The organism is Bacillus sp. FSL L8-0199 (assembly GCF_038005705.1).
GTDB classification, from domain to species: domain Bacteria; phylum Bacillota; class Bacilli; order Bacillales; family Bacillaceae_G; genus Bacillus_A; species Bacillus_A cereus.
Window position 1 is genome coordinate 4,176,127 of sequence record NZ_JBBOTS010000001.1, and the last position, 115,343, is coordinate 4,291,469.

Below are 115,343 nucleotides of genomic sequence, written 5' to 3' on the forward strand. Positions count from 1 at the left end.
CAATGCAGGACGGAGCACAAATACTCCATCGTATTTTAAATATGACAAATCGTCCAACTGCTATTTTCACAGCGAACGATCAAGTTGCAGCTGGTTTATTAACAGAGGCTCGAAAACATGGTATTGGAGTACCTGAAGACCTTGCTATCCTTGGATTTGATAATCATGAAATTTCAAAGGCATTAGAAATTTCCACAATTGAACATCCCGGTCTCGCAATGGGCTCACATGCTTTTTCTTTATTTCATAAGCAGATTCAAAGCGAGCAAATTGTCGGCAGTACAAAAGAGCTTTCATTCCATTTAATTGAGCGAGAGACTGTCTAAAAAGAGCGTTACCTATAACGCTCTTTTTCAGCTCTTCACCTATTGACTTTATATTTTCCATCTCATATAATGAACCTAACGAACGGTAGGTAGGGGATAAAAATGACAGCAAACCGCATTAAAGCTGTAGCACTTTCTCATTTCGCACGCTACGGCTACGAAGGAACTTCATTAGCAAATATTGCTCAAGAAGTTGGGATTAAAAAGCCATCGATTTACGCACACTTTAAAGGAAAAGAAGAGCTATATTTTATATGCTTAGAATCCGCTCTTCAAAAAGATTTACAAAGCTTCACTGACGATATCGAAAAATTTTCAAATTCGTCTACTGAAGAATTGCTCTTACAATTACTAAAGGGCTACGCAAAACGATTTGGTGAAAGTGAAGAATCAATGTTTTGGTTACGAACTTCTTATTTTCCGCCTGATGCATTTCGCGAACAAATTATCGAAAAAGCGAATGCGCACATTGAAAACGTCGGAAAACTTTTATTCCCTATATTTAAACAGGCAAACGAGCAAAGTGAACTGCATAACATTGAAGTGAAAGACGCTCTAGAAGCTTTCCTATGCTTACTGGACGGACTTATGGTTGAACTACTATTCGCAGGTTTAAATCGCTTTGAGACTCGTTTAAACGCCTCTTGGCAAGTATTTTGGCGAGGCCTTTCAAACTGACGGATTGCTCCTTTGCAATGCGTCGTTTTTAAGCCCTTTACCTAACGACTGGTAGGAAGGAGAAATGACAAATGGCATGGATTTATGTAATCTTAGCTGGTATTATTGAAATCTTTTGGGTGATTGGATTAAAACACGCGGAAGCACCACTTGAATGGGCTGGTGTTGCTCTATTAATTACAATTAGTTTCGTCTTATTATTTAGAGCTTATAAAGATTTACCTGTCGGCACTGTATACGCAGTCTTTACAGGTATTGGAGCTGGTGGAATCGTTCTTACTGAGATTTTCGTTTTCGGAGAACCTTTCTCTATCGTAAAAGTTTTATTAATCGGTTTAATCTTCTTCGGAGTAATTGGTTTAAAACGAGTAACAGAAGAAAAAGAAGCGAAGGAGGCTGCATAAAATGGCTTGGGTATTTTTAATTCTAGCTGGTATTTGTGAAATTATTGGTGTACTCTTTATGAAAGTAGCCACTGAAAAGAAAGGCTGGGCACCAAAAGTTATCTTGATCGCTAACTTCGGCGTAAGCTTCTTCTTCTTATCTCTTGCGATGAACACATTACCGATGGGAACTGCTTACGCGATTTGGACTGGAATTGGAACTGCCGGAAGCGCACTTCTAGGCATCCTTATTTTCCGAGAATCAGCGGATTGGCGTCGTCTTGCTTTCTTAAGCTGCATTTTATGCGGCGCTGTTGGCTTAAAACTATTAAGCTAACGTGAGGTGAATGTCATGTGGAAAGAACAAGGAAAGAAAATATTAGCATGGATCACACTTTGTATCGTCATTCTATTACAAATAAGTTTTCATATAATAGAATCATTGTTTCATAAAGTATTATCCATTCTCACATTCCTTCCTAACATGACACTTGAAATTATATCGATTGTTTGGTCCATTATCGCCTCCATTGCAATCGTCATTATATGGAGTATCGCCAAACTATGGAATAAGTTATTTAAAAAGGACAGTACTTCTGAAAAAGAGTAACTGTCCTTTTTTATATTCATTCAGACTTTCTGTAGAAGTTAGATGTGATAAGACAAAACAGACCAATTATAACAATACTTATACCAATTCCTTTATGCAAATTAGGAAACGGTGATGGTATGTCTGAATAAAAATTTGATAACAAAAGACCTATTGACAAAAATAATACTCCTATTTCAAATAACAATTTTCGTTTCCCCATTGTTCCCCCTCCAATTTTTTTCATACATTCCTTTCTTTTGGACATACTACCCAAAAAAGGAGTGGATAATATGCAAAATTCTATACATAAGCAAATCCTATTTTTATTTTTCCTATTTCTTATTCTCATCATCGTTTTCAGCTTTATATTACATACTCCGAAAGATGTGCCAAATAGCGTTTCTTTTTATAAACTACTGCTCTCGTATTGTCGTTATTGAAGAAGGTGCCTTTTTTTAAGGCACCTTTTAAAATTCTCTTTTTTTATATATTTTTACTGAAACAAAGATAGATATTATGAACATGCATATTGAACTAACGAATAACATGCTGTTATATAATTGAATTTGTTCCAAGTTGATTTGAAACAAAGTTTCTAAAATAACAATCGGCGCCATGAATATTACTATTGTAATAAGAATAGTTTTTTTATATCCTAACCAAAAAGATATTGGTAGAACAAAGCTTAAATACACTAAAATAAAGCTAATACTAGCAACCATTGTCGTTTCAATAAATTCAAATAAGTTAACCTCGCTCTTCATTCCTATCGTGAAACAACCGACCGTTACACTTATAAAAAGAATAATTATTGCTACTATATATTTCGCATACACAATTTGTTTTCTCAATATTGGTAAACTATTTACTATAACTTCACTCTCATTTTTACTATCTGCTTCAAATGTTTTTACTGTTGCCCCAATTGTAATAATTACTGACATAATGATGAATAAATTTTCCGTATCTGTTAAGGCCATATAAAAGAAAACAGGATACAGTATGTACCAAATTAAAAATTTCCATTGAATGATGAAATCTTTTAAAATTAGTTGCTTGATCATGTATTACACCTCCTAATATGAAAATGTCCCTTCTATAACTCTGCCTCCTGAAACATTTTCATTGAGAGGAACATGGATACGAATATACTCACTAATACTCCGATACTAAGAACACCCATTGCTTGTGTAGCCTCTTGAGAGTGAAGTACTTTTAACATAATTGTTTTATCACCAAAAATATTGCACATAAGACCAATCATACCCATTAAAGGAAAAAGCATAATCAAATTCAAGACAGTAATAACTTTATATCCCCCAATGTAATTAGTCGGTATCGTTACTGCACAATAAATCAAAGTTGCTACTATTGCTGAAAATATTGCATATCCAGGCATAACTATATCTCTGTTCAATAAAATATTCCCTAATATTACGACTATAAAAGTTACACTCAAACCAGCCATAATAAATAATGTGCTTGAAATATATTTAGCTATAATTATCTCTTTTCTCGTTATAGGCAAACTCACTAATACTTTTTCTGCTTTACTTTTCTCGTCATAATAAAAAGAAATATATATAATCGTACTACATGTTATAAATACTCCTATTGCAATCCCCATTGGTTCGACGGAATTCTTAAAAATAGATAAAATAGGGATTAAAAAATAGAAAGGAAACATCTTCTTCTGTAAAAAAAACTCCTTCAAAATCAACTGTTGCATATGAATTCTCCTCTCTATAAATCACGCGTTTCATAAATTTTAATTGTAAGAAGCATAGAAACGATATAGACACTAGCTAGTGTGATTAATCCAACTATAAATATGCCAAAATGTAATGGATTCATAATCCAATTTATAAATGGTGGTGTAGCTTTGTTCAGATCATCACTAATAAACATCCAAAGAAGTACACCAATCCCCATTGCTGCCGCTGATACTATACTTCTCATGCCCTTTGATTTTGTACCATAATAACTAGGAAAAAATGTCGCCACAAATACTAAAGAATAAATCACTCCACTTACCACTACATACCATGGAATTTCAATATAAAAATTAGGATGGTATACACCAATATCATCAATAACAGCAATACCTCTTAAAAGGAATACAATTATCATAGTTGAAACCATGGCACCGACAATAAATATTGCACAGGAAATATATCTAGCAATAATGATATCCTTCCGACTTACTGGTAAACTATTTATAATAATGTCACTTTTATTTCTTTCATCCATAAAGGTTAACGTCATAACGGAGGAGAGGGTTATAAATAGACAACTCATCGGAAATAAAAATTCACCACTTGGCTCTAACATAAAAAACAAAAGAGGCATAACAAAATTCACTAACCACATTACCCGAAAAAAGAACAAATCTTTATATACGAGCTGACGCATAGGCACCTCTCCCTTTCGCAGTGTAAACGATAATGTCATCTAATGTAGGCTTTTCTAGTACAACCTCATTTCCAAACCAATCGATGATTCCTTGTTTATCCTTCGCTAAACCTTCAAAACCAAACTTACTTTTTCGTAATCCAACAAATAGTTCTTTTCCTTCTCGGTCTAATAAATCATTACTGCCTTTTACGATTACGTAGTTCTCCATTAAGTCTTCTTTTTCACCAGTAAATATAATTTCTCCATCATTGATGAACGTAACATAATCTGCAATGCGCTCTAAATCTGTTGTAATGTGCGTTGAGAATAATACGGATACTTCATCTTCCATTACAATTTCTTGCAACATATCAAGTAATTCACTTCGAACAACTGGATCTAACCCTGCTGTCGGTTCGTCCATAATAATAAACTCTGCGTGGTGCGAAAGTGCGATTGCAATCGCAAATTTCATTTTCATTCCTTTTGATAATTCTTTAATTTTTTTATACTTTGGAACTTGTAATCTATGCATATACGATTGATACTGCTCTTCGTCCCACTTTTTATATAACGGTGCAATAATACGCTTCATTTGTTCACACGTTAAATCTTCGTAATAATGATTTTCATCATATACAAAGCCGATATTTTGTTTTATTTCCTTTTCAGCTTTCTTATTGTCCTTGCCAAAAATTTTTATATCTCCGTTATCTTTTTTAATTAAATTCATAATCATTTTGATCGTCGTACTTTTCCCGGCCCCATTCGGTCCGACAAACCCCATAATATATCCGCGTGGTAACGTAAAACTTATATTTTTCACTGCGAAACCTTCATAACTTTTACAAACGTTTTTTAACTCTAACATCTCTCTCATTCCCCCTTATATAAAAACGCAATCATCTGCTGTAATTCTTCAAGTGAAAGCTGCAACGCTTTACTTTCATTCACAATCTCTTCCGCTTTACTTTCCAATAGGCGAAGCCTTTGTTCTTTTAATAGTTCATTATTTTTACGTGAAACATAGGTCCCCTTCCCAGCAACAGTTTCTATATATCCTTCTTTTTCAAGCTCCTCGTATGCACGCTTCGTTGTAATGACACTAATTTGTAATTCCTTCGCTAAGCTACGAATAGACGGTAATTGATCTCCACCCTTTAAACCGCCATTTAAAATAAGCTGGCTTAATTGTTTTCTTATTTGCACATAAATAGGGTCTTGGGAAGAATTCGAAATAATAATATTCATGTTTTCCTCCAGTTTGTGTATATACTGTATATACCTTATATATACAGTATATACACACCATCCTATTTTTGGCAAGAAAAAAAGACCAACATTTTCCTGTTGGTCTTTCGTATATGTATCACTTTTCAAAGCGATCTAACATCTCGTCTCTCATTCCGAAACTTACTACTGCAATTCCTATATACATAAACAGAAGGAATGCCGGATGAACTGTGTTGTACCAGCTGCTGTCAACGATTAAGTAAATCGTTAATGCCACAACAAGAACAAACGCTAAGATAAACATATAAAAGTGTCTTGTACTACCCATGATAAACTCCTCTCTTCTCACTTCACCATTCAACAGTTTATTTTATCGAATAATTCGATATGACTCAAGGTTAACTTTCTGTTATGTAATCAAGTTCCACCTTTACAATGTCCTCACATGCTATTGAAATGATTGTTCCTTGTTTATCAATCGCCGTCACTTCTCTATTATCCATTACACGATTTGCTACTCTTTCTAACACTTTTCCTTGGTCTCGATAGCAAAATTCTTTTACATCTTTAATTGTTTCTCCATTTTCTAAATGGTATACCATTCTATAACATCGATATCCCAAAATTTCACCCCCGTCTTGTTCGTTTTTTCACATATACATAAAAATGAGTAATCTTTGCCTCATCACATCTTCTTAATTTCAATAAAATTCTAACAAAAATAAATACTTTTATCAAACCGACTTTTTCAACAAAACTACCTATAAAACTACACCTTTACACCATTAGGAAACAAAAAACATATTTTTTTAACATTTTCTTCACTATTTCTGCATAAAGTGAAACTTTAATCAGTGGGGATTTTTGTTCATCCCCACTGATTATTAGTTGAACCAATCGGGCATTTACGGACAGTTTATCTCCCACCTGGCTTCTTTGCACCAGCTAAGTTTTGAGTTGGGAGTTTACTGTCCGTTAATGCGGGACAAATTATCCATACAAAAAAAGAACCCGCCTCAGCGAGTTCTTCCTTTGTTATTTTAATCAAACTTGTACAGGAGCTGGCTTCGCATAACGTAAAACTGGTTTACGTGCAGCCATCGTTTCGTCTAAACGTTTAATGACTGTCGTATGCGGTGCTTCTTGTACAACTTCTGGATTTTCTTCTACTTCTTTAGCGATTTGAATCATCTTATCAATGAAACCATCTAATGTTTCTTTTGATTCTGTTTCTGTCGGCTCAATCATAATACATTCTTCCACATTTAATGGGAAGTAAATTGTTGGTGGATGATAACCGAAATCAAGCAGACGTTTTGCAATATCTAATGTACGTACACCAAGTTTCTTTTGACGACGACCTGATAATACAAATTCATGTTTACAATGTCTATCGAATGGAAGATCGTAGAATGGCGCTAATCTTCTCATCATATAGTTCGCATTTAATACCGCATACTCAGTTACTGCACGCAATCCATCTGGCCCCATAGAGCGAATATACGTGTATGCACGAACGTTAATTCCGAAGTTACCATAGAATGGTTTCACACGACCAATTGCTTCTGGACGGTCGTAGTTGAAGTGATAACCATTTTCGGTTTTCTCTAAAATCGGTTTTGGTAAGTACGGAATTAAATCAGCTTTCACACCTACTGGACCAGAACCTGGGCCACCACCGCCGTGAGGACCTGTAAATGTTTTATGAAGGTTTAAATGCACAACGTCAAATCCCATATCTCCTGGGCGTGCTTGGCTTAATACCGCATTTAAGTTTGCACCATCATAGTATAATTTACCGCCTGCATTATGGACGATTTCTGCCATTTCTAAAATATTTTCTTCGAATAGACCTAATGTATTAGGATTTGTTAACATAAGTGCTGCTGTTTCTTCGTTTACAACACGTTTTAAGTCTTCTAAGTCAACAAGGCCATTTTCATTTGATTTTACTGTAATTGTTTCAAAACCAGCTACAGTTGCAGATGCTGGGTTCGTTCCGTGAGCAGAGTCAGGCACAATTACTTTCGTACGGTTAAAGTCACCATTCGCTTCATGGTATGCACGAATTAACATTAAACCTGTCCATTCTCCGTGTGCACCAGCTGCTGGTTGTAAAGTAACAGTATCCATACCTGTAATTTCAATTAAATGCTCTTGTAAGTCGTACATTAATTCCATTGCACCTTGTACTGTCTTTTCATCTTGCAACGGATGAATATTTGCAAATCCTGCGAAACGAGCTACACTCTCATTAATTTTCGGATTATATTTCATCGTACAAGATCCAAGTGGATAGAATCCAGAATCCACACCGTGGTTACGGTTTGAAAGTGCTGTATAGTGGCGCATAATATCAAGTTCAGATACTTCTGGTAGCTCTGCATCTTCTACTCGAATATAATCGCTCTCAAACACATCTTCTAGTTTCACTTCTTCTACATCTAATTTGGGTAAGCTATATCCTATGCGTCCTTCTTTACTCACTTCAAAGATAAGTGCTTGGTCTTGGTTCTTCATTGGATAGCCCCCATTTCGTTTACAAGTGTGTCAATTTCCTCTTTTGTACGAAGCTCAGTTACTGCTACAAGCATATGGTTTTCATGCTCTTTATAATCACGGCCTAGATCGTAACCGCCGATAATATTCTTTTGTAATAATGCATCGTTTACTTCTTTCACTGGACGTTTGCAATCTACAACAAACTCATTGAAGAATGGTCCAGCAAATGTTACTGTGAAGCCTTTCGCTTCAAATTGACGTTTTGCATATTGTGCTTTAGAAATGTTTTGACGTGCCATTTCTTTCACACCTTGTTTGCCAAGTGCCGTCATTGCAACAGAAGCTGCTAATGCATTTAACGCTTGGTTTGAACAAATGTTAGATGTCGCTTTATCACGACGAATATGCTGTTCACGTGCTTGTAACGTTAATACAAATCCACGTTTACCATCTGAATCTACAGTTTGTCCAACAAGACGTCCTGGAATTTTACGCATAAATGCTTTCGTTGTTGCAAAGTAACCACAGTGCGGTCCACCAAACTGCGTTGGAATACCGAATGGTTGTGCATCACCGATTACAATATCAGCACCAAATTTCCCTGGTGGTGTTAATGCGCCTAATGATAATGGATTTGAAGAAACGATAAATAATGATTTTTGTTGATGAACGATTTTTTCAATATCAGCTAATTTTTCAACTTGTCCGAAGAAGTTTGGATATTGAACGATTACACAAGCAACTGTATCATCTACTTCACTTTGTAATACGTCTAAATCTGTTACACCATCTTTATGATTAATTTCAACAACTTCAAGATTTTGACCTTTTGCATACGTTTCAAGCACTGCTCTTGATTCTGGATGAACCGCGCTAGATACAAGAATTTTCTTTTTGCGAGTATGGCCAGCTGCTAACATTGCCGCTTCAGCTAAAGCTGTCCCCCCGTCATACATAGAAGAGTTTGCTACATCCATTCCTGTTAATTCACAAATCATTGTTTGGAATTCAAAGATTGCTTGTAATTCCCCTTGTGAAATTTCCGGTTGGTATGGTGTGTAAGCTGTATAAAATTCTGAGCGAGAAATAACATGATCTACAATTACTGGAGCATAATGATCGTATACGCCTGCTCCTAAGAAAGAAGCGTATTCTTTTAAGTTAGCATTTTTACTAGCCATTTGAGATAGCTCTTTTAAAAGCTCTGGCTCTGATTTTGCTTCTTTAATTTTTAAATCCCCTTTAAAACGAACACTCTCTGGAATATCAGAGAATAATTCATCGATCGTTTGAACGCCGATCGTTTGTAACATTTCTTTTTTGTCTTCTTCTGTCATTGGAAGATAACGATGCAACATGAAATCTACCCCTCTCCCCGTTACTTTGAACGTTTGTAAAATGGTGTTGGAACAACTACTGCTTTGACGCGTTTATTACGAATTTCAATTTCTACTTCTGTATCAACTGCTGCGTATTTTACATCAATTAGTGCTAAACCAATGCTTTTCTTTAACGTTGGAGATTGTGTACCACTCGTTACTTCCCCAATTTTTTCTTCACCAATAAATACAGGGTAATGCGTACGAGGAATTCCACGTTCGATTACTTCGATGCCGACTAATTTACGAGGCGCACCGTTTTCTTTTTGCTCTTTTAACGTTGCTTTTCCAAAGAAGTCTGCTTCTTTATTTGTTTTTACCGCAAAGCCAATTCCAGCCTCAATCGGTGTAATATCTTTTGATAATTCTTGTCCATAAAGTGGTAATGTTGCTTCGAATCGAAGTGTATCACGAGCACCTAAACCACATGCTTTTAAGCCCTCTTCTGCTCCAACTTCAAGAAGTTTCTCCCAAAGTTTTGCAGCATCTTCACTCTTACAGTAAATTTCGAATCCATCTTCACCTGTGTAACCTGTACGAGATACAAGTGCTGGAATTCCATCTACAAGAATATCGTTTTTAAATTTAAAGAACTTAATTTCTTTCAAATCTTCTGACACAACTTTTTGTAAAATGCCTTCTGCTTTTGGTCCTTGAATTGCAAGCTGTGCAACTTCACTAGAAACATTGACTACTGTCGCATCGCCAATTACATGACTTGCTAGCCATTCGTAATCTTTCTCGATATTTGATGCATTGATTACTAATAAATAGTCTTCTTCACCACGTTTGTAGATTAATAAATCATCTACTGTACCACCATTTTCGTAGCACATAGCTGTATATTGTGCGCCCCCTACCTTTAAGGTAGATACGTCATTTGTAACAACACGTTGTAAAAATGCTAAACTATCTACACCTTTTACTTCAACTTCTCCCATATGAGATACATCGAACAAACCTGCAGCTGTACGTACAGCTTCGTGTTCTTCTTTAATGCTTGAAAATTGAACTGGTAATTCCCAACCACCGAAGTCGATTGTTTTTCCACCATACTTCGCGTATACATCAAATAACGGTGTACGTTGTAATGTAATCATGCTCTCTCCCCCTTATGCTTTGACAAATCAATAAAAGTTGCTTCCCTTTTCTAAACATTTTCATTCTGAAAAGATAGGATATACGGAATCTCATTATATTTTTTTATGAAAGCGTAAATAAAAAATCACTTTCTTGGATAAAATACGAAAGATTCCACACATTTCACACCATTATCCTAACATCATTCGCTATATTTCATCAATATTCTAGCATAAAAAATAATTTAGAATTTTTTATGCTAAAACACAATAAATACAGCTTTTGAGATTTAATACTTTATTATTGTCTATCATATAGCCTTTAATAACGATAATTATGCCTTCTTTTAAGGAAAATCATCATACATTAAAAATAATTACTTTAGTTTATAAAAGGTGGGAGAGTTGTAATGAATGTCGATATTTCCGTAGATCGGACATGGCAAAACAATTTTTTAAATAGAATTGACGAAGATGGTCCTTGGACAAATTGGGATTTATATCACTTAGCTTATGAAACAGAAAAATCGTTACTTGTTCCTACTTTTGATGGACTACAAGCACCGAAACATTTATCCCATTTCACACCGCTTCCGCATCAATTAGAAGTCGCTCAAAATGTGATTGAACAAATGAACGGTAAAGCGATTCTAGCAGATGAAGTAGGCCTTGGAAAAACAATCGAAGCTGGACTTATTTTGAAAGAATACATGGTCCGCGGGCTTGTGAAAAAGGTACTTATACTTGTCCCAGCTTCTCTCGTATCACAATGGGCATACGAACTGAATACAAAGTTTTTCATTCCCGCTGTAGCACAAAAGAAAAGCTACTCATGGGAACAAGCTGACGTAATCGTATCATCAATTGATACTGCGAAACGTTCACCACATCGCGATATCGTGTTGAACTTGGAATATGACCTTATTATTATCGATGAAGCACATAAACTGAAAAATAATAAAACAAAAAACTATGAATTTGCACAACGATTAAAAAAGAAGTTTTGCTTATTACTAACCGCTACTCCTGTTCAAAATAAGATTGATGAAATTTTTAACCTTGTTTCTTTATTAAAGCCAGGACATTTAGGCAATCAATCCAACTTTGAAGAATATTACGCTTCCAAAAATCGTTCAGCCGAATCAGATGAAGACTTAAAAGCTCTCATTAATAAAGTAATGGTGCGAAATAGACGACATAATACCGGTATCGATTGGCCGAAGAGACATGTACGTACAATTTTTGTTGAGTTTAATGAACAAGAACAAGCTCTATATAATGATATCGAGAATTGGCGAGGACAAGACGCCTTCACATCTGCTTTCTCATCGTTAACTTTAAAACGGGAAGCGTGTAGTAGTCGTGAGGCTGTTTACTATTCATTGAAAAAGCATGTAGAAAAAAGACAGAAAGAAAACGAACATTATATAAAAGATCCACATATCGATGTGCTAATGGACAAAATTAATCATATTCCTTTCAACTCAAAAGCAAATAAAGCTCTTGAGCTTATAAAAGAAATTGACGATAAAGTCGTTATCTTCACAGAATATCGAGCGTCACAAATGTACTTACAATGGTTTTTACAACAACACGGTATTTCTTCCGTTCCATTCCGCGGCGGGTTTAAACGCGGGAAGAAAGATTGGATGAAGGAGCTTTTCCAAAACCACGCACAAGTATTAATTGCAACTGAAGCTGGTGGTGAAGGGATTAACTTACAGTTTTGTAGCCATATGATCAATTATGATTTGCCATGGAATCCAATGCGTCTTGAGCAAAGAATCGGACGTATTCACCGTCTCGGTCAAAAAAATGATGTTCATATTTATAACTTAGCTACAAAGCATACTGTTGAAGAACATATTCTGAAACTGTTATATGAAAAAATCAACTTATTCGAGCGTGTTATCGGTGAACTCGATGAAATTTTAACGAGAATTAATATGAAAAACATCGACGCGCACATTCAAGAAATTTTCGCGCAATCAAAAAGCGAAGGTGAAATTAGAATTAAGATGGAAAACTTAACATCTATTATCGACTTTGCGAAACGAAATGAAGCTGAGGTGCAAGGCTATGCAGCAACATGAAATTCATAATTACTTATACAATTTCTTTGAGGCGAATAACTGTGAAATTTTAGAACGTTCTCCTCATTTATTAGATGTACAGTTAACAATTGAGATGGATAAACTATTAATGAATCGCCCTTTTTATTGGCACTATCTTGAGAAAACGGGAGGCGTACCGAATCCGATGCGCCTTACTCTTATTACAAATCCAGCAAATGAAGAAAATGATGGTGAGCTTATTCACTACGGTTCACCACGTCTACATCAAATTTTCCAAACGACAAAAGAATTAGGCTCATACATACGTTTATATGAGGATGTAAGACATAATGGGGCAACACATACACCGCTCCACCCTTGGCTCGGTATTAATATAAAAGTTTCCTATCAATGTGATCGAAAAAAAGATATCCTTCACTCGATTGGTATTCATCTCATTTCTGGAACAATGATAGCAAACTTCCATGAAACATTAACAAACATTAAACTTACACCAAAAATACCTGATTTTTGTTTTACGCTCTCGCCCATCATTAAACCGCAAAGTGGTTTACAACGTATAGAAGACGCTTTAAAAAATATAATTGCAGAAGATGACCATACGTGGGCAAAAGAAGCAAGAGTGCGTTGGAATCATGATTTAGACCTTTTAAACCGTTTTTATGAAGAAAGTGACGAACTTCCTGAGAGCTATGAAATTGAAAAACAAGCTCTGCAAGAACAGTATGAACCACGTATTACAGTGCAAATTATTAACGGTGGACTCTTTTATGTTACCGCGAATCATTTTCTATCAAAATAAAGCTCCTTCTGCTTTAGAAGGAGCTTTATTTCGAGTTATTCTCTATCCTCATTACGCTCTTGTTGTTTTTGCTTTGCCATGCGTTTTTGATACGCACGATCCTTCGCGCTCACATGATTTGCATCAGTTGGAAGATTTTCTTTCGAACGTCCAATTCCATTGCTCATCTTTCCCACTCCTTTTTACGTTTTTCAGAATACATGTTTATTTTCAGCTAGAGTTACAATCCTTATACAAAAAAATAAGAGCAGCCATTGGCCACTCTTACTCGCTCACATATTTTTGAAACATATCATGGATGCCTTTATTTACTAGGTTCGAGATCTGCTCGTCAGATTTATTCGGATAACGATCACGCAATCTGATAGATGCCTTCACCATTAAATTTTCTAATACAGAACGGCCACCTTCTCCATAAATAATTTCAGCATATTTAACAAGCCTTCCATCCTCTACTGTTGCTGGATTATGATTGAAGAAAAATTTACTCATTGTCTCCACCTCTCTCTTTTGATAACGTTTACATTTATATAGATTATTTATGTTATTTATTTCACAATATTGTATGCATGTATATTTAATTAGTTTCATTATAAAGCAACATATCGATAGTAAATATGTGATTTTCCGTCCATTTTGTGAACAAATCAAAATGAAAGCGTTTCCTTTATTATATACTAAAAAAACTTACTACGCTAGGGGCAATTTTTTTCAATCTACTAACCCCTCGAAAATTGATATATTTTTTCTTTTTCCATTAAACCTTATACAATTTTCAGAAATTATATTATAAAATATATGTATGACTTAAGGAGGCTTTGTATGAATCAAAATAAAAAAGCTATATTAGATCTTGTCTTTTATCTCGTAATCCCATTCCTCATTTGGAAATTTGCAAAACCTTATATCGATCCTTATTACGCGATGTTACTTTCCTCTGTTCCGGGGATTATTTATACACTGTATACCTTTAAAAAAGAAAAACAGTTTAACGTGACAGGGTTCTTTATTTTAATTACACTCATTTCTAATACAACGGTAGATTTATTATCTGGGTCAGCTGAACGAATGTTGTGGAATGATGCATATTATCACATCGTACTCGGTATTATCGTCATCTGTACAATTTTCATAAAAAAACCACTCATGTTATATTTCGCTGCGGATATTGCCGCACTGCAAGGCCATGACCGCGATAAAAGTCGTGAGCTTTATCGTGATAGTCGTATATATCCAGCACTGCAATATTTAACGTTATTTTTCGGACTGCAATTTATATTAAAAAGCTTTTTAAAAATTTATTTCATCTCTGTTTTTGGTGTAGATGGCTATGGTGAAATGAGAGCGATTATGACCGCTGTCGGCTGGGGCATTTCTATTTGTATCGGAATAGGATTCGTATGGGTGAACAATAAAATACATGCCGTTACGGAAGAACAAGAATCCGTGCAGTAAATAAAAATCCCCTAGTGTAATAAGACACTAGGGGATTTTTGGTTTGCTAAACATATGACTAAAATTTAACTTGATTTTTTTCTTTTACTTTTTACATTTCGGTAAAACAAAGCAGCACTCAGCGGCATAACACCAAACCACTTATTCATAAATGGCTCTTTTTCAGCACGGCGTTGTTCTTTCTTTTGTTTTCGATCTTCTTTTGGAGCATCCATATACGACACAAACTGCTGCGTCACAAAGCGAACATAATCATTAGTAGACATATTATCATCACCTCTACTTGATTAGTATGTCCACTTTTTTATACATTAATCTTTTCCTTTAATTCATTCATAATTTGCTTTACAGACTTATTTGTCGTATCGATATGAATATGAGCCTCTTCATAATAAGCTCGGCGTGATTCAAATTTCTTTACGAATGCATCTATATCTTTCTTTTGAAATAGTGGACGTGTCGTATCTTCCCGAAGCCTTTCTGCAATTACATGCGGATCACAATATAAATACACGACAGTTCCGTTCTCTTTCATCCACTTGCGATTTTCCGCTCGTTCAATAATTCCCCCACCAGTTGTAATGATTACATTACGACTCGGTAGTGAACGTAACATTTCACTTTCATATTCGCGAAAAGCCATTTCACCTTCTTCGGCAAAAATATCACGAATTGCCTTCTCTTGCTTCTCTTCGATTTTTTGATCAGTATCTACAACATCCATTTGAAGTTCTTTACTTAACGCTTTTCCAATTGTTGTTTTCCCTGCTCCCATGTAGCCGGTTATGTATATAGATTTCATTTCTTGTCCTCTCAATCGTCATTTATTAATTGTTATTATAACGAAAGATGCTACTTTGTTTAATAAAAAAACGTTTTGTTCTTATACTATAAAGAACAAAACGTAACACTCGCTTTTACTTATAAGTACCTCTTCTCACCCACTGCGTTGCAATCCATTTCTCGCCTTTCGTTACAGGTGCCCCTCCGTGTAACGTAAGCTCGTTTAGTGATTGATCTTGATAAAAATACTCAAAGTATACTGCCATTCCCTTTCTAGGGTGTACAGAAAGATTTAATTTTGGGAAGTACGTTTCTCCGCCTTCTTCTACATCATTTAAATACATTACAAGCGTACTAATACGATTGTTAGCAGCTGATCTACTATGTTCCGTAAAATAATCATAGTGTGCTTTATATTGTTGATCCACTTCATAATTTAAAATGTGCAATCCTTCTCCGTGCGCCACCGGAACATTCATGATAGATGAAATTCGTTTTTCAATCTTTGAAGTAAGTTCATTGTCTTCCAAAAATGCACCGCTACTTGTTCGAATATCATTTACATCACGTGATGAACCAATTTTAGAACGCTCCATTTTATTTTTAGACATTTCAATCAATTCGTCACATTCTTCATCACTTAGTACATTTGCTAATACGACAATAAGAGGTTCTTCGAATTTTGAAATAATGTGTATTTCTCTATCTTCTGTCATAATCGTATTTCCTTTATGATCAAAAATAGTTTGTTCCTTATTTTCACCTATTTGATTGTTGTTTGTCATTTCCCTATTCTCCCTAAAAATAATGATTGGATAGCATGAATATATCATATTCTTTCTACCTTTCTCTTTTTTGAGAAAATTTAAACTTTTAATCATTATATTTATCCATTTCTTCTAAAAAATCAATTCAATTTACAATAGGGAATCCTGGTTTATCTATATATATATTTTACATATTATCCTTCTATCCAATCGACTATTTTCCCATCCTTTTTTCTATACCGAAAACTCACCGTATAGAAAGCTTCCTGTTTGAGTGTACACTGCAAAGCAACGAGAATTAAATCATTTTCAAAGACATAATTTCCACTCGCTTCTCCCTTTTCATACTGAAAGAAAAATGTATCTTCTTTTTCTTTTTGCTGTAAGTCTTTTTTTATATCTGTAATAGATCGGTTAAGTAATTCATCCAATAAAAATTTTTGTTCTATTCCTATATAAAAATTTTTATCTGTAAACAACATATTTGTTTCGTATATAAAAAAAGAAGTTAATAAAATAAGAAAGATAATCGTTCCAGGCATTGTAAATCCCTTTTGCTTTCTCATACGTTTATTCCTATTTCGCTATATCGCATAACTACACCTTCATATATTTTCCCACTAGTATCTTTCACATTTATAATGAGTACATGAGGTGTTAGTTTGTAAGAAACCGTTCCAATATTTTGTAAAACAACTTCCCTCCCGCGCCTATTTACCTTTCTTATAAGACGACTATTCTCTTTTTCATACGATACTTCACTCCCATTACGCGATCGGAATTGTAAAATACTTTCTCCATTTTCAAATGCTAGCTGTTCTCCAGATGATACTTCACGAAACTCCAATTGCATTTGCCCTAAATACACATCCCACTCCCAATCATTTAACCCTTTCGACTGTTTATTTTCCATTTCAATGAAATGTAGGCGGGGAAAGAGCAAAAAAAATATTGATAATAGAAACAGACATACAATCATTTCTATTAATGAAAAACCAAATTCTAATTTATTTTTTCTCCTACATAAAAGCATTGTTCCATCATTCTGTCTTTCACATCTTTCCACATGGTACAAACTTCATTGCCTCCCCAATATGTGTAATACACAATTCCATTTATATTCTTTTCTATTATTCGCTTTTCTTCATTTCCATACATATATATAGCTGCTTCTTTTTTTAATAATCCAGTTGCCTTATAACGAATTTGTATATTTTTTCTTTCTTGCATAACTAATACTGTTTGCGGTAGTAGTAACGATACAGCCATCATTAAAACACTTAACGATACAATCATTTCAGCCATTATGGATCCTTTTTGACATTTCACGATACGTAAATCTCCCTCTTCCAAGCTGAAATACAATTTCATATTTATAATTTCTATACGAAATTATAATCGTACCACCTCTATTAATATTTCCACTTGGATTATATGTCATCGGATTTGGAAACGTATGCAAATCAATTTGTATATCTTCTTCATACTCTCGCTTAACGATATAATACTTTGTACCTGACTCTTTTATAGCATACATATTTCTATCTTTATGCCAACGTAATGTGTAGTGCTTTTGACGGTTTATCGCTAATTGCTGCATATACAAAATATCATTTGAAAACTGTCTCAAAAATTGTTCAACTTTTTGTCGCTCGTATAAGGAATGAACACTAAAATACGTAACTATACTTAATACAGAAATAACAAATAAAACGAGTAACATTTCTAAAAAAGTAAACCCTTGTTGTTTCACAATGCCCTAATTGATACTGTGCCATCATCTGATATATGAATAGATTCGCCATTCGGACACTTATCAGTTGTAATATACTTTTCATCTGCCAGTTCTTTTAACGATGGAATTTTATTATGTTGTAATTGATATACTTGTATTTGCGCTTCTATAGATTTCATGTAAGCTGCACACCCTTTTCCTTGGACCGATGAACGCTGTGTAACTACATTTGGAATAATTAATAGTAATAATATAGTTATGACAACCATTACTAATAGCATCTCTAACAGAGTAAATCCTTCCTCATTCTGCATACAAATGCCCCCTAAATAGAATTCATCATTTGAAACATCGGCATAATCATCGCTAAATACATAAGGACAACGATTCCTCCAATACATGTAAATAAAATAGGCTGAATGATAACTAACATATGTTTAATTTTTCGTTCCATCTTTTCCATAATAAGATCGCTATAGTCACCTAATTCAATCCCTAAATTGCCATTTGCTTGTCCATGCGTAATAACATAAGAAAGTTCTTTCTCGTAATACCCACTTTTAGCAATGATAGATTGTAACTGTTCTCCTCCAATTAATTGTCTTTCAATCCGATTCGCTTCATATTGAAAGAACGGATGATATCTTTGCTCCATCATTATTGTTAAAGCTTCGCATACTGATAGTCCACCATTTAATAAACCACTCAACTGAGTAGCAAAATAATGTGAATGCTTTAAAATAAGAAGTGTTTTGATGAGAGGAATACGAAGCATGATTTTTACCTGTCTAATATGTGGAAGTTTCCTAAAATACAACATGTATAAACTACATCCAATAATAACAGTTAAAATAGCGGTTAAAATAATGTATGGTAGCAGTTTTATTGCACTTAAAATTTGTTCTGTAAGTAGTGGTGTATTAGAACCGAACGAACTATAAACCATTTCAACCTGAGGTAATAAAATGAGGTTAAAAATAAAAAGCATGATTAGTAGAAAAAACATCAAGAACATAGGATACTGCATTATTTTCATCATGTCTTTCCTATACTTATCTTTCTTATAAAGAAGTGCACTTCCTTGTTGCAAAGCAAAAGAAATATCACCATGTTGCTCGGCATAAAATAGATAACTTAACATGTCCTGATGAAACTTTAACTGATGAAAAGAATCGTGTAGACTTTTCCCATCTTTTAACCCCTCAATCATGCGCTGCAATTGTACTTTCTTTTCTACAGGTAATTGAAACTGTAAAAATTCTAATGCTTGTAAAAGAGAGTAGCCTTTTTCTAATAATTCTCCTAAACGTTTCAACAATACTACTTGATCACTTAAACTCCAAGTTTTCTTAAACATAAACATCTTCTTCTAAAAAACCTAAAGCATATCCTTTTCGTATTGACGATTCTAAAGTCTCATGTTTGTAAGTAACACATTCTCCATCTGCATCTTTAAGTGCTTGTTTTAACTCATGTCCATATAGTAGCTCATAAATGCTTGCTTGCCTTACTTGCCTCATTGATTTACATAAAGTTGAGCACTTTCCTCTGCAAAACGGACACTTCAATTCGACAAGTCGCTGTGCAGCTACAGCCAATAAAGACTGTTCAATCTCTTGCCTCGTTATACCATAATCCATGAAACGAATGATTGCTCCTTTCGCATCATTCGTATGCAGCGTTGTCATTACTAAATGTCCTGTCAAACTTGCTCTTATAGCTATTTTTGCTGTTTCCTCATCCCGGATTTCACCGACTAAAATAATATCTGGATCATGACGTAAAATAGCCTTTAATCCTGTTTCATATGTGAGACCCGCTTTTTCATTTATTTGAATTTGTAATACATCGTCACTTCTTTTTTCAACCGGATCTTCAAGTGTAATGATGCGATGTGTTTTCTTTTTTCTAATTACTTCTAATAATGCATACATTGTCGTCGTCTTCCCAGATCCAGTCGGTCCAGTAAACACGAGTAGCCCCTGTGAATATCGTAAAAACGAGAGTAGTTTTGCTGCCGTACTTGGAAATAGCGAAAGATGTGATAAGGGCTGAACAGATGCTTGTAAATGAAGGCGAATAACGAGACTTTCTTGATATACTGTTGGAAGTGTTGAAAGGCGTAAATACACTTCTTGTCCATCAATTTGCAAATACAACGAACCATTCTGTGGCTTCCGTTTCTCTCCTATGTCCATAGATGCTAAAAATTTGAAATGTGAGACAAGTTTTTCTCCAAACTCCTTTTCAATACACTGTCTCGTCATTAAATCTTTTCCTATACGTAGTTGCACTGCTACATCCTTCTGCCGGGGCACAATATGTAAATCTGACGCTTGTACCCTACACGCCTCTTTTAAAATTGTATTCGCAAAAATTTCAATCCCATTCATCACTTTTCCCTCCTCACTATGTATATAGCATGAAAACATGCACAATAAAAATTTGGACTTTTGTATTTTCAATAGAGGAAAAAGGAAAAATATGTTTGTGAAATTATGAACAATTTCCGAATTATTGTCTGAAATTACCTATACTCATGTTTATCTGTATTATAATGTTATTATCTTGGATAAAGTGATAAAGGTGGAGATCCTCATGGAACAAGCTTTAAAAATTACAGGTGTATTATCTGACCCAACTCGTTATTACATTTATAAATATATTTCGCAAAAACATAGTTACGTAACGGTACAAGAAATTGCAGATGAATTCGATATTCATCCAAACGTAGCGCGTTTACATTTATCTAAATTAGAAGATGTTCATATGCTAAAATCGGAAACGAAGAAAACTGGAAAAGGCGGAAGACCGAGCAGATTATATGTCTTATCTGAAGATGTTATCCAATTACAATTTCCATTCCGTGATTATCAATTATTAGCAAGAATCGCATTTAATTCTTTACTTAGCCTTGGCGCTGCTGGTGAGAAAGCGCTATACGAAACAGGAAAACAATTCGGAGCTGAATTAATGCAACAACATATGCAACGTTTAAATGTGAGTGAAGATGCTTTAACAGTGGAACAAAAAGTTCAAATTGCAAAAGAAGCTTTCTCAACAGCTGGCTTATCACCTGCATTTGAATTAAGTGCAGATGGAACAAAAATTTTCTATGATGTACACAATTGTCCATTTAAAGAAGTTGCTGTTCATCATCCAACTGAAATTTGTAACATGCACGGAGATATGATGAAAGGAATTTTTGAAATCCTATTCCCTAACATGGAATTAACTCGAAATGATAGTCTATTAGATGGATGTAAATCTTGTAATTATAAACTAACAATTTAATTTCTCATATAAAAAGAAGCCAATAATAATTGGCTTCTTTTTATATGAATGAATATTTACAATAGTAAGAAAAATAAACTATAATGAGGTGAGGTTTACTTTTTTTAGAAAAGGAGGGAGATGGCATGGAGCGCATGTTTCGCGTTCTCGGCTTTTGGACTGGAATTTTCTCGGTTATGTTTTACGTAGGGGATATGCAACAGACCGCACTACTATTTTTAGGACAAACAGGTTTCTTCGTACTTTTAAGCTATTTAAAATTAACAGAGCGTATGTATATATACGTATTTGGGGCATATTTAACTGTTTTCTTCATAGGATTTACATACTACACGACGTTTTTACTTGTCCCTGGGGCTGGACATTAAAAGATGGCATTTTGCCATCTTTTTTTAATTCCGGAATTTCCTAGTTGACTTATAAGTTTTATTGCCTTATATTCTATATAACAGATTGGAATTAGGGGGAATCAACATGAATACACTGCTTGTCGGAATTAACGTTGCAGTCATGCTCATTTTAGTTGGCGTATTATATTATATGCAACGTAAGCATGTATCTTTTAATAAACGTGTATTTACTGCTTTAGGAGTCGGAATTATATTCGGTCTTATATTACAATTTATTTATGAACCAACTTCTAAAGTAATTATTGAATCAAATACTTGGTTTGGCTTAATCGGTAACGGTTATGTGAAATTACTTCAAATGATCGTTATGCCACTTATTTTAGTATCTATTATTTCAGCCTTTACAAAATTACAGTTAACGAAAAACCTTGGTAAAATCAGTGGTCTTATTATCGGAATTTTAATTCTTACTACAGGAATCGCTGCAGCTGTCGGTATCGCTGCAAGTGCAGGATTTGATGTATCTGCAACAGGCTTGCAACAAGGTGATGCAGAATCTGCTCGTCTGAAACTAGTTGAAGAAAGATTTACTTCTATTGAAAAGACAACAATTCCAGATAAATTATTAGAGCTATTACCTACAAATCCGTTTCTTGATTTAACAGGCGCTCGTCCAACATCAACAATTTCTGTCGTAATATTTGCAGCCTTTATCGGCATTGCCTTTATAGGTGTAAAACGAAAATATCCAGAACAAGCAGAACTATTTAAGAAAATGCTTGATGCTGTATATGCAATCGTAATGCGTATGGTAACATTAATTTTACGCCTTACTCCATACGGCGTATTAGCTCTTATGGCAAAAACAGTTGCTGGTAGCGATATAAATGCTATTTTAAAACTTGGTAACTTCGTGTTAGCCTCTTACGTAGCACTTATCGTAATGTTTATCATTCACTTATTATTAATTGCATTGTCTGGTTTAAATCCAATTCAATATTTGAAAAAAGTGTTCCCTGTACTAACTTTTGCATTCACATCTCGCTCTAGTGCTGGTGCGATGCCATTAAATATTGAAGCTCAAAAAGAAAAGCTTGGTATTTCCGAAGGAATTGCAAACTTCGCAGCTTCATTTGGGGTATCTATCGGACAAAACGGTTGCGCAGGTATTTATCCAGCAATGCTTGCAATGATGGTCGCTCCAACTGTAGGAATTGATCCATTACAACCACAATTTATTTTAACTTTAATCGCTGTTATCGCTATTAGCTCATTCGGTGTTGCCGGAGTTGGTGGCGGCGCAACATTCGCAGCTTTAATCGTACTATCTACAATGAACTTACCAATCGGTATTGTTGCTCTAGTTATCTCGGTTGAGCCATTAATCGATATGGGGCGTACAGCTCTTAACGTAAGTGGTTCTATGACAGCAGGTCTTATTTCAAGTAAATGGCTTGGTGAATTAGATCAAGATACGTACAATCAAGATGATACAAAAACTGGTGAAATTGCTTCATAATGAAAAAAAGACGCTAACATACAATTGTTAGCGTCTTTTTTATTCCGTTCCCTCTTTATAGATTTTATCTTGAGAATTCTTACTCCAAGTATTCTTCTAGTTGCTCTTTTAACTCCTCCTCAATCTCATAACAAGATTCATCAACAAGTTCCCCTACTTTCTTACTCCCAAAAATGTTTGAATGAATTGACATTCCTAAAAAGATTCTTTCGCATTTCCAAATTGGAATATAGTGAAATTCAATCATCTCTTTTTCTTCATCTAATATAGCTATGGCAACTGATGAATAATAACCCACCTCAAAGGGATTCTCTTTTTCTCTTGCAAATCCCATATCTAATTCCATGTGTTTTTCTATGTATAAATGCGCATACTCTTTATGCAGTTTAAGTGATATTCGCTCTATTTCCTTCTCCATACATTGAATGTTCTCTTTTAACTCCAACGTAAACTCCTGTTCTTTATATTTCATTTTCGCCTCCTGAAACATAGAAAAAGAGAATATGATAACATATCCTCTTTCCTCAAATATATTTCATTATCTCACAGCCCGTCCTTTTCACAAATAACCATTTTGTTCGCACCATTTATGAAATTGTCCTACGTCTACTCCAACTAACACGATATCCTTTAGCTCTACATCAATGATTTGTTCTCCAATTACAATAGCAAACTGCGATGCTAATTTTGTCTCGTTTTTCTTTACAATTCCAATTCGGTTCCGATGCGGTCCATCTTTTATATATGCTTTTTGTCCTACAATATCAAAGTTCAAAATTCTCACCTCTTTTACTGCGCTCAAATTGGAAATACGATCTCCACCTCGGAAAATTTCCTTTCATTGCACTATTTCTCTATATATATGACGAAACAATAAAAGAGTCCTTCCTTCTTTACAATTATTTTTTCTTTGTTTCATTTTTGTGATTGAAACGTAAAGTTTATAATAAAATACACTTGGAAGCGCTTTCTATGTAATTTTTTATGTTATAATATATAAGTAGAACTTCGTAAAGAGGGTTAAAAAATGAATACAAAAATGATTAAAAAAGTAATTGAAGCATTAAAAGTATATGGCTTTCAGGATGTATCATTCTGTGACAAAACGAAGCAATTTTTATTTCATAACGAAACCGATATTATGAGCGGCTATGCAGAAATAACATATAGTAGTCAATTTGAAAAATTCAACGTACAAATTCATCCAATTGAAACGCATCACCAAGCAGAGTTACAAGAGATTGAAAGACATATACAAGCTTGTATAAGAAAAGTGGAATATTTAAACGCACTTCTTACCGGGCAGACAAAACTAGATGATAAAATTATTATTATGTAAAAAAAGAACGTGATCCAATCACGTTCTTTTTTCATTATACGTTCATCTTTTCCTTTAGTTGTAATCCTGTAACAGATTCTAATACATCCATCGATTCTCCAAATGTCATATCAAAAATTGTCTTGTCCTCTATGTATGGAAACTGTCTGAAACGCTTTTCTAACACCTTCACAGCATCTGATGTAAAGTTTGCACTATCAATGCCAAATTCTGTTTCAAGAAGAACGATCCAATCTAGCACATGAAAACCTAATCCATTGACGAATGAAATAAGTTTTTCTTCTGGATTTGAAGATAAGAATACTTGGCGTTCCATCTCACTAAAAAGTTCTTCTCCTAAGATTTCAGCTAACTCATCATCATGTTCACGTTCAACAAGTTCTTCGTAGCCGTAATCATCCACAAGCTCTTCTACTTCTTCACTATCCTGACAAAGCAATTGACTAAGAAGTGCCTCTTTCTTAAATTCACTATTTTGTACGACTTCTAAAAAGCTCGTTTCCCATCCATTTTCTAATTTCATATTATGTACTCCTTTATATACGTTTCTTATCATCACTGTACCCAAAAGATCACTTTTATAACCTTTTAGGTAGTTACTATTATTTCACATGATTCATAACATAAGATGCAAACTCAGCTACATCTCCTTCAAAAATATTTATTTCTGGCAAGTGATAGAACGTTGTTTGGAGCGGGTTTCCTGCATGATATACATATATCGTTTTCTCTAGTGCAATCGCCATTCCAAACTCTGTATGGCTCCCGTTTCCACCATCTAATATAAGTAAAAATACATCCGCTTCTTTTACAGCATTTCGTTCTGCCTGACCAATTTCTCTTAATCGTTCTTCATTCGCTGCTCTTTCGTTTTTGGTCCAATCATATGTATGGTGCCATCCTGCATGTTTCAGTTCATTTGCTACGGAATGTACAAGATGTTTATTTTGGAAACCTGAGGCGATATAAAAATTCATTTATATACACTCCTTCATTATGTATGGGGAAACTCCTTTTTAGCGTTATTTGTTATAGCTATAATAAAGAACAACTTCAAAAAAAATCCCCATCTTTAAAACTTATTTGCGTTTAAATGATGGGATGCTTCATGGTCTTCTTTTATTTTTTGTTTTTTATAACTTTCATCAGCTAACATTTCTAGTTCAGCTGTTATCTCTGACTTTTCAAGCTCTCTTTCTTGCGAAAATTTCCTTGAAATATAAACAATAACACTACCAACGTACAACACAAAGCATATAATAAGTGCAGTATTTTCATAGAGACTTAGCTCCAACACAGTCACTCCTAATCCATTCGTATTTTCACGCCTCATTAATTGGAATTTCCCTATTAACCCATTTGTTATCCCGCTATTTGAGGGCAGTAAGACTCCCTCCTCAAAATTCAGTAACAGTAAAAAAGTTAGATGTGGGATGAACCCAACTGATTAAAGTTTCACTTTATTGTAACATAAAAATATCAATTCTTGGAATCTTTCACCCTACTAAAAGAGGCATGATTGTTTCATCATGCCTCTGAAATATTTTGAATGATTGTTTTAATTGCTTCTTTTCCATTATATTTTTTTAGTGCTGTTTTATACTTTTCATTATTTTGATTCAATTCTTCGACATACTTTATAAGAGATTTTACAGTTACATCTTCTTCATATAATACGGAGGCATACCCTTGCCTTTCAAAGGACTCTGCATTTAATATTTGATCTCCACGGCTTGCAAATTTCGATAATGGAATTAAAACCATCGGCTTTTGTAATGTTAAAAATTCAAAAATTGCGTTGGAGCCCGCGCGTGAAATAACAAAATCTGTTACCGCTAATATGTCTGGCAGTTCTCCATGTACATATTCAAATTGTCTATATCCTTCTTTATTTTGTAAACTTTCGTCAAGGTTACCTTTTCCGCAAAGGTGAACAATTTGATATTTTTTAAGAAGTTCTGGTAATGCTTCTCGAGCCGTATCGTTAATTTTTTTCGCGCCCAAGCTGCCTCCCATAATCGTAATAACTGGCTTTTTACGTGAAAAACCTAAAAACGCTAAACCTTTTTCACGATTTCCCTTCAGCACTTCTTCACGTACAGGAGATCCCGTATATATTACTTTTTCTTTCGGTAAATGTTTCGCTGCTTCTTCAAACGTAACAAATATTTTCGAAGCAAAACGAAGCGCAATTTTATTTGCTAGTCCTGGTGTCATATCAGATTCATGTAATAAAACTGGTACTCTATTTAGCCATCCTCCAATTACGACTGGTACAGATACGAAACCGCCTTTTGAAAAAATCACATCTGGTTTTAGTTTTCGAATCCTTACATACGCATCCATAACACCCTTCATTACAAGAAAAGGATCTTTTATATTTTTCAAATCAAAATAACGACGTAGCTTTCCACTCGAAATACTATAGTAGGGAATGCCTTCCTTTTCTATAATCGTTTTCTCAATACCTTGATGAGAACCAATATAAGAGATATCCCAGTTGTCTTCCTGTAAATATGGGATAATGGCTAAATTAGGTGTTACATGTCCTGCCGAACCGCCACCTGTAAAGACTATTTTCTTCATACGTCTCCCCCTTCTAGACTATAATACACTAAAATATCTTGCCTCAGGGTGAGAAAATACCATAGCCGTTACGGACGCTTCTGGCTCCATCATGAATCCTTCTGTTAATGAAATACCTATTTCCTCTGGATGAATTAAGCGAAATAGCTTTTCTTGATCTGCAAGTTCTGGACACGCCGGATAACCAAATGACACTCTTATTCCTCTATATTTCGTACGGAAACGTTCTTCCATCGTCAGTTCCGGTGAGTCCGGAATGCCCCAGCGGTCACGAATGAGCATATGTGTTTTTTCAGCAAGTCCTTCCGCTAATTCAAGCGCTAACGATTGAATGGCATGACTACGTAGGTAATCACCTTTCGCCTTCCACTCTTCTGCAATGTCCCGAACTCCTTCCCCAACCGTAACAGATAAGAAAGCAACATAGTCCATCTCATCTCCTATTGGGCGCAAATAATCACCTAAAGTACGATAGGGAGCCTTTCCTTGTCTAGGGAATGTGAAACGCTCTATAACACGCGTATGATCTTCTGGATCATATATTACAATGTTTTGTCCGTCGCTTTGCGCTGGGAAAAATTGATACACTGCTTTCGGCTTTAACCAAGATTGTCCTTCCTGCAATAATTCATCTATTAAATCATTTAATTCATGTGCTCTCTTATCTCCCTCTTTCAAAAGCTTCTTCACATTTCCTTTTAATCCAAGGTGATGCCCAAGTAGCATTTGTCTATTTAAAAATGGAGCGAGATGAAGGGCCGGAATATCGCGTAATACAATTCGTTTTGTTGAATCAGGCACGATAACTTCAGCCTTCGGTAATGGCTCAATTACTGCTGGAATTTCTACTTTCTTCTCCTCTTTTTTTACGATATGAAGATGACGTTCTTTTTTATCCTGTTTCATCTTCTCACGCTCTTCTTCTTTTTGAAGCTTATTAATAATATCGAGCCCCGTCATCGCATCACTCGCATAACAAACGAGCCCTTTATATGATGGTGAAATCCGATTATCTGTAAACTTTCTCGTTAACGCTGCACCACCTACAACAATGGGAACATCAATATTTGCTGCTTTTAAATCTTCAGCAGTCGTTACCATTTGTTGCGCTGATTTTACTAATAAACCTGAAAGGCCTATAATATCCGGCTTCTTTTCTTGTACTTCTTGAACAATTCGATCCGAACGTACATTAATTCCTAAATTAATAATCTCATATCCGTTATTTGCTAAAATAATTTCAACGAGATTTTTCCCAATATCATGCACGTCACCTTTTACAGTTGCTAATAATACTTTCCCTTTTTTCGCACTATCACTAGATTCCATATGTGGCTCTAAATAGCTTACAGCAGCTTTCATACTTTCAGCACTTTGCAATACTTCAGCAACAATAAGTTCATTATTATTAAATAGTCGTCCTACCTCATCCATCCCTGTCATAAGCGGACCGTTAATAATATCAAGAGGTTTTCTTCCTTCTTCAAGTGCAAGACTTAAATCCTCGTGTAATCCTTGTTTCGTACCTTCTACAATATAATTTGCTAGTCTTTCATCAAGCGTTAACGTTTCTTGCACAACGATATCTTTCTTTTTAGCAACTCGGTAAAAGTTTGTAAATTCTTCTAACGTCTCTTTCGTCGTTTCAAACAGTAATGCATCTGCAAGGCGTTTTTCTTCCTCTGGAATCGACGCATAGCGTTCTAATTTTTCCGTATTCACAATCGCGTAATCTAACCCTGCTTTCGTAGCATGATATAAAAAGACTGAATTTAATACCTCACGTCCAGCCGGTGGTAAACCAAATGATATGTTACTTACCCCTAAAATCGTTAAACACTCTGGTAACGCTTCTTTAATAAGGCGAATTCCTTCTATAGTCGCTGCTGCTGAACCAATATATTCTTCATCACCTGTCCCTACCGGAAACACAAGTGCATCAAAAATAATATCTGACGGGCGTATCCCATACTTCTTTGTAAGTAATTCATAGCTTCTTTTCGCAATTTCTATCTTTCGCTCCGCACTAACCGCCATACCGTCTTCATCAATTGTTCCTACAACTATAGCAGCACCATACTTCTGAAGAAGCGGTGTCACTTTTTTAAATCGTTCTTCTCCATCTTCTAAATTAATTGAATTAATAACAGCTTTTCCTTGAATATAAGTAAGAGCTCGCTCCATCACATTTTCATCTGTTGAATCAATCATAATCGGTACTTTTAAAACTTTCGTAACTTCTGCTAAGAAGTTTTCCATATCTTCTATTTCATCGCGATCAGGATCTGCCATACAAATATCAATAATATGAGCATTTTTCTTCACTTGCGCTCTTGCCACTTCAGCAGCCTCTTCAAATTTCCCTTCTGCTACTAATCGTTTAAATTTACGTGACCCAATAACATTCGTTCTTTCACCTACAAATAACGGTCTCATAGACTCATCATATTGCAGTGCTTCTAATCCACTAATTCCATGTCCTTCTCTCTCATGATGGTCACGAGGCTTAAGAGATGCTAGCGCGGATTTCATTGCTTTTATATGTTCTGGTGTCGTGCCACAACAACCACCAATAATATTAACCCATCCTTCTTCAGCAAATCGCTTCACCTTTTCAGCAAGAGAAGATGGAGATTCATGGTAATGTCCATCTTCATCAGGAAGACCTGCATTTGGATAACAAGAAATGTAACACTCCGATAAATCAGATAGTGAACGAATATGGTCCCTCATAAACTCCGGACCAGTCGCACAGTTTAACCCAACAGATAATGGTTTCATATGTTCTACTGATAAATAAAAAGCTTCAATTGTTTGCCCAGCCAGAGTCGTTCCCATTGGCTCAATCGTACCTGAAATCATAATAGGAACCGTTTTTTTTAGTTCTTCAAAAGCGGCTTGAATTCCAATATAAGCTGCTTTCACGTTACGCATATCTTGACTCGTCTCAACGAGTAATACATCAACTTCTCCTTTTAATAATCCTCGTGCCTGCCTTGTATAAGCCTCAATCAATTCTTCAAAAGTCACACCACCAGTAACACTAATTGCTTTCGTTGTTGGTCCCATCGCTCCCGCAACATATACTTCCTTCCCGCTTTCTTTAACAGCTTGCTTCGCCAAAAGTGCTGCCTTTTCATTTAGTTCTTCATCTAAATGAGACAGCTCATAATCACTTAGTACAATATTCGTTGCCCCAAATGTATTTGTTTCAATAATATCCGCTCCAGCTTCAATATAAGCTTTATGAATCTTTAAAATAACGTCTGGTCTTGTTTCCACTAAATATTCATTACAGCCCTCGTACTCCTCTCCTCCGAAATCTTCAGCAGTTAAATCCTCTTGCTGAATCATTGTCCCCATTGCACCATCTAATATTAAAATGCTATTTTTCAATTTTTCTTCTATACACTTCATCAATTAATACCTTCTTTCACTTCTTGCTTTTCTCTTACATATTTAACAAGATGTTCTGTAATTTCATACTTTAAAAATGGTGTAATAAGATAAATACCATTAAAATATTTCATCGCCGCATCGATCAATTCTTGTGAAATGCGAATCCCTTCCTCAATTGCTGCCTCTTTCGTTTCATGTCCATCCATTCTCTCTCTTATTTCTTCAGGAAGAGTAATACCCGGCACCTCAAAATGAAGAAAATCTGCATTCCGCTTACTTACTAACGGCATAATTCCAATAAAAATAGGTTGTTCCAAATGCTTTGTCGCTTCATACACTTCTTCAATTAACTTGATATCGTAAATTGGCTGAGTTAAAAAATACTCCGCTCCAGCATCTATTTTTCGTTCCATTCGCTTAACCGCTGCTTTTAAGTGCCTCACGTGAGGATTAAATGCGCCGCCTACAGAAAACCTTGTCGCCGGTCCAATTGATTTCCCTAAAATTGAACGTCCATCGTTCATTTCTTTAATCATTTTAATAAGCTCAATAGAGGATAAATCATATACAGAAGTGGCACCGGGAAAATCACCAACGCGCGCTGGATCACCAGTTAAAGCTAACACTTCTTCCATCCCTAACGCCGATAAACCTAACAAATGAGATTGTAGTCCAATGACGTTATGATCTCTACACGTTAAATGCGTCAATACTGGGATATCATGCTTCGTTAATAACGCACCCATCGCCATATTAGAGACACGAGGCGATGCTAATGAATTATCTGCTAGAGTAATAGCATCTGCTCCCGCTCTTTTTAACGCTCTTGCTCCTTCAAAAAAACGCTGTGTATCTAACGTTTTCGGTGGATCTAATTCCACTACAACTGTCGTTTGTTTTTTTGCTTTCTCTGCTAGAGTGACGTGAGCCTTCGAACGTTTCTCATGCGTATGAACGACTTTTGGCCTTTGAATCGTTTCTTTTTCTATTACAGGGGTAATATTCGCAACAGCGCGCTTCATACTTTGAATATGTTCTGGAGTCGTACCACAACAGCCACCCAATAACCGAATACCTTGCTCAATAAATTTCGGTGTCATCGCTTCAAAATAAGCTGGGCTTCCCTCATATACGTAACGTCCCTCTACATAATTCGGGAGACCTGCATTTGGGTATGCTGATAAATAGCCATTTTGCGGAATCGATATCATTTTGAAAGCTTCCGTCATATGAAGCGGCCCCAGTTGACAATTCAATCCAACAACATTTGCACCGTAATCTATAAACTGCTTTAATATTTCATTGACATCATTTCCATTTTGAGTCGTACCTGCTTCATGTAACGCTAATTGCGCAACAATCGGAATATTCGTTTGCTTACGCAACACTTTAACAGCATGAAGCAATTCAAATTCATCATAAAAAGTTTCTAATAGTAATCCATCAACCTGTTCTTCTAGTAAAGCCCCCGCCTGTTCAAGTAACATAAACTCCCTTTCCATATCAGTCGTTGTAACAGCTCCGATATGTTTCATACCACCAATTGTTCCTAAAATTGCATTTTTATCTGTCACAGATGCTTTCGCCAATTTCACTGCCGCTCTATTAATTTTTGTAACTTGATTTTCTAAACCATACATACGTAATTTCGCCTCATTTGCTCCATACGTATTCGTTTGAATTACATCTGCTCCAGCAGCTACATATTGTTTATGAATGGATATAATTAGATCTGGATCAGATACGTTCAATTCTTCAAAGCTACTTTGCAAACCATGTGAATGCAATAACGTTCCAACTGCACCATCACCTATTACAATTCCTTTTGATAATAAATCTAGTAATTTCACGAATCTCCCTCATTTCTATCAATATAAAAACCCCCTCTTCACTTTGAAGAGGGGGACATAATTGTTCCTCCTCTTATTATGCAAAACATTCGTTTTGCAGGTATTAGCACCGTTTCAAACATTTCGTTTGAAGGTTGCCGGGTTTCACAGGGCCTTTCCCTCCACCGCTCTCAATAAGAGTTGTCTTTATTATTTTATTTATGTAGCTAAAAGGAAATGCGTTCCCCTTTTAACAATGTTTGTTAATTTTTTAATAAATTTAGCATGCACAAAAGTAAAAGTCAATGACACTTGCGGAAAAATAAAAATTATTTAAAATAAAGTTGCAATTCAATTATCTTTTATTGTAAAGTTAAAAACATAATAAAAATTTCATACGAACATTCTTATCTAGAGAGGTAGAGGGACTGGCCCTGTGACGCCTCAGCAACCATTAACATTTTGTTAATAAGGTGCTAATTCCAGCAAATTGTGAAAGATTTGACAGATGAGAAGAAGACTCTATTCAAACCGAAAGCCTTCTTCTTAGAAGGCTTTTTTTATTTTATATTCACTTAATGTTTCAATTTAAAAAGGAGGAATTTTCACATGTCAACAATCGAAACCAAACTAGCACAAATCGGAAATCGTAGTGAAACTACAACTGGAACGGTTAATCCACCAGTTTATTTCTCAACCGCTTATCGTCACGAAGGAATTGGTAAATCTACTGGCTTTGACTATTCACGAACTGGCAATCCAACTCGCGGTCTTTTAGAACAGGCGATTGCAGACTTAGAATATGGCGAACAAGGTTATGCCTGTAGTTCAGGGATGGCGGCTGTTCTCCTCGTCCTTTCTCTATTCCGCTCTGGAGACGAACTTATTGTATCTGAAGATTTATACGGGGGAACGTATCGATTATTTTCTGAGCATGAAAAAAAGTGGAATGTTCGATGTAGATACGTAAATACACAGTCTATTAAACAAATTGAGCAAGCTATCACAACTGAAACGAAGGCTATTTTCATAGAAACTCCAACTAATCCATTAATGCAAGTTACTGATATTGCTGCTGTCGCAACTGTAGCGAAAAGGCACGGACTACTTCTTATTGTAGACAACACATTCTACACACCTTATATACAGCAACCATTAACAGAAGGTGCTGACATTGTACTTCATAGCGCAACGAAATATTTAGGGGGACATAACGATGTACTAAGCGGGCTTGTCGTTGCAAAAGGAAAGGAACTTTGCGAGGAAATCGCTCATTATCATAATGCATCAGGTGCAGTTTTAAGCCCATTTGACTCATGGTTATTAATTCGCGGTATGAAAACGTTAGCGCTTCGCATGAGACAACATGAAGAAAATGCGAAAGCAGTTGTTGCGTATTTAAGCGATGAAGACGGGGTAACAGATGTATTTTATCCAGGAAGAGGCGGCATGATTTCATTCCGCCTTAAAGATGAAGCTTGGATTAATCCATTCTTACAATCTTTATCCTTAATTACATTTGCCGAAAGTCTTGGTGGTGTAGAAAGTTTAATGACTTATCCAGCAACGCAAACACATGCTGATATTCCTGAAGAAATTAGAACAGCAAACGGCGTATGCAATCGTCTTCTTCGATTCTCAGTTGGCATTGAAAATAGTAACGATTTAATTCAAGACTTAAAGCAAGCCATTAAACTCGTAAAAGAAGGTGTAAGAATATGAGCTATTCTATAGATACACTCTTACTACACAACCAATATAAACATGACTCGCAAACAGGCGCTGTGAACGTTCCTATTTATAACACATCAACTTTTCACCAGTTTGATGTAGATACGTTCGGAAAATATGACTATAGCAGGTCAGGAAATCCAACTCGTGAAGCTCTTGAAGATATCATTGCTTTATTAGAAGGCGGAACAAAAGGATTCGCCTTTGCATCAGGCATTGCAGCGATTTCCACTGCATTCCTCCTTCTTTCACAAGGTGATCACGTACTCATTTCAGAAGATGTGTACGGAGGCACTTACCGAGTGATAACTGAGGTACTCTCCCGTTACGGTGTTTCACATACATTTGTTGATATGACCAATTTAGAAGAAATAAAACAAAACATGAAACCAAATACAAAGCTCTTTTATGTAGAAACACCTTCTAATCCACTTTTAAAAGTGACAGATATTCGCGAGGTTTCTAAACTCGCAAAATCTATTGGCGCTCTTACTTTTGTTGATAATACATTTTTGACACCACTATTCCAAAAACCACTTGAACTTGGAGCTGATGTCGTTCTTCATAGTGCTACAAAATTTATTGCTGGTCATAGTGATGTTACTGCCGGATTAGCAGTAGTAAAGGATGCAGAACTCGCTCAAAAGCTTGGATTTTTACAAAATGCATTCGGTGCTATTTTAGGACCTCAAGATTGTTCTCTCGTACTTCGCGGTCTAAAAACATTGCATGTACGCCTCGAGCATTCAGCTAAAAATGCGAATAAAATTGCACATTATTTACAAGAGCATGCTAAAGTACAAAATGTCTATTATCCGGGATTACAAACACATCTCGGATTTGATATTCAACAATCTCAAGCAACATCAGCTGGAGCGGTCTTATCGTTTACTTTGCAGTCAGAAGATGCACTCCGCCAATTTTTATCAAAAGTAAGATTACCAGTTTTTGCAGTTAGTTTAGGAGCTGTAGAGTCAATTCTTTCTTATCCAGCAAAAATGTCACATGCAGCACTGTCGCAAGAAGCTCGTGATGAAAGAGGAATCTCTAATTCATTACTTCGGTTATCAGTCGGTCTTGAAAATGTTAACGATTTAATATCCGATTTTGAAAATGCCCTTTCTTATGTAGAAGAACCTGTAAATGCATAGAGAAAAAGAAGATATGAGATTAGGTTTTCATATCTTCTTTTTCTGCGTTTTAGTTATATTCATTTGAATTTCTTCTTTTCTTATAGTCCATAAAAAAATAAAAGTATATCATCTATTTCTAAATAATGGATTAATTGATATATTAAGAAATAAAAAGGGGTGAAAATAATGGATACTTGTTCAGATATTTTAATCGTTATCGATTTACAAAATGGCGTATGTTATAGCGAGGAGCATTTATTTGATTTACAGAACTTACTAACAAAAGTAAATAAAAGAATTTATTCATACAGAAAATTAAATAAACCAATCCTTTTTGTTCAACATTGTGATGATGATTTAGTACCCGAGAAAGAACTTTGGGCTATTCATACCGATCTAGATGTTCAAGAACAAGATTTTTTTGTAAGAAAAACACATGCAAATTCATTTTATAAAACAAACTTAAAAGAAATTTTAGATCGATTATCTGTAAATTGCATTGAATTTTGTGGCGCCCAAACAGAGTACTGTATGGATGCTACGATTAAGTTTGCCCACGGACTAGGATACGAAAACTTTATGGTACAGAAAACAACCTCTACGTTGAATAATCCTTTTATGTCCGCAAAAGAGACAATTGATTTTTATGAGAACATATGGAATCACAGATTTTTAACGTTGCTAAAAGATGAATTTTAGAATAAATGACTAATGAATTGATCATCCTAAGATTTATCAGCCGTAATCAAATATTTCATTATCACCATAAAGAAGCGAATTACATTCAGCTTCTTTTCTTTTAACCTGTTTTATATTCTATATATATCATTATAATTCCTTTGTCATATTATTTTAAAAATTTCGTATATTCATTTGAAAGAATAAGAAAATCATGATAAAATTGTGTTACAAATATATCTATATCTTTCAATTTTTAAAACGCATCGAAATTTTCACCCAAAAATGTCATTTTACAAAAACATGCTAATTTACCTATTTTATTTACATCAGGGTCTCTTTTCTTACAATTTCTTTACTTTAGGACTTTTTTTCTGCAACAACTATTTTCTTTTCTTTAAATTTTTGGTATGTATAGTATGGTATAATAGCTCACACGGAGGTGGAAAAGAACATGTTAGAAACCTTTCAAAAAGAATTAGAACTATATGAAAGTAATGCAGAATTATTAAAAGTGCTAGCTCATCCTGTTCGTTTATGTATCGTAAAAGGATTAATCGAGCGCGGTCCAAGCAACGTTTCTACAATGTATACTGGCTTAAACATGCCACAATCTACAATTTCACAGCATTTAGCAAAATTAAAAAGCGCTAAAATCGTTTCTAGTGAAAGAAAAGGATTAGAAATTTATTACAAAGTAGAGAATGAAACAATCATTCAACTCGTTCGCGTATTATTAGGTTAGGGACTAATAATCGAAGAAAAAGAACGTATTCTATATTTTTCATCTCATATCTTTAATATAAATATATATCATGAGAGGAAATATATAATACTACATAAGTCGTATTAAAAAACAAGACACAGTATATACTGTGTCTTGTTTTTTATATTGTTACATACCGATCCAAATGTAAATGTTGCATATCTTTTGTATGTATAACAACATCAAATGCACTCCCTACTCCTCCATTCAAAATCATAGAACGAACAGCTCGATTTTGTTTTTGCGTTTCAGAAAAAGGATTCGTATCTTGATGGCTCGTAAGCTGTTCTAATATCCCTGCAGCTAACAAGAACTCAGATTGTTTCTTATGCCATACTGCATTCATTCCTTGCATACTAAACATCTCCTTTAGCTCGTCCCAATGAATATGAGTAGTAAGATCCATTTCACCTGGATGCGCTAGTGGGTTACGTATTAGCTTATGCTGATAATACCCTCGCAAACTTCCTTCACGGTGTGCTGGATGCATCCATTCTTCTTTTGTGTATCCGTAATCAACTGTAATACATATACCTTTTTGAAACCATTTCGCAATTTCTTTTATATACTCCTCCATCACAATTGGTACTTCAAAACGTTGCCCTTCAGCAATATGAATATTATATTTCAATAAATAGCGACCAATTCTTTTATCTAACGGCCTACATACTTCTGAAAGGCTTCCTTCCTCTGTATATGTAATACGTACTTCATACAACATACCATTTCTTTTCTCAATTATTTCAACAGGAAATGCATCAAACAACTCATTCGAAAAAAGAATTCCCTCGAAAGAATCTCCCATTTCACTATAGGAGGTATAGTACGATACATTAGAAAATGAGCCAAGGTGCTCCTGCTGTAATTTTCTATGAAAGGGGCTCACTTCAATCATTGAATAGTTTAAATCAATAAAGGTTTTTGGAGATAATTGCTTCCATTCTTGTAAAACATCATAGGCAAACTTCCCTGTTCCTCCGCCAATTTCACAAATATTCGGAGCAACTTCACCATTTTCAACAAGACGAATAAAAAGTTTAGCAAAAGTTTTTGCAAACACAGAGGATACGTTGCTACTTGTAAAAAAATCCCCTTGTCTTCCAATCTTTTCACGTTCTTTCATATAATATCCATGACCTTCTGTATACAATACAAGGTTCATATACGTACTATATGAAATTGAATAATCCTTTTCTTTCCCCATCCATTCTCTTAAAATGAGCTCCATTCCCATAATGACTCCTTATTGTAAAAACGGATTATTTTCTTTTTCAAAGCCAATGCTTGTTTCTGGACCATGTCCACATAAAACCGCTGTTTCATCTGGTAATACAAATAATTTCTCTTCAATACTTCCAATTAATTCAGCGAAACTTCCACCAGGTAAATCTGTTCTTCCAATGCTCATTTGGAACAATACATCTCCTGAGAATACAGCATTCGCCTCTTTACTATAATAAGAAATACTTCCTGGAGAATGTCCTGGTGTCTCAAAAATTTCAAAATTAAATGATCCAATTGTTAATGTACCTTCTGCATCAATAATATGATCCGCTGGTTTTGCTGTAATACTGCGGTTCATCATAAAAATTTGAGAGCCGTTTACAGTTGCATCTCCTAACCAATCTGCTTCTTCTTTATGTACGTACACAGGAATATGAAAAGTGTCTCTTACCGCATCAACAGCACCGATATGATCAAAGTGAGCATGTGTTAATAAAACAGCTAATGGTTTTAATTGTTCTTCTTGTACATATGTAACGAGCTTTTCACCTTCATGACCAGGGTCAAAGATAATGCACTCTTTTTGATCGTTCATTAAAATATAAGCATTTGTTTGTAATGGGCCTAACGGCATTTGTATCCATTTCATATGAAAATCTCCTCCAGTTATTAAACTTACTTTTAATGATACAACATTTCTTTCTCTGAGGAAAAGAAAGGATGCTATCTCGACAATCATTTTTAAAACATGTACAATATAAAAGAGTAAATATTCCAAAAACTCATAATAAGAAATGGGTAGACAGAGGAGGATATTGTATGGGCCTTGTTATTATTTTTACACTTGTCACTCTGTTAGCTGTATTTGCTACGCTTAGAACACTTCGTGAAAAAAACTTTTTCGCGAGCGGCTTTGCAATTGCAACTGTACTCGTTTTCGGATGGTTTACGATCATGACTGTTCTATATAACGGGTATCCACCAGCAGCTTAATTCGTTTACACTTTATTCTTCATCGAGATTTCACACAAAAAAGAGGAAGGGTTCCCCCCTTCCTCTTTTCATATTTCACAACTTATATCATCTTCGCTTCGTATTTGTGCTTTTTTACAAGCCAAGCTCCTCCGATAACACCTGCATCATTACCAAGTGTTGCAATAGCTAACTTCGTGCTCTTTACAGCACGTGAGAAAGCATATTGCTCGAAATAGCGTTGAATTGGTTCTAATAGCGCATCTCCAGCTTTAGACACGCCTCCACCAATAACAATTTTCTCTGGGTTCAATGTACTAGAAAGGTTCGCTACAGCTAATCCTAAATAAGAAGCTACTTTTTCTACTACTTCACCTGCTAATTCATCACCTTGTCCAAGTGCTTCAAAGACATCTTTTGATGTAATACGTCCTTCTTCAGCTAACATAGAACGCAACATGCTCTCTTTATTAGTCTCTTGTATTTTTTGCATAGCAACACGTACAATACCTGTCGCAGATGCTACTGTTTCTAAGCAACCAGACTTTCCGCAATTACATGGGAAAGCATTTTCTGTAACGACTGTAATATGTCCAATCTCACCAGCAGCACCACTCACGCCGTGTACAATCTCACCATTGGCGATTACACCACCACCAACGCCCGTACCAAGTGTCATACAGATTAAATCTTTTGCACCTTCACCAGCACCTTTCCACATTTCACCAAGCGCTGCTAAGTTTGCATCATTATCAATAACAACAGGTAATCCTGTTTCTACTTCTAATAAATCTTTTAGCGGATAGTTTTTCCACCCTAAATTAACCGCTTCATAAATCATTCCAGACGCCACATGTACAGGACCAGGAGCTCCCATACCAATACCAATTAACTTGCTCTTCAATTCGCCTAATTCTTCTAGCTTTTTATCAATTGCTTTCGCAACATCAAGTGTAATATGTTTTCCTTGCTCACCTGTATTCGTAGGGATTTCCCACTTATGTAAAATTTCACCGTATACATTAATAAATGCTAATTTAATCGTTGTACCACCAAGGTCAACACCAACTAACCATTTCTCTTCCATGTTGCTTACCTACCTTTATCTAATTCTTATTTAGCTCTTTTTGAATTTCTTGCTTCAATAAAAATAAAGCTGTTTGATAGTCTTGTGGATCGATTAGCTGTGATTGATTTAATTCACGCAATTCATCTTGCATTAATTGTAAATCTGCAATTCGATCTCCCGTATAAATAATCGTACCAAATTTCTTTAGCAATTGCTGAATATCATAAATGGATACCATTTCATCACCCTCTATGCTCACTTACTATAAAAAATTATAATAAGAAAACGTTCACATATTTTATTATAATCAAGAAGAAAAAGTCTCGTCAATTTTTATTTGTCTATACAAGCTTATTTGTAAGCATTGTTCCTTTTTCTGTAATAATTTTTTCTATGTTTTTATCAAATGGCTCTACCGGAATGTGTTTTACCATTTGAAAATCATACGCTAATGATAGCGTTTTCCCTTTATAATGCACGAGATAACGATCATAATAGCCACCGCCGTACCCAATTCGCTCTCCTCGTTCTGTATAAGCTACGCCTGGGACAATTTGAAGATCAATTTCATCCATATTCACTTCTTCCGTAAGCCCGGGAATCGGTTCACGTAAATTCATATACACCGTTTCTAATTGATCAAAATTATTAATTTGCCGGAAAGACATCGTTCTTGTTCCTTTATTACACTTAGGAACTACAACTTTCTTTCCTTCTTCCCAAGCTTTTTCGATAATAGGATATGTATTCACTTCATTTTCCATTGAAAGAGTAATTCCAATTGTTTTAGCTTCAACCCACTCTTTTTGCGCATACAACGAAAATGCAATCTGTTCTGATAAAGTTGTATACTGTTCTTCTGATAAAGAATTCATGTGTTCTATTATTTGTTTACGCAAACGTACTTTCTCTGCTTTCACACACTCTCCCCCTTACAGTGACACTTTACTCTATGCTGATAGTGTATCACTTTTAACATAGGAATCGAATAAAAAAAGAAACAGTAGGAAAATATTCCTACTGCTTACTTTGTTTCACGGTGTAACGTAGACTTCTTGTCACGCTTGCAATACTTTTTAAGCTCGATACGCTCAGCGTTGTTACGTTTATTTTTCTTTGAGATATAGTTACGATCTCCGCATTCTGTACATGCTAGAGTAATATTCACACGCATTCTTATTTCCCTCCAGTACTAATAACTTAAATCAGACTATACTATAATACCACTTTTAAAATAAAAATTCTACACCTTTTGATATTGTCTAATTTTTTCTATAAGATTTTTCATGTTTTCCCTTGCTATTACTGGGTTTCTAGCATGTGAATACACCAAAAATTTTGGTTGTTTTGTGTCAGAAACGATATAAGACCACTCTTTTTCAGTATATTTGAACTGTACTCCTTCAAATATACCTTCTCCCTTCCTTTCTATATCATCCAATAATTTCCTCATAATTTCCCCTTTTTCATTCCATGAACATACCACTTCATCATAAAGTAAATAGAGCGGAGGTGATTGCTCCACTATGCTGAGAAACGTTTTTCCTTGCAATGCTATTAGCTCAAATAATTTTCCAATCCGATATAAAATATCTCGCTTCCACCTTACTTGAAACGACTTTCTTTCATCCTGCGTATAAAATAGAAGATAACATTCCCCTAACTTCAAAGACATTGGGTAAATATTTCCTGTCGATTCGAGTAAGAAATCTGGAATATCTACCTCTTCCAAATCTGTACCTTGGTAAATATTACTATGTTTATCGTATAACTCGAAATGATTTCCTTGCTCAGAAAACATAAGAGCCATATTCGCTTTACTTGATTTCATCAAAGCTTTCACATGATCTTTTTGTTCGCTTGCATAAATCCATGTAACTGTACAACCAAGTCTTTGCAGAAAGAGCATGAGTAAATGTTGCAACGTATCATTTCTCTTATTAATAAGAAGATGAAACTTCTGCATCTGTATTTTCTCGATATCAATATGCTCCAATATAACTTCTATATACTCATTCATAGAAACATGAGCGAGCTTATTACGCCCCATTTCTTTCTCATGCACGTAATAAAACAATTCGGACATATATACTTGTTCTATCTCTTTTTGCTGCTTATACGTTAACGGCATGCCAGCTTGACCGTATAACTTTATAACAATCTCATTCTCATTCTCCACTTGAATGAAAACACCACCTGCACATTGCAAATGATGAACACTATATTGAAAAAGTGACTCGTTCATTTCTTTACATTCCATCGTATGAATCCCTATACCATGAATAGCATGTAAAAATAAATTTTTATAAGAGGTTGTTTCTATATTTTCTTGACTTCCAATTAATATACTTTCTCCTTTTGTAAAAAGAGAACCATACGCCATCGCAATCTTTACGATAAACTGAGGAGTAATTTCAACATTCCCTCTTCCTACAATGCGGCTTTTTTGTAACCACCCTGCACTCATTTCACTCTCTTGAATACCAGCCGCTCCTACTATCGAATGACTATCAATCGCCTTATAAGGCCATACTTTTCCTTTTTGCTTAATTACCGTACTTCTCCCGATATGACAGTGATCCGCTACAACGCTTTTTTGAAACAGTGTAACATCATCTTCAACTATTGTACGCTCTCCTATTGTCGTTTCTAATAGTTCACAATACTTCCCAATGTGGGCATTCGCAAAAACAATACTTTTTTGAAGATGAGAATAACTTGAAACGATACTATTTTTCCCAATAATAGAATATGGCTCAATTACAGCTCCTGTACCAATCTTTACTCCTTCTCCAATAAAAGAGGGGCCATGAATTTTCGTCCCTTTACCAATCGTCACCCCTTCTCCCATCCATACCATCGGTAATACTTCCGTATAAGGAATAGGTACTTGTAACTTTTTCGTTAACAAATCAAATTGTGCTTGTCGATATTGATTAAATGTGCCGATATCTAACCAATAACCTTCTGACAAATATGCGAATAATACATTTTTGTTTGCCAATAACGGAAACACATCATGACTGAAATCAAAAAATTGTCTAGGCGGTATGTAAGAAAAGATTTCTGGCTCCATAATATATATGCCTGTATTCACAACATTAGATACTACCTCATTCCAGCCCGGCTTTTCTATATATCGTGTAACCTCCTGGTCTTTATTCATTACAACCAAACCAAATGAGAGTGGATTTTCTACTTCTTTCACAAACATTGTTACCATTCTTTTCTTTTGTTCATGAAACCTAATTCCTTCTGATAATTGAAAGTCAGTTAATGCATCCCCGCTTATCACAACAAATGTTTCATCTAAAAATTGTTCTGCTTGTTTAATACTCCCTGCTGTGCCAAGCGGAGGAGAGTCTTCAAAATAATACAAGTTAACTCCCCATTTACTACCGTCACCAAAATATTGCTTAATGGTCGTACTCATATATTGAACAGTAATTGCAATTTCACGAATACCATGCTGACGTAATAACTCAATATTATATTCTAAAACTGGTTTTTCTAATAATGGTAACATCGGCTTTGGAGTATTACATGTTAATGGTCTAAGGCGTCTTCCTTTTCCTCCAGCTAAAATAACCCCCTTCATATACTTCAGCCTCCACTTATATAATGTTCAGTAACTCCATATACCATATGTATATTCCCTATCCCACATGAACTAGCAACATAAACTTGATTAGTTAAACAAATCCTCATTTAGAAGACCATATAATTAAATTTCTCACCTATAAAAACGTACATTTCAAACAACAGGAAAGCGCTTACTATTAATTGTTAAATAATACTTATTAACGACCAACATATATACTAATTTTTCCATTACATTATGATACATCTTATCATCATAAACTAAAGGAAACAACGAGCTTTTTTTGTCATGTTTTGACTAAAAAAAGCAGGTGATTTCCCATCACCTACTTTAATTCCTACTCATTCAATAAATAATGCTTTCCTTTTACTAAATAAAATACATTTTCAGCAATATTTGTAATATGATCTGCTACACGCTCAATATATCTCGCGACAAATGATAATTGTGTAATTTGCGTAATTGCTTCTGGTTGTTCCGGAACCGAAGATATAAACTCACGAATTGCTTTTCCATATATTTCATCAACGGAATCATCCATTTCAGCAATTTGTTTCGCAAAAGTTAAATTTTCTTGTTCATATGCTTCTAACGCTAAATGCAACATCTCATTTGCAACCGCAAACATTTCATCCAGGTTGTGCAAACTAACAGCCACTTCTTTTTCCCCAAGACGAATTGTAGCCTTTGCAATATTAACAGCATGATCTGCAATACGCTCTAAATCTGTCGCTGTTTTAATTGAAATAAAAATCCTTCTTAAGTCACTTGCTACAGGTTGCTGCTTCGTAATGAGCATAAGCGCAAGATCGTTTATTTCCTCTTCTAAATTATCCATGCGGTAATCACCATCAATGACCTCTAACGCTTTCTCTACATCCCTTGTATGCAGACCTTCCATAGCAATCAATAAAGCCGCATTTGCTAATTCTCCAAGCTCGATCACCTTTTGCTGTAACGCTTTTAAATCACCTTGAAACTGTTCTCTTACCATTTTTCTTCCCCCTCAATATTATGTGCCATTATATAAAAGTGAAACTTTAATCAACCCTCATCAATCGGGCTTTTATGCTTGTAATAAACCTTAAGATAAGGAGAAGTATTACTTCTCTATTAACAGTAAGATAAAATAAGAAATGCCCTCTGTTAAGAGGGCATTTGCTCTTAGCTTTGAAACGATATCAACCAAATCGACCTGTAATATAATCTTCTGTACGCTTATCTGAAGGAGTCGTAAATAATTTGTTTGTATCTGTATACTCCACAACTTCCCCGCTTAAGAAGAAAGCTGTTTTGTCTGAAATACGCGCTGCTTGTTGCATATTATGCGTTACGATAACAATACTAAAATCTTTCTTTAGCTCTTGAATTAATTCTTCTACTTTTAATGTTGAAATTGGATCTAATGCCGATGTTGGCTCATCCATTAAAATAACGTCTGGCTCAATAGCTAAGCAGCGCGCGATGCATAGACGCTGTTGCTGTCCACCAGATAAACCGTATGCATTATCGTGCAAACGATCTTTTAACTCATCCCAAATCGCTGCTCCACGTAAACTTTTTTCAACAATTTCATCTAATGTCTTTTTGTCACGAATACCATGGATTTTTGGACCGTATGCTACATTCTCATAAATAGATTTTGGAAATGGATTTGGCTTTTGGAACACCATTCCTACATGTGTTCTTAATTCTTCAACTGGATATGATTTATCAAATATATTGCGTTCTCTATACTCAATTACACCTGTAGTTCGAACGATCGGTACTAACTCTACCATGCGATTTAATGTTTTTAAATAAGTTGATTTACCACAGCCACTTGGACCGATAATGGCTGTAACTTCATTCTCATGAATACTTAAATTAATATCTTTTAAAGCATGGTCTTCCCCATACCATAAATTTAAGTTTTTCGTATCAAATACTACCTTCTTTGGCGCAGTCTCGATTTTCTCTTCGTTTTTCACCTGTACATTTACTACTGTTGCTACCATTTGAATTCCCCTTTCATCCACTTCCAACTTATTTTCGATTTCGTAACCATAAAACAAATATATTAATAAATAGCAACAAACCTAACAAAACAATCATCCCAGCTGCTGCTACATACTGAAATTCTTCTTGTGGCCTACTCATCCAATTAAAAATTTGAATTGGTAGAACTGTAAATCTATCAAACATACTAAATGGAACATAATTTGCAAACGCAAGTGCCCCAATAACTAATAGTGGTGCAGCTTCTCCAATTGCTCTTGATATCGCTAACGTACAGCCCGTTATAATCCCTGGGAAAGCATATGGCAATACAATTTGATACATCGTTTGCCACTTCGTAGCACCTAATCCGTAAGAACCCTCTAATAATACACTTGGTACTGATCGAATTGCTTCTTGACTCGCCACAACAACTGTTGGTAAAACGAGTAAACTCATCGTCAGTGCTGCTGCAACTATACTCTCTCCTAAATGAAGAGCATATACAAAAATAGTTAAACCAAGCAATCCAAATACAACGGATGGTACTCCTGCTAACGTTTGATTATTAATCTCTATTATTTTTTTAAATAGAGATTCCTTCGCATATTGCTCTAAATAAAGCGCTGTTCCAACTCCAAATATAAAAGAAACAGGTATAACAATACTCATAAATAATATTGTCCCTGACAAAGCTGCAGCAATACCAGCTTCTTTCGGATTACGTGAAGCGAAATTTGTAAAGAAATTTATTGAAAGATAACTTATACCTTTTTCAACAATTTGAAAAAGTAACAAAAACAAAATTACCATTGAAAATAAAATTGCTATATAAAATAACAATTTGTAAATTCGATCTTTTAAAAAGCGTGATGCCATGTTTTTTTGTATTTTTTTATGATTCAACATTCGCATATTATGTCATCCTCCTAAAACGGCGCATAATAGACTGCGAAATGATGTTCATAATAAAAGTAAACAAAAATAACGTTGCACCTACAGCATACATGCTGTAATACGTAATCGTTCCATGCGGAGCATCACCTAAACTTACTTGCACAATATAGGCTGTTAACGTTTGAATAGAATGTGTTGGATCAAGCGATACATTCGGTGTGGATCCTGCTGCAATTACAACAATCATCGTTTCACCAATTGCACGAGAAGCCGCTAATATAATCGCTGCCATAATCCCTGTAAAAGCGGACGGAAACACCACTTGTTTTACCATTTCAAACCGCGTCGCTCCGAGTGCTAATGAAGCTTCTTTCGTCCCTTTCGCCACAGCTCTCATCGCGTCTTCAGATAGAGATGCAACTGTAGGCATCATCATAAATCCGATAACGATTCCTGGACTAATCGCATTAAAAAACTGTAAATCTGGTATAAGCCTTTGTAAAAGCGGCGTAACAATTGTTAATGCAAAAAAACCATATACAATTGTCGGGATACCTGCTAATAGCTCTAACATCGGCTTTAATATTTTCCGTGCACCATTTGAAGCATATTCGCTTAAAAATACGGCACACGCTAAACCGATAGGAATTGCTACAAACATAGCAATTGCTGTTACAAGGAACGTTCCACATATAAGTGGTAATATACCGAATTTAGGATCTCCAAAAAATGGTAACCATTCTTTCTCCGTCAAAAAGGAGTATAATGATATTTTTTGAAAAAACATGATTGTTTCATTAGAGAGCGTAAAAACAATTCCAAGTGTCGTCACAATAGAAACGCTAGCAATTATTTTTAGTAATAAAGGCACTATTCGATTGATTCGCTGCGTTTTTTTTCTTTGCTTTATATTTCTTTCAATCAAATGTTGTACAGAAAATGTAATTTGACTTTTGTCATTATGAGCCAAAGATGAAAACCCCTTTCCACCCCGACATTACCTTTTTATTTCTGTTAACATACGCAGCTGTTCATTGTATTTTTCTTTTCGTAATTTTACATACCCGACCTCTTCAGCGAGGTTACCGACATGCTGAATCATAAACTCAACATAGTTTGCTACATTCATTTTATTTCGGATAGATGCATTATTCACATAAGCAAGTAGCGGCCTAGATAACGGCTTATACTTACCTGATTGAATGGTCTCTTTCGTCGGAAATACACCATTTACTTTTATTGCTTTCACCTTATCTCGATTAGCCATATAATAAGCATATCCTACAAAAGCAATGGCATGTTTATCATTCATTACCCCTTGCATAATAACTTGATCATCTTCAGACAAAGAGACTTTTTTTACAATGCGATGATTTTGTAAGATGACATTTTGAAAATAATCATACGTACCAGAGTCTACGCCTGGTGCATAAAACTTCACTTGTTCACGTGGCCATGTTGAATGAATTTGTGACCATCGCTTCTCTCTTCCATCTTCACTCCAAAGTAGTCGTAACTCGTCTACTGACATATCGTCTATCCATGTATTATGGCGATTCACAACAATCGTAAGACCGTCGTTAGCAACCTCAAAAGGTGTGAACTGAATAGAGTTTTTCTTCATTTCATTTTTCTCGACTTGTTTCATTACTCTCGAAGCATTATTTATATCTACTTCTCCTTTACTGAAACGATTAAATCCTCCCCCAGTTCCAGAAATACTGATGGAAATTTTCACGTCTGGATGCACCTTTGTATATTCCTCCGCTACTGCTTCTATAATAGGAAAAACCGTTGAGGATCCATCAACTCTCACTTCTCCCGTATCATTTAAAGCAAATGCAGTAGACATTTCAAAACAGAGGAACCATATTGATAATACGAAAATCTTAATCGGTGTACGCATCCATTTCACGTGTTCTTCCTCCTAGAAGTAACCGGAAATAACAGGATTACAGATATAAGAATACTGCTAAACTATTAATTCGGTTTTAATTGTTTGTAAAAGTTTTGTAAAGTTCCACAAAAATCAACATACGATACAATTTTAATTCAGTAGTAGCTATTCATTTCCTCTGATGATTTCCCTATAAAACAGTTATCTCCTATCCCATCATATACAAGTATCATTTATACGGCCGCGTTTTTTCAATGTTGTATACTTGTCCACATTTATTACACGATATGCATAAACCATAAAAAAAAGCACACTATCTTTTCATATAGTGTGCTTTTTTACAACTTTTTTATTCATCATCTTGCTCTTTATTTTTATTGTCTTTATCATCTTTTGGAGCTTCACCATTTACTTCTTTGTTTTTCAAATCAAAGTAAGCGTCCATAATTTCACGACCAATATATCCATTAATACCAGTCTTATCATCATGTACCCATGGAACGACAACAGAGAATGCTACTTCTGGATCTTCAAGTGGCGCATAACCTACTAATGTTAAGTTATATGTTTCCACACGTTCACCTTTTGCATTTCTACCAATCTCTTTATCTCCACCATACACAGTTTGAGCTGTACCAGTTTTCCCAGCAGCTTTATATTTTGCACCTGTAAAGTACTTTGTAGCTGTACCACCTGAATCATTATACACTTGTCTAAATCCTTCTTGAACACGTTTAATTTGCGATTCCGGCATATCAATACGATTTAATACTTTCGGTTCCATAGATTGAACAACTTTCCCAACTTCATCTGGTTTCACTGCCGGTTGACGAATTTCTTTTACAACTTGTGGTTGCATACGATATCCACCATTGGCAATCGTCGAAATATATTGCGCTAATTGAAGCGGTGTATACGTATCATACTGTCCAATTGATAAATCTAGTAAGAAACCTGGTTGACTACTCTTACCCATCTGACCAGCAGATTCATTCGGTAAATCAATTCCTGTTTTTACACCAAGTCCAAACTGTCCGAAATAATAACGCATCGTATCAAATGCTTTTTGAGGTATATCTAACGTACCACCTCTCACATATGGAACACCGGCGATATTCATCGCTGTTTTAAACATATAAACGTTAGAAGACATTTTTAAAGCTGTAAGGTCATTAATGTATCCCATCGTTTTCCAAGACGACTTCGTAGGTGTACCTTTTAATTTAATTGGTTCATCCAATTGTACTGCCCCTGGTTGAATCGCACCAGTTTGATATCCAGTAAGTACTGTTGCACCTTTTACAGTTGATCCCATCGGATAAGAACTTGTCATGGTACCTAATGCAAAGTCATTTACTTTCGTTTGGCCATCTTCGTTAACTAATTGTTTCCCCGCCATAGATAAAACTTCACCATTTTTTGGGTTCATCATTACAACAAATGCGCGATCTAAAAGAGGTTCGCTTCCTTTAAACCTCATTAAATTCTTCGCAAGAATATCTTCCACGCGCTTTTGTAATTCCATATCAATTGTTAAGTTCAGGTCATTACCACTTTGTCCTTTTGATACATTAATCGTTTCTAAAATATTACCGTTTTTATCTGTAACATTTCTAACTTCTGCTTTCGTACCGTGCAGGCTATCTTCATACTGTTGTTCAAGATAACTTTTTCCTACTCGGTCATTTCGATTATAATCACGAACAAGATAGTAATCTAGTCTTTCTCTCGGTAAGCCTTCATCAGATGTCGACACCCCACCAAGTACACTTCGGAATAAATCATCGTACGTATATTTTCGCTCCCAATCAACATTCGTATCTACACCTGGTAATGCTGCTAGGTTTTCACTAATAATCGAATATTCCTTTTCTGTAGCATCCTTTTTAATAACTTGAGGTGTCATTGCATATCCGCCGTCCATCTTACTCTTAATCGCGAGTATTTCTAGATCTTTTGCGGATAATTGATTAATCTCTTCTTCTGTTACACGACTTCGCTGACGCTCGTCTAATTCTTTATCATCAATTTTTTTATCTTTAAACTCTTGACGATCTTTATTCGTAACTTTTTCTTTAGCTTCCTCTTTATGCATAGCAAGCCAATAATCTTTTTTATCACGATCTGTTAATTTATCTGTCGGTACTTCAATCAAATCTGCTAGCTTTTTCGCTGTTTCTAAGCGATCTTCTGCAGTTGATCCTTTCATTTTTGTAAATGTAATAGTACGAACGGCTGCATTATCTACTACAGGTCGCCCATAACGGTCAAATATTTTCCCACGCGGTACAGGATTACTTATCGTTGAGTTTTCTTTCTTCTCCACTTCATTCTTATATTCTTCACCGCGAACAATTTGTACATATCCGAGCCTTACAATAACCGCGGAGAACATTAAAAACACGCAGAAAAACAACACGTTTAATCGAAAAGGAACGTGGGTCTTTTTCTTATTTTGCTTCTGCTTCTTGCTCATACAAACCCCCTCTACCAACAGCTATGTAATGTGAAAGGGACACCTTCATACAGGTGTCCTCACTGCTGTCTTACATCTTTTTCTATTCTAGCATAAAACAAACGAGAAGTTAACCTTCTGGTTCAGTTTGGTTTTGCGCGTTCCCTTGCGTTACAACACTTGTTTTACTCGCATTTCCCTCATCATATTTGACATTTTTAACTGCAAAATAAATAAGAAAATGTCCAGCACCTAAAATACATAATAAGTAAGGTAAACTTTTTTCAGGTGGAAAGAATAGTACAGCACATAAAAAACTTAAAATGGAACAGATTCTTCCGGCGTTTAACCACAGCTCCCGAACAACGACATATTCCACACGCCATTCTCTCGCATTTTTTGCTCTACCAATTACGTCATATGTCATTGATCCGTACGGAACAAGTAAAATAGGATATGCAATTGCAATACATGCCGCATAAATAAGTAATTTCGTGTATGTAACATTGAAAATAACTAAAAAGACGACAGCATATAAAATAATGCCTCCAAGTAAAATTGCTTTTTTTCGCCACTCCTTCTTTAACATACGAGCAACTAAGTAATAACATACAAAGGATACAGCAGAGTTCACTAAACTGTATTTCCCTAATGCGAACTCACTATTAGTTGCTAAATAAACATATACTGAAATGACAAAAATAAACGTTCCTTCTCTCAATCCTTGGAAAAAATGAGCTCGTGTAATCTTTCCCCAATTTTTATCAATCCGTCGTTCTTTCAATACTTGCACGATTTCATAACGCCCTTCACATTCTCTTTTAGATAAAAAGAAGCTTAAGACGACAGCAATTGCAAATAGAACTAATGAAAGAAAGAATATAACAGTATAACCACTCCATTTCTCCATACGTGAAATTGTGTATCCTGCTGCTATTGGTCCGATCATTCCAGAGAAGGATGTAAGAAGTCCAAGAAACCCATTAAAGAAATCTCTTGTTTCTGGTTCCGTAATTTCAAATGTCAATAAGTTAAAAGCCAACCAGTAAAAACCGTATCCTACTCCTAAAAGAGCCCCCATTAATAAAATATACTGAGAAGCACTTTTTCCTGCTACTAAGACAACGATAAAAAAAATTGCGAGCGTTCCTACCCCTATTCGTAATAAAATCGAGCGATCGATACGTTTCGCTAATTTCCCCCCTACAAGAAATGTGAGAGGCTGTAATACCACGCTGGCTAAATTATACAAGCCAAGATTCACATAATTTTGTGTTTGTTTCCATAAATAAATATTTACAAACGTATTCGATAAAGAAATTGCGAGCGTGTATAAACCTCCTATAAGGAGCAATAACACTAAATCCCGATTCACTTCAACGTCACCAATTATATGTTTCCATTTCATACACAACTCTCCTTTACTTCATGTTCTAGTCTTCCAAAGACAAGCCCAATTATGTAAAAGGAAAGCATAGAAAAAAGCTAGGGGCTCTCCCCTAGCTTTTTCTATATTTATTACGATTATTTTGCTTCTTGGTAACGTTTTTCAGCAGCGTTCCAATCTACAACGTTCCAGAATGCACCGATGTAGTCTGGACGACGGTTTTGGTAGTTTAAGTAGTAAGCATGCTCCCAAACATCTAAACCGATAACTGGCGTTTTACCTTCAGTTAAAGGAGAATCTTGGTTTGGAGTGCTTGTTACTTCTAACTCACCATTGTTTACTACTAACCAAGCCCAACCAGAACCGAAGCGAGTTGCGCCAGCTTTTGCGAATTCTTCTTTGAATGCATCGAAGCTACCGAATTTTGCTTCAATTGCAGTTGCAAGTTCACCTACAGGTTGTCCTCCGCCGTTTGGAGATAGGATTGTCCAGAAGAATGTATGGTTAGCATGTCCGCCACCATTGTTACGTACTGCTGTACGGATTGCTTCTGGTACTTCGTTTAAGTTTGCAACTAATTCTTCTACGCTTTTGTCAGCTAATTCTGCATGACCTTCTAAAGCAGCGTTTAAGTTTGTAATGTACGTGTTGTGATGTTTTGTATGATGGATGTTCATTGTTTCTTTGTCAAAGTGAGGCTCTAAAGCATCATACGCATAAGGTAAATTTGGTAATTCGTGTTTTGCCATTGTTATATTCCTCCCAGTTTATGTATTGCCACTTAAGTGACATACAACTTCATTCTACCCTAATTGCCATAGGGTGCAAACAAATAAATCACATTGTCTTGCTATCATTAAAGTAGCAAAATTCCCACTTCTTTTCAATTAAAATGCTCATATATTCCGTAAAAAAAGCTTCCTTCTACAAGGAAGCTTCCTGCTAACATAATAAACATGCGAAATGGATATGGACCCTGTAGGACTCGAACCTACGACCGGACGGTTATGAGCCGTCTGCTCTAACCAGCTGAGCTAAGGGTCCACAATTATGTATGTAACAACATATCAAATAAAGGAATTCCTATCGGATATGCCCTCTAAGAAAGGTAAGATAAATTTACCATATAGAAAAGAAAAGTGTCAATTGTATTTTTCTTATTTAAAAGAAGAAAGTTAATAAAAAGAAATTTAGTTATCTCCACTATATGTAAATATAATATATCTTGAGATTCTCTAGATTACTACGTTACAATGATTTTATACATACATAAAGGAAGTGAATCTATGTCCATATTTACCCAATTCGTAAAAAGCATATACTCGCCTAAAGATATGGCGCTATTCCGTTTTCAAAAAATCGGTAAAACCATTTTGTATATTATGCTACTTTGCTTAATTACTACTATTCCAAGAACTTTTTTGTACGGTAGTTTTATCCAAGATGGTGTAAGCATGGTAAATCAAGTCATCGATAAAGATTTACCTGATTTTAAAATTGAAAATGGCGAACTAAAAGCCGATATTGATCAACCTATTGAAAAAGAAGAAGGAAATGCACTTTTCGTATTTGATCCAAATTCAACAGACCTAGAAAAATATCAAAATAAAACAGGTTTATTTGTTTTAAAAGATAAAGTAGTCTCTATGGGAAATGGTCAAACACAAACGTATTCTTATAACGATTTGTTAGGTGCATCTCTTGAGAAAAAAGATCTACAAGAATTTATTTCTTTATTCGATAATATTTATCCGATTTTATTATTTGTTATTGGATTCTTAGTGTACCTATTCCAATTATTCATCACTTTTGTAGGCGTGACTTTACTTGCGTTCATCGGTTCTGCTATGAGCGGTCAACGTAAACTATCCTATAAACAAGTTTGGACACTAACTGCATACAGCTACACAATCCCAACAATCTTCTTTATGATTATGGATGCATGTAAGATTGTCGTACCTGGATCAACATTCATCTATATCGCAGTTGTTTTAATTGTTCTGTACTTAACGATTAAAGAAGTTCCAAAACCAAAAGAAAAATAAGAACGAAAAAAATGCCTAAATAGGCATTTTTTTTTTGGACAAGCATATATTCCTAGCAAAGGAGTGAAGAATATGAAGAGATTAGGTATATTCTTATTCGTGCTTGTTCTCGGTTATATATTTTATTACGATATAAAAATCGGTACTTTACCGATGTTAAGTTCATATAAAAAAACAACTGCTGCTCAAACGATTAAAAAAGAAAACACAGACAGTCAACAAAATAAAGAGAACAAAACAGAAAAAGAAACGGATGTATCTTATAAAACAATTGAAGTAAAAACTGGTGAGACAGTTCTTTCTATTACAGAACAAATTAACAAGAAAAAAATTCCTTCCATAGAAAAAGTCATTGACGACTTTAAACAATTAAACAAAAGTACATCTGCTACAAAAATACAAATTGGAAAGTCTTATAAATTCCCCTTATATCAATAAGCTATCACTTAATCCTTGTCAATTACATAAAGGCGCTGATACAATAGTAAAAGTGAAACCGAGTACTTCGGTTTCTATAGCCCTATATCACGTATACTATCATTGATATGAGGGACTAAATAAGAAACTTCTTTTATAAGGAGAGCGATCTATTCGTGAATGAAATGACTCATCGTACAAAAACACGTCCAGTTAAAGTCGGTAATTTAACAATCGGCGGTAATAATGAATTAATTATACAAAGTATGACAACAACAAAAACACATGATGTTGAAGCAACAGTTGCTGAAATTAAGCGTTTAGAAGAAGCCGGCTGTCAAGTCGTCCGCGTTGCCGTTCCAGATGAACGCGCAGCAGATGCTATTGCTGATATAAAAAAACAAATCAACATTCCACTTGTTGCTGATATTCATTTTGATTATCGCCTTGCTTTAAAAGCAATTGAAGGTGGCATCGATAAAGTACGTATCAATCCAGGTAACATTGGTCGTCGCCATAAAGTAGAAGCTGTTGTAAATGCAGCAAAAGAGCGCGGTATTCCAATCCGTATTGGTGTAAACGCTGGTTCATTAGAGCGTCACATTTTAGAAAAGTACGGGTACCCAACTGCAGATGGTATGGTTGAGAGTGCGCTACATCATATTAAAATTTTAGAGGACTTAGATTTCCACGATATTATCGTATCTATGAAAGCCTCTGATGTTAACTTAGCAATTGAAGCATACGAGAAAGCTGCTCGTGCTTTTGATTATCCATTACATTTAGGTATTACAGAGTCCGGAACATTGTTTGCCGGAACTGTAAAAAGTGCTGCTGGTCTTGGAGCAATCTTAAATAAAGGTATCGGAAATACACTACGTATTTCATTAAGTGCTGATCCAGTTGAAGAAGTAAAAGTTGCTCGTGAACTATTAAAATCATTCGGTCTTGCGTCTAACGCAGCAACACTTATCTCTTGTCCAACTTGTGGTCGTATTGAAATCGATTTAATTAGCATCGCTAACGAAGTGGAAGAATACATCTCTACACTTCAAGTACCAATTAAAGTTGCAGTACTTGGTTGCGCTGTAAATGGCCCTGGTGAAGCTCGTGAAGCTGATATCGGTATTGCCGGTGCACGTGGAGAGGGATTATTATTCCGTAAAGGGCAAGTCGTTCGTAAAGTACCAGAAGAAACAATGGTAGAAGAACTGAAAAAAGAAATCGACGTAATTGCTGCTGAAATGGCTGCTGAGCGAGAAAAAGAAAAAGAGACACAAGAACAATAAAAAGAAGGTTGCCACAATATTTGTGAGCAACCTTCTTTTCTACGTAAAAAAGCTCGTCAGTTATATAACCGACGAGCTTTTACTTTGCACATTTTGGACAACGACCATATATTTCAAACTTATGACCCGTTACTTCATAACCGGTAAAATCTTTATTCATAAAATCCATTGGGCAGGAAGTAATCTCTTTCGTTCCCCCACAATCCAAACAAATAAAATGATGATGATGTTCCATAATAGAACAAGTAAAACGAAAATGTTTTTCACCATTTAATTCCGTTTGTTCTAAAACACCAATCTCAGCAAAAACTGTTAAGTTACGATAAATCGTATCAAAACTAAGTCCTGGATAATCGTCCTTCATATGCTCTAAAACGTCTTTCGCAGTTAAATAACGATTATGCGCTGCAAATAATCTGAGCATCTCTTCTCTTTTTCCAGTATGTTTGTATCCTTTTTCTTTCATTAGGCGTAAAGCTTCTGTTAGATTCATACCTATCCCTACTTTATGCAGTTTTTTTCTTCTTCCATAAAATCGCACCGATTAAAATAAGAACTGCTATCATAACAATTGTACCACCTGGCGCTAGATCAAGTTGATACGAAGCAAACATTCCACCAATTACTGCAATTTCACCGAATAAAATGGAAAAGAAAATTGTTTGTTTAAATCCTTTAGCAATACGAATACTTGCTGCAACTGGTAACGTCATTAATGATGATACAAGAAGAACCCCCACTACACGCATTGATACTGCAATGACAAGAGCAACTAATATAATGAAAATAAAGTGAATCCATTTCGCTCTTAAACCAGTTGATACTGCGTATTCCTCATCGAATGATAATAGAAACAGCTCTTTATATAATAAAATAATTGTCGCAACAACAACAATTGCTACAATCCCAATAATAATTAAATCTGTACTTGTTACAGCACTGACACTACCAAATAAATAACTAAATAAGTCTGTGTTAAATCCATTTGCAAGTGAAATGAAAATAACTCCAACCCCCATCCCTGCCGAAAGGATAATTGGAATTGCTAATTCTTGATAGTGCTTATATACAGTTCGTAACTTTTCGATTAGTAGCGCTCCACCAATCGAGAAAATCATCCCCATATATAAGGGGTTTAAAAACCCACCTGTAAAAATGGTTTTTTCAAGTAATAAACTTGCTGCAATACCCGATAACGTCACGTGACTTAATGCATCCGCAATAAGAGATAAACGACGAATAACAACAAACACACCAATTAGCGGTGCAACAAGTCCAATTAAAATACCTGCGTATAAAGAATTACGTAAAAAGTCATATTGTAAAAAATCTTGTATCATTATATCCTCCCGTGATGCTCATGTTCGTGTTCTAAACGATGAACATGATGTCCATATAAGACGGACATTTCTGCATCTTCTAACTCTCGGAACTTCTCTACATTTCCATGGAAATGTAGATGTTGGTTTAGGCATGCAACATGTGTTACTTTTTCAGTAACAGCTCCCATATCATGAGTAACAAGAATTAATGTGATCCCGAGCCTTTTGTTTAAATCCTCTAATATTTCGTAAAAACTTTCCACATTTTTTACATCGATTCCAACAGTAGGCTCGTCCAAAATAAGCAATTCAGGATCACTAACGAGCGCACGAGCAATAAATACACGCTGTTGCTGTCCACCAGAAAGCTCTCCAATGTTACGACCTTGAAACTCACTCATCCCTACATCAGCAATTGCTTTTTCTACCTTTTTCTTATCCTCTTTTGTGAAAAAGCGAAAAAGCCCTTTTTTCGAAACAAGTCCCATTGACACAACTTCAGAAACAGTTGCTGGAAAACCAGAATTGAAACTATTTGCCTTTTGGGATACATAACCAACTTTGTTCCATTCCTTAAACTTCTTACTATCAACGCCAAACACGCGAATGCTTCCTTCTTTTGGCTTTAAAACACCTAATAAACACTTAAGTAGAGTTGATTTACCTGAACCATTCGGTCCCACTAAACCTAAAAAAGCTCCCTTCGGAACTTGCAAATTAATATTTTCTAACACATTCCGATCTTCGTATCGGAATGTTAAACCTTCAATTTCTAATATATTATTCATAGCATCTCACCTATTTTAATTCAGAATGATTCCGATTTATATCTATTTGAATTATAGTACAGCTTATTATAGTTGTAAACCAATCTGCCTAAAATATATCTATTTTTTCAAGAAACCTTACTATTATAACAAAAAGCAGAGAAAAATTCTCTGCTTTCGAAAAATATTCCTATAAACTTTTTAGTGAATAGCCGATTTAAACTTACCACCATTTGTCTCTTGCGTGCTCATAATCGTAACAAACGCATTTTCATCAATTTCATGCACAATTGATTTTAACTTCGTCACTTCTAGACGCGTTACAACTGCATAAATAACTTCTTTTTCTTTATCCGTGTAACCACCTTTCGCTACAAGCTTTGTAGTTCCACGGCCAAGACGATGCAAAATCGCGTTTGATACTTCCTCATATTGATCAGATACAATTAAAACCGCCTTCGTTTCATCTAGCCCTTGAATTACTGTATCGATCGTTTTAAATGCGATATAGTACGTCATAACAGAATACATCGCTTGTTCCACACCAAACACAAATGCTGCCCATGCAAAAATAAATAAGTTCACAAACATTACGAATTCACCAACAGAGAACGGTAATTTCTTCGTTAATAAAATCCCCATAATTTCAGTTCCATCTAGCGATCCACCATGACGAATTACAAGTCCTACACCAAGACCTAAAATAAGACCACCAAACACTGTCGCTAAAATAGGTTCTGTTGTAAATGGTGGTACCGCATGTAACGTTGACTCAATGAAAGCTAACGCTACAATACCAAATGTCGAAGATAACATAAATGTTTTTCCAATTTGCTTATAACCGGAATACATAAATGGGATATTGAGAACAACGACTAAAGTAGAAAAACTTAACCACCAAATGTTAGGAGTAAGATAATCTAATATAAGAGAAATACCAATAATTCCACCATCAATAATTTTATTTGGCATTAAAAATAGTTCAATTGCTACCGCCGCGCATGCTGCTCCAAAAATAATCATAACTAAACGATAAATGAGATGAATAACACTTTCTTTTCGATGTTGCTTTTGCTCCATAAGTCCTCCCTTTACTCTTTTTCTGTAGTTTTGTCCTTATATTATAACATACGCTTCTTTTCCTCATGAAAAAAGAAACTCCATACGAATATGTACAAGCTATATGCTCATATATTTCGATAGAAGAACGCGTGAAGGAGGATAATAAGATGAACCTCATTAAACAAATTGTTAATAAAAAATTAAATCATATTTCTACAAAAGAGTTATTAAAATATAGCAAAGAATATGAAGTTCCCATTACAGCCGCACAAGCTGATCAAATCGTTTTACTTATGAAGGGTAAAAATATTAATATTTACGATAACAACGAGCGACTAGAGCTCTTAAAACAAATCGCAAAAGTAACTTCCCCTGCCACTGCCCAACAAGTAAATACCTTATTTCAGCAACTACTAAAATAAGGAGGGGATTTCCCCCTCCTTATTGCGCTTTAATTTTTTCAAGAAGCCCTTCATCAAAAGTGCCGTTTTTCAGCATTTCAATTTCCAATTTGTATGGTGGCTTCTTATCTTTTTTATCTTCCCCTACATACGGTGTTTCAAGAATTTTTGGTACATGCATTAACTGTGGATGATGTACAATGTGATGCAATGCTTTATACCCAATGTGACCAAATCCAATGTTTTCATGACGGTCTTTTCCTGCTCCGCGTACATTTTTACTATCATTAATATGAAGTACTTGTAAACGATCTATACCAACGATCTTATCAAATTCGTTTAATACGCCGTCAAAGTCATTTACAATATCATATCCTGCATCATGCGTATGACATGTATCGAAGCATACAGATAGCTTTTCATTATATTTTACACCATCCATAATTTTTGCAATTTCTTCAAAGCTACGACCGCATTCTGTTCCTTTTCCTGCCATCGTCTCTAACGCAATGTTAACCGTCTGTTCTGGCGTTAATACTTCATTAAGCCCTTTAATAATTTGTTGAATACCAGCATCTGCTCCAGCACCAACGTGCGCTCCTGGGTGAAGAACAATTTGTTTCGCTACACCTAATGCCGATGTTCTTTCAATTTCCATGCGAAGAAAGTCTACTCCTAATTGGAATGTTTCTGGCTTCGTCGTATTCCCAACATTAATAATATACGGCGCATGGACGATAATTTCCTCAATTCCGTTCAGCTCCATATGTTTTCTTCCTGCTTCTATGTTCAATTCTTCAATTGGTTTTCTTCGTGTATTTTGCGGTGCACCTGTATAAATCATAAACGTTGTTGCACCGTATGAAACAGCCTCTTCACTTGCTGCTAATAACATTTTCTTACCACTCATGGAAACATGAGATCCAATCTTTAACATACAATCACCTCTTCAATATACAATAGATATAATGATAGCATAATTTGTAGAAATATGTAGTGAATTGTTTGTTCACAAAAGATGCACTACACAAATTTATATGACTATTTATACAGACTATACTTTTCATTTAAATTAGCTGGATTAAGTGAAACTTTAATCAATACTTTTCTATCCATATTGATTACACCTCCCACAAATAGCGGGATAAAAAAAAGATAAGGGAAACCCCTTATCTTTTTTTATTGCCATATTTTTTCTTCACTTTGTCACGTTCTGTTGCAAGTTTACGTTTATAGTTTGGTTTTACTTTTTTTGGTTTTTTAATAACTTTCGTTGCCATAACATCAAGTTCGTCATTTGGTTTTTTACGGCTCTTACGACGACGACGCTCACCTAAATCGGCCCACTCATCTCCGCGTAAATCTACATGCTTGAACTCAATATGACGTTGTTTTTCTAAACTATCTAACGCTTCTTCGTTTGCTGGATCATATATCGTCACTGCAATACCAGAATGCCCCGCACGTGCTGTTCTTCCAACGCGGTGAACGAAGAAATCTAAATCTGATGGTAGCTCATAGTTAATAACATGGCTAATCCCTTCAATATCAATACCACGTGCTGCTAAATCAGTCGCAACAATATATTGGAATTCAAGGTCACGAATTTGTTTCATCATTTTTTTACGATCACGTGGTGATAAATCCCCGTGAATTCGTCCAACTTTTAAGCCACGTTCCATTAATCCATCAGCAACTTGGTCTGCCATCTTTTTCGTATTCGTGAAAACAACTGCTAAATACGGTTTAAATTGAAGTAGCATTTTATGCACTAAATCAATTTTATTACGATGTTTAGAAGGCACTAAATAGTGTTCAATGTTTCCAGCTGCAACTTGTTTTGGATTGATATGAATATGCTCTGGATTCTCCATATACTTCTTCAGAAACGGTTTTAGTTTTTGAGGAATTGTTGCAGAGAAAACTAACATTTGCAAGTTTTTAGGCATGCGTGCTGCAATTTTATCTACATCATGAATGAATCCCATATCAAGCATTAAGTCTGCTTCATCGATAATAATCGTATTTGCTTTATGAACAAATAATGCTTGCTCTTCTACTAAATCTTTAATACGTCCTGGTGTTCCAACTACGATATGAGGTTGTTTTTTCAACTTTTCAATTGAGCGTTGTTTATCAGTTCCACCAATTAAACAACGCGCTGTAATCATTTGGTCTTCCGCACAAAACTTTGTTAATTTCACGATTTCTTCGTAAATTTGTTGTGCTAACTCACGAGTAGGCGCTGTAATAACAAGTTGTACTTCTTCACGACTTGCATTAATTCTGTTTAATGTAGGAAGTAAGTATGCATGTGTTTTCCCAGAACCTGTTTGGGATTGTCCAATTACACTTACACCTTTTTTCAAGACCGGGAAAATTTTCTGCTGAATTCCTGTCGGCTCTGTAAAGCGTAGTTCACGAACTGCATCTATTAAAAATGGTTTAAAATCATACTGTGTAAAAGTTTGTTGTGTCATAAGTTACACCTTCTTTCTAAAATTTCTACTGCGCGCACAAATCAGTCAAGTCTACATTATATCGAAATCTACAAGTAAAATCCATCTTTAGTTTAGGTTTTCACTTCAAAAACTAACCTTCTTCCCTTTTATTGCATATTGTATGTGTATATACCTAACTGAAGAAAGGAGGATTTCTCACATGTTTCCGAAATCCCCTACAAGGCAAATGTATCCGAATCCAGGGCAGCAACCTTATACACCATATCCAATTCCACAACTACCACCAATGGCACAAAAAAAGAAAGGTTTTCTTGCTAAGCTTTTTAAAAAACACGATCCAACCGAGCCTTTTATGCAAATGGTTCCACCTTACCGACAAATGGAAGGGCAACTGATGATGCATCAGCAACCACCACCGCCGCCACAATATCAACAGCAATATCAGCAGCAATACCAGCAACAATATCAGCAGCAACATCCACAATATCAACCATACATGCAGCAACATCCTGAGCAAATGATACCGCCTCAAATGTATGAATCAAATGAAACGCGCGGCGGCGCAACTACAGCTGCCACAACAGCAAGCAGTGGCATCGGCAGTTTCTTTTCGAACTTAATTTCGAATCCTACTAATATGATAAACAACATCGAAAAAGTATCCCAAGTCGTTCAATCTGTAGGTCCTGTCGTCGAACAGTATGGTCCTATTATGCGTAGTCTACCAAGCATTGTTAAAATCCTCACCTCTGGAAAAAGTACGGAAGAAAATCAAACGGAAAATGTAACAGAGCCAGTTGAGGTAGAAAGTCCGCCTCCTGCACCTCAAAAAAAGAAACGAAAACGAAAGAAAATAGTGATTGAACCTGTAATAGAAAAAGAGTTACCGAAAGAACCAGTTCAACAAACAGCAACAAAACCAAAACTATATGTGTAACAATCCTTTGTTTTCTATCCACTCCTCCTTTATAATGTAAAAGACTATGCACAAAAGTATCCCTTGTTTAGAAGGAGAGGATTACTCATATGAAAATTGTTAAAATTTCCCCTCGTGGTTATTGCTACGGTGTTGTCGATGCAATGGTAATTGCACGTAACGCTGCATTAGATAAATCATTGCCGAGACCCATTTATATTTTAGGTATGATTGTTCACAATAAACATGTTACAGACGCTTTTGAAGAAGATGGAATCATCACATTAGACGGTCCAAGTCGCTTAGAAATTTTAGATAAAATTGATTCTGGTACTGTTATTTTCACAGCACACGGTGTTTCTCCAGAAGTTAAACAACGCGCAAAAGAAAAAGGTTTAACAACAATCGATGCCACTTGCCCAGATGTTACCAAAACGCATGACCTTATCGAAGCTAAGAAAGCGGAAGGGTATCATGTCATTTATATCGGTAAAAAAAATCATCCAGAGCCAGAAGGCGCAGTTGGTATTGCACCTGACATCGTTCACCTTATCGAAAGAGCCGATGATTTAAAAACATTAGAAATTCCAACAGATAAAATTTTAGTAACGAATCAAACAACGATGAGTCAATGGGATGTTCAACATTTAATGGAGGACATTCAAAAAAAATTCCCAACAGCAGAATTCCATAAAGAAATTTGTTTAGCTACTCAAGTTCGCCAAGAAGCTGTCGCTAAACAAGCTGATGTTGCAGACTTAACAATTGTTGTTGGTGATCCGAAAAGTAACAATTCAAATCGCTTAGCACAAGTATCACAAGAAATCGCGGGTACAAAAGCATATCGAGTTGCTGATGTAAGCGAAATTCAATTAGAGTGGCTACAAGGTGTAGAAAACGTAGCTGTTACAGCAGGTGCTTCTACTCCAACGCCGATTACAAAAGAAGTTATCGCGTTCTTAGAGCAATATGACCCAATGAATCCCGCTACATGGGAAAGAGTTCGAAAAGTACCGTTACAAAAAATATTACCTCGCGTGAAAGTGAAAAAAGAACAATAATAAAAACCGTTGCTTACATGAGCAACGGTTTTTATTTTTCTTATACAAATATAAATGGATCTGTATGTAACTGCGAAGCATGAATGTGTACATTGAGTTTCTTTGCATCCACTTTTTCTTGTAATTGCTTTTGCACACCTTGTTTCATTACTTTTTCAACATTATGTCCTGGGTCAACTATATTTAAACCGAGCATCATCGCATCATGAGCAACATGATAGTAGATGTCACCAGTTACATATACATCTGCTCCTTTAAATTTCGCTTGGTTTATATATTTATTACCATCTCCACCAAGTACAGCTACTTTACGCACTTTATCATCTAACTTACCGACAACTCTTGCGCCATTCACGTCTAATGATTGTTTCACATGTTCTGCAAATTGACCAAGCGTCATTTCTTCTTGTAAGTATCCTATTTTTCCTAGGCCTAACGTTTCACCTTTATTATCAAGCGGATACACATCGTATGCTACTTCTTCATACGGATGCGCCGTTATCATTGCTTTAATCACTTTCCGCTGTAATGAAGCTGGAATAATCGTTTCGATTCGCACTTCTTCTACACGTTCTAACTGTCCAGTTTCCCCGATATAAGGATTTGTCCCCTCTTGAGGTACAAATGTGCCTGTACCCTCGCTACTAAACGTACAGTGGCTATAATTGCCGATATGACCAGCACCTGCGTCTCCTAATGCTTTCCTTACTTCTTCTGCATGAGTGACTGGCACAAACACAACAACTTTTTTCATTTCTTCTGCATATGTCGGTGCTAGAACTTCTGTATTTTGCAATCCTAACGCCTCAGCAAGTAAATCGTTTACCCCGCCCTTAGCAACATCCACATTTGTATGCGCTGCATAGATTGCAATATCATTTTTAATACACTTTTCAATAATTTTCCCATACACCTTATCTGTATGAATCGCTTTTAACGGGTTAAAAATTAAAGGATGATGAGCAATAATGACATTTGCCCCTAATTGAATTGCTTCATCCACAACTTCTTCCGTTACATCTAGCGCAATCAATACGTGCTGCACGGGTTTATTAAGCGCTCCAATCTGCAGACCAATCTTATCTCCTTCCATTGCCAAATGCTTCGGATACATACTTTCAAATAAAGAAATAATTTCATGGCCGTTTGGAATTTTACTCATGATAAAACCTCCCCTATCATTTTCATTTTCGCTTCTACTTCCCCACGCTTCGCTTTTGTTTCTTCAGAATCAGCCGCACGTTCTAACTGTTTTAAAATATTTTGGAAGTTTTTTAATTCTCCTTCCCATTTTTCAACGAAGGCTTCACTTTTTTCTGTTATTAAAAATGGTCCCATAAACAATTCAGCTTGTTTATTTTCAGAGTAAGGCGCTACAACATTTCCGCGCTCCCCTACTAAAATTTCGTAAATTTTCCCATCTTCTTTTACGATTTTTTCATGGATAAGCTCCCAACCATTCTCAATAAACCATTCACGAATATGATGCGCTGCAATATTAGGCTGTAAAATTAAACGTGTTACACCTTCTAATTTCTCTTTACCACTTTCTAAAATGTCACGAATTAACGCTCCGCCCATTCCGGCAACCGTAATTACATCTACTTCTCCTGGCGCGATAACAGCTAATCCATTCCCTTTACGCACATCTACTTTATCTTGTAAACCACTTTCAGCTACAGTTGCTTGCGCAGAGCGAAATGGTCCATCTACAACCTCTCCTGCAACTGCTTTTGTAGCAATATTATTTATAATTGTATAACACGGTAAATACGCATGATCCGATCCAATATCAGCAACTGTAGATCCTACTGGTATTTCACGTACAACTTCTTCTAATCGTTTTGAAAGCTTTACTTCATTCATGTATTTCCATTACTCCTTCTCTTGTCAGTCTGTCTGTCTCCATGATAATGAATTTATAGTAGTTGTTGCAAGCCCATAACAACAATTCACCGCTCTATCATTCATCGTATTTTAGAAAATATAGAAAAACAAGCCCTTTGCATAAGCAAAAGGCTTGTCATACGGAACTTTATTTTTTCTTCGATAACCAATCAGCTACTTTAGCGGCTTGATCAGCTGGAACTATATTGGCAGGCATATTGCCTTTTCCTTTCGAAAGAATTTCTTTAATTTCATCCTTTGAAAGTTTCCCACCAATTTTTTGTAAGTTAGGTCCAACTGCCCCTTGTAACTGATCACCATGGCAGCTCGTACAGCTTTGCTTCACAATATCCTCTGGCTTTGATGCTGTTTGTGCTGGCTTCCCGCCATTTTTTGCATCAGCTAACTCTTTAGATTTATTTAGCCCCTGAAATGAAAATACAAACATAACGATAATACCCAATGCTGCAATAAGAGCGAACGGAATCAGCGGATTACGTTTCATATCTCTTCTCCCCCCTCTATACCCCTAAATAGTTAGATGATTCAGTCATTTCCATTGTACTTGAAAACGCTCTATCAGAAAAGAGTAAACTACCACTTGTTAAAAATATTCCATAAATTCAGTTTATTGTTTTTTATTGTCATATCGCTTATTATTTCGATAATTATTAACGTTTCTCATCATATTTTTCGCTTTTCTACATATATTTTTGTATATAATAAACAAAATTAATCGAAAAATCGAAAAATGAGCATTTGCAAATCAAAAGACAATTCTGTAAAATAAATTACAAGAAATTGTAATCGTTGCCGATAGCTAAATTTTAACAAAAATTAACAAAATAAAAAAGTTTACTTCACAAAGGTGAAGTAAACTTAAAAAATAACCTATTCTAAGAAATCCTTAAGACGCTTACTACGGCTTGGATGTCTTAATTTGCGAAGTGCTTTTGCTTCAATTTGACGAATACGCTCTCTCGTTACGCCGAATACTTTCCCAACTTCTTCAAGCGTACGAGTTCGTCCATCATCTAAACCGAAACGAAGACGTAGAACATTTTCTTCACGATCTGTTAGCGTATCTAACACATCTTCTAATTGTTCTTTTAGCAATTCATAGGCCGCATGGTCCGCAGGCGATGTTGCTTCTTGGTCTTCAATAAAGTCACCTAAATGGGAGTCATCTTCTTCACCAATTGGTGTTTCAAGAGAAACTGGCTCCTGTGCAATTTTTAAGATTTCACGTACTTTTTCTGGAGCAAGATCCATTTCTTCACCAATCTCTTCAGGAGATGGTTCACGACCTAAATCTTGTAATAATTGACGTTGTACACGAATTAACTTATTAATCGTTTCAACCATATGAACTGGAATACGAATTGTTCGTGCTTGGTCTGCAATGGCACGTGTAATAGCTTGGCGAATCCACCAAGTTGCATACGTACTAAATTTGAAACCTTTACGATAATCGAACTTTTCAACAGCTTTAATTAGACCCATATTACCTTCTTGAATTAAGTCTAGGAAAAGCATGCCACGGCCTACATAGCGCTTTGCAATACTTACTACAAGACGTAAGTTTGCTTCTGCAAGACGACGTTTCGCTTCTTCATCGCCTTCTTCAATACGCGTTGCAAGTCGAATTTCTTCTTCTGCAGATAGTAAGTCTACACGACCAATTTCTTTTAAATACATACGAACAGGATCGTTGATTTTAACCCCAGGTGGTACACTTAAATCATTGAGGTCAAACTCTTCTTCTGTTTTTGTAATTTGGCGATTATTAGGGCCTTCTTCGTTGTCATTATCACCAACTAAGTCAATGCCTTGTTCACCTAAATATTCATAGTATTCATCCATTTGATCGGATTCAATTTCAAATCCATTCATGCGTTCTGCAATCTCTTCATATGTAAGAACGCCACGTTTTTTTCCGAGCTCAGTGAGTTGTTCTTTCACTTGCTCAAGGGTCATTTCAGTTTCAATTTGTTTAGAACGAGCTGGTTTGTCAGCCATCTGTTCCCCTCCTTACGCGAGATACAAACATTCATTATACTAAAACTTTATCAAAAAAGCTATTTTCTCGCTTTTTGATTTTGTAAATATGCTACATAATATTTAGCAGCCTCTACAGGATCTGTTTTTTCCATTTGTTTCACTTTAAAGATGATCTCCATCTTTTCAAGTTTTTCCTGATGCCGTCTAAGCGTCTCCAAATGGCCTTGCAACACTTCTTCTGTGTATTCTGGATTAATAAATTCATCCGTCGAAATATCAGTGATAATATTTTTCAACTTTTCATCAGAGAGCCAACTTAAAAATGTTCCGACTGAAGGTTCATTTCCCTTTTCATAATATGCGTATAGTTCATATAAAATCCCTTTATGTTCTTCTGTATGAAAATCTTCTATATGGGATTCCATACGAACAGCTACTTCTGCACTTTGCAACATATGGTAAATAATTTCTCTTTCCGCTCTTTCAAAACCTGTTAACTTCGGTTTTGTTTGAACGACTTGAGACGGTTTAGCAACCTGCTTTATTTGTTTTTGCTGTACCTTTTGTTCTTTGCGATATTGGTGCAATTGATTCAAAAGTGTTTCCATTGAATACGAAAATTCTTGCGATAATGACTTCAAATATGACTCTGCCTGCATCGCATCTTGTAACAACGATAACTCTTTTAAAACACTTTTCACATATTCTTCTTTGCCAGACTCATCTTGCAAATTTTTCCCTAAACGCAAATAATTTATTTTAAAACCAACAAAACTCACACTTGATTTCACAAGATTTTCAAAAGCAGTAGTCCCATATTGTTGCACATATTCATCAGGATCAAGCTTATCTGGCAAGGATGTGACTTTCACTTGGCAACCAACTTTTAGCAATAATTGCCCTGCTTTCATCGTCGCTTCTCGCCCTGCTTTATCACCATCATAGCAAAGAACAACAGTTTCAACGTTACGTCGCAGAAGTTTTGCTTGTTCTTCAGTTAAAGCTGTTCCCATTGTCGCAACAGCTTCTTCCACACCACTTTTTACCGCAGCTAGTACATCGGCATATCCTTCAAAAAGAACCACTTGCCCACGTTTTCTAATAAACGGTCTTGCTTGGTGGAAGTTATACAACAATTTACTTTTGTGAAAAATCGGTGTTTCAGGGCTATTTAAATATTTCGGAGTGTCATCTCCTAACGCCCTTCCACTAAACGCTATCACCTTACCTTGTAACGTATAAATCGGGAACATAACTCTTCCACGGAAGCGATCATAATGACTACCATCCTTCTCACTTCTTATTAGAAGGCCAGCTTGTTCCATACTAGACAGCGATAAACCTCTTTTTTGTAAAATTTTCGTCGCTGCATCCCAGGCAGGTGATGCATAACCAATTTCAAACTTCTCAATCATCTCTTTCGTAATACCACGGTTTAATAAATATGAAAGTGCTTCATTTCCCTCTTCCGTATTTACTAATAAATGATGATAATACTTTTTCAATAATTCATGAGCTTGTTGCATGATGACAGTGTCATCAGATATGTCTTCTTGTTGTCCTTGCCCTGATGTATACTCTGCAACCGCAATTCCATTTCTTTCGCCTAGCTTTTGAACAGCCTCGGTAAAAGCCAGTCCTTCCATTTTCATTAGAAAGGAAAATACATTTCCACCTTCTCCACATCCGAAGCAATGAAAAATTTGCTTATCAGATGAAACAGAGAATGAAGGAGATTTCTCACCATGAAATGGACAAAGGCCGAAATAGTTACGCCCCTGTTTTCTAAGTTGAACGTATTCACCAATGACTTCTACAATATCGGATGATGTCCGAATCTGTTCAACAACTTCTTCGGGAATTCTGTTCCCCATAACTCCATCTCCGTGTCGTATTTTGTATTCGATATAAATTAAAAAATTCCTTTATAATTCGACAATATTTTTCTAAACTTGTTAGAAAGTGTTGCCGATTACATTGTATAAACGATTTTAAACCTTTCCTATAGGTCCTTTATCTGCATAAATCGCATATACATACTTGCTATATAAAATTGTATACATTTGCTCATCTGTTACAAATGTATCTCTTAGAAACAATACATATACACCTTTTTATAAGAAGAGTAGCAAGCCACATATACCGTTTGATCTTGAGATTTGTAACTTTTTCATGTTGATCCATATAACGATCAACTCCATTTTGTTCAGTATCTACAAAGATCCAATGGCCTTGCTATTTCCTTAAAGGATGAGCATATGATGCGACAAACAAAATTCCGACATGAAATTCCGCTCCAACTTGCACAATTTCAGCCTTCACGGGATATACATCCACACCAACTAATATGTTGTCAATGCTTTGCATATTTCTGTATTCTACATCCCTTCTGTGAATCCTTCCATAATGTGCGTTTTCTTGTATAGATTTTGTCGATTTAACGTAATTACATGTCTTTTTCGTAAATCCTATCCCTAGTTTATTCTGAAAAATTAAAGTCTAAACGTAAAATATAGGTTTTTATCACAATTTTTTATTATAATATATTTTCTTCAACTACGCTACATATCCCTTTATTTTTTCATCTTACATTTCAGGATGACAAACTCACACCTTGAATATACTAAAAGACAAAGGAGTATAAGTATAACCATTACACTACAATCTATTACAAAATCCATAGGTACCATATTTCACACGAGCGAAAAAAGCACATTCACCTTTGGTAAATGTGCTAAAACATTTTTTGGTTTTGCACTGCATTCACAATAATATTTGCTGTTTCTTCAATTGCTTTATTCGATACATCGATTACTTGACAATTTATTTTACTAATTACTTCCTCAAAGTGATCAATTTCTTCTTGAATACGATTAATATTTGCATATGTTGCTCCATCACTTAATCCAAGTGATTTTAATCGTTCTTTTCGAATATGATTTAACTTATCTGGCGTAATTTTCAAACCGAAACATTTTTCTTTTGCCACTTGATATAGTTCTTCAGGTGGGTCAACTTCTGGCACGAGTGGTACATTCGCAACTTTCAAGCGTTTGTTATGAGCTAAATATTGGGAAAGTGGTGTTTTTGATGTACGCGAAACACCAATCAACACGATATCCGCTTTTAAAATACCTCGTGCATCTCTGCCGTCATCATACTTCACAGCAAACTCAATCGCTTCAATCTTTTTAAAGTATTCTTCATCTAACCTACGGACAACGCCTGGCTCACATCTCGGCACTTGCCCCGTAATTTCTTCAATTTGATCAATAAGAGGGCCGATAATATCGTATGCCTCTACCCCTTCTTTTGCAGCCTCTGTTACTAAATATTTGCGCATATCAGGCTTAACTAACGTAAAACATATAAGTGCTTGATTACTCTTAGCAATCGAAATCACTTCTTTTAATGTCCCTGTATCTTCTACATACGGTACACGTCTAATATCAGGAGCAAACGGGAATTGCCCCATTGCTGCTCGAACAACCAAATCAGCCGTTTCCCCTACAGAGTCAGATACGACATATACGATTTTATTATCCATTACATTACCTCACTTTAAACAAATTACACTTATTCGTTATTTACTAAATTTACAAACGCACGTGTAATATTTGTTTTTGTAATTCGCCCAATCACTTCTAAACCTTGTTTCGTATCTTTTACAACTGGCATTGCATCAATCTGTCTTTCTATTAATTCCATCGCAATATCATATAAAGAATCCTCTCTACGACACATCGCAATGTTTGGCATCCTTGTCATGATAATATTAACCGGAAGAGAGGTTAAATCCTGCTTTCCTAAGCTCGCTCTTAATAAATCTTTACGAGACACAACACCAACTAATAGAGTCATCTGATCTACAACGAACAATGTACCAACGTCCTCTAAAAACATCGTACAAATTGCATCGTATACGGAAACATTTTTATCAATTACAACCGGTCTAGATTGATAATCTTGTACTTTAATTTTCTTAACAGCTTCAGATAATAACTGCCCCCCAGTTTTACCCGTATAAAAATAACCTACGCGTGGACGTGCTTCTAAATAACCAGCCATCGTTAAAATTGCTAAGTCTGGTCTTAGCGTCGCACGTGTTAGACCCAATTGCGCTGCAATTGATTCCCCTGTAATAGGACCGTGATCTTTTACAATCTGAATTATATGTTCTTGCCGTTTATTCAGCTCTATGATAATCACCACCTTTAATGCACAACGAAAAAAGTTATACTATCTCTTAAATATTATATACTAAATATGCTATTCGAAAAAGAAAGTATGTAAAAAGGACCGTATACGGCCCAAAATTATATTTGAAACTTATCAAGTTGTTCTAAAAAACGTCTTGATTTCAAATAAATTCCGCAATATTCATCATAATATGTATTCAATACTAAACGCATTTGTTTTTTTGTGCTATCCTTTACCGATACATTTCCGAGCCTATGTAAATCGAAATGGAAGAAAAGACGTAATAATTTATGAACAGCTTCTCCTACCGGTATACGATACGGGTCTTGCTCCGCATGACGTGAGCACAGAAAACCGCCTTCCCTAACGGAGAAGGCGACAAAGTCTGTTTCTTGATGACAAATCGCACATGTATCAAAGTACGGGCGCATCCCTAATACCGGAAGCATTTTCGTTTGATAAATTAATGATAATACTTCTGGATCAACACCCTCACACATATAATGCAACGTTTGATATAACATTTCAAATAAATACGGATTATGTTTTTTATCTTCTGTTGCTTTATCAGTTAATTCAACAATAAATGATGCATAAGCAGTTAAAAATATATCCTCGCGAATTTCTTTCATAGTTGAAATAATCTCGCCTTGTTGCAATGTTCCAAGCCCAGATCCCATTTGAATAAGAAACTGGCCATGTGTCATTAATTGCGACACAGATGCTAATCGGCTTTTCGGTTTTTTTGCCCCTCTTGCCATTGCACTTACCTTACCAAGTTCTCTTGAGAATATTGTAACAATCTTGTTCGTTTCTCCGTAATCTGTCGTACGGATAACGATGCCCTCAACTTTTTGAAACATGTTCGTCACCATCCAAGGTTTGAACAAAACGGGTCAAGAAATTGGAGAGTCTAGATGCGCTAGCTCCTCTTCATGTTGATCCATCTCATCGTTTACGTCTTTTTCCATTTCTTTCAAAAGCAAGTACGTTTCAATGCTTCCTGTTTTGGAGAAAAACTTCCAGGTAAAATCTAGCATAAGAATCCACCTTTCTCAATAAGCGTAGCCTATAAACCAATTTCCTTTGTTGTTATTAAATTGACCCATTTTGTCCATTTTCATGTGAGAAAAATTTTTCCTAATTTATCAAAGTTCATAAAAACCAATAATCAGTGGATGAACCAACCATCCACTGATTACAGCTTGACTCTATTTTAGTACTCATCCTCGCGGAAACCTAGGTCACGAAGCTGAGACATTTTATTACGCCAATCTTTTTGCACTTTTACCCATACTTCTAAAAATACTTTAGAACCAAGTAGCGCTTCAATATCAAAACGAGCTCGCTTACCAACTTCTTTTAACATTTTCCCTTGTTTTCCGATGATGATTCCTTTTTGTGATGCACGTTCAACAACAATCGTTGCATTTATATAAACTGCCCCGCCCTCACGCTTTTGAATCGCATCGATAACAACAGCCACAGAATGCGGCACTTCTTCACGTGTTAAATGTAGTACTTTCTCACGAATAAGCTCTGCAATAATAAATCTCTCCGGATGATCCGTTACTTGATTATCTGGATAGTATTGTGGTCCTTCTGGTAAATACTTTTTAATTGTTCCAATTAAAGCGTCCACATTATTACCGTCTAACGCAGAAATTGGTACAATTTCTGCAAACTCATGTAGTTTACGATATTGATCAATTAACTCTAGTAATTGCTCTGGATGAAGTTGGTCAATTTTATTAATAACTAAAAATACTGGTTGTTTCGTTTCTTTTAACTTCTCGATGATGAATTCTTCACCACGACCAAAGCCTTCGACAGCATTAACCATAAACAGAACGATATCAACTTCTTTTAATGTCGTTTGCGCCATCTTCACCATGAAGTCGCCTAGTTTATGTTTAGGTTTATGTATTCCTGGTGTATCAATGAAAATAACTTGTGCATCATTTTCTGTATATACACCTTGAATTTTATTACGAGTCGTTTGTGGCTTATCACTCATAATAGCAATTTTCTGGCCGATAATACGATTTAAAAATGTAGATTTCCCAACATTCGGTCTGCCAATAATAGAGACAAAACCTGATTTATAACCTTTTCTATTCATGTAAATCCTCCGCTAAAAATGCTCCTGGTAACAATTCTCCGACTGTCGTCTCCTGAACGTCACCATGTAAATTTGTTAAGTATACTTTCGTATCCTGTTTACATAATTCTACCATAACTTGTCGACATGCTCCACAAGGAGGTACTGGGCGCTTTGTATCTGCTACAACCGCAATGGCTACAAATTCTTTATCTCCTTCAGAAACCGCCTTAAATAAAGCTGTTCTTTCAGCACAATTACATAAGCCATATGATGCATTCTCAACATTACATCCACGATATACTTTTCCATCGCGCGTTAATAGTGCTGCACCTACTTGAAATTTAGAATATGGTACGTACGCTTGTTTACGCGCTTCGATTGCTTCTAGAATTAATTGTTTACTATTCATATTCCCGCATCCTTCCTGTTCACAGCTATGAAGAGGTACACTCTCTCATTAAAGCCCCTTACGGCACTTCCAAAGCTTAATAAAAGCTTCGGAATGCAACTATACCATATACGGTAAAAAGATAATAGCACCAATTATAACAGCTATAATTGCAAACAATAAAACCGCTCCTGCCGCAACATCCTTTGCAATTTTTGCAAATGGATGAATATCGGCAGTCGCTAAATCTACTGTTTTTTCCACAGCCGTATTTACCATTTCTAAACTCATTACACTACCTATTACAATAAGTAATATCATCCACTCTGTTCTCGTAATATGGAAATAAAAGCCGCAGCATATAACAATGACTGCGGCTAAATAATGGATTTTCATATTTCGTTCATGACGAAAACAAAAGAATATACCAGCTATAGCATATCCAAAACTATCTATAAGTTTTCCTTTTTTCATCGTCCTAATCCAAAAGCTTCTAAAATTTCTTTTTGTCTTCCGAACATTTCTTTTTCATCTTCTTCTGTCATGTGATCATAACCAAGTAAATGTAAAAAGCCATGTAACGCCAAAAATCCAAGTTCACGATCGAAAGAATGTCCGTACTCTTCAGCTTGCTCTTTCGCCCTTGGAATAGAGATAATAAGATCACCTAACATGCGCGGCATCTCTGCACCAACAATCTCCATTTCTCCTTCTCCCATTTCTTCCATGGCAAAGGATATTACATCTGTAGGTTGATCTTTATCTCGGTAATCACGATTAATTTCTCTAATGCGCTCATTATCTACAAATGTCACCGATACCTCCGCACCATCCTCGATATTTTCCATTTGAGCTGCTTTTTCTAACACTTCACGAATTAAACTCATATACGCTTCTTTTACTTCTTCTGTTTCATCAATAAAATCAATTAACAAACTCATTCTTTCTCCTTTTCTTCCGGAAGTTCCGGATATGTAATACGCGAATGGAAAATACCATTTAACGTTTCACACAACGTTTTTCCAACGATTTGTAGTTCCTTAAACGTCAAATCACATTCACTAAATTGACCGTCTTGTAGTCGATCTTTAATAATACTTTGCACCAAATTATTAATTTGTTCTGGCGTTGGGTGATTCATAGAACGTACCGCAGCTTCTACACTATCAGCAATACCAACAATTGCCGATTCTTTCGAAGTTGCTTTTGAACCTGGATAACGGAACATCTCTTCTGTATATTTTTCTTTATCTTCTTTAATAGCTTTATAATAAAAATATTTCAGTAACGTTGTACCGTGATGTTGCCCAGCGATATCAATAATTTCTTGTGGAATATGATATTCTTCGAGCATTCTTACTCCATCCGTTACGTGAGCAATTATAATATCTTTACTCGTTACAGGATCTAATTTATCATGCGGATTTTCAATTCCCATTTGGTTTTCAATAAAAAATTGCGGTTGTACTGTTTTTCCTACATCATGATAATATGCCCCTACACGCGCTAATACACCATTTGCCCCGACTGCTTCACAAGCAGCCTCAGAAAGATTCGCTACCATTACACTATGATGATATGTCCCTGGCGCTTCTAACAAAATTCTGCGTAAAAGCGGATGATTTGGGCTTGATAGTTCCATAAGCTTCATACTTGATACGATTCCAAGTCCACTTTCTAAATATGGTAAAATCCCCATAGCCAAAACGGATGATATAATCCCTGAAAGCGAAGCCATTAATAATTGCGTACCAATTTCAAGAGGCGAAAAATTCCCATTACGTAATAATAAGAGCGCCGCCAATACGACTACATTTAATACAGAAACGAGTATACCAGCTTGTAAAATCATTGTACGACGATTTTTTTCTCGCAAGAAAATACTAACCGATAATGAACTTAACAATACGTAAATCCCTACACTATAATTTAATGTACTCGTTACTCCTTCATTAAACATAATACTTCCGCATACAGAAAAAATCATACTCGTTAAAAAGACAAATCGATCACCAATCATTAGTTTTACAAGTATTGTTCCCATCGCAACTGGGACAACATATGCAATCCCCGCGTATTCAAGTTTTTGAAACAAACTAATGATTTTCATTAAGACAATTGTGATAGACAAAATTGTAATATACGCTAAAACATACGGTCTATCTTCTCTTTTTCTCTTTAAAAATAATTCAAATTGTTTATGCATAAAGTATAGTAACACACCAATGAGTACCGCTAATCCAACATAAGGTTGAAAGCCGTTCCCTTTTTCTAACAAACCAACTAATTTCAACTGATTATACACATCACTTGAAATTGTTTCACCTTCTCTAACAAGAACTTGTCCTTGAAGAATATAAACAGGTGGAACTAAATCTTCCTCTGCTTTTCTCTTCTCTTTCGTTAAGATCGGGTCATAAAAATAGTTTGCTGAAATTGCATATCTTCCTAGCGCCTTAATCGACTCTTTTAAACCATTATCAACATTAACACTATTCATCTCACTTACATATCGTTCTTTCGCATCTTTCAATTCGTCCATTTTAATATGCTCAGTCATGATACTATTAATTGCTGTGACCGCAGCATCTTTCGCTAATACTAATTGGCTCGAATCTGCATTAATCAAACTTAGTAAGTTTGAATCAGATAATTCTTTCGTTAAGTCAGCGGGTAGTTTCTTTTTTAACTTCTCCACTTTCTCAGCATCAGTCATCTTTTTTTGATCATCCGGTCCAACAGCTTTAATCTCTTGCACCACTTCATCCACTTTAGCAAAGACGTCATTCACAATATCAACTTTGTTTTGTTTATACTCACTTTTATATGTATATTGATCTTCAACTTTTGTAGCGGCTTCTTTTTTCTTTTTATCCGTTGTAACTTTATCTTCAATTTTTATAGGAGAATGGATTGTCTTTTTCGCAATAGAATACATATTAACATCTAATTGCTCTGGTTTTACATTATTCATAAGCGCAAAAAACAGCACCGCTCCTAATACAACGTAAGAAATCCAACTTAGTTTTTTCGAATGTTGTAAATTACGAAACCACTTAGAAATTTCTTGAGATCTTGACATGATTTCAATACCTTCTCCTCTCCAGAAATAAAGTGAAACTATTTATAGCTTTCATTTCTTCTACCAAACGATACTTTGAGGCAACATTTTATACACTAGTACCTATAGTTTATTTTCCTTATCTTTCATGATAGTAAAAAATATGACGTTCGCCAACCTTATCATACAAAAAGAAATGATCCTGACAAATAGGATCATTCCATTTTATCATATGCCTCAATAATACGTTGCACCAATGGATGTCTCACAACGTCCGTTTGTTCTAATGTAATAAATGACAGACCTGATACACCAGATAAAATATTAGCAGCTATAGATAGCCCTGATTTTACCCCTTTTGGCAAGTCTACTTGTGAAGGGTCCCCTGTAATAACCATTTTAGAACTAAAACCTAATCTTGTTAAAAACATTTTTATTTGAGCACCCGTTGTATTTTGAGCCTCATCTAAAATAACAAATGAATCATCAAGCGTACGCCCCCTCATATAAGCAAGCGGCGCGATTTCAATTACTCCTCGCTCCATCATACGCTGCGTATATTCTTGTCCAAGAATATCATGTAAGGCATCATATAATGGGCGTAAGTATGGATCTACCTTCTCTTTCAAATCCCCTGGTAAAAAACCTAAATTTTCTCCAGCTTCTACAGCAGGTCTTGTTAAAATAATTTTCTTTACATACCCTTGTTTTAAAGCCCTCACAGCCATTACTACAGCTAAGTATGTTTTTCCAGTTCCTGCAGGCCCTATCCCAAAGACAATATCATTCTTCTTCATCGCATGAATATATCGTCTTTGCCCCATTGTTTTTACACGAATGGATTTACCTTTTGCAGTCTTGAAAATTTCTTCTTCATATAACTCTTCAAATTGAGCAATTTTCCCTTGTTGTGCAAGCTGAATTGCATACGCAACATCTCTCTCTGAAATTGATATACTTTTACGAATTACAACAAGTAATTGCTGTAAGATTTTTTCTACGAGTGTCACCGTTTCAACTGCCCCAGATACATGAACAGTTTCTCCTCTAGTTACGATCGATACATTCAGTTCTCGTTCAATTACTTTTAAATGTGCATCATTGACTCCAAAAAGAGCGATTGCTTCGTTAGTATTTTCCAATTGTTGGTTCATTTCTACTAATTGTTCTGCCATTACTCAGTCTCCTTGAATATCGGATTCGGATATTGGTTGTGGCTCTGCAATATTTTCAACCACAGTATAATGCAATGTGACCTTTAGTTGACCCGCCTCAACCTCTTTACTCAAAATCTTATCACTTACAATCATAGCATGTTCATCCAATTTTTTCTTTAGTTCTTTTTCGGCCATCTCTTTCGCTACTTTCAGCGCTTGCTTTTCTGTATATTCTCGATTCGCTTCTTCCTCTTCTCTCACAACATCTTTTTCATATGCAATCGGCAGTGTAAAACCAAATAATTTCACATCATGCTTTACACTTTCAGTACGAGAGCGTTTATACTTATCATGCTGAAATCCCCATATTTTTATTTTCGTATCCCAAAATTTAAGAAAATGTTCATTGTATACGTTACCAGTATACACTTGGAATTGCGTCTTTAACGGGACATCCACCTTAGATGTATACCACGTTTCGCCATACACAATACCTTTCGCTGAAACAATCGTCGGACTTTCCTCATTACCATATATTCCTGATACGAGAATCTGCCCTTTTTCTACATGATCATTTTTCAGTACAACCGGCTTTCCAACTTCTACGAACGTCTTTGTAATAATCGCTTCTTTTTTTGCTACTAAATTTTGCGGCCTTTGTTCCTTTTCTTTCTTCGGTTCGTTTTTTTCAACAATTTTAAAATGATACGTCGTTCCTCTTACTTCTAGTCCCGCCCAAGTAATGGCATTAATATTATCTGTCAAATGGCGTTGTACATCTTCTACATTCGGCATTTGAAATTGTAGTTTCCCTTTTTTAATACCCATTTTATCCAATTCTTTCATCAATATATATTCTGTTTCAGGTTTTGCTCCTGTAATTTCAATTTTCCAAACCATATTTGACATTGCAATCACACCAAAAAAGAAAATTAAAAAACCAATTAAAAATCCACTATTTTTAATTAAACGCTTATTCCAAAAAGGAAAACCATAACGTCCAATAAAATATAATTTACATTCATTTTTTCTATAAATTGGTTTTATTTTTTTCACATCGCGTAACAATATACAAAAAACTAACGTTTCATCAGCTATCTTTTTAACATCCCAAACTAATAAATTCCTCCGTACACATTCATTAACAAACCGTTCCGCTCCTCTACCTTCAATTCGCACTTTTACATATCCAAGCCACTTTATAAACCATTTATTTTTCATTTACCACCTTCACTACCTTTCTAAAAGTAGATATACTACTTTTTTATTTGAAGCATTAAAATAGCTCGTACTAAAATGAAACCGAGTAAAACTGTAATCCGTCTCTATCAACGGAACTTTTACAGGATAAAGAAGAAAAACTTCACAAATGGAAGTTTCACTTCAATCACCTTTTTTTTCATTTTCTAAAAATGTTACTTGCTCAATTATCCCTTCGAGTAAAAGCTCTTCTGGAAGAATCGTTTTAATAACAAAGGATTGTCCTTTAATTAATAATTGACCGTGTTTTAAAAGCAATCGCACTTCTTTATCTGAAAACACTAATAACCCCCGATGATTTTCTATATAAATATGTATTTGCCCAACAAGAGTAATCCGAGGTAGATCCATTAATACATCCACTGGTAGGTCTACTTGTTTTGTCAACCAATTTTTCATTTGTTCTAATTTCTTCATCTCGAAAGACCCCCTCTCATCCCATATATATGTATTTCTTCACAAGCGCCTATCGTGTTATAACGACTTCACTAACATAACTATATTCTGTAAGAGTTCATATCATGTTAATTAAAACAGTCGCTATATGAAATCATATTTGTCAGGACAATGATGGATTAGAGGATGTTACCTTTAATAATAGAAGTATTAATACAAGAATATGCGCCCCTACAGGATATCAGTACAAGTTACATTAAGAAATTAAGCCTAGCGAGAAGTTGGAAACTTGAAAAAAACTGTTACAATTCGTTCTGGACGTGACATACTGACCATAGAATAAGTAGTTGTCATTTATTGGACACATGAGATAAAGTGAAACTTTAATCAACCCTCACCAATCGGGCTGCCCGTTAATGAGGGATAAAATCAAAAAAAGAAAATTTCTCCACTCTGAATGTTACGTTTTAAGTAAGAATATTTTATAGATGGTTGTTATATGAATTTCAAAAAATATTAGGGTTCATTAAAAAATGAATTAATAAATGAGGAAATACGAAAGGAAATTGGCTTTGGTCAAGAAATTTTGAATGTTATAAAACAAGTTACCGACAGTAATATCCGGCCATTTTATGCAACTGATGCAAAATCTAAAATAGTTAGAATCTCTTTCATTACCTTTGAGGATTATGCTGAAGAGCAAGCTATAAAACTTCAATCTGAGTTTCAGAAGGTTCGGTACTTAGCTTTTATTTGCGAAAGAAGTTTTAGTCAAGGAAGTAAGAACAGGTGTAGAATCGGAATTATACAAGGAAATAATAAATTGAAACTTTAACTAGAGGGGTTTCTATCACTTACAGAAACCCTTTTTAAGCAATATAGCGTTTCCTTAATAAGAACAATAAAAAAACGTCTCATACGAAATGAGACGTTTTTTTACGCTAATAGCTGGATAACCAGCTTATTCACAAGTGATCCGTCTGTTTTACCTTTTACTTTCGGCATAACAGCAGTCATCACCTTACCCATATCTGCTTTAGAAGTCGCACCAACTTCAGAAATAACTTGCTTGATTACATCAACTAGTTCTTCTTCAGTTAATTGCTCTGGCAAATATGCGCTTAAAATCTGAATTTCACTTTGCAGTTTATTAACAAGGTCTTCACGACCAGCTTTTTTAAATTCAAGGAGGGAGTCCTTATACTGTTTTACTTCACGAGCTAAAACTGTTATTTCCTCTTCTTCAGTAAGAGTATGTTGCAGTTTAATACCTTCATTTTGTAAAGCAGCCTTAACCATACGAATAACGGTTAATTTTTCTTTTTGTTTATTCTTCATCGCTTGTTTCATATCATCGTTTAAACGACCGAGAAGACTCATAACTTACACCCTCTCTTAGAATTTACGCTTTCTTGCCGCTTCAGATTTCTTCTTACGTTTTACACTTGGTTTTTCATAAAACTCGCGCTTTCTTGCTTCAGCAAGTGTACCAGTTTTAGAAACCGATCTTTTAAAACGGCGAAGTGCATCCTCCAAAGACTCGTTTTTACGAACGACTGTTTTTGACATTCTCTTTCCCTCCCTCCGAAACATCACACTTACATACTAACTTCAGCATGCAAAAAGAAACACTTCTTCAGCATGTCTTTTACGATTATAATACATTTTATCACTTCAGGTCAACTATTTGGCAGAATAAAAGAAGAATAGAAGCATTTCCTTTTCAAAAGTTATGCAAATAGCTAGTATCCTTTACTGATGAAGACAACTATATTTTTATCATTTCATCTTTTTTCATACAGGGATGCATGCAACGCCTCCCCACCTTATAGTACTTAAGCGCTTCAAATAAAGAAAGCATGCAAACCGTTTCCGGTTGCACGCTCTTTTTATGCGCTAGCTGATTCTTTTTTTACATCATCTTCAAGAACACGAACAAATTGCGCTTCGTTATATGGATAACCAGCTTTCGTAATTTTCACTTTCACTAGCTTACCAATTAATTCTTCTGATCCTTCAAATACAATTTTTAAGTAGTTATCTGTATACCCTACATATAACCCTTCACGGTCGCCCTCTTTAAATTGCTCTTCCGGAATGATTTCAAGCACTTCACCTTCAAACGCTGATGCGTACTCTTTCGCTAATTGATTAGATAGCTCAATTAAACGATGAACACGATCGTTCTTCACATCTTCAGGAACTTGATCTTCCATGCGTGCTGCAGGTGTTCCTGTACGTTTTGAGTAAGGGAACACATGTAACTCAGAGAAGCGGTTCTCTTTAATGAAATTGTATGTTTCCATGAATTCTTCTTCTGTTTCACCTGGGAAACCAACGATTACGTCAGATGTAATCGCAAGGCCTGGTAACGCTTCTTTCAAACGATCTAAACGCTCTTGGAAGAACTCCATCGTATATTTACGACGCATACGTTTTAATACAGTATTAGAACCAGATTGCAACGGAATATGCAAGTGGCGTACAACTACTTCAGATTTATCTAACACTTCAATTACTTCATCTGAAATTTGACTCGCTTCAATAGAAGAAATACGAAGACGTTTTAATCCGTCTACTTCCGCTTCCATATCACGAAGTAATCCAGCTAAGTTATAATCTTTTATGTCTTCGCCGTATCCACCTGTATGAATACCCGTTAATACGATTTCTTTATAGCCTGCATCCACTAATTGTTGTGCTTGTTTAATAACTTCTTTTCCATCACGAGAACGCATTAAACCACGCGCCCAAGGAATGATACAGAATGTACAGAAGTTATTGCAACCCTCTTGTATTTTTAAAGACGCACGTGTACGATCCGTGAAATAAGGTACATCAAGTTCTTCGTACACACGTGTTTTCATAATATTACGGACAGCATTAATTGGTTGACGCTCTTTACGGAATTCTTCGATGTAACCTAACATCTTTTCACGATCCTGTGTACCAACTACAATATCTACACCCGGAATCGCCATAATTTCAGCTGGAGATGTTTGTGCATAACATCCCGTTACGCAAATAACTGCATCTGGATTTTGACGCACAGCACGTCTGATTACTTGACGGCTTTTTTTGTCCCCAGTATTCGTTACTGTACATGTGTTAATAACATATACATCAGCTTTCTTTTCATATTCTGTTCTTTCATAACCACCTTGTTTAAACAATTGCCAAATGGCTTCTGTTTCATAGTGGTTTACTTTACAACCTAACGTATGGAACGCAACAGTTGACATTGATCATCACCCCATCAATTCAAAATGATACGAAGCAGCACTTAACGCGTATAACGGCGCCGTTTCTGTTCTTAAAATTCTTGGTCCTAAACTACATGGTACAAATTTATGTTCACGAAGCGCTGTAATCTCTTCCTCAGCTAAACCGCCTTCTGGGCCAAATACAATCAATAGCTTTTGACCTGGTTTCATTGTCGTTAAAGCTTTCGCAAAATTAGATTTCTCACCTTGTTTTGCTTCCTCTTCGTAAGCAACAAGACAAACATCATACTCACCACTCATTGAAAGCAATTGCTTAAATGATGCCGGAGCATGTACTTCTGGAATTTCACTTCTATGTGATTGTTCCGCAGCTTCTTTCACAATTTTTCTTAAACGCTCAACTTTTTTATCAGCTTTTTTCGCATCCCATTTTACGATAGAGCGAGATGCTTGAAATGGTAAGAATGCAGCTGCCCCAAGCTCAGTTCCTTTTTGAAAAATTAACTCTAGCTTGTCTCCTTTTGGCAGTCCACTTGCAATCGTCACGAAAACAGGAAGTTCACTTGACGCCTCTACCCATTCTACAATAGCCGTATTAATAAATTCACTGGTAATTTCATCAATTGAACATACTGCTGTTTTTCCGTTTACACAGCAATAAATATGATCACCAGCTGACATACGCATCACTCTTGCGATATGATGTACGTCATCACCTACAATCCGAATACTTGTCTCATTTACATATTTCTCTTCTACAAAATAACGTTGCATATAATCACCTTAGTAGAGTTTCGTTCCTTTCGTAAGTCAACACTTACGAAAAGAACGAAACGTTATCATTTTTCATATAACAAACGGCAAGTCTCTCACCTTATAGTGAGAGACTCCCCTTTTCATTATAGACTAAAATCTATATTACGCATTTCGTGCAATAATTGCTACCCAATCTTCCATTCGTAACACTTCTTCAATTGTAAATCCAGCTTGTTCTAACGCCTCAGAAATTACTTTTTCCTTCGCAGCAATAATGCCCGATGTAATAAATAATCCACCTGACTTCACAACTCTTGCTGCATCTTCAGGGAATAATAGAATAATCTCTGCTAATAAGTTAGCTACGATTAAATCAACAGGACCTTCAATACCTTCTAAAAGACTATTTTGTCCAACAGACACGATATCATCTGTTTTATTTAAACGTACATTTATTTCTGCACTTTCAACCGCAACCGGATCTAAATCATATGCTTGAACAGAAGACGCACCTAATTTTGCAGCCGCAATACTAAGTACACCAGAACCTGTTCCTACATCAATAATAGTGTCACCTGGCTGTACTGTTTTTTCTAAAGCACGGATACACATCGTTGTTGTTGGATGAGTTCCTGTACCAAACGCCATACCCGGATCTAATTCAATGATTTTTTCATCAGGAGAAGATGGTGTATATTCTTCCCAAGTCGGTACGATTGTGAATGTATCAGAAATTTGTACTGGATGGTAATATTTTTTCCAAGCAGTAGCCCAATCTTCTTCATTGACTTCGTTAACGGTAATATTTCCAGTACCAATTTCGATGTCGTAAGATGGAAGCACATCAATAGATGATTTTACACCTGCAATCGTTTCATGTAAAGAATCCGTTTGCGGGAAATACGCTTTTATTAATACACCTTCCGCCGGATATTCATCTGGGTTCAATGCATAAATTTCACCATATTGTTGCTCGCGCTCTTTCGTTAACTCCGCTGGATCCTCAATCGCAACTCCGCTAGCACCAGCTTCATGTAAAATATGAGAGACAGCTTCTACTGCTTCTTCTGTTGTATGAATACTAATTTCTGACCATTTCACAATTTACCAACTCCATTTTTTATTTCCATTATTCCCCTTTGAAAGCACGTTTAAGCTTTCCGAATAAACTATCATCCTGCTCTTCTTGTCCTGCAAATTCACGTAATAAATCTTTTTGCTGCGAAGTCAATTTCGTCGGTACAACAACACGAACGACTACATATTGATCTCCTTGGCCGTATCCACGTACGTTCGGAGCACCTTTTCCTTTTAAGCGGAATTCTGTTCCAGTTTGTGTTCCTGCTGGAATTTTCAGCTTCACTTTACCATGAACAGTAGGAACTTCCACTTCATCACCAAGCGCCATTTGCGCAAATGTTAATGGCATTTCGCAAATAATGTGATCTCCTTCACGCTCGAAGAATTCATGATTTCTTACATGAACGACAACATATAAGTCTCCTGCTGGTCCGCCATTTACGCCGGCTTCACCTTTTCCAGACACACGAATTTGTTGACCATTATCGATACCCGCTGGAATTTTAACATTGATTTTTTTACGTTTACGAACTTTACCTGAACCGTGACATGTCGTACATTTTTCTTTAATAATTTGTCCAGTTCCTGAACAATGACCACAAGCTTGACGGTTTACGATACGACCAAACGGCGTGTTTTGTTCTACACTCACTTGACCAGAGCCTGAACAATGTTTACATGTTTCTTTTGAAGTTCCTGGTTTTGCTCCACTACCTTTACAAGTATCACATGGATCTTCTACTGGAATTTCCACATTTAATTCCTTACCAAAAATAGCTTCTTCAAAATCTAAAGTGACTTGATATTGTAAGTCAGCACCTTGGCGCGGAGCATTTGGATCACGACGTCTGCCACCGCCACCGCCGAAGAAAGAACTAAATATATCTTCAAAACCGAAGCCACCGCCGAAGTCTCCTCCGCCGCCAAATCCACCGAATCCTTGATTTGCACCAGCATGACCAAATTGATCGTACTGTGCACGCTTTTGATCATCACTTAACACTTCGTATGCTTCTTGTACTTCTTTAAACTTTTCAATTGCATTTTCTTCTTTGCTTACGTCTGGATGGTATTTTTTAGCCAAACGACGATACGCTTTTTTAATTTCATCTGTTGAAGCGCCCTTGCTAAGTCCAAGGACCTCATAATAGTCTCGTTTACTCATAAATTTACAACCCCCGAATCTTTCACATAAACGTAATTTTAACACCGAAAGAAAGTGCTTTGCAACAAAGTTTCCTCACTTACAGTATGCAAAGCGAAAAACTTAAGATCCTCACACATCGCTTCTCATTCGTGAAAAAAGCCAAAGTCAAGGCACGCTTGACTTTGACTTTTTGTCATCTTACTTATTATGTTTACAGTTGAATTACTTGTCTTCTTTTACTTCTTCAAACTCAGCGTCAACTACATTGTCTTTCTTTGCGCCAGCGTCTTGTGCACCTTGCGCACCTTCTGCTTGACCAGCAGCTGCTTGAGCTTGCTCGTATAATTTAACAGTTAATTGTTGTACGATTTCTTGTAAAGCATCTTTTTTCGCACGAATTTCTTCAAGCTCGTTTTTCTCAATTGCAGCTTGTAATGCTTCTTTCGCTTCTGTTGCTTTTGCAACTTCAGCTGCATCTACTTTACCTTCTAAATCTTTTACAACTTTGTCTGTTTGGAATACAAGTTGGTCAGCTTCGTTACGAAGTTCAACTTCTTCCTTACGTTTTTGGTCAGCGTCAGCATTTGCTTCCGCTTCTTGTACCATACGTTCTACTTCTTCATCAGAAAGACCTGAAGAAGATTGGATTGTAATAGCTTGCTCTTTGCTTGTTCCTAAGTCTTTCGCACGTACGTTAACGATACCGTTCGCATCAATATCGAATGTTACTTCGATTTGTGGAATACCACGTGGTGCTGGTGGAAGGTCAGTTAATTGGAAACGACCTAACGTTTTGTTGTCAGCCGACATTGGACGCTCACCTTGTAATACGTGAATGTCTACTGCTGGTTGATTATCAGCAGCTGTCGAGAATACTTGTGACTTACTTGTTGGAATTGTAGTGTTACGCTCGATTAATTTCGTGAACACGCCACCCATAGTTTCAATACCTAAAGAAAGTGGAGTTACGTCTAATAATAGAACGCCTTCTACATCACCAGTAAGTACGCCACCTTGAACTGCAGCACCTAATGCTACAACTTCATCAGGGTTTACACCTTTATATGGCTCTTTACCAGTTTCACGTTTAATAGCTTCTTGTACAGCTGGGATACGAGTAGATCCACCAACAAGAATAACTTTATCTAATTCGCTTGGAGCAAAACCAGCGTCTTTTAATGCACGACGAGTTGGCTCTAATGTTCTTTCAACAAGACCTGCTGAAAGCTCTTCGAATTTCGCTCTTGTTAACGTTAATTCTAAGTGTAATGGACCAGCAGCTCCAGCACTAATGAATGGTAATGAAATTTGAGTTTGTGTTACACCAGAAAGATCTTTTTTCGCTTTTTCAGCTGCATCTTTCAAGCGTTGAAGCGCCATTTTATCTTGGCTTAAATCAATGTTATTTTCTTTTTTGAACTCAGCTACTAAGTGATCGATGATAACTTGGTCAAAGTCATCGCCACCAAGACGGTTGTCACCAGCAGTTGAAATAACTTCGAATGTACCGTCTGCTAACTCAAGGATAGATACGTCAAATGTACCGCCACCTAAGTCATATACTAAGATTTTTTGTTCTTCGTCTTGTTTTTCTAAACCGTAAGCAAGTGCTGCTGCTGTTGGCTCGTTAATGATACGCTCAACTTCTAAACCAGCGATACGACCAGCATCTTTCGTTGCTTGACGCTCTGCATCGTTGAAGTATGCAGGTACTGTAATAACAGCTTTCGTTACTGTTTCACCTAAGTATGCTTCAGCAGAAGCTTTTAAGTTTTGTAAAATGATTGCAGAAATTTCTTGAGGTGTATACTCTTTACCTTCAACTTCTACTTTGTAGTCTGTACCCATATGACGTTTAACAGACATGATTGTATTTGGGTTTGTAATTGCTTGGCGCTTTGCAACTTCCCCAACTTGACGTTCTTCATTTTTGAAAGCTACAACAGAAGGTGTTGTACGGTTTCCTTCTGGATTTGGGATAACCTTTGGTTCTCCACCTTCCATAACAGCTACACAAGAGTTTGTTGTACCTAAGTCAATACCGATAATTTTACTCATGGCGAATCCTCCTAGTTTTATGTAAATTATTGATTTACTTTTACCATTGATGGGCGAATCACACGGTCTTTTAGTTTATAACCTTTTTGGAATTCTTCCACAACCGCGTTTGATTCAAATTCACTATCTTCTACTTGCATAATAGCTTGGTGTTCATTAGGATCAAACTGTTTACCAACAGCTTCAATCACTTCCACACCTTCTTTAGTCAGCGCTTCTAACAATTGACGATGCACCATTTCCATACCTTGTAACAAGGATTTCGTTTGCTCATCAGTCGCTTCCACTTGCATTGCTCTTTCAAAATTATCAAGAGCTGGCAAGATGTCTGAAACTAGACTTTGTGCTCTATATTTTTCAGCAGCCTGTTTATCCATTTGGACACGGCGCTTATAATTTTCAAAATCAGCTTGTAGACGTAATGTGCGACCTTCCGTTTCCGTTAGTTTCGCTTGTAGCTCATCTACTTTTTCTTGTAAAAGAGCAGCCTCACTTTTTTCTTCTACAGTTTCTTCACTGTTTTCTGGCGTGACAGCTTCTTCAACTTGCGCTTCTTTTACTTCTTCTACCACTTGTTCGTTACGCTCTTCCACAATATTCACCTCCTTAAAAGGTATTAGGTATCATGCATAGCATGATTACCTAAGCATTATATATTACACACAGCAATGAAAATTTCATCACTTGAGCGAATGTATTACTCTCATTTACTTTTTAAGTCCATCAGTAAATTGTCTCGTAAATAACTGTAACAAACTAATTACACGAGAATATTGCATTCTCGTAGGACCTAAAATAGCAATTGTTCCAAGTTGCTCTTCGCCGATCGAATATGTTGCAGAAATTAAACTACAATCCTCCATAGCCGTCGAAGAGTTTTCCCTACCAATTTTCACTTGAATCCCGACTTGTTTATGACGCAAAATGTCATAAAATTCGGCTTCATTATCAATCATGGTAAGTAAAGATCTAACCTTTTGAATGTCATGGAACTCTGGCTGCGAAAGCATATTTGCTTTTCCTCCAAAGTATATCTTTTCCGATAACGGAACTTGAAATGTACCATCCAACATTTTTATTGCACTATCGTAATTATGAACATACCCACGTAAAACTGTAACAATCTCCTTAAAGATTTTATTATGAAGTTCTTCCATCGGTACGCCAGATAGCTTTTCATTTAAAATATTAACCATTTTTTCTAAATCTGATAAATCAACAGATTCCGGAACGGTAATCGTTTTACTTTGTACATGCCCTGTATCGGTTACAATAATAGCGACAGCAGTTTGACGATCAAGCGGCACAATTTGTACATTTTTAAGTTTATTTGTACTTAACTTCGGTCCAAGAACAATGGCCGTATAATTCGTAAGTTCTGATAAAATTTGAGCAGATTGTTGTGCAATTTTTTCCGCTTCAAAAATTCTTTCAGCAAATAAATCTTTAATTTGTACAATTTCAGCGTTCGGTAAGTTTTGCGGTGCTAAAAGATGGTCTACATAAAATCGGTAGCCTTTCTCAGAAGGAACACGTCCAGAAGAACTGTGCGTTTTTTCAATAAAACCTAATTCTTCTAAGTCCGCCATTTCATTTCGAATAGTAGCTGAACTAAATGTAATTTCATCTTTTTTAGCCAACGTTCTAGACCCAACGGGCTGCGCTGATCCAATAAAGTCATCAATAATTGTTTGTAAAATTAAGAGCTGACGTTCCGTAAGCATCTCATCATCACCTCTGTTAGCACTCTTTGTCTTTGAGTGCTAAATCTATTAATAACTTACCAAAATTGACATTCAATTGTCAACGGAAACGTCACGAAATAATGAAACTTTTTCACGCCTATGGAACATTTAATTAGTCAATCAAAAATGATTGGAATACTTCATTCCCTAATAATTTTCCTTTTCGCGTTAAACGCACATGCCCATCTTCCTCTTCAAGCAATCCCTGCTCTTGGTTGCTTTGTAACTGCTTCGCGAAAACTTGATCCATCTCTACATTAAATTTATTGCGGAACGCCGTTTTAGAAACACCTTTTGTTTTTCGAAGCCCTAAGAACAGCTCTTCTTCCATTCTTTCTTTCTCCGTCACTTTGTGAACATCTAAATACGGAAATCCTGTTTCATCAATTTTATTAAAATATTGCTTCAGCGGACCTACATTTTGAATACGTTCCCCGTTCACATAACTATGAGCTCCAGCTCCAAATCCATAATACTCTTCATTATTCCAGTATGTGAGATTATGTCTACTTTTATTGTCACCTTTTGAGAAATTACTAATTTCATACTGGTTATAACCGTGTTTCTCCATTTCATCCATTACTATTTCATACATTTTCGCTTCATGGTCTTCACCCGGAAGACGCAATTTCCCTTTGTTCATTAAGTTATAAAACACTGTTTTAGGTTCCACAATTAATGAATATGCAGAGAAATGTTGTACATCAAGCGTAAAAGCAATATCTAATGTTTCTTTTACATCTTCTATCGTCTGTCCTGGCAAAGCATAAATAATATCTACATTAATATTTTTAAATCCTACTTCCTGTGCTTCTCGAATCGCGAGGAATGCATCTTCCCTCGTATGCTTGCGCCCGATTTTCTCAAGCAGTTCATCACGGAACGTTTGCACACCAAAACTAATTCGATTCACTCCACCTTCTAGCAGTACATTCAACTTCTCTTTCGGCAGATCTCCTGGATTCGCTTCAAATGTTAATTCACAATTTGGGGCGAACGGACGCAAATGACGATTAATAATCTCGAGTAATTTTTTTGTCTGTTCCATATTTAACGCTGTCGGAGTTCCCCCGCCCACAAAAATCGTTTTTATACTATCAAACGGAACTTTTTGAACCGTATTTATTATTTCCTTCTCTAAATAATCTAAATATTGATCAACCGGTTGGCGTTCAATAAACACTTTATTAAAATCACAATAGTGACAAATGTGCTGACAAAACGGAATATGAATATATGCAGCTTGTACCAAATATAACTCCTACCTTTCTAAAAAGAAAACCTCCGCACTCCGGAGGGTTCTCTACTTCTCTAACGTATTACGAATTTGTTCCATTCGCATTTTTCCCCAATCATACATCATTTCAACGATCGGTAAAAGTGACATGCCTAGTTCCGTCATATAATACTCAACGCGAGGAGGAATTTCGGGATATACTGTCCGATCAACAATTCCATCTTCCATTAACTCTTTTAATTGGTTCGACAAAACTTTATGAGAAATGCTTGGGAATAACCGTTGTAATTCACTGAAACGATGTGGCCCTTCCACACCAAGATGCCACAGTATCACAACTTTCCACTTTCCACTAATAATAGAAAGCGTCAATTCCTTTTCACAATTAAAATTACCATTTTGTATTTTTTCTTGAATATCTTTTCGAATATTTTCGGACATTAACAATCTCCTAACTCTATATGAACTAAAAAGCTCTCTCATTATTGTAAATGAGAGCTGCTCAGATGTCTAAAAAGTAATTATACAGAAAAAAGAAGCCGCACAAACGACTTCTTTTTTATTTCAAATATTAGTTGTCATCCATTTTCAGTACAGCCATAAATGCCTCTTGCGGTACTTCTACAGAACCAACAGACTTCATACGTTTTTTACCTTCTTTTTGCTTATCAAGAAGTTTACGCTTACGAGAAATGTCACCACCGTAACATTTTGCAAGTACGTTTTTACGCATCGCTTTAATTGTAGAACGTGCTACAACTTTATTTCCGATAGTCGCCTGAATTGGCACTTCAAATTGTTGTCTCGGAATTAATTCTTTTAATTTCTCTACGATTACTTTACCACGGTCATACGCTGAATCACGGTGTACGATAAATGATAAAGCATCCACTTGTTCATTATTTAAAAGAATATCCATTTTCACAAGTTTAGATGGTTTATAGCCAATTAACTCGTAGTCAAATGATGCATACCCTTTCGTATTTGATTTCAATTGATCGAAGAAGTCATATACGATTTCTGATAACGGGATTTCATATGTTAATGTAACACGCGTTTCATCTAAATATTGCATATCAATAAACGTTCCACGTTTACCTTGGCAAATCTCCATTACAGCTCCAACATAGTCATTCGGAACCATAATTGAAGCCTTCACAAACGGCTCTTCTACACGATCGATAGACTGTGGATCTGGCATATTAGATGGGTTATCAACAATAACATCTTCACCGTTAGTTAAATAAACTTTATAAATAACGCTTGGCGCTGTTGTAATTAAGTCAATCTTAAATTCACGTTCAATACGTTCTTGAATGATTTCCATGTGAAGAAGCCCTAAGAAACCACAACGGAAACCAAATCCTAGCGCTTGAGATGTTTCTGGTTCAAACTCAAGAGCAGAATCGTTTAACTCTAATTTTTCTAATGCATCACGTAAATCGTTATAACGAGCAGAGTCAATTGGATACAGACCACAGAATACCATCGGGTTTAACTTACGGTAACCTGCTAACGGCTCTGCAGCTGGACGTTTCGCATGTGTAATCGTATCACCAACACGTGTGTCACCAACATTTTTAATCGATGCTGCTAAGAAACCTACATCACCTACTGTTAACTCGTCACGTTGCGTAGTTTTCGGTGTAAATACACCTACTTCTGTTACTTCAAATTCTTTACCCGTTGCCATCATACGTACTTTATCGCCAACTTTTACTGTTCCATTTACAACACGGATATAAGCAATTACACCGCGGTACGGATCATATAAAGAGTCGAAAATCATACATTGTAATGGCTCTTCTGAATCACCCGACGGAGCTGGTACTTTTTCAACAATTTGTTCTAAAATTTCTTCAATACCAATTCCAGCTTTCGCAGAAGCAAGTACCGCTTCTGATGCATCTAAACCAATTACATCTTCTACCTCTTGACGTACACGTTCTGGATCCGCACTTGGTAAGTCGATTTTATTAATAACTGGTAAAATTTCCAAATTGTTATCAAGCGCTAAGTATACGTTTGCTAACGTTTGCGCTTCAATACCTTGCGCTGCATCTACTACAAGAATCGCGCCTTCACAAGCCGCTAAACTACGAGATACTTCGTACGTAAAGTCGACATGTCCTGGTGTATCAATTAAATGAAGAATATACTCTTCACCATCTTTTGCTTTATAGTTTAATTGTACTGCGTTTAATTTGATTGTAATACCACGCTCACGCTCTAAATCCATAGAGTCAAGCAACTGAGCTTTCATTTCGCGTTGTGTTAACGCGTTTGTTTTCTCTAAAATACGGTCTGCTAACGTTGATTTTCCGTGGTCAATATGAGCAATAATAGAGAAATTACGAATTTTGGACTGTCTTTTTGCTCTTTCTTCTTTATTCATCTATGTTCTCAACTCCTAATAGTCTCGCCAATATACACTAGCACTGATTATATCAATAGAGCAACAAAGATTCAATGAAAACTCGTGCTGCTTACGATACAAATCATTCTATCTATATCTTATGCGAATAAACCATAAGAGACAAACCCTTTTCAAATTTTAAAACGGCTGTCCTACAAATCAGTAAAACAACCGCCTCCCATGTTACTCTTAGCTAAAAATTCCTTTTATTTTCCCAACAACTATATCCGTCCCGAACTTCGTCATTTCATAAGCTACACTTGCTACCGCCATCCCAATTCCTTCTACAACATTAAAACTTCTTAAACGTTCTAATTGCTGTTGTTTTTCTGAGGCCGAAAACGAGCTACCCAAAATTTCTGATTCAGCACCTGTACTTTCTGTCCCTGTCATATGAGCTATTTGTTCATATGACAATTGCTGATAGCCTTTCATACTTTTCAAACCATGATTAGCAAGTGCCACTCCTGCTATCATCATAAGTAAACATAAAGCTACACTACATATACACAAAAGCGCAAAGCGACTCAAACCATAATCATCCGTTCCCCTCAATGTGTATATGCTCCCGTATTATCTTGATCAATTTGATGATGTAGCGCTGCATTTAAACCACTCGCTATTACATTCGCCATATCCTCAATAAAAGTATCTACTTCTTTTGGGGTTACCATTAAATTATGACCAAGAGGAGATAGCACTTCATAAATCAGCCTTCTTTTTTCTTCTTCTTCCAACGTACCAACAGCACCTAAAAACATATTTCTGCTCTTTTCATCCGGCATATCTTCTTCTGTTAATTTTTTCTTTTCTCCAAATGAAAATCCCGCTGGTAACAAAGATTGTGAAGGTTTATTTCCTTCTTTCATCTCTCGACCAAAATGTTTCAAAATAAAATCAATCGTATCACTTGTAATCGAAACAGCATCGACCACAGTCGGAACACCAATTGCGATAACAGGGATACCTAATGTGTCTTTACTTAGTTCTTTACGTTTATTCCCAACCCCTGATCCAGGATGGATTCCGGTATCAGAAATTTGTATCGTGCTATTTACTCGTTCAATAGAACGGGCAGCTAATGCATCAATTGCAATTACAAAGTCCGGGTTCGTCTTCTCAATAATTCCATAAATAACATCGCTCGTTTCGATTCCTGTAATCCCCATTACCCCCGGCCGAATTGCACTAACAGGCCTAAATCCTTCTTCTACACTTTCAGGCTGCAATTGAAACAAATGTCTCGTTACTAATACATTTTCTACAACTATCGGTCCAAGAGCATCTGGTGTTACATTCCAATTCCCAAGACCTACAATTAAACAGCTTGCTTCTTTTGTAACTCCAACCTCTTCTAAGAAACAAGAAAATTCTTTTGCAAAAATACGCTCCACTTTTTGTTGAAGTTCTGTATCTTGCTGACGTATCCCTTGTACTTCAAGTGTTAAATAATTTCCAGGTTTTTTCCCCATCGCTTCAGAGGCAGCTTCATCAATCGTTACTTTTGTAATTATAGTACCTTCTTCTTCTCTCTCTTTTACAATAACTCCCTGTATCCCTTTTTGTTCTTCTTGGCTTTCTTGCAACATTTGATGAGCTTCTACAGCAAGGTCAGTTCTAATGCTATATTTACTTAAATCTAATGGTTCTTTCATCGTATCTCCTCCGTAATTCATAGTAAATATCGTTAGATTTCCCAAAGTTATATAAGGTCATTCTTTCCTTTACGTGAAATTTCATGGATATACTATTGCAATTCTCTTCACCGTTTGATAGAATATCACTTGTTCTATGTAAGAATCGAGTCATTCGATTGCACCAGGGAGGTGAAAAGTATGGCAAACATCAAATCTGCTATCAAACGCGCTAAACTTAGCGAAGAGCGTCGTGCACATAACGCTTCTATCAAGTCTGACATGCGTTCTGCTGTTAAAACTGTAGAAGCTTTAGTTACTAATAACGATCTTGAAAATGCTAAAGAAGCTTTCAAAACTGCTTCTAAAAAACTTGACAAAGCAGCTCGTAAAGGTCTTATCCACCAAAACGCTGCAGCTCGTCAAAAATCTCGCTTAGCGAAACAAGTAAACGCGTAAGGCGTTTAAAAAACGATCCATTTGGATCGTTTTTTTATATACAAAAAAGTTCATGCACTAAATACATGAACTTTTTTGTGTCATCACATATGATTTAATCGCATTAAGAAAAATTCGAGCACAAGCTTCTTATCCATCTTTCCCGTCTTCATACTATAATCAGCTTCCGCTAATTCTATAATCACTTTTTTTAATTCTTCAAAAGAGAAAAACTTCGTTTGATTCATTGCTAACTTTACACGATACGGATGTACACCAATATGAGACGCAATTTGATTTTGTCCATAACCACGTTGCTGTAGCTCTTTCACTTGATACAACAAGCGGAATTGACTCACTAATAACGCAAGCAATTTAATCGGCTCTTCCTGCTGCGTAAATAATCCATCCAAAATTTGCATTGCACCTGCAATATCTTTTTTCACCACTTTTTCTGTCAAAGCAAATACATTTTGCTCAACTGATTTTGGCACAAGCTCTGCAACAAGTTTCGTCGTAATCTCTCCGCCCATACCAACGTATAACGTTAACTTGTCCATTTCCTTCGCCAACATCGTTACATTACTTCCCACAAGCTCTAGCAACAAACTAACAGCCGCGTTATCAATATGCACATGCACTTCATCTGCACGAGCAACAATCCACTTCTGAACATCCTGTACTTGCATCGCATTCGCTTCTACTACATCTGCTGTTTTCTTTAATAGTTTTGTAATTTTTTTTCGCTCATCAAGTTTTTCGTAAGGCGCAACAAAAACAAGAATAGAAAATGGAGAAGGTTCACCAATGTATTCTTCTAAAATTTTTATATTTTGCTCTAACTTTTCTTTTTGCGAAGTCAAAAATAGCGGTGATTTTATTAACAGTACTTTCCGTTCTCCGAAGAAAGGAAGCGTACGCGCATCCTCAACCACATCTTCTAAATACGCTTCTTCTAAATCGTATGTCACAACATTAAACTCTCGATCTTCTTCTTCAAGTGCTTCTGTCGTAATAAGCTTTATCGTTTCATTTATAAAAAAAGCTTCCGTTCCATATATTAAATATAACGGAGCAAACTGTTTCTTTTTAATTTTTTTATGTATATCACTCATACTTTTTCCTACTCCCTAACTTGGCAATATATATTTATACTAATGCCCTAGCTGTTGTTTTACAAGTACAAAGGAACAGGCTTTATAACCCGTCCCTTTATTTATATTAAACGCCACGCAATAAGCCCCGGGTTTCTTATTGGTGTGCGGTAATCACCTTCCCTTTATTATTCGCAATAAAAATTTGAGTATAAGTGCCAACTGTTAACATGCTTGGAAACGAAAAACTCACATTACTTCATGATTTAAAAGTAACAAAAAAGCTCGTTTTCTCTTCATATGGAAATTGTAGATTTTTTTCTGACAATATTTTATACTAAAGTGGAATGTTGGGGAGGGATTCTAAATGAATGATTTTGAACAAAACGTTCAAAGTAAACGCAATGACGCTATTGATTCAGGGGTAGGATTTATCGTCTCATTTGGTTTTTTCGCAACACTTTTCATCATTGCAACTGTTATTAAATTTATCGGTTCTTAAAGACTGCCACTTCATGGCAGTCTTCTCTTTTTCATCTATTATGTGTTTTATCATATGTGATTTTACTTTTAAAGGTTCCATTTTCCCCTTTAAAAACATAGGAAATAGCACCTTGCTTGTCCGTGCGCCATATCGCACTCCCCATCTTCTCAAAACGCTCTATCACTTCTTTATGCGGGTGTCCATACCTATTCTGCTTACCAACAGATATAATCGCTACACGAGGCTGTATGACGTTCAAAAAAGGCTCTATAGATGACGTATTACTCCCATGATGAGCAACTTTTAAAACATCCACTTGTAAATCTGGATATGCCTCTACTAAAACCTTTTCCCCTTCTTCTTCCAAATCGCCTGTAAATAGCCACTTCAACCCTCCAAATTTTGCCCATATTACAATTGAAGCGTTATTTTCGCTTTTTTCTTTTCCTTTTGGAGCTAAAACGAAAAATTCCGCTTCATTTACACTCCAACTCTCCCCTTCCCCCACTTCAGTTATTTTCATTTCCTTTTCTAATGCCCGTTTCTTTACTACTTTTTCTAATACTGCATCTTTTCCCTTTCGGCCAAATACCACTTCTTTTACAGGTATATATGATAATAATTCTTGCGCAGCACCTATATGATCTGCATCTCCATGCGTTACGATTAATTTATCAATTGTTTTAATACCTTCTTTTTGTAAAAAGGGGATTAATACATCATTTCCAACAGAAAATTCATGCTTTTTTTGTTGCCATTCTTCCTTATTCACACGAAGCGTTCCACCTGTATCAATAAGATAAATCCCTTTATCATACGGAAGGCGAATTAATATTGCATCACCTTGTCCAACATCAATAAATGTTACACTTCCGCTTCCTCTAAAATATGGATATATATAATGACATGTGCTAATAAAAAGAAATACACTCGCAACTATACAAACTATTTTTTTCGGCGCTCTCCTTTCCCAAACCATCAATATACTGACAATACTCGCGCAATATACAGCTACAAGATTGAAGGGCGTTTCCCCGAAGATAAGCTGGGTAAATGGTAAACTTTCACAATAACTTAGAAAATCATTAGACATACTCAAGCCTATTGATAATACATCCGCAAATCCTTTTGCGAGAAACGGGACAATTGGCATACACAGTAAAATAATAATGCTACATGGTAATACAATGATAGATAAAAACGGAACGTATAAGAGATTGAGGAGAATGCTATATGGAGAAAAATAACCAAAGTGATATAACAAAATCGGAGTACTAACGAGCTGTGAAATGATAGAAATATAAATAGAATTTCGGATTACTCCGTTGCTACCCCCTAACAATAACGGAGCAGACAAAAGTAAAGCGAAGCTACCTACAAATGAAAACTGAAATCCAATATTAAAAACAAGATAAGGGTCATATATAAGCATACATATAGCTGTTACACTTAAAGCATCTAAACTAGATAAACGAATCGAGCACATAAAAGCAATCAACATCAAAACTCCTGTTATAGAAGCTCTTATAACAGAGGGTGACGCCCCTGCTAAAACCATATACAAAGGAATACAAACGATAAGGCAAATTGTTGCTACCTCCCTTGTCACACCGCTTCTTAGCAAAATAAAATATACTATCACCATTAACAATACAATGTGCGAACCTGAAATTGCTAACAAATGTACAAGACCAAATTGTTGATATTGCTCTTCCACTTCAAACGTCATTTGTTGTCTATCACCAAATAGTAATGCATTCATAAAAGCACCTGATTGCTCTGGAAACATTTCTGTAACTTTCGAGATTGCTTGTTGCCTCAAAAGAAGAATCCATTGCGTGAGCGACAGTGATGTTTTATAGCATTCAGAAATATATGTAGCCTCAAATGTGAAATGAATATGTTGTTTGTATAAATAATCACGGTAATTAAAACCATGAAAATTCCGAGCTGTTTCCGGTTCTTTCCTCTCACCCTCGAATACACATGATATCCCTGCGTATAATTGTTGCATTTTTTTCTTTTCCAAGACTGATTTGATTCTATAACTTAACTGCACTATATTTTTATTCTGATCTTCAAATTGAAAAGATAGGCGATCCCCATTAACAAGCGGTGTATTTTGTATAACCCCTCTTGTAACTCCATAGGACTCCCCTAGAGGCTTATTCCACGTTTGAACATAGGAAGTGTATATAGCGCTACTAAAGCACGCTACAATACAAAAAATGAAGGTTTTACGCGAAGTGCGATATAAACAGAAGAAAACATTTAAAAAGAGGCAAAAAACTATCAATAAAAGTGACGAGGAAAAAGCAATTGCAACCCCTATTATAAACGAGATTGCAACATACCCCCATTGTTCCTGCAACTTATACTCACTCCTTATAGCATCATTTTTGCTTTCGTGAATACATGCTGTAATTCTTCCATTGATAAATTATCTTTTTCTAAAGACGCAAATAATTCTTTCAACTCTGTATAACGTTTTTGCTCCTCTAATGCAGCAATATCATATTCTAGCGGAACGTGCTTCACTGTTACGTTCGCTTGTTCAAATAACTCTATGGCGTATGGATGATTTTTATAATCCTGTGCATAATAAACCGCTGTAATACCACTTTGAATAATCGCCTTACAACATTGTAAACAAGGGAAATGCGTAACGTAAATTTCTGCTTCCTCTGTTTTCGCACCAAACTTGGCACATTGTAATAAAGCATTCATTTCGGCATGAATTGTCCGAACACAATGATTATCGATTACGTAACAACCATCATCTATACAATGTACGCCACCTTTAATTGAACCATTATACCCACCAGCAATAATTCGTTTATCGCGAACGATTGTCGCTCCTACCGCAAGCCTTGTACATGTACTACGCAAAGATAGTAGATGGCTTTGCGTCATAAAATATTGATCCCATGAAATTCGTTCCATATTTTTCACCTACTTTTTTGTCTACTTGTAGTGTAGCGAAAGAAGAAAAACTTCGTCAATCTTTTACGGAATAATAATTTGATCTTTTATCTTTTCAAGAGACTTCGCACCAATCCCATCAATCTCTAATAAATCTTCTATTTTCTGAAACGGACCATGTTCTTCTCGATATTTCAAAATACTTTCTGCCTTTCGAGAGCCAATCCCTGTAATTTTTTCTAGTTGTTCTTTCGCCGCTGTATTTATTCGAATCTTGCCATCTTCCTTAGAAGAAGTAAGCACCCCTTGTTCTGACTCATTTTTACTCGGTATATAAAGAAGCATTTGATCTTGTACAATTTGTGCTAAATTTACTTTTTTCATATCTACTTCTGATAAAAAACCACCAGCCTTTTGAACCGCATCCTTTACGCGATCTCCTTCCTTCATTTCATATACCCCTTCTTTACTAACCGCTCCTTTCACATCAATTATAATTGTTCTTTTCTGTTCCTTTGTATCCGATATTTTCGGTTTACCCTTTTTTTCTATCTCCTTCTCTTGTACATTCATTGTAATAGGCGTTCGTTCTACACTCTGATTCGTTTTCCAAAAAACAAGAAAAAGTAAAGTTCCAATAATAGCTACTAAACCTAACCACTTTTTCGGAAAATCCCACATCATTTTACACCTCTAATCATAAATTTATAACATCATTCATATTGTTTAGGAGAAAGCTGTTACGAAGGAGGGATGAAACTTTGAACATAGGAATTATAGGGACAGGAAACATGGGAAATATACTAATCGATGCATTTTTAGAAACCCGTGCTGTCAAACCTTCTTGCCTTACAATCATTAATCGGACGCCTGCAAAAGCATATCATATAAAAGAAAAATACCCTTCTGTTCAGATAGCAAAAACAATCCCGGAAGTAATCGAACAATCACAACTTATTTTTATTTGTGTTAAGCCGATAGATATATACCCTATCCTAAAAAAATACGCTGAACATTTTTCTGATGAAACGTGCTTAGTTTCTATTACAAGTCCAATATCTCCATCACAATTAGAGACTCTCGTACCTTGCCACGTCGCGCGTATCATTCCAAGTATCACAAATCGCGCGCTCTCTGGCGCCTCACTATTTACATTTGGAGATAATTGCTCTGAAGAATGGCAACAAAAACTACTTCGTCTATTCAAAAACATTTCTACACCTCTTGTAATAAAAGAAGATATAACGCGCGTTTCATCTGATATAGCAAGTTGCGGTCCTGCTTTCTTTAGTTATTTACTACAATGCTTCATTAACGCTGCTGTAGATAAAACAAATATTACACACGAAGAGGCTACTACTTTAGTAAGTGAAATGGTCGTGGGGATGGGGAAATTACTTGAAAAAGAAATCTTCACATTACCTACCTTACAAGAAAAGGTTTGCGTGAAAGGCGGCGTTACTGGGGAAGGCATTCGGGTTTTAGAAGAACACGTTGGAGATATGTTCCATAAGTTAATCGAGCGAACACATGAAAAATTTGATGAAGATTTAGAATGCGTTGATCAGCAATTCAATAAACACACATAATAAATACGTCATTTTCATTCCAAATCCTTTTTATAAATACTTACTTTTTTACAATACATTTTCACTTCAACTACTATTCCCACACTTTACGCATACGATCTTTAGATTATGCTAGAACTAAAAATACATCTTCTTTATAAAACAAAAGCAACCTTCTCGGTTGCTTTTGTTTTTATCCGTTTTTCTTCGCCATGAAGAAAATACGCTCTGTTTGTTCTGTAACTTCAAGTCGCTCAAAATCACCTGTTACACGAAGCACTGTAAAGCCTGCTTCTTCAAGCCATTTCGTTAACTCTTCCACTTGATATGCACGTTGCACGTGACATTCGTCAAACCGATGGTACACATCTTCTTCTGGATCTTGAACAAAGAATGTTAAATCATGCTCTACACTATTTGATTCTTCACCAGGGAAGCAATTCCAAATAAGAGATATTTCTTCTCCATTCACTGTATACGTTTCATTTTGAAATACATGATGTATTTTATATAAAGAGTGTACATCAAATAAAAACAAACCATCTTGACGTAAATGGTGAAATACTCTTCTAAATGTTTCTTGTACTCCATCTTCTTGCAATACATAATTTAATGAATCACAAAAAATCGTTACACAGTCAAACTCACCCGGAACATCAAGCTCGCGCATATCTTGTTGGTAAAAAGGAATAAAATGCCCTTCTCCGCCTAGTTTTTGCTGAGCGACTGTTAACATTTCTTCTGAAAGATCGACACCTATTAAATCGTAACCCTTTTGCACAAGCGGCAGGGTTACATTACCTGTACCGCATGCTACATCAAGAATTTTTGCCTCTTTCATACCTGCCTGCTGTAAACTTCCCTCTGTAAATTCCACCCATTTATCATAAGGGACATCATTCATTAGTTCGTCGTACAACAATGCAAATTGTTCGTATTTCATTGGCCTAACTCTTCTGTAATATCTTCACGTGGCACATCGCCCCATAGACGCTCTAAATTATAGTGATTACGCTCATCTTTATGGAATACATGAGCAACTACATCTCCAAGATCAACTAATACCCAACGTGCTTCGTCAAACCCTTCCATACGTTGTACGTCGATTTGGAACTCATGTGCTTTTGATTTAATTTCACGTGCAATTGCTTGTACTTGTTTATCTGAATTACCGTGACAAATAATGAAATAATCTGCAATTGGTGAAATACCTTGCATATTTAGGACAACCATATCTTCTGCTCTCTTATCATCAGCTGCCTTTGCCGCTAATACTAATAAATCTTTATCGTTCATTTACTCATTTCCTCCTTGATAACTGCATTGTATGTTTGGAATGTTAATGGATAAATCGTCTGATCTTTTTCCATTAAAAATTGAATTGTTCTCTTTAACGCAAATAATAAAGCTTGATTTATATCCGTATATGCGAGTTTACGAGCCTCTTCCACTCCTGGAAACTTTCGCCCAGGTTCAATGTAATCAGCTACATAAATCACTTTATCTAACATCGTCATATTCTCATGACCACTTGTATGATATGTAATAGCTTGCAAAATTTCAGAATCCGTAATGCCTACTTCTTTTTCTACTAAGTATGCCCCAACAGGTGCATGCCATAACTCTTTGTTATAGCAAAGTAAATCTTTCGGCAAATCTTCACGTTTAATAATCTCTTCCATTTCTGAAATTGCTCTACATTTCGCATAATCATGGAATATAGCTGCCATCTCTGCTTTTTTCTCGTCCACACCGTATAACTTAGCAAGCTCAATCGCTGTCTCCATTACACCAATCGTGTGTATATAACGTTTTTCATGCATTTGTTGTTTGACAATATGCAGTGCATTCTCACGATTCATACAACCCATTCCTCTCGATATATACCTGTACTTTTTCAGGAAGTAAATATTTACACGTTTTCTTCTCTTTATATCTCTCACGTAATAAGGATGAAGAAACTGCAAATTCCGGAATTTCCACTGTAGTAATCTTATATGGTGTATGCAATGTATACCCAGGTCTTGCAACTCCAACAAACGTTACAAGATTAAGTAAAGCTTCAATGTTATACCACTTCGGTAAATATTCAACCATATCCCCACCAATAATAAAGTGAAACTGCACATCCGGATACTTCTTCGTCAATTGTAACATAGTGTCATACGTATAAGATGGGCCCTTCCTACTTAGCTCTTCTAAACAAATAGAAAAGTGTTCTTCTGCCTCAGTCGCGAGCTCCAACATATGTAAACGACTTTCTACACTTGTAATATTCCGCCCTTGTTTATGTGGCGGAATCTGGTTTGGCAAGAACCATACTTCTTCCAAGTTCAAAGCGTGATATACTTCATTTGCAATTAGCAAATGTCCATAGTGAGGCGGATCAAATGTACCGCCAATGATGCCAATTTTCCTCAAAAGAAACGCCCCTTCCTTTTATATACAGCAACTCTCCTCGGTTAGGAATGAAGAGAGTTGCTATTAATAAAAGTTCAATTGGTTTCGCTCTCTACATCATTACGCATCAGCGATAAAAATAGCGCATGCTAATCTTTTTATCGAGGAAGCTTAATTTGTTTATTTTCTCTTGATTCTTTGTATAAAACGATTGTGCTTCCAATTACTTGAACGATTTCAGCACGTGCACCTTTTGCAAGTTCTTCCGCAACCTCACGGCGATCAAATTCACAGTTTTGTAATACACTTACTTTAAATAACTCACGAGCTTCTAAAGTATCTGCAATTTGTTTAATCATATTTTCATTTACTCCGCCTTTTCCTACTTGAAAAATTGGTGTTAAATGATGTGCTTGTGCACGTAAAAATCTTTTTTGTTTTCCTGTTAACATATATGTTAGCCTCCAAGCTTTTCTATAACTAATTGTTTCATTCTCTCGATATTTGGCGTGCGTCCTGTCCACATTTCAAATGCAAGTGCTCCTTGATAAACAAACATATCAATACCATTTTGAATGATTGCACCTTGCTCTTTTGCCTCACATAAAATTTTCGTTTGAAATGGATTATAAATTATATCTGATACAATCGTTCCTTTTTTTAACGAACAAATTTGTAATGGCGTATATTCTACGTGCGGATGCATACCTATCGTTGTCGTCTGAATGATAATATCATAATTTCCTTGTTCTTCTGTCGCTTTTTCTAACGACAAAGCAATAGAATTAACATCGGCCGTACGTGCAGCAATAAGTTCCTTCGCCTTATTTACTGTACGATTGGCTACATCAATCTCTTTTACACCTACATCAGCAAGAGAAAAATAAATAGCTCGGCTAGCACCACCTGAACCAAGTAGCAAAATACGTTTCCCTTGAAGTGGTTCATTACTAATTGACTGCAGCGCTCGAACAAAACCAATCCCGTCTGTGTTATAGCCAATTAATCTTCCATCCTTATGAACCACTGTATTTACTGCACCGATTTTCCTTGCCAATGGGTCAATCTCATCCAAATACTCCATAATAGCAACCTTGTGCGGAGTTGTTACATTAAATCCTGAAATACCTAATGCTTTTAAACCTCTTACTGCTTCCCCTAGCAATTCCTCTTCAACAAGGAACGCATGATAATGGGCATCCATATTCAAGTGTTCAAATGCATCGTTATGCATAACGGGTGATAATGAATGTCCAATTGGATTTCCGATTACACCATATAATTGTTTCATAAATCCCTCTCCATATTAAATTAAAGATTTACGTAGTGAAACACTTACTCCTTTTGGTACGTGTGCAACAATTTTTGCTCCTGGTTCGTTCACAGTAACCCATCCTAATCCAGAGAATACAACATCCGTTTTAGGTTCACGAATATTAAATTCGTATTTCACTAGCTCAGGCATATTTGCTAATTCTTCTGGCGTTGGTGGGCTTAGTAAATCCCCGGCATGATTTTTATATAATTCATCTGCTTTCTCAAGCTTTGTACGATGGATTGTTAAGCGATTCGAGAAGTGACAAGTAAATGCACGACGACCACCACTTACATAATCAAAACGTGCCAATCCACTAAAGAATAACGTTTGTTCTTCATTTAATTGGAATACCATCGGCTTAATTTCTTTTGTTGGTGTAATAAGCTTTAAGCTTTGCTTTCCAACATAATGAGCCATTTGGTGGTGGTTAATAATACCTGGCGTATCATATAAAGAAGACTCTTCGTCCAATGGAATATCAATTAAATCCAGTGTTGTTCCTGGGAAATGAGATGTTGTAATTACATTTTCAGTCTCATCACTAAATTCTTTAATCATACGATTAATAAATGTCGATTTCCCTACATTCGTACATCCAACAACATAAACATCTTTGCCGCCGCGATAATACTCAATAGCATCTGCTAGTTCAGCAATTCCTTGTCCCTTCGCTGCACTAATTAAAAAGACATCTTCTGGTTTTAATCCTAGCTGCTTTGCACTATAGCGCATCCAATGTTTTACTTTATCATGTTTTACTGACTTTGGAATTAAATCAGCTTTATTTCCAACAAGTAATACTTTATTATTCCCTACGAAACGATGTAAGCCAGGTAACCAGCTACCATTAAAATCAAAAATATCTACAATTTTGACTACTAATGCATCTGATTTTCCAATTCCATTTAAAATGCGTAGGAAGTCATCATCTGTTAACGATACATCTTGAATTTCATTGTAATGCTTCAGGCGAAAACAACGTTGACAAATGACTTGTTCTTTCTCTAAAGATGAGGCAGGAGCATACCCCACTTCGTTTTTATTTTCTGTTTGAATTTCTACACCGCAACCAATACATTTAATTGTTTCAGTCAAACTTTATTCCTCCCAGTTAATTAAACCTTTTTTCTTCATATTTTTCATAATTCTTCGTTCAATTTTTCGATTAAAGCGCGTTACTAATCCGTCCGTTTGTGCTACCGGTACAACTAAAATTGTATGAAGGCCTACTCGGTTTCCACCAAGCACGTCAGTCAGTAACTGGTCTCCAATTACTACAACTTCATCTGGCTGCAAACGCATCTCTTGTATCGCACGCTTAAATGCGCGAACAAATGGTTTACGTGCACTATGAATAAATGGAATACCTAATGGATCAGCAAAATCTTTCACACGTTGCTCATTATTATTTGAAACGACCGTTACTTGAATGCCTTGCTCTTTCATTTCCAAGAACCATTTTTCAAGTTGTGGCGTTGCATTGGGACGATCCCATTCAATTAAAGTGTTATCTAAGTCAGTAATAACGCCTTTAATCCCACGTTTTTTTAAATCTTCTGGTTGAACATGATATACATTTTTCACATATTCATTTGGTAAAAATAGTTTCAATTTCTTTCACCTCTTTGAGGATTTTTCATAAAATTTTTCGACAACATTTTTCGATATATAACCTGTGGATAAAATTGTACACATTTTCCACATTAATTTTTCAGTTAATTCGGAATTTACTAACAAACTATACACACTTTATCCACCTAGGTATGTGGATAACCACTCGTTTGTGACTGTCATATTTTTTTGGTACATTAAATGCATCAACGAATCAATCCTTATATTATTAGGAGGTGACTCACCTTGAAAACAAAACATATGGAACAGTTATCCACTGAGTTACTCACTGAGTCTTATTATAAAGCAAAAGAACTAAAATTAAATCCCGACTTCATTTTACTTATAAAACAAGAAATCATTAGACGCTCATTAGAGGACAAGCTTGTCAAATCATCTTGATTACATATAAAGTGAAAGTTTAATCAGCCCTTACCAATCAAACAGTTACAGGATAAATTATTAGATGCCTTGTAAAAAGAGCCATCTACGATGGCTCTCGAATAAACAAGTACTCCCATCTAGGGGATTTCATCATTAAGTATCTTTGCCCATAACTCTTACTTACGGTTATAAAAGCTTTTCTTTATTTATGAGCTAAGCGAGTAGCTATTTTTTCACCAAGACGAAGCTCTTGTCCACTCTTTAATTCCTGCACTACTTCTATCATATCTTTTTCAAACAATAACACAACTGTTGAACCAAATGTAAAGTATGCCATTTCTTCACCTTTTTGAACAGTGTCTCTCTCATGCAAAAGCTCGATACTATTAACAAACATAGCACCTACTTTTACAAGAGCCATATGCTCGCCATCACTGCTTACTTCTGTAACAGAACGATAATTTTTTGACAGTGGTTCTTTCCCGTATTCCATACCAGCTGCATTTACCGGATATGATTTTCTACCGAGTACAAATCTTTCAGTCACAGAACCAGAAAGCGGACTATGAATGCGATGATAATGACTTGGACTCAAATAAATTACCATATATGTACCGCCTGCATATCGCGTTGCACGTTCTTCATTACCTAGCATATCCACAATTGAATAGCGCTTTCCTTTAATATCAAATGTTTTTGCATCCTCAATAGGACCATGATCTGCAAAAACACCATCAACAGGACTAACGATACTCGATGCATCTGTATCAATACTACGCTTTCCTTCTTTTAGCTTACGCGTAAATAATTCATGCAATGTTCTATATTCCTTCAAACCCTTTTCCATCTCATCTTGATTAATTTGAAAAACTTTCGCGTACGATGGAATAATGATAGAGCTCAAACGAGATTGTGCAAATTTACGTAATATATAAGAAGTAAAGCGACCATTTGTAAGTTCTATCATAAGTCGATATAATGTACGTCGCAAATTGCGAAACCCCCTAATCAGTCTATAACTTTAGTTTTCCCTTCTTTTCTTTCTATATCATATGTAAAATTGGTTCTTATTCCCACATATCATATAAAGCAGCCTTATTATATATACAGAAAACTAAGTATGGTATTATTCTTAAATTATTTAGCACCTTCTAATATTACAGATAGAATCCGTCATTTTCAACAGTGAACATGTATTTCTTCTTAGCATAACGCGTTTTCTTTTCTTATTTACAATAAGAAAAGCAGCCCATTTTAAATATGGCTGCTTCTAATACACTTTACTCTTTCGCTTTTTTCTCTTTCTCTGCCCTTACAAACTCGTGGAACATTTTCATTAAAGCACGCTTTTCAATCCGTGATACGTAGCTTCTAGAAATACCAAGCGCCTTAGCGATTTCCCGCTGTGTTTTCTCCTTATCTAGCCCAAGTCCAAAACGTTTCACAATCACTTCTTTTTCTCTTTCGTCTAAAATATCGATATACTCTTTAATTTTTTCTAACTCCATACTAAGCTGAATCATATCAATTACATCTTCAGACTCTGATTTTAATATATCAATAAGCGATATTTCATTGCCCTCTTTATCTTGCCCGATCGGATCATGAAGTGAAACATCTTTTTTCGTTTTCTTTAGTACACGTAAATGCATCAAAATTTCATTTTCAATACAGCGTGCTGCATACGTCGCAAGCTTCGTTCCCTTTCCTGCAGAATAGCTCTCGATCGCTTTAATGAGCCCGATCGTACCAATTGAAATTAAATCTTCTGCATCTTCTCCTGTGTTCTCAAATTTTTTAACGATATGAGCTACAAGCCGTAAATTATGTTCAATTAAAAGATTTCTCGCTTGAGCATCACCTTGCTCCATTAACTCTAAGTACTTTCTCTCATCATCTGATGATAACGGCTGCGGGAACGCATTGTTCTTCACATAAGAAACAAAGACAAACACTTCTCGAACCATATATCCAATTGCGGCGAATAGACTCAAACCTTTCACCTCCGCCAAAATAGTGGTCTTTATTATGTGTATGTGGGCGTGAGGTTGTTTGTGTCTGTACAGTTTATTTATAAAACTCAACACTTCTAACATTTAAAATATTTTATCGTTATATTATAATTAAATAAAATTGTTATTTATATATGAATATGCTATTAAAGGGGACACTATTCATGATTACATTAGAACGATTATTAAATGTAACAATTTATTTAGGGGTGTTTTTACTTTTCATTTCGTTCATTACTTTTGTTATTAAAAGAGGGCCTGATTTATTATTTTTTCAATTTGGAATTTCTTTATTTTTTGGAGCTCAAATTATAACTGGAATAAAATTTTTTCATAACTATGGTTTCTCCTTTCACTCAAAACTAGAACTACTTATCTTTATTTTCTATGTAATTGGAATTATTACATGTATACTATTATTCTTTCACTTTCAAAATCCGTATCGAATTTTTTTATTAATCTGTAGTTGTTTATTTTTAACTGGATCCAATTATTACTTTAAAGAAACATTAAATTTTAGTAAAAAAATTCCAAAGCAAAACAAAACTTTTTTAAGTACACAAGAAGACTCTTTTCCAAAAGAAGTTCGTAAATTTTCAGAGGATTACAACAACATAATAAGGAATGATTTTTATGAAATACCGATGATTCCTACTGAATTACAGATTACAAGCAAAAAAGATTCTTCTCATAGTACATCTTTCTTAGTTGAACTTCATAATAGCGAGAATGAAATTACTGATGACTCTGTACAATTAACTCCATCAGACCGTTTTTATGTGCTGTTAAATAAACAAAAAACAAAAATATCAAAAATAGTATATGAAGGGCAGAATTTTTTCACATTTACAGTCACACTAAAGGCTCTTAATTTACAGCAAGAACCAGAGATTCATAATATGTTTTTAGAAATAGATAAACGTAGAGCGATGAATCTTCTTAATTTTGAAATTAAAGCCCATACTAAAGAATGGAAAGTAATATTTAAAAGTGATAGTTCTCATTCCAATCTTCCTATCACATTTACTTTTGAAAAACGAACAGGCAAAGTATAAAAATAAAAAGAGTTATTTTCTTTGAAAAATAACTCTTTTTATTTTACTTACTCCAAATCTTTCTCCCCGCTTGGGCATCAATATAACGAATTTCCCGCCTACAATTAAAAGGTTCTTTATGTTTTTCATCTGTCGTTTGTTTGTAAAGTAGTTTGTATTTCGTTTCCTCTGCATCATGATCTAAAAACCATTCTAATTTAACTCGGATAGCCTCTCTGTATATTTCTAACGCTTTTTCTTTAGTTACTTTTGGTGTTATTTCATATGTGAGCAATTCTTTTATAAAGTTGCTAGACTCCCCCGAGTAGTGCATAACAGCACCATTTTCTGCATTGATGTTAATCATAAATTGGTTATACTCTGCCGGAATATCATTTATATATACAGAAAAGATAAATCTTTCAATCCCATCTTCTGCTTCTTCACGTTCCTCCCAAAGACGCAGATATTGTGTGATATCTGGAATAACTCGTTCTAAAAATTGAAGTGCTTTTTGTAAACATTCCTCTCTAGACAGTATTTGCTTTACTTCTTTATCATCTGTCAGTTTTATAAAACCAGTTAATTCATTGGTTAATTTATCAATTTTAACGCTAACTAAATTATTATATTTCAACATCGGTAAATGCTTTTTAAAGAATTCATTCATTAAATATGGATCCTTTTCTTCTTTCTGTTTTTGTAATTCCTCTTTCGGAACAAATTTCATCCTTATTTCATCATCATTTTCTGTCTCATCTACTTTTGTAAAACCTTCTTTATTCCAGTCAAATAATTCGAATACGTCACCTCGTTCGTTACCTTTTTTCGATTTTTCAACAGCTACAGCCGAAGGTAATTTATAATGATCTGGTCCAAATAAATCTTTACCTGTACTTGCATCAATAAACGCATGACTAGGCTCTGGTTCATATACAAGATGGTACCCTTTTACTTCTTCCCCGCTTTCATACTCACATGAAGAGTATGTTAAATCTACAAATACAAGTCTCATATCTTGTCTAGCTTTCAAATTTTCTAAAACGATATTCTCCTCAACAATTTCACTTGGCCATAACGTTTTTTTCTCTATAGCTTTTTGTCCATTGTAATGAAAATGCACAACATTACCTGAAGGGTGCACTCGCACAACGCACCCTGTATTCGGCAATGGATAGCTATTCACTTCTTGCATATAATTTACTTCTTTCCAACCGCGCCTGTCGTCCTTAACCGTTACATATGTATAGAATTCATATCCTTCTTTTGTATATTTTTTCAAGAACGCATTTGCAATCTCTCTTGCCTTCTTCTCCTCTATCGCTTCCTTGCCACTTGAAAAAGAATTTTCATCATCTATCCTAAATTCAATTAAATTACCAGTATGTCTATTTAATGTAATTTGTATCTGTTTCTCCTCATCATCTTTATGTGCCCACCACAATAAATGATACGGGTCATCAACCCCTTCTTGATCATCTACAACAAGCCTATAATCACCTGGAATATCAATAATATGAGCCACTCGCTCTTTTCTCTCTTTATCTTTTTGATTCATTATTCTCCTCCTCAATCTTACAATTTAAGGTAATTATAACAAAGAAAACTAAAATTTATTAACAAAAAAGACTAGAGATATCTCTAGTCTTCTACTTCGTTTCACGATGTAACGTTACTCGCTTTAACCGTGGACAATATTTTTTTAGTTCGATGCGTTCTGGATTGTTTCGTTTATTTTTTTTAGAAATGTAATTACGATCGCCGCACTCCGTACAAGCTAATGTAATATTTACACGCATATTTATTTCTCCTTTCTTTCAAAGATCGCAACTAAAACGTAATGATTACGATTTATATATTATAAAACTTCATTCTATTTGTCAATTGCAAAAACAAGAAGATTCCATTTAGAATCCCCTTGTTTTTATAGTTAAATAAATTTTCTCCCGTATTAACGGGCAGTAAGACCCCCACTGATTAAAAGTTTCACTTTATTAAAACGATTCGTATGTAACAAACTCACTAATCGGCTTTCGATATCCTCGTGGACGAGTTTTAGTCGTATCACTTTTTCCTATCGTAATCATTAAAACAGGTACTATATGCTCCGGCATCTTCAATTCACTTTGTACTGCTTTTTCATCGAAACCAATCATTGGACATGTATCATAGCCATAATATTTAGCTGCGTACATAAAAGTCATCGCGCTTAACGAAGCATTTCTAATCGCTTCATCCTCCATGAAACGCTCTCCTTTTCCTTCATATAAACCTTTCGTTTGCCTAATTGTATCTTCATATTCACATTCATCAATCATTTTTAAAACTTTCATACCGAAGTAAATATTTTCAACATTTTGGTATGCTTTTTTATCACCACAAACGAGCACTACCGCTGATGCACTCGATACTTTATATTGACCAAAAGCTAATTCTTTTAATCTTTCTTTTCGCTCTTGATCACGAATTACAACATAATGTGTGTGCTGCAAATTATAGCAAGATGGAGAAAGCTTAGTTAACTCAAATATTTTTTTAAAATCCTCATCAGAGATTTCTATACCTTGTATAAATTTCATTGCAGAACGTCTAGCAATTGCTAATTCTTTAAAGTTCACCATATATCCTCCTCGATAACTGTAAATTTAAATATACATTAATTTATCTAAATAGATAAATCAAATAAAAATACTTTAAATCGAATAATAATTATGATTAACAGCAAAAAAGACAAAAAGCTGAAACAATTAGTTCATACGAAATTCACACGAATCTATTACTATAGAAACTGTACATAGTGAACTTATTAACAATCACGTTTATTTATATAAAATCTTACTCGAAAGGAGTTGAAAGTATGAAAACTAAATATCGCTTTATGATCTCATCATTTGCTGCTTGCGCTTATATGATTTGGTATTTAGTATAATAACGACCTCACTTGCAAATAGGAAAAGGTGTGTATATAAATGGAATATAATCAATCAACAGTTAACTACTGGAAAGCTTTTGTATTACCATATACATTTGCTTTAGAAGAGTTAAAAACTAAATTTGAAATTATGAACCGGGAAGCTCAATTTCTAGAGGATTACAACCCGTTTGAACATATAAAAACAAGACTAAAACAACCTGAAAGTATTATTAAAAAACTAGAGCGCAAAAGCTTATTACCAACAGTTGAAAATGCTCAAACACATTTACAAGATATTATTGGTATTCGTATTACATGTTGCTTCGTAGAAGATATCTATCATTTGAAAGAAGTCATTCAAAAACGCGAAGATATGGAAGTCATAGAAGTAAAAGATTATATCGCTAACCCAAAACGAAACGGATATAAAAGTTTACACATGATCATTAAATACCCTTTATCACTAAATTCTGGTACAAAAGATGTATTTGCAGAAATTCAGTTACGTACACTGGCAATGGACTTTTGGGCAAGTTTAGAACACAAACTTTATTATAAATATGAAGGGAAAATACCGGAGTATTTAAAAGATGAACTACATGATGCAGCAATGAAAGCTGAAGATCTGGATAATAAAATGGCCACTATTCGTCAAGATATTGATGATATTGAGGCATGCTCAAATCAAATTATGCTACCACTATAAAAAAGGTTCTCGCCAATGAGAACCTTTTTTATATCATTTTTGGGAAGTACGACTCCACACTTATTAAAGTTTCACATTATTTTTTCTCTATCGTTCGAACCTCTTCAATCTTCCATTTCTCCTCTTCTTTTCCAAGAGCATACTGTACTTTCTTTTGAAGAGTAATACTGTCGTCTACTTCCTTTTCTTTCGTTTCAACAATAACATACCCTACTTTACTAACTTTCATATCTATATGTTCCAATTCAATTTTCTTATTTCCCTTTTGAAATGCGGCTTCTTTTTGTGTTTTTAAGTCTTCAGCACTAGGCATCTTCTTTGAAAATAACTCCATATGTTCTGCAAGATTTTTTTCATTCGTCGTTCGCACAAATGTATGAATAACATCTTGAATAGATCTCTCTTCTTCTTTTGTTATTTGTACCTTTTCCTCAGTTTTTTTAGTAGTAGATTTTTGTGCTACATTATTCTCTTCTTGTTGACATCCAACTAGTAGTACTACAAACACTAAAAGTAACCTTAATTTTCTAAATATTTTTCCCATATTCCCAACTCCTAAAAAGAAAAGTGAGGCATTCCGCCTCACTTTCGCTCTTAATTAGCGTCTTCCTTTATTCGGATCGCCACCGCCAACAATATCAAAGACACGTTTCGCTATATTTGTATTCTCTTGAACGCC

131 protein-coding genes, 1 tRNA gene, 1 pseudogene and 2 riboswitches (2 of these 135 only partly in view) are annotated in these 115,343 nt (G+C 35.6%); of the genes and pseudogenes, 30 read left to right on the forward strand and 103 right to left on the reverse strand.

Going from position 1 to position 115,343, the window contains the following annotated elements:
• The 5 genes from NST86_RS21395 to NST86_RS21415 form a co-directional block, all read left to right on the forward strand.
• Positions 1 to 326, forward strand: the 3' end of a protein-coding gene (locus tag NST86_RS21395; RefSeq protein WP_227593080.1) for a LacI family DNA-binding transcriptional regulator. 652 nt of this gene lie to the left of the window's left edge; the window shows 326 of its 978 coding nt (coding positions 653-978); its start codon lies off the left edge, out of view; the stop codon is at positions 324 to 326.
• A 96-nt stretch (positions 327 to 422) separates the two neighbouring features.
• Entirely contained in the window at positions 423 to 1,004 is a 582-nt protein-coding gene (locus NST86_RS21400; protein WP_002181118.1) for a TetR/AcrR family transcriptional regulator, read from the forward strand.
• Positions 1,005 to 1,075: 71 nt separating this feature from the next.
• A complete protein-coding gene (locus tag NST86_RS21405; RefSeq protein WP_000312349.1) occupies positions 1,076 to 1,408 on the forward strand; it encodes a DMT family transporter in 333 nt (110 codons plus the stop codon).
• Between the two features lies 1 nt (position 1,409).
• The gene (locus NST86_RS21410; protein WP_000312623.1) at positions 1,410 to 1,724 is read left to right on the forward strand and encodes a DMT family transporter; all 315 of its coding nucleotides are present in this window, start codon (positions 1,410 to 1,412) and stop codon (positions 1,722 to 1,724) included.
• A 15-nt stretch (positions 1,725 to 1,739) separates the two neighbouring features.
• The gene (locus NST86_RS21415; RefSeq protein WP_000265427.1) at positions 1,740 to 1,997 is read left to right on the forward strand and encodes a DUF3975 family protein; all 258 of its coding nucleotides are present in this window, start codon (positions 1,740 to 1,742) and stop codon (positions 1,995 to 1,997) included.
• A gap of 16 nt (positions 1,998 to 2,013) precedes the next feature.
• On the opposite strand, the gene NST86_RS21420 is transcribed toward NST86_RS21415, so the two are convergent.
• The 11 genes from NST86_RS21420 to gcvT all read right to left on the reverse strand — a co-directional run bounded on the left by NST86_RS21420 (position 2,014) and on the right by gcvT (position 10,587).
• Entirely contained in the window at positions 2,014 to 2,199 is a 186-nt protein-coding gene (locus NST86_RS21420) for a hypothetical protein (RefSeq protein ID WP_000518066.1), read from the reverse strand.
• Between the two features lie 247 nt (positions 2,200 to 2,446).
• Complete coding sequence (locus NST86_RS21425) at positions 2,447 to 3,043, reverse strand: ABC-2 transporter permease (protein WP_000595338.1); 597 nt, start codon at positions 3,041 to 3,043, stop codon at positions 2,447 to 2,449.
• A 32-nt stretch (positions 3,044 to 3,075) separates the two neighbouring features.
• The gene (locus NST86_RS21430) at positions 3,076 to 3,708 is read right to left on the reverse strand and encodes an ABC-2 transporter permease (protein ID WP_001186566.1); all 633 of its coding nucleotides are present in this window, start codon (positions 3,706 to 3,708) and stop codon (positions 3,076 to 3,078) included.
• Positions 3,709 to 3,722: 14 nt separating this feature from the next.
• Positions 3,723 to 4,391: an ABC-2 transporter permease gene (locus NST86_RS21435; RefSeq protein ID WP_001249565.1), complete on the reverse strand. Its 669-nt coding sequence runs from the start codon at positions 4,389 to 4,391 to the stop codon at positions 3,723 to 3,725.
• Complete coding sequence (locus NST86_RS21440) at positions 4,372 to 5,244, reverse strand: ABC transporter ATP-binding protein (RefSeq protein ID WP_000891308.1); 873 nt, start codon at positions 5,242 to 5,244, stop codon at positions 4,372 to 4,374. The genes NST86_RS21435 and NST86_RS21440 overlap by 20 nt, the downstream gene beginning before the upstream one ends.
• 5 nt (positions 5,245 to 5,249) lie before the next feature.
• Positions 5,250 to 5,624, reverse strand: a complete 375-nt coding sequence (locus NST86_RS21445) for a GntR family transcriptional regulator (RefSeq protein ID WP_001021353.1) — start codon at positions 5,622 to 5,624, stop codon at positions 5,250 to 5,252.
• A gap of 118 nt (positions 5,625 to 5,742) precedes the next feature.
• Positions 5,743 to 5,934, reverse strand: coding sequence for a hypothetical protein (locus NST86_RS21450; protein WP_000535933.1), 192 nt, complete (start codon positions 5,932 to 5,934; stop codon positions 5,743 to 5,745).
• Positions 5,935 to 6,004: 70 nt separating this feature from the next.
• On the reverse strand, positions 6,005 to 6,208 hold the full coding sequence (locus NST86_RS21455; RefSeq protein WP_000262496.1) for a DUF3929 family protein: 204 nt from the start codon (positions 6,206 to 6,208) through the stop codon (positions 6,005 to 6,007).
• Positions 6,209 to 6,650: 442 nt separating this feature from the next.
• Positions 6,651 to 8,126, reverse strand: coding sequence for an aminomethyl-transferring glycine dehydrogenase subunit 2 (gene gcvPB, locus NST86_RS21460; RefSeq protein ID WP_000795702.1), 1,476 nt, complete (start codon positions 8,124 to 8,126; stop codon positions 6,651 to 6,653).
• Positions 8,123 to 9,466 carry an aminomethyl-transferring glycine dehydrogenase subunit 1 gene (gene gcvPA / locus NST86_RS21465; protein ID WP_000903240.1) on the reverse strand — a complete coding sequence of 448 codons (1,344 nt, stop codon included), beginning with the start codon at positions 9,464 to 9,466 and terminating at the stop codon, positions 8,123 to 8,125. The genes gcvPB and gcvPA overlap by 4 nt, the downstream gene beginning before the upstream one ends.
• A 20-nt stretch (positions 9,467 to 9,486) precedes the next feature.
• The gene (gene gcvT, locus NST86_RS21470; RefSeq protein WP_000631769.1) at positions 9,487 to 10,587 is read right to left on the reverse strand and encodes a glycine cleavage system aminomethyltransferase GcvT; all 1,101 of its coding nucleotides are present in this window, start codon (positions 10,585 to 10,587) and stop codon (positions 9,487 to 9,489) included.
• A 389-nt stretch (positions 10,588 to 10,976) separates the two neighbouring features.
• On the opposite strand from gcvT, the gene NST86_RS21475 reads away from it, so the two are divergent.
• On the forward strand, positions 10,977 to 12,659 hold the full coding sequence (locus NST86_RS21475) for a DEAD/DEAH box helicase (RefSeq protein WP_001100037.1): 1,683 nt from the start codon (positions 10,977 to 10,979) through the stop codon (positions 12,657 to 12,659).
• Entirely contained in the window at positions 12,646 to 13,443 is a 798-nt protein-coding gene (locus tag NST86_RS21480; protein WP_086424078.1) for a YqhG family protein, read from the forward strand. Before NST86_RS21475 ends, NST86_RS21480 begins: the two co-directional genes overlap by 14 nt.
• Positions 13,444 to 13,478: 35 nt before the next feature.
• Here NST86_RS21480 and NST86_RS21485 read toward each other — a convergent pair whose 3' ends face one another.
• Entirely contained in the window at positions 13,479 to 13,610 is a 132-nt protein-coding gene (locus tag NST86_RS21485; protein ID WP_000064668.1) for a hypothetical protein, read from the reverse strand.
• Positions 13,611 to 13,707: 97 nt separating this feature from the next.
• The gene (locus NST86_RS21490; protein WP_000032702.1) at positions 13,708 to 13,935 is read right to left on the reverse strand and encodes a hypothetical protein; all 228 of its coding nucleotides are present in this window, start codon (positions 13,933 to 13,935) and stop codon (positions 13,708 to 13,710) included.
• Positions 13,936 to 14,008: 73 nt separating this feature from the next.
• On the opposite strand from NST86_RS21490, the pseudogene NST86_RS21495 reads away from it, so the two are divergent.
• Together NST86_RS21495 and NST86_RS21500 are read left to right on the forward strand one after the other, a co-directional pair.
• A pseudogene (locus NST86_RS21495) lies at positions 14,009 to 14,124 on the forward strand (GTP pyrophosphokinase).
• A 141-nt stretch (positions 14,125 to 14,265) separates the two neighbouring features.
• Entirely contained in the window at positions 14,266 to 14,898 is a 633-nt protein-coding gene (locus NST86_RS21500; RefSeq protein ID WP_001073111.1) for a VC0807 family protein, read from the forward strand.
• A gap of 65 nt (positions 14,899 to 14,963) precedes the next feature.
• Here the strand turns inward: NST86_RS21500 and NST86_RS21505 are convergent, their stop codons facing one another.
• The 10 genes from NST86_RS21505 to comGA all read right to left on the reverse strand — a co-directional run bounded on the left by NST86_RS21505 (position 14,964) and on the right by comGA (position 20,576).
• Complete coding sequence (locus NST86_RS21505) at positions 14,964 to 15,164, reverse strand: YqzE family protein (RefSeq protein WP_000106083.1); 201 nt, start codon at positions 15,162 to 15,164, stop codon at positions 14,964 to 14,966.
• 38 nt (positions 15,165 to 15,202) lie between these two features.
• The gene (gene aroK / locus NST86_RS21510) at positions 15,203 to 15,700 is read right to left on the reverse strand and encodes a shikimate kinase AroK (RefSeq protein ID WP_086424079.1); all 498 of its coding nucleotides are present in this window, start codon (positions 15,698 to 15,700) and stop codon (positions 15,203 to 15,205) included.
• Positions 15,701 to 15,815: 115 nt separating this feature from the next.
• Positions 15,816 to 16,466, reverse strand: coding sequence for a 2OG-Fe(II) oxygenase (locus NST86_RS21515; RefSeq protein WP_140159105.1), 651 nt, complete (start codon positions 16,464 to 16,466; stop codon positions 15,816 to 15,818).
• 176 nt (positions 16,467 to 16,642) lie between these two features.
• On the reverse strand, positions 16,643 to 17,014 hold the full coding sequence (comGG, locus tag NST86_RS21520; RefSeq protein WP_016118625.1) for a competence type IV pilus minor pilin ComGG: 372 nt from the start codon (positions 17,012 to 17,014) through the stop codon (positions 16,643 to 16,645).
• A complete protein-coding gene (gene comGF, locus NST86_RS21525; protein ID WP_000923099.1) occupies positions 17,011 to 17,481 on the reverse strand; it encodes a competence type IV pilus minor pilin ComGF in 471 nt (156 codons plus the stop codon). Before comGF ends, comGG begins: the two co-directional genes overlap by 4 nt.
• Positions 17,451 to 17,753 carry a hypothetical protein gene (locus NST86_RS21530; protein WP_000829473.1) on the reverse strand — a complete coding sequence of 101 codons (303 nt, stop codon included), beginning with the start codon at positions 17,751 to 17,753 and terminating at the stop codon, positions 17,451 to 17,453. Before NST86_RS21530 ends, comGF begins: the two co-directional genes overlap by 31 nt.
• Positions 17,746 to 18,201 carry a competence type IV pilus minor pilin ComGD gene (comGD, locus tag NST86_RS21535; RefSeq protein WP_000813143.1) on the reverse strand — a complete coding sequence of 152 codons (456 nt, stop codon included), beginning with the start codon at positions 18,199 to 18,201 and terminating at the stop codon, positions 17,746 to 17,748. Before comGD ends, NST86_RS21530 begins: the two co-directional genes overlap by 8 nt.
• Positions 18,198 to 18,497: a competence type IV pilus major pilin ComGC gene (comGC, locus tag NST86_RS21540; RefSeq protein WP_001178683.1), complete on the reverse strand. Its 300-nt coding sequence runs from the start codon at positions 18,495 to 18,497 to the stop codon at positions 18,198 to 18,200. The genes comGD and comGC overlap by 4 nt, the downstream gene beginning before the upstream one ends.
• A gap of 11 nt (positions 18,498 to 18,508) precedes the next feature.
• Positions 18,509 to 19,540, reverse strand: coding sequence for a competence type IV pilus assembly protein ComGB (comGB, locus tag NST86_RS21545; RefSeq protein WP_033694213.1), 1,032 nt, complete (start codon positions 19,538 to 19,540; stop codon positions 18,509 to 18,511).
• Entirely contained in the window at positions 19,533 to 20,576 is a 1,044-nt protein-coding gene (comGA, locus tag NST86_RS21550) for a competence type IV pilus ATPase ComGA (protein ID WP_061663163.1), read from the reverse strand. The genes comGB and comGA overlap by 8 nt, the downstream gene beginning before the upstream one ends.
• 205 nt (positions 20,577 to 20,781) lie before the next feature.
• Here comGA and NST86_RS21555 point away from each other — a divergent pair, with 205 nt between their 5' ends.
• The 3 genes from NST86_RS21555 (at position 20,782) to NST86_RS21565 (ending at position 23,346) form a co-directional block, all read left to right on the forward strand.
• Positions 20,782 to 21,477, forward strand: coding sequence for a helix-turn-helix transcriptional regulator (locus NST86_RS21555; RefSeq protein WP_000434125.1), 696 nt, complete (start codon positions 20,782 to 20,784; stop codon positions 21,475 to 21,477).
• Between the two features lie 125 nt (positions 21,478 to 21,602).
• On the forward strand, positions 21,603 to 21,845 hold the full coding sequence (locus tag NST86_RS21560) for a DUF2626 domain-containing protein (protein WP_000440721.1): 243 nt from the start codon (positions 21,603 to 21,605) through the stop codon (positions 21,843 to 21,845).
• Positions 21,846 to 21,951: 106 nt separating this feature from the next.
• Complete coding sequence (locus tag NST86_RS21565) at positions 21,952 to 23,346, forward strand: L-cystine transporter (RefSeq protein ID WP_001094336.1); 1,395 nt, start codon at positions 21,952 to 21,954, stop codon at positions 23,344 to 23,346.
• Positions 23,347 to 23,425: 79 nt separating this feature from the next.
• On the opposite strand, the gene NST86_RS21570 is transcribed toward NST86_RS21565, so the two are convergent.
• Together NST86_RS21570 and NST86_RS21575 are read right to left on the reverse strand one after the other, a co-directional pair.
• Complete coding sequence (locus tag NST86_RS21570; RefSeq protein WP_016118627.1) at positions 23,426 to 23,818, reverse strand: hypothetical protein; 393 nt, start codon at positions 23,816 to 23,818, stop codon at positions 23,426 to 23,428.
• An 87-nt stretch (positions 23,819 to 23,905) separates the two neighbouring features.
• Positions 23,906 to 24,121 carry a DUF3912 family protein gene (locus NST86_RS21575; RefSeq protein WP_001008326.1) on the reverse strand — a complete coding sequence of 72 codons (216 nt, stop codon included), beginning with the start codon at positions 24,119 to 24,121 and terminating at the stop codon, positions 23,906 to 23,908.
• Between the two features lie 252 nt (positions 24,122 to 24,373).
• Between NST86_RS21575 and NST86_RS21580 the strand changes: the two genes are divergently transcribed.
• Positions 24,374 to 24,685: a hypothetical protein gene (locus tag NST86_RS21580; protein WP_001093237.1), complete on the forward strand. Its 312-nt coding sequence runs from the start codon at positions 24,374 to 24,376 to the stop codon at positions 24,683 to 24,685.
• A gap of 34 nt (positions 24,686 to 24,719) precedes the next feature.
• Here the strand turns inward: NST86_RS21580 and NST86_RS21585 are convergent, their stop codons facing one another.
• From NST86_RS21585 to NST86_RS21610, 6 genes are all read right to left on the reverse strand, one after another.
• Entirely contained in the window at positions 24,720 to 25,208 is a 489-nt protein-coding gene (locus NST86_RS21585; protein ID WP_000764267.1) for a hypothetical protein, read from the reverse strand.
• Between the two features lie 79 nt (positions 25,209 to 25,287).
• A complete protein-coding gene (locus tag NST86_RS21590) occupies positions 25,288 to 25,662 on the reverse strand; it encodes a nucleoside 2-deoxyribosyltransferase (protein WP_016118628.1) in 375 nt (124 codons plus the stop codon).
• Positions 25,663 to 25,757: 95 nt separating this feature from the next.
• Positions 25,758 to 26,018, reverse strand: a complete 261-nt coding sequence (locus tag NST86_RS21595) for a DUF3966 domain-containing protein (protein ID WP_001250699.1) — start codon at positions 26,016 to 26,018, stop codon at positions 25,758 to 25,760.
• Positions 26,019 to 26,212: 194 nt separating this feature from the next.
• Entirely contained in the window at positions 26,213 to 27,271 is a 1,059-nt protein-coding gene (gene murG / locus NST86_RS21600) for an undecaprenyldiphospho-muramoylpentapeptide beta-N-acetylglucosaminyltransferase (protein WP_000724777.1), read from the reverse strand.
• Between the two features lie 18 nt (positions 27,272 to 27,289).
• Positions 27,290 to 30,688: a methionine synthase gene (metH, locus tag NST86_RS21605; protein ID WP_016118629.1), complete on the reverse strand. Its 3,399-nt coding sequence runs from the start codon at positions 30,686 to 30,688 to the stop codon at positions 27,290 to 27,292.
• Positions 30,688 to 32,520, reverse strand: coding sequence for a bifunctional homocysteine S-methyltransferase/methylenetetrahydrofolate reductase (locus NST86_RS21610; protein ID WP_016118630.1), 1,833 nt, complete (start codon positions 32,518 to 32,520; stop codon positions 30,688 to 30,690). Before NST86_RS21610 ends, metH begins: the two co-directional genes overlap by 1 nt.
• Positions 32,521 to 32,590: 70 nt before the next feature.
• A riboswitch (SAM riboswitch) is annotated at positions 32,591 to 32,700 on the reverse strand.
• A 203-nt stretch (positions 32,701 to 32,903) separates the two neighbouring features.
• Positions 32,904 to 33,014: riboswitch (SAM riboswitch) on the forward strand.
• 94 nt (positions 33,015 to 33,108) lie between these two features.
• On the opposite strand from NST86_RS21610, the gene metI reads away from it, so the two are divergent.
• The 4 genes from metI to NST86_RS21630 all read left to right on the forward strand — a co-directional run bounded on the left by metI (position 33,109) and on the right by NST86_RS21630 (position 36,786).
• Positions 33,109 to 34,221 (forward strand): cystathionine gamma-synthase/O-acetylhomoserine thiolyase, encoded by a 1,113-nt coding sequence (gene metI / locus NST86_RS21615; RefSeq protein ID WP_000103892.1) that lies wholly within the window; start codon positions 33,109 to 33,111, stop codon positions 34,219 to 34,221.
• Positions 34,218 to 35,381 carry a cystathionine beta-lyase gene (gene metC / locus NST86_RS21620; protein ID WP_044795895.1) on the forward strand — a complete coding sequence of 388 codons (1,164 nt, stop codon included), beginning with the start codon at positions 34,218 to 34,220 and terminating at the stop codon, positions 35,379 to 35,381. The genes metI and metC overlap by 4 nt, the downstream gene beginning before the upstream one ends.
• Positions 35,382 to 35,549: 168 nt before the next feature.
• Positions 35,550 to 36,062, forward strand: a complete 513-nt coding sequence (locus NST86_RS21625; RefSeq protein WP_000379179.1) for a cysteine hydrolase family protein — start codon at positions 35,550 to 35,552, stop codon at positions 36,060 to 36,062.
• A gap of 433 nt (positions 36,063 to 36,495) precedes the next feature.
• Positions 36,496 to 36,786: an ArsR/SmtB family transcription factor gene (locus tag NST86_RS21630; protein ID WP_000894377.1), complete on the forward strand. Its 291-nt coding sequence runs from the start codon at positions 36,496 to 36,498 to the stop codon at positions 36,784 to 36,786.
• Between the two features lie 142 nt (positions 36,787 to 36,928).
• On the opposite strand, the gene NST86_RS21635 is transcribed toward NST86_RS21630, so the two are convergent.
• Positions 36,929 to 38,041, reverse strand: coding sequence for a class I SAM-dependent methyltransferase (locus tag NST86_RS21635; RefSeq protein ID WP_000525141.1), 1,113 nt, complete (start codon positions 38,039 to 38,041; stop codon positions 36,929 to 36,931).
• A 9-nt stretch (positions 38,042 to 38,050) separates the two neighbouring features.
• Positions 38,051 to 38,680 (reverse strand): MBL fold metallo-hydrolase, encoded by a 630-nt coding sequence (locus NST86_RS21640; protein ID WP_000871238.1) that lies wholly within the window; start codon positions 38,678 to 38,680, stop codon positions 38,051 to 38,053.
• A 170-nt stretch (positions 38,681 to 38,850) separates the two neighbouring features.
• Between NST86_RS21640 and NST86_RS21645 the strand changes: the two genes are divergently transcribed.
• Positions 38,851 to 39,024, forward strand: coding sequence for a DUF2759 domain-containing protein (locus NST86_RS21645; RefSeq protein WP_000524852.1), 174 nt, complete (start codon positions 38,851 to 38,853; stop codon positions 39,022 to 39,024).
• A gap of 82 nt (positions 39,025 to 39,106) precedes the next feature.
• Here NST86_RS21645 and glcK read toward each other — a convergent pair whose 3' ends face one another.
• From glcK to NST86_RS21715, 14 genes are all read right to left on the reverse strand, one after another.
• The gene (gene glcK, locus NST86_RS21650; RefSeq protein WP_000391701.1) at positions 39,107 to 40,090 is read right to left on the reverse strand and encodes a glucokinase; all 984 of its coding nucleotides are present in this window, start codon (positions 40,088 to 40,090) and stop codon (positions 39,107 to 39,109) included.
• Between the two features lie 19 nt (positions 40,091 to 40,109).
• Positions 40,110 to 40,310 carry a YqgQ family protein gene (locus NST86_RS21655; protein WP_000253699.1) on the reverse strand — a complete coding sequence of 67 codons (201 nt, stop codon included), beginning with the start codon at positions 40,308 to 40,310 and terminating at the stop codon, positions 40,110 to 40,112.
• A 103-nt stretch (positions 40,311 to 40,413) separates the two neighbouring features.
• A complete protein-coding gene (locus tag NST86_RS21660) occupies positions 40,414 to 40,992 on the reverse strand; it encodes a 5-formyltetrahydrofolate cyclo-ligase (RefSeq protein WP_000642752.1) in 579 nt (192 codons plus the stop codon).
• A 104-nt stretch (positions 40,993 to 41,096) separates the two neighbouring features.
• On the reverse strand, positions 41,097 to 41,246 hold the full coding sequence (rpmG, locus tag NST86_RS21665; protein WP_001265616.1) for a 50S ribosomal protein L33: 150 nt from the start codon (positions 41,244 to 41,246) through the stop codon (positions 41,097 to 41,099).
• Between the two features lie 69 nt (positions 41,247 to 41,315).
• Complete coding sequence (locus NST86_RS21670) at positions 41,316 to 43,670, reverse strand: sugar phosphate nucleotidyltransferase (protein ID WP_000679341.1); 2,355 nt, start codon at positions 43,668 to 43,670, stop codon at positions 41,316 to 41,318.
• Between the two features lie 340 nt (positions 43,671 to 44,010).
• On the reverse strand, positions 44,011 to 44,667 hold the full coding sequence (gene phoU, locus NST86_RS21675) for a phosphate signaling complex protein PhoU (RefSeq protein WP_000251240.1): 657 nt from the start codon (positions 44,665 to 44,667) through the stop codon (positions 44,011 to 44,013).
• Positions 44,668 to 44,854: 187 nt separating this feature from the next.
• Positions 44,855 to 45,670, reverse strand: coding sequence for a phosphate ABC transporter ATP-binding protein (gene pstB / locus NST86_RS21680; protein WP_000226681.1), 816 nt, complete (start codon positions 45,668 to 45,670; stop codon positions 44,855 to 44,857).
• 28 nt (positions 45,671 to 45,698) lie between these two features.
• Positions 45,699 to 46,565, reverse strand: a complete 867-nt coding sequence (gene pstA, locus NST86_RS21685; RefSeq protein ID WP_001242564.1) for a phosphate ABC transporter permease PstA — start codon at positions 46,563 to 46,565, stop codon at positions 45,699 to 45,701.
• 1 nt (position 46,566) lies between these two features.
• Positions 46,567 to 47,517, reverse strand: coding sequence for a phosphate ABC transporter permease subunit PstC (pstC, locus tag NST86_RS21690; RefSeq protein ID WP_061663038.1), 951 nt, complete (start codon positions 47,515 to 47,517; stop codon positions 46,567 to 46,569).
• 27 nt (positions 47,518 to 47,544) lie between these two features.
• Positions 47,545 to 48,462 (reverse strand): PstS family phosphate ABC transporter substrate-binding protein, encoded by a 918-nt coding sequence (locus NST86_RS21695; RefSeq protein ID WP_000871821.1) that lies wholly within the window; start codon positions 48,460 to 48,462, stop codon positions 47,545 to 47,547.
• Positions 48,463 to 48,793: 331 nt separating this feature from the next.
• Positions 48,794 to 50,920: a peptidoglycan D,D-transpeptidase FtsI family protein gene (locus tag NST86_RS21700; protein ID WP_044795893.1), complete on the reverse strand. Its 2,127-nt coding sequence runs from the start codon at positions 50,918 to 50,920 to the stop codon at positions 48,794 to 48,796.
• 109 nt (positions 50,921 to 51,029) lie between these two features.
• Positions 51,030 to 52,307, reverse strand: coding sequence for an MFS transporter (locus tag NST86_RS21705; protein WP_000871386.1), 1,278 nt, complete (start codon positions 52,305 to 52,307; stop codon positions 51,030 to 51,032).
• Between the two features lie 116 nt (positions 52,308 to 52,423).
• Positions 52,424 to 53,035 carry a superoxide dismutase [Mn] gene (gene sodA / locus NST86_RS21710; RefSeq protein WP_001052031.1) on the reverse strand — a complete coding sequence of 204 codons (612 nt, stop codon included), beginning with the start codon at positions 53,033 to 53,035 and terminating at the stop codon, positions 52,424 to 52,426.
• 221 nt (positions 53,036 to 53,256) lie between these two features.
• Positions 53,257 to 53,330: transfer RNA gene (locus tag NST86_RS21715), tRNA-Ile, on the reverse strand.
• 242 nt (positions 53,331 to 53,572) lie between these two features.
• Here NST86_RS21715 and yqgB point away from each other — a divergent pair.
• From yqgB to ispG, 3 genes are all read left to right on the forward strand, one after another.
• Positions 53,573 to 54,331, forward strand: a complete 759-nt coding sequence (yqgB, locus tag NST86_RS21720) for a protein YqgB (RefSeq protein ID WP_000021900.1) — start codon at positions 53,573 to 53,575, stop codon at positions 54,329 to 54,331.
• 72 nt (positions 54,332 to 54,403) lie between these two features.
• Positions 54,404 to 54,769 (forward strand): protein YqfZ, encoded by a 366-nt coding sequence (gene yqfZ / locus NST86_RS21725; protein ID WP_000825416.1) that lies wholly within the window; start codon positions 54,404 to 54,406, stop codon positions 54,767 to 54,769.
• Positions 54,770 to 54,933: 164 nt separating this feature from the next.
• Complete coding sequence (gene ispG / locus NST86_RS21730) at positions 54,934 to 56,037, forward strand: flavodoxin-dependent (E)-4-hydroxy-3-methylbut-2-enyl-diphosphate synthase (protein WP_153577907.1); 1,104 nt, start codon at positions 54,934 to 54,936, stop codon at positions 56,035 to 56,037.
• Between the two features lie 79 nt (positions 56,038 to 56,116).
• Here ispG and NST86_RS21735 read toward each other — a convergent pair whose 3' ends face one another.
• The 4 genes from NST86_RS21735 to NST86_RS21750 form a co-directional block, all read right to left on the reverse strand.
• Positions 56,117 to 56,530, reverse strand: coding sequence for a Fur family transcriptional regulator (locus NST86_RS21735; RefSeq protein ID WP_001054516.1), 414 nt, complete (start codon positions 56,528 to 56,530; stop codon positions 56,117 to 56,119).
• Positions 56,531 to 56,543: 13 nt separating this feature from the next.
• A complete protein-coding gene (locus tag NST86_RS21740) occupies positions 56,544 to 57,377 on the reverse strand; it encodes a metal ABC transporter permease (protein ID WP_000613815.1) in 834 nt (277 codons plus the stop codon).
• Positions 57,377 to 58,147 (reverse strand): metal ABC transporter ATP-binding protein, encoded by a 771-nt coding sequence (locus tag NST86_RS21745; RefSeq protein WP_001059662.1) that lies wholly within the window; start codon positions 58,145 to 58,147, stop codon positions 57,377 to 57,379. The genes NST86_RS21740 and NST86_RS21745 overlap by 1 nt, the downstream gene beginning before the upstream one ends.
• 180 nt (positions 58,148 to 58,327) lie before the next feature.
• Positions 58,328 to 59,206 (reverse strand): YitT family protein, encoded by an 879-nt coding sequence (locus NST86_RS21750; RefSeq protein WP_000435963.1) that lies wholly within the window; start codon positions 59,204 to 59,206, stop codon positions 58,328 to 58,330.
• A gap of 149 nt (positions 59,207 to 59,355) precedes the next feature.
• Here NST86_RS21750 and NST86_RS21755 point away from each other — a divergent pair, with 149 nt between their 5' ends.
• Positions 59,356 to 59,610 carry a DUF2624 domain-containing protein gene (locus NST86_RS21755; protein WP_001048954.1) on the forward strand — a complete coding sequence of 85 codons (255 nt, stop codon included), beginning with the start codon at positions 59,356 to 59,358 and terminating at the stop codon, positions 59,608 to 59,610.
• Between the two features lie 19 nt (positions 59,611 to 59,629).
• On the opposite strand, the gene NST86_RS21760 is transcribed toward NST86_RS21755, so the two are convergent.
• On the reverse strand, positions 59,630 to 60,526 hold the full coding sequence (locus NST86_RS21760) for a deoxyribonuclease IV (protein WP_061663039.1): 897 nt from the start codon (positions 60,524 to 60,526) through the stop codon (positions 59,630 to 59,632).
• Between the two features lie 232 nt (positions 60,527 to 60,758).
• The gene (locus NST86_RS21765) at positions 60,759 to 62,069 is read right to left on the reverse strand and encodes a DEAD/DEAH box helicase (RefSeq protein ID WP_340934286.1); all 1,311 of its coding nucleotides are present in this window, start codon (positions 62,067 to 62,069) and stop codon (positions 60,759 to 60,761) included.
• 181 nt (positions 62,070 to 62,250) lie between these two features.
• On the opposite strand from NST86_RS21765, the gene NST86_RS21770 reads away from it, so the two are divergent.
• Positions 62,251 to 62,988 carry a YqfQ family protein gene (locus NST86_RS21770; RefSeq protein ID WP_061663041.1) on the forward strand — a complete coding sequence of 246 codons (738 nt, stop codon included), beginning with the start codon at positions 62,251 to 62,253 and terminating at the stop codon, positions 62,986 to 62,988.
• Between the two features lie 89 nt (positions 62,989 to 63,077).
• On the forward strand, positions 63,078 to 64,028 hold the full coding sequence (locus NST86_RS21775) for a 4-hydroxy-3-methylbut-2-enyl diphosphate reductase (RefSeq protein ID WP_000706659.1): 951 nt from the start codon (positions 63,078 to 63,080) through the stop codon (positions 64,026 to 64,028).
• 40 nt (positions 64,029 to 64,068) lie between these two features.
• Here the strand turns inward: NST86_RS21775 and NST86_RS21780 are convergent, their stop codons facing one another.
• The 31 genes from NST86_RS21780 to gpr all read right to left on the reverse strand — a co-directional run bounded on the left by NST86_RS21780 (position 64,069) and on the right by gpr (position 95,800).
• Positions 64,069 to 65,190, reverse strand: a complete 1,122-nt coding sequence (locus NST86_RS21780) for a Nif3-like dinuclear metal center hexameric protein (protein WP_061663042.1) — start codon at positions 65,188 to 65,190, stop codon at positions 64,069 to 64,071.
• Positions 65,187 to 65,894 (reverse strand): tRNA (adenine(22)-N(1))-methyltransferase, encoded by a 708-nt coding sequence (locus NST86_RS21785; protein WP_001006545.1) that lies wholly within the window; start codon positions 65,892 to 65,894, stop codon positions 65,187 to 65,189. Before NST86_RS21785 ends, NST86_RS21780 begins: the two co-directional genes overlap by 4 nt.
• A 169-nt stretch (positions 65,895 to 66,063) precedes the next feature.
• Positions 66,064 to 66,420, reverse strand: a complete 357-nt coding sequence (gene cccA / locus NST86_RS21790; protein WP_000828141.1) for a cytochrome c550 — start codon at positions 66,418 to 66,420, stop codon at positions 66,064 to 66,066.
• 386 nt (positions 66,421 to 66,806) lie between these two features.
• Positions 66,807 to 67,934 carry an RNA polymerase sigma factor RpoD gene (gene rpoD / locus NST86_RS21795; RefSeq protein WP_000764066.1) on the reverse strand — a complete coding sequence of 376 codons (1,128 nt, stop codon included), beginning with the start codon at positions 67,932 to 67,934 and terminating at the stop codon, positions 66,807 to 66,809.
• Positions 67,935 to 67,993: 59 nt separating this feature from the next.
• On the reverse strand, positions 67,994 to 69,790 hold the full coding sequence (gene dnaG / locus NST86_RS21800) for a DNA primase (protein ID WP_061663043.1): 1,797 nt from the start codon (positions 69,788 to 69,790) through the stop codon (positions 67,994 to 67,996).
• 860 nt (positions 69,791 to 70,650) lie between these two features.
• Positions 70,651 to 71,463 carry a pyruvate, water dikinase regulatory protein gene (locus NST86_RS21805; protein ID WP_000368935.1) on the reverse strand — a complete coding sequence of 271 codons (813 nt, stop codon included), beginning with the start codon at positions 71,461 to 71,463 and terminating at the stop codon, positions 70,651 to 70,653.
• Positions 71,464 to 71,492: 29 nt separating this feature from the next.
• Positions 71,493 to 72,125 (reverse strand): helix-turn-helix transcriptional regulator, encoded by a 633-nt coding sequence (locus NST86_RS21810; protein ID WP_000583756.1) that lies wholly within the window; start codon positions 72,123 to 72,125, stop codon positions 71,493 to 71,495.
• Between the two features lie 107 nt (positions 72,126 to 72,232).
• Positions 72,233 to 72,979: a DNA repair protein RecO gene (recO, locus tag NST86_RS21815; protein WP_000487013.1), complete on the reverse strand. Its 747-nt coding sequence runs from the start codon at positions 72,977 to 72,979 to the stop codon at positions 72,233 to 72,235.
• Between the two features lie 33 nt (positions 72,980 to 73,012).
• Entirely contained in the window at positions 73,013 to 73,156 is a 144-nt protein-coding gene (locus NST86_RS21820) for a YqzL family protein (protein WP_000883924.1), read from the reverse strand.
• A gap of 176 nt (positions 73,157 to 73,332) precedes the next feature.
• Positions 73,333 to 74,238: a GTPase Era gene (gene era / locus NST86_RS21825; RefSeq protein ID WP_001080229.1), complete on the reverse strand. Its 906-nt coding sequence runs from the start codon at positions 74,236 to 74,238 to the stop codon at positions 73,333 to 73,335.
• Positions 74,231 to 74,629, reverse strand: a complete 399-nt coding sequence (locus tag NST86_RS21830; protein WP_001086282.1) for a cytidine deaminase — start codon at positions 74,627 to 74,629, stop codon at positions 74,231 to 74,233. The genes era and NST86_RS21830 overlap by 8 nt, the downstream gene beginning before the upstream one ends.
• 99 nt (positions 74,630 to 74,728) lie before the next feature.
• On the reverse strand, positions 74,729 to 75,082 hold the full coding sequence (locus NST86_RS21835; RefSeq protein WP_000715469.1) for a diacylglycerol kinase family protein: 354 nt from the start codon (positions 75,080 to 75,082) through the stop codon (positions 74,729 to 74,731).
• On the reverse strand, positions 75,079 to 75,549 hold the full coding sequence (gene ybeY, locus NST86_RS21840) for an rRNA maturation RNase YbeY (RefSeq protein WP_000054679.1): 471 nt from the start codon (positions 75,547 to 75,549) through the stop codon (positions 75,079 to 75,081). Before ybeY ends, NST86_RS21835 begins: the two co-directional genes overlap by 4 nt.
• Complete coding sequence (locus tag NST86_RS21845; RefSeq protein ID WP_000091514.1) at positions 75,546 to 77,690, reverse strand: HD family phosphohydrolase; 2,145 nt, start codon at positions 77,688 to 77,690, stop codon at positions 75,546 to 75,548. The genes ybeY and NST86_RS21845 overlap by 4 nt, the downstream gene beginning before the upstream one ends.
• Positions 77,691 to 77,884: 194 nt before the next feature.
• Positions 77,885 to 78,844 (reverse strand): PhoH family protein, encoded by a 960-nt coding sequence (locus NST86_RS21850; RefSeq protein WP_000840520.1) that lies wholly within the window; start codon positions 78,842 to 78,844, stop codon positions 77,885 to 77,887.
• Positions 78,845 to 78,847: 3 nt separating this feature from the next.
• A complete protein-coding gene (gene yqfD / locus NST86_RS21855) occupies positions 78,848 to 80,047 on the reverse strand; it encodes a sporulation protein YqfD (RefSeq protein ID WP_044795888.1) in 1,200 nt (399 codons plus the stop codon).
• 162 nt (positions 80,048 to 80,209) lie between these two features.
• Positions 80,210 to 80,503: a sporulation protein YqfC gene (yqfC, locus tag NST86_RS21860; protein ID WP_000732269.1), complete on the reverse strand. Its 294-nt coding sequence runs from the start codon at positions 80,501 to 80,503 to the stop codon at positions 80,210 to 80,212.
• A 915-nt stretch (positions 80,504 to 81,418) separates the two neighbouring features.
• Entirely contained in the window at positions 81,419 to 81,862 is a 444-nt protein-coding gene (locus NST86_RS21865) for a GatB/YqeY domain-containing protein (protein WP_000054562.1), read from the reverse strand.
• A gap of 15 nt (positions 81,863 to 81,877) precedes the next feature.
• Positions 81,878 to 82,051 (reverse strand): 30S ribosomal protein S21, encoded by a 174-nt coding sequence (gene rpsU, locus NST86_RS21870; protein ID WP_000048061.1) that lies wholly within the window; start codon positions 82,049 to 82,051, stop codon positions 81,878 to 81,880.
• A gap of 320 nt (positions 82,052 to 82,371) precedes the next feature.
• Positions 82,372 to 83,724 (reverse strand): tRNA (N(6)-L-threonylcarbamoyladenosine(37)-C(2))-methylthiotransferase MtaB, encoded by a 1,353-nt coding sequence (gene mtaB / locus NST86_RS21875; protein ID WP_000108676.1) that lies wholly within the window; start codon positions 83,722 to 83,724, stop codon positions 82,372 to 82,374.
• Positions 83,725 to 83,730: 6 nt separating this feature from the next.
• Positions 83,731 to 84,480: a 16S rRNA (uracil(1498)-N(3))-methyltransferase gene (locus NST86_RS21880; RefSeq protein WP_001190159.1), complete on the reverse strand. Its 750-nt coding sequence runs from the start codon at positions 84,478 to 84,480 to the stop codon at positions 83,731 to 83,733.
• A gap of 144 nt (positions 84,481 to 84,624) precedes the next feature.
• Positions 84,625 to 85,563, reverse strand: a complete 939-nt coding sequence (prmA, locus tag NST86_RS21885) for a 50S ribosomal protein L11 methyltransferase (RefSeq protein WP_061663044.1) — start codon at positions 85,561 to 85,563, stop codon at positions 84,625 to 84,627.
• A 28-nt stretch (positions 85,564 to 85,591) separates the two neighbouring features.
• Entirely contained in the window at positions 85,592 to 86,707 is a 1,116-nt protein-coding gene (gene dnaJ / locus NST86_RS21890; protein ID WP_000043947.1) for a chaperone protein DnaJ, read from the reverse strand.
• Between the two features lie 204 nt (positions 86,708 to 86,911).
• Entirely contained in the window at positions 86,912 to 88,747 is a 1,836-nt protein-coding gene (gene dnaK, locus NST86_RS21895) for a chaperone protein DnaK (RefSeq protein WP_000034706.1), read from the reverse strand.
• Between the two features lie 26 nt (positions 88,748 to 88,773).
• Positions 88,774 to 89,340: a nucleotide exchange factor GrpE gene (gene grpE, locus NST86_RS21900; RefSeq protein ID WP_000392711.1), complete on the reverse strand. Its 567-nt coding sequence runs from the start codon at positions 89,338 to 89,340 to the stop codon at positions 88,774 to 88,776.
• Between the two features lie 114 nt (positions 89,341 to 89,454).
• On the reverse strand, positions 89,455 to 90,471 hold the full coding sequence (gene hrcA / locus NST86_RS21905) for a heat-inducible transcriptional repressor HrcA (RefSeq protein WP_000954941.1): 1,017 nt from the start codon (positions 90,469 to 90,471) through the stop codon (positions 89,455 to 89,457).
• Between the two features lie 133 nt (positions 90,472 to 90,604).
• Entirely contained in the window at positions 90,605 to 91,744 is a 1,140-nt protein-coding gene (hemW, locus tag NST86_RS21910; RefSeq protein WP_044795883.1) for a radical SAM family heme chaperone HemW, read from the reverse strand.
• Between the two features lie 51 nt (positions 91,745 to 91,795).
• Positions 91,796 to 92,170, reverse strand: a complete 375-nt coding sequence (locus tag NST86_RS21915; protein ID WP_001293546.1) for a winged helix-turn-helix transcriptional regulator — start codon at positions 92,168 to 92,170, stop codon at positions 91,796 to 91,798.
• Between the two features lie 130 nt (positions 92,171 to 92,300).
• Positions 92,301 to 94,124, reverse strand: a complete 1,824-nt coding sequence (lepA, locus tag NST86_RS21920) for an elongation factor 4 (RefSeq protein WP_001030951.1) — start codon at positions 94,122 to 94,124, stop codon at positions 92,301 to 92,303.
• 210 nt (positions 94,125 to 94,334) lie between these two features.
• A complete protein-coding gene (locus NST86_RS21925) occupies positions 94,335 to 94,700 on the reverse strand; it encodes a YqxA family protein (RefSeq protein WP_001215034.1) in 366 nt (121 codons plus the stop codon).
• Complete coding sequence (gpr, locus tag NST86_RS21930; RefSeq protein WP_227593078.1) at positions 94,697 to 95,800, reverse strand: GPR endopeptidase; 1,104 nt, start codon at positions 95,798 to 95,800, stop codon at positions 94,697 to 94,699. Before gpr ends, NST86_RS21925 begins: the two co-directional genes overlap by 4 nt.
• A gap of 180 nt (positions 95,801 to 95,980) precedes the next feature.
• Between gpr and rpsT the strand changes: the two genes are divergently transcribed.
• The gene (rpsT, locus tag NST86_RS21935) at positions 95,981 to 96,238 is read left to right on the forward strand and encodes a 30S ribosomal protein S20 (protein ID WP_001274011.1); all 258 of its coding nucleotides are present in this window, start codon (positions 95,981 to 95,983) and stop codon (positions 96,236 to 96,238) included.
• 83 nt (positions 96,239 to 96,321) lie between these two features.
• Here the strand turns inward: rpsT and holA are convergent, their stop codons facing one another.
• Complete coding sequence (holA, locus tag NST86_RS21940) at positions 96,322 to 97,332, reverse strand: DNA polymerase III subunit delta (protein ID WP_001279908.1); 1,011 nt, start codon at positions 97,330 to 97,332, stop codon at positions 96,322 to 96,324.
• Between the two features lie 346 nt (positions 97,333 to 97,678).
• Here holA and NST86_RS21945 point away from each other — a divergent pair, with 346 nt between their 5' ends.
• A complete protein-coding gene (locus tag NST86_RS21945; protein WP_000997609.1) occupies positions 97,679 to 97,813 on the forward strand; it encodes a YqzM family protein in 135 nt (44 codons plus the stop codon).
• A gap of 31 nt (positions 97,814 to 97,844) precedes the next feature.
• Here the strand turns inward: NST86_RS21945 and NST86_RS21950 are convergent, their stop codons facing one another.
• The 3 genes from NST86_RS21950 to NST86_RS21960 form a co-directional block, all read right to left on the reverse strand.
• Positions 97,845 to 100,166 (reverse strand): DNA internalization-related competence protein ComEC/Rec2, encoded by a 2,322-nt coding sequence (locus NST86_RS21950; RefSeq protein ID WP_061663045.1) that lies wholly within the window; start codon positions 100,164 to 100,166, stop codon positions 97,845 to 97,847.
• A 14-nt stretch (positions 100,167 to 100,180) separates the two neighbouring features.
• Complete coding sequence (locus NST86_RS21955; RefSeq protein ID WP_000439773.1) at positions 100,181 to 100,738, reverse strand: ComE operon protein 2; 558 nt, start codon at positions 100,736 to 100,738, stop codon at positions 100,181 to 100,183.
• 63 nt (positions 100,739 to 100,801) lie between these two features.
• Positions 100,802 to 101,401, reverse strand: coding sequence for a helix-hairpin-helix domain-containing protein (locus NST86_RS21960; protein ID WP_000989937.1), 600 nt, complete (start codon positions 101,399 to 101,401; stop codon positions 100,802 to 100,804).
• 77 nt (positions 101,402 to 101,478) lie between these two features.
• On the opposite strand from NST86_RS21960, the gene comER reads away from it, so the two are divergent.
• Positions 101,479 to 102,306 carry a late competence protein ComER gene (gene comER / locus NST86_RS21965; protein WP_001020560.1) on the forward strand — a complete coding sequence of 276 codons (828 nt, stop codon included), beginning with the start codon at positions 101,479 to 101,481 and terminating at the stop codon, positions 102,304 to 102,306.
• A 172-nt stretch (positions 102,307 to 102,478) separates the two neighbouring features.
• Here the strand turns inward: comER and NST86_RS21970 are convergent, their stop codons facing one another.
• From NST86_RS21970 to NST86_RS22005, 8 genes are all read right to left on the reverse strand, one after another.
• On the reverse strand, positions 102,479 to 103,228 hold the full coding sequence (locus tag NST86_RS21970) for a class I SAM-dependent methyltransferase (RefSeq protein ID WP_000873080.1): 750 nt from the start codon (positions 103,226 to 103,228) through the stop codon (positions 102,479 to 102,481).
• Positions 103,225 to 103,581 carry a ribosome silencing factor gene (gene rsfS, locus NST86_RS21975; protein WP_000998173.1) on the reverse strand — a complete coding sequence of 119 codons (357 nt, stop codon included), beginning with the start codon at positions 103,579 to 103,581 and terminating at the stop codon, positions 103,225 to 103,227. The genes NST86_RS21970 and rsfS overlap by 4 nt, the downstream gene beginning before the upstream one ends.
• On the reverse strand, positions 103,578 to 104,147 hold the full coding sequence (gene yqeK / locus NST86_RS21980; protein WP_001078477.1) for a bis(5'-nucleosyl)-tetraphosphatase (symmetrical) YqeK: 570 nt from the start codon (positions 104,145 to 104,147) through the stop codon (positions 103,578 to 103,580). The genes rsfS and yqeK overlap by 4 nt, the downstream gene beginning before the upstream one ends.
• Positions 104,137 to 104,706, reverse strand: a complete 570-nt coding sequence (nadD, locus tag NST86_RS21985; RefSeq protein WP_001226048.1) for a nicotinate-nucleotide adenylyltransferase — start codon at positions 104,704 to 104,706, stop codon at positions 104,137 to 104,139. Before nadD ends, yqeK begins: the two co-directional genes overlap by 11 nt.
• Before the next feature lie 137 nt (positions 104,707 to 104,843).
• Entirely contained in the window at positions 104,844 to 105,137 is a 294-nt protein-coding gene (yhbY, locus tag NST86_RS21990; RefSeq protein WP_000955224.1) for a ribosome assembly RNA-binding protein YhbY, read from the reverse strand.
• 5 nt (positions 105,138 to 105,142) lie between these two features.
• A complete protein-coding gene (aroE, locus tag NST86_RS21995; RefSeq protein WP_044795880.1) occupies positions 105,143 to 105,976 on the reverse strand; it encodes a shikimate dehydrogenase in 834 nt (277 codons plus the stop codon).
• Positions 105,977 to 105,991: 15 nt separating this feature from the next.
• On the reverse strand, positions 105,992 to 107,098 hold the full coding sequence (gene yqeH, locus NST86_RS22000) for a ribosome biogenesis GTPase YqeH (protein ID WP_000140799.1): 1,107 nt from the start codon (positions 107,096 to 107,098) through the stop codon (positions 105,992 to 105,994).
• A gap of 3 nt (positions 107,099 to 107,101) precedes the next feature.
• On the reverse strand, positions 107,102 to 107,614 hold the full coding sequence (locus tag NST86_RS22005) for a YqeG family HAD IIIA-type phosphatase (RefSeq protein WP_000765314.1): 513 nt from the start codon (positions 107,612 to 107,614) through the stop codon (positions 107,102 to 107,104).
• 246 nt (positions 107,615 to 107,860) lie between these two features.
• On the opposite strand from NST86_RS22005, the gene NST86_RS22010 reads away from it, so the two are divergent.
• The gene (locus NST86_RS22010; protein WP_000850094.1) at positions 107,861 to 108,016 is read left to right on the forward strand and encodes a sporulation histidine kinase inhibitor Sda; all 156 of its coding nucleotides are present in this window, start codon (positions 107,861 to 107,863) and stop codon (positions 108,014 to 108,016) included.
• Between the two features lie 184 nt (positions 108,017 to 108,200).
• Here the strand turns inward: NST86_RS22010 and NST86_RS22015 are convergent, their stop codons facing one another.
• Both NST86_RS22015 and sigK read right to left on the reverse strand, forming a co-directional pair.
• Positions 108,201 to 108,989 (reverse strand): phosphatidylserine decarboxylase, encoded by a 789-nt coding sequence (locus tag NST86_RS22015; RefSeq protein ID WP_001254992.1) that lies wholly within the window; start codon positions 108,987 to 108,989, stop codon positions 108,201 to 108,203.
• Between the two features lie 289 nt (positions 108,990 to 109,278).
• Complete coding sequence (gene sigK, locus NST86_RS22020; protein WP_000051382.1) at positions 109,279 to 109,992, reverse strand: RNA polymerase sporulation sigma factor SigK; 714 nt, start codon at positions 109,990 to 109,992, stop codon at positions 109,279 to 109,281.
• 152 nt (positions 109,993 to 110,144) lie between these two features.
• Between sigK and NST86_RS22025 the strand changes: the two genes are divergently transcribed.
• Positions 110,145 to 111,065 (forward strand): hypothetical protein, encoded by a 921-nt coding sequence (locus tag NST86_RS22025; RefSeq protein WP_002000984.1) that lies wholly within the window; start codon positions 110,145 to 110,147, stop codon positions 111,063 to 111,065.
• 43 nt (positions 111,066 to 111,108) lie between these two features.
• On the opposite strand, the gene NST86_RS22030 is transcribed toward NST86_RS22025, so the two are convergent.
• From NST86_RS22030 to NST86_RS22040, 3 genes are all read right to left on the reverse strand, one after another.
• Positions 111,109 to 112,602: a YcdB/YcdC domain-containing protein gene (locus NST86_RS22030; protein ID WP_061663046.1), complete on the reverse strand. Its 1,494-nt coding sequence runs from the start codon at positions 112,600 to 112,602 to the stop codon at positions 111,109 to 111,111.
• A 91-nt stretch (positions 112,603 to 112,693) separates the two neighbouring features.
• Positions 112,694 to 112,843 carry a 50S ribosomal protein L33 gene (rpmG, locus tag NST86_RS22035; protein WP_001265617.1) on the reverse strand — a complete coding sequence of 50 codons (150 nt, stop codon included), beginning with the start codon at positions 112,841 to 112,843 and terminating at the stop codon, positions 112,694 to 112,696.
• A gap of 195 nt (positions 112,844 to 113,038) precedes the next feature.
• Entirely contained in the window at positions 113,039 to 113,665 is a 627-nt protein-coding gene (locus NST86_RS22040; protein ID WP_061663047.1) for a nitroreductase family protein, read from the reverse strand.
• Between the two features lie 348 nt (positions 113,666 to 114,013).
• On the opposite strand from NST86_RS22040, the gene NST86_RS22045 reads away from it, so the two are divergent.
• A complete protein-coding gene (locus NST86_RS22045; RefSeq protein WP_000456230.1) occupies positions 114,014 to 114,664 on the forward strand; it encodes a GTP pyrophosphokinase in 651 nt (216 codons plus the stop codon).
• A gap of 76 nt (positions 114,665 to 114,740) precedes the next feature.
• Here the strand turns inward: NST86_RS22045 and NST86_RS22050 are convergent, their stop codons facing one another.
• Together NST86_RS22050 and NST86_RS22055 are read right to left on the reverse strand one after the other, a co-directional pair.
• On the reverse strand, positions 114,741 to 115,208 hold the full coding sequence (locus NST86_RS22050; RefSeq protein WP_016118645.1) for a hypothetical protein: 468 nt from the start codon (positions 115,206 to 115,208) through the stop codon (positions 114,741 to 114,743).
• A 54-nt stretch (positions 115,209 to 115,262) separates the two neighbouring features.
• Positions 115,263 to 115,343: the 3' portion of an alkaline phosphatase gene (locus NST86_RS22055; protein WP_061663048.1), read on the reverse strand. The gene runs 1,305 nt beyond the window's last position; only the last 81 of its 1,386 coding nucleotides appear in the window; its start codon lies off the right edge, out of view; it ends in the stop codon at positions 115,263 to 115,265.

What these genes read in the sequence shown, in the direction of transcription:
- NST86_RS21405 (WP_000312349.1), top strand. Translation starts at nt 1,076, where the DNA reads ATGGCATGGATTTATGTAATCTTAGCTGGTATTATTGAAATCTTTTGG.
- NST86_RS21410 (WP_000312623.1), top strand. Translation starts at nt 1,410, where the DNA reads ATGGCTTGGGTATTTTTAATTCTAGCTGGTATTTGTGAAATTATTGGT.
- NST86_RS21415 (WP_000265427.1), top strand. Translation starts at nt 1,740, where the DNA reads ATGTGGAAAGAACAAGGAAAGAAAATATTAGCATGGATCACACTTTGT.
- NST86_RS21420 (WP_000518066.1), bottom strand. Translation starts at nt 2,199, where the DNA reads ATGGGGAAACGAAAATTGTTATTTGAAATAGGAGTATTATTTTTGTCA.
- NST86_RS21425 (WP_000595338.1), bottom strand. Translation starts at nt 3,043, where the DNA reads ATGATCAAGCAACTAATTTTAAAAGATTTCATCATTCAATGGAAATTT.
- NST86_RS21430 (WP_001186566.1), bottom strand. Translation starts at nt 3,708, where the DNA reads ATGCAACAGTTGATTTTGAAGGAGTTTTTTTTACAGAAGAAGATGTTT.
- NST86_RS21435 (WP_001249565.1), bottom strand. Translation starts at nt 4,391, where the DNA reads ATGCGTCAGCTCGTATATAAAGATTTGTTCTTTTTTCGGGTAATGTGG.
- NST86_RS21440 (WP_000891308.1), bottom strand. Translation starts at nt 5,244, where the DNA reads ATGTTAGAGTTAAAAAACGTTTGTAAAAGTTATGAAGGTTTCGCAGTG.
- NST86_RS21445 (WP_001021353.1), bottom strand. Translation starts at nt 5,624, where the DNA reads ATGAATATTATTATTTCGAATTCTTCCCAAGACCCTATTTATGTGCAA.
- NST86_RS21450 (WP_000535933.1), bottom strand. Translation starts at nt 5,934, where the DNA reads ATGGGTAGTACAAGACACTTTTATATGTTTATCTTAGCGTTTGTTCTT.
- NST86_RS21455 (WP_000262496.1), bottom strand. Translation starts at nt 6,208, where the DNA reads ATGGTATACCATTTAGAAAATGGAGAAACAATTAAAGATGTAAAAGAA.
- gcvPB (WP_000795702.1), bottom strand. Translation starts at nt 8,126, where the DNA reads ATGAAGAACCAAGACCAAGCACTTATCTTTGAAGTGAGTAAAGAAGGA.
- gcvPA (WP_000903240.1), bottom strand. Translation starts at nt 9,466, where the DNA reads ATGTTGCATCGTTATCTTCCAATGACAGAAGAAGACAAAAAAGAAATG.
- gcvT (WP_000631769.1), bottom strand. Translation starts at nt 10,587, where the DNA reads ATGATTACATTACAACGTACACCGTTATTTGATGTATACGCGAAGTAT.
- NST86_RS21475 (WP_001100037.1), top strand. Translation starts at nt 10,977, where the DNA reads ATGAATGTCGATATTTCCGTAGATCGGACATGGCAAAACAATTTTTTA.
- NST86_RS21480 (WP_086424078.1), top strand. Translation starts at nt 12,646, where the DNA reads ATGCAGCAACATGAAATTCATAATTACTTATACAATTTCTTTGAGGCG.
- NST86_RS21485 (WP_000064668.1), bottom strand. Translation starts at nt 13,610, where the DNA reads ATGAGCAATGGAATTGGACGTTCGAAAGAAAATCTTCCAACTGATGCA.
- NST86_RS21490 (WP_000032702.1), bottom strand. Translation starts at nt 13,935, where the DNA reads ATGAGTAAATTTTTCTTCAATCATAATCCAGCAACAGTAGAGGATGGA.
- NST86_RS21500 (WP_001073111.1), top strand. Translation starts at nt 14,266, where the DNA reads ATGAATCAAAATAAAAAAGCTATATTAGATCTTGTCTTTTATCTCGTA.
- NST86_RS21505 (WP_000106083.1), bottom strand. Translation starts at nt 15,164, where the DNA reads ATGTCTACTAATGATTATGTTCGCTTTGTGACGCAGCAGTTTGTGTCG.
- aroK (WP_086424079.1), bottom strand. Translation starts at nt 15,700, where the DNA reads ATGAAATCTATATACATAACCGGCTACATGGGAGCAGGGAAAACAACA.
- NST86_RS21515 (WP_140159105.1), bottom strand. Translation starts at nt 16,466, where the DNA reads ATGACAAACAACAATCAAATAGGTGAAAATAAGGAACAAACTATTTTT.
- comGG (WP_016118625.1), bottom strand. Translation starts at nt 17,014, where the DNA reads ATGAGAAAGCAAAAGGGATTTACAATGCCTGGAACGATTATCTTTCTT.
- comGF (WP_000923099.1), bottom strand. Translation starts at nt 17,481, where the DNA reads ATGCTTTTATGTAGGAGAAAAAATAAATTAGAATTTGGTTTTTCATTA.
- NST86_RS21530 (WP_000829473.1), bottom strand. Translation starts at nt 17,753, where the DNA reads ATGGCTGAAATGATTGTATCGTTAAGTGTTTTAATGATGGCTGTATCG.
- comGC (WP_001178683.1), bottom strand. Translation starts at nt 18,497, where the DNA reads ATGCAGAATGAGGAAGGATTTACTCTGTTAGAGATGCTATTAGTAATG.
- comGB (WP_033694213.1), bottom strand. Translation starts at nt 19,540, where the DNA reads ATGTTTAAGAAAACTTGGAGTTTAAGTGATCAAGTAGTATTGTTGAAA.
- comGA (WP_061663163.1), bottom strand. Translation starts at nt 20,576, where the DNA reads ATGAATGGGATTGAAATTTTTGCGAATACAATTTTAAAAGAGGCGTGT.
- NST86_RS21555 (WP_000434125.1), top strand. Translation starts at nt 20,782, where the DNA reads ATGGAACAAGCTTTAAAAATTACAGGTGTATTATCTGACCCAACTCGT.
- NST86_RS21560 (WP_000440721.1), top strand. Translation starts at nt 21,603, where the DNA reads ATGGAGCGCATGTTTCGCGTTCTCGGCTTTTGGACTGGAATTTTCTCG.
- NST86_RS21565 (WP_001094336.1), top strand. Translation starts at nt 21,952, where the DNA reads ATGAATACACTGCTTGTCGGAATTAACGTTGCAGTCATGCTCATTTTA.
- NST86_RS21570 (WP_016118627.1), bottom strand. Translation starts at nt 23,818, where the DNA reads ATGAAATATAAAGAACAGGAGTTTACGTTGGAGTTAAAAGAGAACATT.
- NST86_RS21580 (WP_001093237.1), top strand. Translation starts at nt 24,374, where the DNA reads ATGAATACAAAAATGATTAAAAAAGTAATTGAAGCATTAAAAGTATAT.
- NST86_RS21585 (WP_000764267.1), bottom strand. Translation starts at nt 25,208, where the DNA reads ATGAAATTAGAAAATGGATGGGAAACGAGCTTTTTAGAAGTCGTACAA.
- NST86_RS21590 (WP_016118628.1), bottom strand. Translation starts at nt 25,662, where the DNA reads ATGAATTTTTATATCGCCTCAGGTTTCCAAAATAAACATCTTGTACAT.
- NST86_RS21595 (WP_001250699.1), bottom strand. Translation starts at nt 26,018, where the DNA reads ATGAGGCGTGAAAATACGAATGGATTAGGAGTGACTGTGTTGGAGCTA.
- murG (WP_000724777.1), bottom strand. Translation starts at nt 27,271, where the DNA reads ATGAAGAAAATAGTCTTTACAGGTGGCGGTTCGGCAGGACATGTAACA.
- metH (WP_016118629.1), bottom strand. Translation starts at nt 30,688, where the DNA reads ATGAAGTGTATAGAAGAAAAATTGAAAAATAGCATTTTAATATTAGAT.
- metI (WP_000103892.1), top strand. Translation starts at nt 33,109, where the DNA reads ATGTCAACAATCGAAACCAAACTAGCACAAATCGGAAATCGTAGTGAA.
- metC (WP_044795895.1), top strand. Translation starts at nt 34,218, where the DNA reads ATGAGCTATTCTATAGATACACTCTTACTACACAACCAATATAAACAT.
- NST86_RS21625 (WP_000379179.1), top strand. Translation starts at nt 35,550, where the DNA reads ATGGATACTTGTTCAGATATTTTAATCGTTATCGATTTACAAAATGGC.
- NST86_RS21630 (WP_000894377.1), top strand. Translation starts at nt 36,496, where the DNA reads ATGTTAGAAACCTTTCAAAAAGAATTAGAACTATATGAAAGTAATGCA.
- NST86_RS21635 (WP_000525141.1), bottom strand. Translation starts at nt 38,041, where the DNA reads ATGGGAATGGAGCTCATTTTAAGAGAATGGATGGGGAAAGAAAAGGAT.
- NST86_RS21640 (WP_000871238.1), bottom strand. Translation starts at nt 38,680, where the DNA reads ATGAAATGGATACAAATGCCGTTAGGCCCATTACAAACAAATGCTTAT.
- NST86_RS21645 (WP_000524852.1), top strand. Translation starts at nt 38,851, where the DNA reads ATGGGCCTTGTTATTATTTTTACACTTGTCACTCTGTTAGCTGTATTT.
- glcK (WP_000391701.1), bottom strand. Translation starts at nt 40,090, where the DNA reads ATGGAAGAGAAATGGTTAGTTGGTGTTGACCTTGGTGGTACAACGATT.
- NST86_RS21655 (WP_000253699.1), bottom strand. Translation starts at nt 40,310, where the DNA reads ATGGTATCCATTTATGATATTCAGCAATTGCTAAAGAAATTTGGTACG.
- rpmG (WP_001265616.1), bottom strand. Translation starts at nt 41,246, where the DNA reads ATGCGTGTGAATATTACTCTAGCATGTACAGAATGCGGAGATCGTAAC.
- NST86_RS21670 (WP_000679341.1), bottom strand. Translation starts at nt 43,670, where the DNA reads ATGAAGGGGGTTATTTTAGCTGGAGGAAAAGGAAGACGCCTTAGACCA.
- phoU (WP_000251240.1), bottom strand. Translation starts at nt 44,667, where the DNA reads ATGGTAAGAGAACAGTTTCAAGGTGATTTAAAAGCGTTACAGCAAAAG.
- pstB (WP_000226681.1), bottom strand. Translation starts at nt 45,670, where the DNA reads ATGGTAGCAACAGTAGTAAATGTACAGGTGAAAAACGAAGAGAAAATC.
- pstA (WP_001242564.1), bottom strand. Translation starts at nt 46,565, where the DNA reads ATGCGAATGTTGAATCATAAAAAAATACAAAAAAACATGGCATCACGC.
- NST86_RS21700 (WP_044795893.1), bottom strand. Translation starts at nt 50,920, where the DNA reads ATGAGCAAGAAGCAGAAGCAAAATAAGAAAAAGACCCACGTTCCTTTT.
- NST86_RS21705 (WP_000871386.1), bottom strand. Translation starts at nt 52,307, where the DNA reads ATGAAATGGAAACATATAATTGGTGACGTTGAAGTGAATCGGGATTTA.
- sodA (WP_001052031.1), bottom strand. Translation starts at nt 53,035, where the DNA reads ATGGCAAAACACGAATTACCAAATTTACCTTATGCGTATGATGCTTTA.
- yqgB (WP_000021900.1), top strand. Translation starts at nt 53,573, where the DNA reads ATGTCCATATTTACCCAATTCGTAAAAAGCATATACTCGCCTAAAGAT.
- yqfZ (WP_000825416.1), top strand. Translation starts at nt 54,404, where the DNA reads ATGAAGAGATTAGGTATATTCTTATTCGTGCTTGTTCTCGGTTATATA.
- ispG (WP_153577907.1), top strand. Translation starts at nt 54,934, where the DNA reads ATGACTCATCGTACAAAAACACGTCCAGTTAAAGTCGGTAATTTAACA.
- NST86_RS21735 (WP_001054516.1), bottom strand. Translation starts at nt 56,530, where the DNA reads ATGAATCTAACAGAAGCTTTACGCCTAATGAAAGAAAAAGGATACAAA.
- NST86_RS21740 (WP_000613815.1), bottom strand. Translation starts at nt 57,377, where the DNA reads ATGATACAAGATTTTTTACAATATGACTTTTTACGTAATTCTTTATAC.
- NST86_RS21745 (WP_001059662.1), bottom strand. Translation starts at nt 58,147, where the DNA reads ATGAATAATATATTAGAAATTGAAGGTTTAACATTCCGATACGAAGAT.
- NST86_RS21750 (WP_000435963.1), bottom strand. Translation starts at nt 59,206, where the DNA reads ATGGAGCAAAAGCAACATCGAAAAGAAAGTGTTATTCATCTCATTTAT.
- NST86_RS21755 (WP_001048954.1), top strand. Translation starts at nt 59,356, where the DNA reads ATGAACCTCATTAAACAAATTGTTAATAAAAAATTAAATCATATTTCT.
- NST86_RS21760 (WP_061663039.1), bottom strand. Translation starts at nt 60,526, where the DNA reads ATGTTAAAGATTGGATCTCATGTTTCCATGAGTGGTAAGAAAATGTTA.
- NST86_RS21765 (WP_340934286.1), bottom strand. Translation starts at nt 62,069, where the DNA reads ATGACACAACAAACTTTTACACAGTATGATTTTAAACCATTTTTAATA.
- NST86_RS21770 (WP_061663041.1), top strand. Translation starts at nt 62,251, where the DNA reads ATGTTTCCGAAATCCCCTACAAGGCAAATGTATCCGAATCCAGGGCAG.
- NST86_RS21775 (WP_000706659.1), top strand. Translation starts at nt 63,078, where the DNA reads ATGAAAATTGTTAAAATTTCCCCTCGTGGTTATTGCTACGGTGTTGTC.
- NST86_RS21780 (WP_061663042.1), bottom strand. Translation starts at nt 65,190, where the DNA reads ATGAGTAAAATTCCAAACGGCCATGAAATTATTTCTTTATTTGAAAGT.
- NST86_RS21785 (WP_001006545.1), bottom strand. Translation starts at nt 65,894, where the DNA reads ATGAATGAAGTAAAGCTTTCAAAACGATTAGAAGAAGTTGTACGTGAA.
- cccA (WP_000828141.1), bottom strand. Translation starts at nt 66,420, where the DNA reads ATGAAACGTAATCCGCTGATTCCGTTCGCTCTTATTGCAGCATTGGGT.
- rpoD (WP_000764066.1), bottom strand. Translation starts at nt 67,934, where the DNA reads ATGGCTGACAAACCAGCTCGTTCTAAACAAATTGAAACTGAAATGACC.
- dnaG (WP_061663043.1), bottom strand. Translation starts at nt 69,790, where the DNA reads ATGGGGAACAGAATTCCCGAAGAAGTTGTTGAACAGATTCGGACATCA.
- NST86_RS21805 (WP_000368935.1), bottom strand. Translation starts at nt 71,463, where the DNA reads ATGGATAATAAAATCGTATATGTCGTATCTGACTCTGTAGGGGAAACG.
- recO (WP_000487013.1), bottom strand. Translation starts at nt 72,979, where the DNA reads ATGTTTCAAAAAGTTGAGGGCATCGTTATCCGTACGACAGATTACGGA.
- NST86_RS21820 (WP_000883924.1), bottom strand. Translation starts at nt 73,156, where the DNA reads ATGCTAGATTTTACCTGGAAGTTTTTCTCCAAAACAGGAAGCATTGAA.
- era (WP_001080229.1), bottom strand. Translation starts at nt 74,238, where the DNA reads ATGAATAGAAAAGGTTATAAATCAGGTTTTGTCTCTATTATTGGCAGA.
- NST86_RS21830 (WP_001086282.1), bottom strand. Translation starts at nt 74,629, where the DNA reads ATGAATAGTAAACAATTAATTCTAGAAGCAATCGAAGCGCGTAAACAA.
- NST86_RS21835 (WP_000715469.1), bottom strand. Translation starts at nt 75,082, where the DNA reads ATGAAAAAAGGAAAACTTATAGATAGTTTTGGATATGCTATAGCTGGT.
- ybeY (WP_000054679.1), bottom strand. Translation starts at nt 75,549, where the DNA reads ATGAGTTTGTTAATTGATTTTATTGATGAAACAGAAGAAGTAAAAGAA.
- NST86_RS21845 (WP_000091514.1), bottom strand. Translation starts at nt 77,690, where the DNA reads ATGTCAAGATCTCAAGAAATTTCTAAGTGGTTTCGTAATTTACAACAT.
- NST86_RS21850 (WP_000840520.1), bottom strand. Translation starts at nt 78,844, where the DNA reads ATGGCAGAACAATTAGTAGAAATGAACCAACAATTGGAAAATACTAAC.
- yqfD (WP_044795888.1), bottom strand. Translation starts at nt 80,047, where the DNA reads ATGAAAAATAAATGGTTTATAAAGTGGCTTGGATATGTAAAAGTGCGA.
- yqfC (WP_000732269.1), bottom strand. Translation starts at nt 80,503, where the DNA reads ATGAAGAAATTAGAACAAATGAAAAATTGGTTGACAAAACAAGTAGAC.
- NST86_RS21865 (WP_000054562.1), bottom strand. Translation starts at nt 81,862, where the DNA reads ATGAGTCTTCTCGGTCGTTTAAACGATGATATGAAACAAGCGATGAAG.
- rpsU (WP_000048061.1), bottom strand. Translation starts at nt 82,051, where the DNA reads ATGTCAAAAACAGTCGTTCGTAAAAACGAGTCTTTGGAGGATGCACTT.
- mtaB (WP_000108676.1), bottom strand. Translation starts at nt 83,724, where the DNA reads ATGTCAACTGTTGCGTTCCATACGTTAGGTTGTAAAGTAAACCACTAT.
- NST86_RS21880 (WP_001190159.1), bottom strand. Translation starts at nt 84,480, where the DNA reads ATGCAACGTTATTTTGTAGAAGAGAAATATGTAAATGAGACAAGTATT.
- dnaJ (WP_000043947.1), bottom strand. Translation starts at nt 86,707, where the DNA reads ATGAGTAAACGAGACTATTATGAGGTCCTTGGACTTAGCAAGGGCGCT.
- dnaK (WP_000034706.1), bottom strand. Translation starts at nt 88,747, where the DNA reads ATGAGTAAAATTATCGGTATTGACTTAGGTACAACAAACTCTTGTGTA.
- hrcA (WP_000954941.1), bottom strand. Translation starts at nt 90,471, where the DNA reads ATGCTTACGGAACGTCAGCTCTTAATTTTACAAACAATTATTGATGAC.
- NST86_RS21915 (WP_001293546.1), bottom strand. Translation starts at nt 92,170, where the DNA reads ATGTCCGAAAATATTCGAAAAGATATTCAAGAAAAAATACAAAATGGT.
- lepA (WP_001030951.1), bottom strand. Translation starts at nt 94,124, where the DNA reads ATGAATAAAGAAGAAAGAGCAAAAAGACAGTCCAAAATTCGTAATTTC.
- gpr (WP_227593078.1), bottom strand. Translation starts at nt 95,800, where the DNA reads ATGAAAGAACCATTAGATTTAAGTAAATATAGCATTAGAACTGACCTT.
- rpsT (WP_001274011.1), top strand. Translation starts at nt 95,981, where the DNA reads ATGGCAAACATCAAATCTGCTATCAAACGCGCTAAACTTAGCGAAGAG.
- holA (WP_001279908.1), bottom strand. Translation starts at nt 97,332, where the DNA reads ATGAGTGATATACATAAAAAAATTAAAAAGAAACAGTTTGCTCCGTTA.
- NST86_RS21945 (WP_000997609.1), top strand. Translation starts at nt 97,679, where the DNA reads ATGAATGATTTTGAACAAAACGTTCAAAGTAAACGCAATGACGCTATT.
- NST86_RS21955 (WP_000439773.1), bottom strand. Translation starts at nt 100,738, where the DNA reads ATGGAACGAATTTCATGGGATCAATATTTTATGACGCAAAGCCATCTA.
- NST86_RS21960 (WP_000989937.1), bottom strand. Translation starts at nt 101,401, where the DNA reads ATGATGTGGGATTTTCCGAAAAAGTGGTTAGGTTTAGTAGCTATTATT.
- NST86_RS21970 (WP_000873080.1), bottom strand. Translation starts at nt 103,228, where the DNA reads ATGAAATACGAACAATTTGCATTGTTGTACGACGAACTAATGAATGAT.
- rsfS (WP_000998173.1), bottom strand. Translation starts at nt 103,581, where the DNA reads ATGAACGATAAAGATTTATTAGTATTAGCGGCAAAGGCAGCTGATGAT.
- yqeK (WP_001078477.1), bottom strand. Translation starts at nt 104,147, where the DNA reads ATGAATCGTGAGAATGCACTGCATATTGTCAAACAACAAATGCATGAA.
- yhbY (WP_000955224.1), bottom strand. Translation starts at nt 105,137, where the DNA reads ATGTTAACAGGAAAACAAAAAAGATTTTTACGTGCACAAGCACATCAT.
- aroE (WP_044795880.1), bottom strand. Translation starts at nt 105,976, where the DNA reads ATGAAACAATTATATGGTGTAATCGGAAATCCAATTGGACATTCATTA.
- NST86_RS22025 (WP_002000984.1), top strand. Translation starts at nt 110,145, where the DNA reads ATGAATATGCTATTAAAGGGGACACTATTCATGATTACATTAGAACGA.
- NST86_RS22030 (WP_061663046.1), bottom strand. Translation starts at nt 112,602, where the DNA reads ATGAATCAAAAAGATAAAGAGAGAAAAGAGCGAGTGGCTCATATTATT.
- rpmG (WP_001265617.1), bottom strand. Translation starts at nt 112,843, where the DNA reads ATGCGTGTAAATATTACATTAGCTTGTACGGAGTGCGGCGATCGTAAT.
- NST86_RS22040 (WP_061663047.1), bottom strand. Translation starts at nt 113,665, where the DNA reads ATGGTGAACTTTAAAGAATTAGCAATTGCTAGACGTTCTGCAATGAAA.
- NST86_RS22045 (WP_000456230.1), top strand. Translation starts at nt 114,014, where the DNA reads ATGGAATATAATCAATCAACAGTTAACTACTGGAAAGCTTTTGTATTA.
- NST86_RS22050 (WP_016118645.1), bottom strand. Translation starts at nt 115,208, where the DNA reads ATGGGAAAAATATTTAGAAAATTAAGGTTACTTTTAGTGTTTGTAGTA.